101 protein-coding genes are annotated in these 111,761 nt (G+C 70.9%); 45 read left to right on the plus strand and 56 right to left on the minus strand.

Annotated features, from left to right (window positions below):
* Positions 1–267: 267 nt before the first annotated feature.
* Positions 268–786 (plus strand): hypothetical protein, encoded by a 519-nt coding sequence (locus ACFZBT_RS00505; protein ID WP_391097371.1) that lies wholly within the window; start codon positions 268–270, stop codon positions 784–786.
* A gap of 141 nt (positions 787–927) precedes the next feature.
* The gene (locus tag ACFZBT_RS00510; RefSeq protein WP_391097372.1) at positions 928–1,623 is read left to right on the plus strand and encodes a class F sortase; all 696 of its coding nucleotides are present in this window, start codon (positions 928–930) and stop codon (positions 1,621–1,623) included.
* Here ACFZBT_RS00510 and ACFZBT_RS00515 read toward each other — a convergent pair.
* The gene (locus ACFZBT_RS00515; protein WP_391097373.1) at positions 1,561–1,953 is read right to left on the minus strand and encodes a winged helix-turn-helix transcriptional regulator; all 393 of its coding nucleotides are present in this window, start codon (positions 1,951–1,953) and stop codon (positions 1,561–1,563) included. The genes ACFZBT_RS00510 and ACFZBT_RS00515 overlap by 63 nt on opposite strands.
* Before the next feature lie 107 nt (positions 1,954–2,060).
* Here ACFZBT_RS00515 and ACFZBT_RS00520 point away from each other — a divergent pair, with 107 nt between their 5' ends.
* Positions 2,061–2,963 (plus strand): NAD(P)-binding domain-containing protein, encoded by a 903-nt coding sequence (locus ACFZBT_RS00520; RefSeq protein WP_391097374.1) that lies wholly within the window; start codon positions 2,061–2,063, stop codon positions 2,961–2,963.
* On the opposite strand, the gene ACFZBT_RS00525 is transcribed toward ACFZBT_RS00520, so the two are convergent.
* Complete coding sequence (locus tag ACFZBT_RS00525) at positions 2,960–3,742, minus strand: TSUP family transporter (protein WP_391097375.1); 783 nt, start codon at positions 3,740–3,742, stop codon at positions 2,960–2,962. The genes ACFZBT_RS00520 and ACFZBT_RS00525 overlap by 4 nt on opposite strands.
* Positions 3,743–3,903: 161 nt before the next feature.
* Between ACFZBT_RS00525 and ACFZBT_RS00530 the strand changes: the two genes are divergently transcribed.
* The 4 genes from ACFZBT_RS00530 to ACFZBT_RS00545 all read left to right on the plus strand — a co-directional run bounded on the left by ACFZBT_RS00530 (position 3,904) and on the right by ACFZBT_RS00545 (position 9,152).
* The gene (locus tag ACFZBT_RS00530) at positions 3,904–5,121 is read left to right on the plus strand and encodes an FAD-dependent oxidoreductase (RefSeq protein ID WP_391097376.1); all 1,218 of its coding nucleotides are present in this window, start codon (positions 3,904–3,906) and stop codon (positions 5,119–5,121) included.
* Positions 5,121–7,733, plus strand: coding sequence for a nitrite reductase large subunit NirB (gene nirB, locus ACFZBT_RS00535; protein ID WP_391097377.1), 2,613 nt, complete (start codon positions 5,121–5,123; stop codon positions 7,731–7,733). Before ACFZBT_RS00530 ends, nirB begins: the two co-directional genes overlap by 1 nt.
* Positions 7,730–8,080: a nitrite reductase small subunit NirD gene (gene nirD, locus ACFZBT_RS00540; RefSeq protein WP_391097378.1), complete on the plus strand. Its 351-nt coding sequence runs from the start codon at positions 7,730–7,732 to the stop codon at positions 8,078–8,080. The genes nirB and nirD overlap by 4 nt, the downstream gene beginning before the upstream one ends.
* Positions 8,081–8,195: 115 nt before the next feature.
* Entirely contained in the window at positions 8,196–9,152 is a 957-nt protein-coding gene (locus tag ACFZBT_RS00545) for an SMP-30/gluconolactonase/LRE family protein (protein WP_391097379.1), read from the plus strand.
* Here ACFZBT_RS00545 and ACFZBT_RS00550 read toward each other — a convergent pair.
* On the minus strand, positions 9,127–10,299 hold the full coding sequence (locus tag ACFZBT_RS00550; RefSeq protein WP_391097380.1) for a helix-turn-helix domain-containing protein: 1,173 nt from the start codon (positions 10,297–10,299) through the stop codon (positions 9,127–9,129). The genes ACFZBT_RS00545 and ACFZBT_RS00550 overlap by 26 nt on opposite strands.
* A gap of 234 nt (positions 10,300–10,533) precedes the next feature.
* On the opposite strand from ACFZBT_RS00550, the gene ACFZBT_RS00555 reads away from it, so the two are divergent.
* Positions 10,534–10,962: a peptidase inhibitor family I36 protein gene (locus ACFZBT_RS00555; protein WP_391097381.1), complete on the plus strand. Its 429-nt coding sequence runs from the start codon at positions 10,534–10,536 to the stop codon at positions 10,960–10,962.
* A gap of 79 nt (positions 10,963–11,041) precedes the next feature.
* Here the strand turns inward: ACFZBT_RS00555 and ACFZBT_RS00560 are convergent, their stop codons facing one another.
* Positions 11,042–12,751 (minus strand): SulP family inorganic anion transporter, encoded by a 1,710-nt coding sequence (locus tag ACFZBT_RS00560; RefSeq protein WP_391097382.1) that lies wholly within the window; start codon positions 12,749–12,751, stop codon positions 11,042–11,044.
* 914 nt (positions 12,752–13,665) lie between these two features.
* A complete protein-coding gene (locus ACFZBT_RS00565; RefSeq protein WP_391097383.1) occupies positions 13,666–14,271 on the minus strand; it encodes a carbonic anhydrase in 606 nt (201 codons plus the stop codon).
* A 217-nt stretch (positions 14,272–14,488) separates the two neighbouring features.
* Between ACFZBT_RS00565 and ACFZBT_RS00570 the strand changes: the two genes are divergently transcribed.
* From ACFZBT_RS00570 to ACFZBT_RS00595, 6 genes are all read left to right on the plus strand, one after another.
* Entirely contained in the window at positions 14,489–15,322 is an 834-nt protein-coding gene (locus tag ACFZBT_RS00570) for a winged helix-turn-helix domain-containing protein (RefSeq protein ID WP_391097384.1), read from the plus strand.
* On the plus strand, positions 15,319–16,806 hold the full coding sequence (locus ACFZBT_RS00575; protein ID WP_391097385.1) for an ATP-binding protein: 1,488 nt from the start codon (positions 15,319–15,321) through the stop codon (positions 16,804–16,806). The genes ACFZBT_RS00570 and ACFZBT_RS00575 overlap by 4 nt, the downstream gene beginning before the upstream one ends.
* A 163-nt stretch (positions 16,807–16,969) precedes the next feature.
* The gene (locus ACFZBT_RS00580) at positions 16,970–18,127 is read left to right on the plus strand and encodes an alkaline phosphatase PhoX (RefSeq protein WP_391097386.1); all 1,158 of its coding nucleotides are present in this window, start codon (positions 16,970–16,972) and stop codon (positions 18,125–18,127) included.
* Positions 18,128–18,236: 109 nt separating this feature from the next.
* A complete protein-coding gene (locus tag ACFZBT_RS00585; RefSeq protein ID WP_391097387.1) occupies positions 18,237–18,728 on the plus strand; it encodes an excalibur calcium-binding domain-containing protein in 492 nt (163 codons plus the stop codon).
* 93 nt (positions 18,729–18,821) lie between these two features.
* Entirely contained in the window at positions 18,822–19,340 is a 519-nt protein-coding gene (locus ACFZBT_RS00590) for an NUDIX domain-containing protein (RefSeq protein WP_391097388.1), read from the plus strand.
* Positions 19,337–20,527 carry a serine hydrolase gene (locus ACFZBT_RS00595; protein WP_391097389.1) on the plus strand — a complete coding sequence of 397 codons (1,191 nt, stop codon included), beginning with the start codon at positions 19,337–19,339 and terminating at the stop codon, positions 20,525–20,527. Before ACFZBT_RS00590 ends, ACFZBT_RS00595 begins: the two co-directional genes overlap by 4 nt.
* Positions 20,528–20,534: 7 nt before the next feature.
* Here the strand turns inward: ACFZBT_RS00595 and ACFZBT_RS00600 are convergent, their stop codons facing one another.
* The 4 genes from ACFZBT_RS00600 to ACFZBT_RS00615 form a co-directional block, all read right to left on the minus strand.
* Positions 20,535–21,875, minus strand: a complete 1,341-nt coding sequence (locus ACFZBT_RS00600; protein ID WP_391097390.1) for an erythromycin esterase family protein — start codon at positions 21,873–21,875, stop codon at positions 20,535–20,537.
* A gap of 96 nt (positions 21,876–21,971) precedes the next feature.
* Positions 21,972–22,271: a hypothetical protein gene (locus tag ACFZBT_RS00605; protein ID WP_391097391.1), complete on the minus strand. Its 300-nt coding sequence runs from the start codon at positions 22,269–22,271 to the stop codon at positions 21,972–21,974.
* Positions 22,272–22,446: 175 nt separating this feature from the next.
* On the minus strand, positions 22,447–25,194 hold the full coding sequence (gene ppdK / locus ACFZBT_RS00610; protein ID WP_391097392.1) for a pyruvate, phosphate dikinase: 2,748 nt from the start codon (positions 25,192–25,194) through the stop codon (positions 22,447–22,449).
* A gap of 405 nt (positions 25,195–25,599) precedes the next feature.
* The gene (locus ACFZBT_RS00615; protein WP_391097393.1) at positions 25,600–26,862 is read right to left on the minus strand and encodes an ROK family protein; all 1,263 of its coding nucleotides are present in this window, start codon (positions 26,860–26,862) and stop codon (positions 25,600–25,602) included.
* A gap of 121 nt (positions 26,863–26,983) precedes the next feature.
* Between ACFZBT_RS00615 and ACFZBT_RS00620 the strand changes: the two genes are divergently transcribed.
* The 3 genes from ACFZBT_RS00620 (at position 26,984) to ACFZBT_RS00630 (ending at position 32,328) form a co-directional block, all read left to right on the plus strand.
* Complete coding sequence (locus ACFZBT_RS00620) at positions 26,984–28,450, plus strand: hypothetical protein (RefSeq protein ID WP_391097394.1); 1,467 nt, start codon at positions 26,984–26,986, stop codon at positions 28,448–28,450.
* On the plus strand, positions 28,447–30,384 hold the full coding sequence (locus ACFZBT_RS00625; protein ID WP_391097395.1) for a glycogen debranching N-terminal domain-containing protein: 1,938 nt from the start codon (positions 28,447–28,449) through the stop codon (positions 30,382–30,384). The genes ACFZBT_RS00620 and ACFZBT_RS00625 overlap by 4 nt, the downstream gene beginning before the upstream one ends.
* Before the next feature lie 189 nt (positions 30,385–30,573).
* The gene (locus ACFZBT_RS00630) at positions 30,574–32,328 is read left to right on the plus strand and encodes a sulfatase-like hydrolase/transferase (RefSeq protein ID WP_391097396.1); all 1,755 of its coding nucleotides are present in this window, start codon (positions 30,574–30,576) and stop codon (positions 32,326–32,328) included.
* Positions 32,329–32,362: 34 nt separating this feature from the next.
* Here the strand turns inward: ACFZBT_RS00630 and dusB are convergent, their stop codons facing one another.
* On the minus strand, positions 32,363–33,496 hold the full coding sequence (dusB, locus tag ACFZBT_RS00635) for a tRNA dihydrouridine synthase DusB (protein ID WP_391097397.1): 1,134 nt from the start codon (positions 33,494–33,496) through the stop codon (positions 32,363–32,365).
* 78 nt (positions 33,497–33,574) lie between these two features.
* Between dusB and ACFZBT_RS00640 the strand changes: the two genes are divergently transcribed.
* From ACFZBT_RS00640 to ACFZBT_RS00650, 3 genes are all read left to right on the plus strand, one after another.
* The gene (locus tag ACFZBT_RS00640; protein WP_391097398.1) at positions 33,575–35,029 is read left to right on the plus strand and encodes a DHA2 family efflux MFS transporter permease subunit; all 1,455 of its coding nucleotides are present in this window, start codon (positions 33,575–33,577) and stop codon (positions 35,027–35,029) included.
* 330 nt (positions 35,030–35,359) lie between these two features.
* Positions 35,360–35,932 carry a hypothetical protein gene (locus tag ACFZBT_RS00645; protein ID WP_391097399.1) on the plus strand — a complete coding sequence of 191 codons (573 nt, stop codon included), beginning with the start codon at positions 35,360–35,362 and terminating at the stop codon, positions 35,930–35,932.
* Positions 35,933–36,077: 145 nt separating this feature from the next.
* The gene (locus tag ACFZBT_RS00650) at positions 36,078–36,284 is read left to right on the plus strand and encodes a hypothetical protein (protein WP_391097400.1); all 207 of its coding nucleotides are present in this window, start codon (positions 36,078–36,080) and stop codon (positions 36,282–36,284) included.
* Between the two features lie 19 nt (positions 36,285–36,303).
* On the opposite strand, the gene ACFZBT_RS00655 is transcribed toward ACFZBT_RS00650, so the two are convergent.
* From ACFZBT_RS00655 to ACFZBT_RS00675, 5 genes are all read right to left on the minus strand, one after another.
* A complete protein-coding gene (locus ACFZBT_RS00655; RefSeq protein WP_391097401.1) occupies positions 36,304–37,170 on the minus strand; it encodes a GNAT family N-acetyltransferase in 867 nt (288 codons plus the stop codon).
* A 91-nt stretch (positions 37,171–37,261) separates the two neighbouring features.
* On the minus strand, positions 37,262–37,849 hold the full coding sequence (locus tag ACFZBT_RS00660; RefSeq protein ID WP_391097402.1) for a TetR family transcriptional regulator: 588 nt from the start codon (positions 37,847–37,849) through the stop codon (positions 37,262–37,264).
* A 25-nt stretch (positions 37,850–37,874) separates the two neighbouring features.
* A complete protein-coding gene (locus ACFZBT_RS00665) occupies positions 37,875–38,891 on the minus strand; it encodes an aldo/keto reductase (RefSeq protein WP_391097403.1) in 1,017 nt (338 codons plus the stop codon).
* A gap of 78 nt (positions 38,892–38,969) precedes the next feature.
* Complete coding sequence (locus ACFZBT_RS00670) at positions 38,970–39,587, minus strand: LysE family transporter (protein ID WP_391097404.1); 618 nt, start codon at positions 39,585–39,587, stop codon at positions 38,970–38,972.
* A gap of 137 nt (positions 39,588–39,724) precedes the next feature.
* Entirely contained in the window at positions 39,725–41,107 is a 1,383-nt protein-coding gene (locus ACFZBT_RS00675) for a glycine--tRNA ligase (protein ID WP_391097405.1), read from the minus strand.
* A 205-nt stretch (positions 41,108–41,312) separates the two neighbouring features.
* On the opposite strand from ACFZBT_RS00675, the gene ACFZBT_RS00680 reads away from it, so the two are divergent.
* From ACFZBT_RS00680 to ACFZBT_RS00695, 4 genes are read left to right on the plus strand one after another with little or no spacing between them, the layout of a single operon-like run.
* Positions 41,313–42,260, plus strand: a complete 948-nt coding sequence (locus ACFZBT_RS00680; protein ID WP_391097406.1) for a metal ABC transporter solute-binding protein, Zn/Mn family — start codon at positions 41,313–41,315, stop codon at positions 42,258–42,260.
* Between the two features lie 20 nt (positions 42,261–42,280).
* Positions 42,281–43,048 (plus strand): ATP-binding cassette domain-containing protein, encoded by a 768-nt coding sequence (locus tag ACFZBT_RS00685; protein WP_391097407.1) that lies wholly within the window; start codon positions 42,281–42,283, stop codon positions 43,046–43,048.
* On the plus strand, positions 43,048–43,950 hold the full coding sequence (locus ACFZBT_RS00690) for an iron chelate uptake ABC transporter family permease subunit (RefSeq protein ID WP_391097408.1): 903 nt from the start codon (positions 43,048–43,050) through the stop codon (positions 43,948–43,950). Before ACFZBT_RS00685 ends, ACFZBT_RS00690 begins: the two co-directional genes overlap by 1 nt.
* A 58-nt stretch (positions 43,951–44,008) precedes the next feature.
* Positions 44,009–44,428, plus strand: a complete 420-nt coding sequence (locus tag ACFZBT_RS00695; RefSeq protein ID WP_391097409.1) for a transcriptional repressor — start codon at positions 44,009–44,011, stop codon at positions 44,426–44,428.
* Between the two features lie 65 nt (positions 44,429–44,493).
* Here the strand turns inward: ACFZBT_RS00695 and ACFZBT_RS00700 are convergent, their stop codons facing one another.
* From ACFZBT_RS00700 to ACFZBT_RS00725, 6 genes are all read right to left on the minus strand, one after another.
* Positions 44,494–44,706, minus strand: coding sequence for a hypothetical protein (locus ACFZBT_RS00700; protein ID WP_391097410.1), 213 nt, complete (start codon positions 44,704–44,706; stop codon positions 44,494–44,496).
* 185 nt (positions 44,707–44,891) lie between these two features.
* Positions 44,892–46,292, minus strand: coding sequence for an MFS transporter (locus ACFZBT_RS00705; protein ID WP_391097411.1), 1,401 nt, complete (start codon positions 46,290–46,292; stop codon positions 44,892–44,894).
* A gap of 62 nt (positions 46,293–46,354) precedes the next feature.
* Complete coding sequence (locus ACFZBT_RS00710; protein ID WP_391097412.1) at positions 46,355–47,185, minus strand: isoprenyl transferase; 831 nt, start codon at positions 47,183–47,185, stop codon at positions 46,355–46,357.
* A gap of 49 nt (positions 47,186–47,234) precedes the next feature.
* The gene (gene recO / locus ACFZBT_RS00715) at positions 47,235–47,981 is read right to left on the minus strand and encodes a DNA repair protein RecO (RefSeq protein WP_391097413.1); all 747 of its coding nucleotides are present in this window, start codon (positions 47,979–47,981) and stop codon (positions 47,235–47,237) included.
* A gap of 69 nt (positions 47,982–48,050) precedes the next feature.
* Positions 48,051–48,266 carry a hypothetical protein gene (locus ACFZBT_RS00720; protein WP_189723394.1) on the minus strand — a complete coding sequence of 72 codons (216 nt, stop codon included), beginning with the start codon at positions 48,264–48,266 and terminating at the stop codon, positions 48,051–48,053.
* A complete protein-coding gene (locus ACFZBT_RS00725) occupies positions 48,263–48,469 on the minus strand; it encodes a hypothetical protein (protein ID WP_391097414.1) in 207 nt (68 codons plus the stop codon). Before ACFZBT_RS00725 ends, ACFZBT_RS00720 begins: the two co-directional genes overlap by 4 nt.
* A gap of 116 nt (positions 48,470–48,585) precedes the next feature.
* Here ACFZBT_RS00725 and ACFZBT_RS00730 point away from each other — a divergent pair, with 116 nt between their 5' ends.
* The 7 genes from ACFZBT_RS00730 (at position 48,586) to ACFZBT_RS00760 (ending at position 56,041) form a co-directional block, all read left to right on the plus strand.
* Positions 48,586–49,419: a Scr1 family TA system antitoxin-like transcriptional regulator gene (locus ACFZBT_RS00730; protein WP_391097415.1), complete on the plus strand. Its 834-nt coding sequence runs from the start codon at positions 48,586–48,588 to the stop codon at positions 49,417–49,419.
* Entirely contained in the window at positions 49,401–49,610 is a 210-nt protein-coding gene (locus ACFZBT_RS00735) for a DUF397 domain-containing protein (protein WP_391097416.1), read from the plus strand. The genes ACFZBT_RS00730 and ACFZBT_RS00735 overlap by 19 nt, the downstream gene beginning before the upstream one ends.
* Before the next feature lie 267 nt (positions 49,611–49,877).
* Positions 49,878–50,330: a GNAT family N-acetyltransferase gene (locus tag ACFZBT_RS00740; RefSeq protein ID WP_391097858.1), complete on the plus strand. Its 453-nt coding sequence runs from the start codon at positions 49,878–49,880 to the stop codon at positions 50,328–50,330.
* 475 nt (positions 50,331–50,805) lie between these two features.
* A complete protein-coding gene (locus ACFZBT_RS00745; RefSeq protein ID WP_391097417.1) occupies positions 50,806–52,284 on the plus strand; it encodes an alpha/beta fold hydrolase in 1,479 nt (492 codons plus the stop codon).
* A gap of 87 nt (positions 52,285–52,371) precedes the next feature.
* Positions 52,372–52,911 carry a YrhB domain-containing protein gene (locus tag ACFZBT_RS00750; protein ID WP_391097418.1) on the plus strand — a complete coding sequence of 180 codons (540 nt, stop codon included), beginning with the start codon at positions 52,372–52,374 and terminating at the stop codon, positions 52,909–52,911.
* 1,062 nt (positions 52,912–53,973) lie between these two features.
* A complete protein-coding gene (locus tag ACFZBT_RS00755; protein ID WP_391097419.1) occupies positions 53,974–54,774 on the plus strand; it encodes a hypothetical protein in 801 nt (266 codons plus the stop codon).
* Positions 54,775–54,865: 91 nt separating this feature from the next.
* Positions 54,866–56,041: a hypothetical protein gene (locus ACFZBT_RS00760; protein WP_391097420.1), complete on the plus strand. Its 1,176-nt coding sequence runs from the start codon at positions 54,866–54,868 to the stop codon at positions 56,039–56,041.
* 402 nt (positions 56,042–56,443) lie between these two features.
* Here ACFZBT_RS00760 and ACFZBT_RS00765 read toward each other — a convergent pair whose 3' ends face one another.
* From ACFZBT_RS00765 to ACFZBT_RS00800, 8 genes are all read right to left on the minus strand, one after another.
* A complete protein-coding gene (locus ACFZBT_RS00765; protein WP_391097421.1) occupies positions 56,444–56,881 on the minus strand; it encodes a VOC family protein in 438 nt (145 codons plus the stop codon).
* 12 nt (positions 56,882–56,893) lie between these two features.
* Positions 56,894–58,075, minus strand: coding sequence for an abortive phage infection protein (locus ACFZBT_RS00770; RefSeq protein ID WP_391097422.1), 1,182 nt, complete (start codon positions 58,073–58,075; stop codon positions 56,894–56,896).
* A 102-nt stretch (positions 58,076–58,177) separates the two neighbouring features.
* Positions 58,178–59,038 (minus strand): hypothetical protein, encoded by an 861-nt coding sequence (locus ACFZBT_RS00775; protein WP_391097423.1) that lies wholly within the window; start codon positions 59,036–59,038, stop codon positions 58,178–58,180.
* Positions 59,039–59,067: 29 nt separating this feature from the next.
* Positions 59,068–63,375 (minus strand): caspase family protein, encoded by a 4,308-nt coding sequence (locus tag ACFZBT_RS00780; protein WP_391097424.1) that lies wholly within the window; start codon positions 63,373–63,375, stop codon positions 59,068–59,070.
* On the minus strand, positions 63,362–64,348 hold the full coding sequence (locus tag ACFZBT_RS00785; protein WP_391097425.1) for an NAD(P)-dependent oxidoreductase: 987 nt from the start codon (positions 64,346–64,348) through the stop codon (positions 63,362–63,364). The genes ACFZBT_RS00780 and ACFZBT_RS00785 overlap by 14 nt, the downstream gene beginning before the upstream one ends.
* 64 nt (positions 64,349–64,412) lie before the next feature.
* Entirely contained in the window at positions 64,413–65,564 is a 1,152-nt protein-coding gene (locus tag ACFZBT_RS00790; RefSeq protein ID WP_391097426.1) for an aminotransferase class I/II-fold pyridoxal phosphate-dependent enzyme, read from the minus strand.
* A gap of 2 nt (positions 65,565–65,566) precedes the next feature.
* A complete protein-coding gene (locus tag ACFZBT_RS00795) occupies positions 65,567–66,220 on the minus strand; it encodes a hypothetical protein (protein WP_391097427.1) in 654 nt (217 codons plus the stop codon).
* Positions 66,221–66,599: 379 nt separating this feature from the next.
* Positions 66,600–67,337: an SCO2525 family SAM-dependent methyltransferase gene (locus ACFZBT_RS00800; RefSeq protein ID WP_391097428.1), complete on the minus strand. Its 738-nt coding sequence runs from the start codon at positions 67,335–67,337 to the stop codon at positions 66,600–66,602.
* Between ACFZBT_RS00800 and ACFZBT_RS00805 the strand changes: the two genes are divergently transcribed.
* Positions 67,336–67,809: a GNAT family N-acetyltransferase gene (locus tag ACFZBT_RS00805; protein WP_391097429.1), complete on the plus strand. Its 474-nt coding sequence runs from the start codon at positions 67,336–67,338 to the stop codon at positions 67,807–67,809. The two genes, ACFZBT_RS00800 and ACFZBT_RS00805, sit on opposite strands and share 2 nt — an antisense overlap.
* Here ACFZBT_RS00805 and ACFZBT_RS00810 read toward each other — a convergent pair.
* Positions 67,790–68,515 (minus strand): FCD domain-containing protein, encoded by a 726-nt coding sequence (locus ACFZBT_RS00810; protein WP_391097859.1) that lies wholly within the window; start codon positions 68,513–68,515, stop codon positions 67,790–67,792. The two genes, ACFZBT_RS00805 and ACFZBT_RS00810, sit on opposite strands and share 20 nt — an antisense overlap.
* Positions 68,516–68,758: 243 nt before the next feature.
* Between ACFZBT_RS00810 and ACFZBT_RS00815 the strand changes: the two genes are divergently transcribed.
* From ACFZBT_RS00815 to ACFZBT_RS00835, 5 genes are read left to right on the plus strand one after another with little or no spacing between them, the layout of a single operon-like run.
* A complete protein-coding gene (locus ACFZBT_RS00815) occupies positions 68,759–70,387 on the plus strand; it encodes an ABC transporter substrate-binding protein (protein WP_391097430.1) in 1,629 nt (542 codons plus the stop codon).
* 4 nt (positions 70,388–70,391) lie between these two features.
* Positions 70,392–71,354 carry an ABC transporter permease subunit gene (locus ACFZBT_RS00820; protein WP_391097431.1) on the plus strand — a complete coding sequence of 321 codons (963 nt, stop codon included), beginning with the start codon at positions 70,392–70,394 and terminating at the stop codon, positions 71,352–71,354.
* Entirely contained in the window at positions 71,351–73,324 is a 1,974-nt protein-coding gene (locus ACFZBT_RS00825; protein ID WP_391097432.1) for an oligopeptide/dipeptide ABC transporter ATP-binding protein, read from the plus strand. Before ACFZBT_RS00820 ends, ACFZBT_RS00825 begins: the two co-directional genes overlap by 4 nt.
* A complete protein-coding gene (locus tag ACFZBT_RS00830; protein ID WP_391097433.1) occupies positions 73,321–74,340 on the plus strand; it encodes an oligopeptide/dipeptide ABC transporter ATP-binding protein in 1,020 nt (339 codons plus the stop codon). The genes ACFZBT_RS00825 and ACFZBT_RS00830 overlap by 4 nt, the downstream gene beginning before the upstream one ends.
* The gene (locus tag ACFZBT_RS00835; protein WP_391097434.1) at positions 74,337–75,269 is read left to right on the plus strand and encodes a dihydrodipicolinate synthase family protein; all 933 of its coding nucleotides are present in this window, start codon (positions 74,337–74,339) and stop codon (positions 75,267–75,269) included. The genes ACFZBT_RS00830 and ACFZBT_RS00835 overlap by 4 nt, the downstream gene beginning before the upstream one ends.
* Here ACFZBT_RS00835 and ACFZBT_RS00840 read toward each other — a convergent pair.
* The 6 genes from ACFZBT_RS00840 to leuA all read right to left on the minus strand — a co-directional run bounded on the left by ACFZBT_RS00840 (position 75,266) and on the right by leuA (position 83,291).
* Complete coding sequence (locus ACFZBT_RS00840) at positions 75,266–76,450, minus strand: exo-alpha-sialidase (RefSeq protein WP_391097435.1); 1,185 nt, start codon at positions 76,448–76,450, stop codon at positions 75,266–75,268. The two genes, ACFZBT_RS00835 and ACFZBT_RS00840, sit on opposite strands and share 4 nt — an antisense overlap.
* A gap of 39 nt (positions 76,451–76,489) precedes the next feature.
* Positions 76,490–77,152: a response regulator gene (locus ACFZBT_RS00845; protein ID WP_391097436.1), complete on the minus strand. Its 663-nt coding sequence runs from the start codon at positions 77,150–77,152 to the stop codon at positions 76,490–76,492.
* Positions 77,149–78,390 (minus strand): histidine kinase, encoded by a 1,242-nt coding sequence (locus tag ACFZBT_RS00850; RefSeq protein WP_391097437.1) that lies wholly within the window; start codon positions 78,388–78,390, stop codon positions 77,149–77,151. Before ACFZBT_RS00850 ends, ACFZBT_RS00845 begins: the two co-directional genes overlap by 4 nt.
* 50 nt (positions 78,391–78,440) lie before the next feature.
* The gene (locus ACFZBT_RS00855) at positions 78,441–80,537 is read right to left on the minus strand and encodes an MMPL family transporter (protein WP_391097438.1); all 2,097 of its coding nucleotides are present in this window, start codon (positions 80,535–80,537) and stop codon (positions 78,441–78,443) included.
* Between the two features lie 147 nt (positions 80,538–80,684).
* A complete protein-coding gene (locus ACFZBT_RS00860) occupies positions 80,685–81,383 on the minus strand; it encodes a TerB family tellurite resistance protein (RefSeq protein WP_391097439.1) in 699 nt (232 codons plus the stop codon).
* Between the two features lie 186 nt (positions 81,384–81,569).
* A complete protein-coding gene (leuA, locus tag ACFZBT_RS00865; RefSeq protein ID WP_391097440.1) occupies positions 81,570–83,291 on the minus strand; it encodes a 2-isopropylmalate synthase in 1,722 nt (573 codons plus the stop codon).
* Between the two features lie 348 nt (positions 83,292–83,639).
* On the opposite strand from leuA, the gene ACFZBT_RS00870 reads away from it, so the two are divergent.
* The 3 genes from ACFZBT_RS00870 to ACFZBT_RS00880 are packed head-to-tail and all read left to right on the plus strand — an operon-like array spanning position 83,640 to position 86,369.
* Positions 83,640–84,701 (plus strand): M4 family metallopeptidase, encoded by a 1,062-nt coding sequence (locus ACFZBT_RS00870; protein ID WP_391097441.1) that lies wholly within the window; start codon positions 83,640–83,642, stop codon positions 84,699–84,701.
* A 20-nt stretch (positions 84,702–84,721) separates the two neighbouring features.
* Positions 84,722–84,988 carry a protealysin inhibitor emfourin gene (locus ACFZBT_RS00875; protein WP_391097442.1) on the plus strand — a complete coding sequence of 89 codons (267 nt, stop codon included), beginning with the start codon at positions 84,722–84,724 and terminating at the stop codon, positions 84,986–84,988.
* 46 nt (positions 84,989–85,034) lie between these two features.
* Positions 85,035–86,369 carry a GH1 family beta-glucosidase gene (locus ACFZBT_RS00880; RefSeq protein WP_391097443.1) on the plus strand — a complete coding sequence of 445 codons (1,335 nt, stop codon included), beginning with the start codon at positions 85,035–85,037 and terminating at the stop codon, positions 86,367–86,369.
* Here the strand turns inward: ACFZBT_RS00880 and ACFZBT_RS00885 are convergent.
* The 3 genes from ACFZBT_RS00885 to ACFZBT_RS00895 are packed head-to-tail and all read right to left on the minus strand — an operon-like array spanning position 86,359 to position 88,338.
* The gene (locus ACFZBT_RS00885) at positions 86,359–87,171 is read right to left on the minus strand and encodes an SAM-dependent methyltransferase (RefSeq protein ID WP_391097444.1); all 813 of its coding nucleotides are present in this window, start codon (positions 87,169–87,171) and stop codon (positions 86,359–86,361) included. The two genes, ACFZBT_RS00880 and ACFZBT_RS00885, sit on opposite strands and share 11 nt — an antisense overlap.
* A 46-nt stretch (positions 87,172–87,217) precedes the next feature.
* Positions 87,218–87,469, minus strand: a complete 252-nt coding sequence (locus ACFZBT_RS00890; RefSeq protein WP_189723446.1) for a DUF397 domain-containing protein — start codon at positions 87,467–87,469, stop codon at positions 87,218–87,220.
* Positions 87,466–88,338 (minus strand): Scr1 family TA system antitoxin-like transcriptional regulator, encoded by an 873-nt coding sequence (locus ACFZBT_RS00895; protein ID WP_391097445.1) that lies wholly within the window; start codon positions 88,336–88,338, stop codon positions 87,466–87,468. Before ACFZBT_RS00895 ends, ACFZBT_RS00890 begins: the two co-directional genes overlap by 4 nt.
* Positions 88,339–88,575: 237 nt before the next feature.
* Here ACFZBT_RS00895 and ACFZBT_RS00900 point away from each other — a divergent pair, with 237 nt between their 5' ends.
* Positions 88,576–89,022, plus strand: coding sequence for an ATP-binding protein (locus tag ACFZBT_RS00900; protein ID WP_391097446.1), 447 nt, complete (start codon positions 88,576–88,578; stop codon positions 89,020–89,022).
* 33 nt (positions 89,023–89,055) lie between these two features.
* Here ACFZBT_RS00900 and era read toward each other — a convergent pair whose 3' ends face one another.
* Positions 89,056–90,018 carry a GTPase Era gene (gene era / locus ACFZBT_RS00905; RefSeq protein ID WP_391097447.1) on the minus strand — a complete coding sequence of 321 codons (963 nt, stop codon included), beginning with the start codon at positions 90,016–90,018 and terminating at the stop codon, positions 89,056–89,058.
* Between the two features lie 160 nt (positions 90,019–90,178).
* Here era and ACFZBT_RS00910 point away from each other — a divergent pair, with 160 nt between their 5' ends.
* Both ACFZBT_RS00910 and ACFZBT_RS00915 read left to right on the plus strand, forming a co-directional pair.
* Positions 90,179–91,489: an ammonium transporter gene (locus tag ACFZBT_RS00910; RefSeq protein ID WP_391097448.1), complete on the plus strand. Its 1,311-nt coding sequence runs from the start codon at positions 90,179–90,181 to the stop codon at positions 91,487–91,489.
* Positions 91,486–91,824, plus strand: coding sequence for a P-II family nitrogen regulator (locus tag ACFZBT_RS00915; RefSeq protein ID WP_215121499.1), 339 nt, complete (start codon positions 91,486–91,488; stop codon positions 91,822–91,824). Before ACFZBT_RS00910 ends, ACFZBT_RS00915 begins: the two co-directional genes overlap by 4 nt.
* 22 nt (positions 91,825–91,846) lie before the next feature.
* On the opposite strand, the gene ACFZBT_RS00920 is transcribed toward ACFZBT_RS00915, so the two are convergent.
* The 9 genes from ACFZBT_RS00920 to ACFZBT_RS00960 all read right to left on the minus strand — a co-directional run bounded on the left by ACFZBT_RS00920 (position 91,847) and on the right by ACFZBT_RS00960 (position 100,831).
* A complete protein-coding gene (locus ACFZBT_RS00920) occupies positions 91,847–92,323 on the minus strand; it encodes a hypothetical protein (RefSeq protein ID WP_391097449.1) in 477 nt (158 codons plus the stop codon).
* A gap of 197 nt (positions 92,324–92,520) precedes the next feature.
* Complete coding sequence (locus ACFZBT_RS00925) at positions 92,521–92,874, minus strand: cytidine deaminase (protein ID WP_391097450.1); 354 nt, start codon at positions 92,872–92,874, stop codon at positions 92,521–92,523.
* A gap of 36 nt (positions 92,875–92,910) precedes the next feature.
* Complete coding sequence (locus tag ACFZBT_RS00930; protein WP_391097451.1) at positions 92,911–93,270, minus strand: MmcQ/YjbR family DNA-binding protein; 360 nt, start codon at positions 93,268–93,270, stop codon at positions 92,911–92,913.
* Positions 93,267–94,571: a CNNM domain-containing protein gene (locus ACFZBT_RS00935; RefSeq protein WP_391097452.1), complete on the minus strand. Its 1,305-nt coding sequence runs from the start codon at positions 94,569–94,571 to the stop codon at positions 93,267–93,269. The genes ACFZBT_RS00930 and ACFZBT_RS00935 overlap by 4 nt, the downstream gene beginning before the upstream one ends.
* Before the next feature lie 9 nt (positions 94,572–94,580).
* The gene (gene ybeY, locus ACFZBT_RS00940) at positions 94,581–95,078 is read right to left on the minus strand and encodes an rRNA maturation RNase YbeY (RefSeq protein WP_184592507.1); all 498 of its coding nucleotides are present in this window, start codon (positions 95,076–95,078) and stop codon (positions 94,581–94,583) included.
* Positions 95,079–95,092: 14 nt separating this feature from the next.
* On the minus strand, positions 95,093–97,240 hold the full coding sequence (locus ACFZBT_RS00945) for a PhoH family protein (protein ID WP_391097453.1): 2,148 nt from the start codon (positions 97,238–97,240) through the stop codon (positions 95,093–95,095).
* A gap of 136 nt (positions 97,241–97,376) precedes the next feature.
* Positions 97,377–98,510: a PfkB family carbohydrate kinase gene (locus ACFZBT_RS00950; protein ID WP_391097454.1), complete on the minus strand. Its 1,134-nt coding sequence runs from the start codon at positions 98,508–98,510 to the stop codon at positions 97,377–97,379.
* Positions 98,511–98,591: 81 nt separating this feature from the next.
* Positions 98,592–99,881 (minus strand): enolase C-terminal domain-like protein, encoded by a 1,290-nt coding sequence (locus ACFZBT_RS00955; protein ID WP_391097455.1) that lies wholly within the window; start codon positions 99,879–99,881, stop codon positions 98,592–98,594.
* Positions 99,878–100,831, minus strand: coding sequence for a 5-dehydro-4-deoxyglucarate dehydratase (locus ACFZBT_RS00960; RefSeq protein ID WP_391097456.1), 954 nt, complete (start codon positions 100,829–100,831; stop codon positions 99,878–99,880). The genes ACFZBT_RS00955 and ACFZBT_RS00960 overlap by 4 nt, the downstream gene beginning before the upstream one ends.
* Positions 100,832–100,919: 88 nt before the next feature.
* Here ACFZBT_RS00960 and ACFZBT_RS00965 point away from each other — a divergent pair, with 88 nt between their 5' ends.
* Together ACFZBT_RS00965 and ACFZBT_RS00970 are read left to right on the plus strand one after the other, a co-directional pair.
* The gene (locus tag ACFZBT_RS00965; protein WP_391097457.1) at positions 100,920–101,723 is read left to right on the plus strand and encodes an IclR family transcriptional regulator C-terminal domain-containing protein; all 804 of its coding nucleotides are present in this window, start codon (positions 100,920–100,922) and stop codon (positions 101,721–101,723) included.
* A 202-nt stretch (positions 101,724–101,925) separates the two neighbouring features.
* Positions 101,926–103,239 carry an MFS transporter gene (locus ACFZBT_RS00970; protein WP_391097458.1) on the plus strand — a complete coding sequence of 438 codons (1,314 nt, stop codon included), beginning with the start codon at positions 101,926–101,928 and terminating at the stop codon, positions 103,237–103,239.
* A 3-nt stretch (positions 103,240–103,242) separates the two neighbouring features.
* Here the strand turns inward: ACFZBT_RS00970 and ACFZBT_RS00975 are convergent, their stop codons facing one another.
* From ACFZBT_RS00975 to ACFZBT_RS01005, 7 genes are all read right to left on the minus strand, one after another.
* Positions 103,243–104,235, minus strand: coding sequence for an adenosine deaminase (locus ACFZBT_RS00975; protein WP_391097459.1), 993 nt, complete (start codon positions 104,233–104,235; stop codon positions 103,243–103,245).
* 20 nt (positions 104,236–104,255) lie between these two features.
* On the minus strand, positions 104,256–105,161 hold the full coding sequence (locus ACFZBT_RS00980) for a ribonuclease Z (RefSeq protein WP_391097460.1): 906 nt from the start codon (positions 105,159–105,161) through the stop codon (positions 104,256–104,258).
* Positions 105,162–105,167: 6 nt separating this feature from the next.
* Positions 105,168–105,521, minus strand: coding sequence for a histidine triad nucleotide-binding protein (locus ACFZBT_RS00985; RefSeq protein ID WP_215121481.1), 354 nt, complete (start codon positions 105,519–105,521; stop codon positions 105,168–105,170).
* A gap of 97 nt (positions 105,522–105,618) precedes the next feature.
* Entirely contained in the window at positions 105,619–108,819 is a 3,201-nt protein-coding gene (locus ACFZBT_RS00990; RefSeq protein WP_391097461.1) for a S41 family peptidase, read from the minus strand.
* 45 nt (positions 108,820–108,864) lie between these two features.
* The gene (locus tag ACFZBT_RS00995) at positions 108,865–109,392 is read right to left on the minus strand and encodes a hypothetical protein (RefSeq protein WP_391097462.1); all 528 of its coding nucleotides are present in this window, start codon (positions 109,390–109,392) and stop codon (positions 108,865–108,867) included.
* Between the two features lie 392 nt (positions 109,393–109,784).
* Positions 109,785–110,522 carry a 16S rRNA (uracil(1498)-N(3))-methyltransferase gene (locus ACFZBT_RS01000; RefSeq protein WP_391097463.1) on the minus strand — a complete coding sequence of 246 codons (738 nt, stop codon included), beginning with the start codon at positions 110,520–110,522 and terminating at the stop codon, positions 109,785–109,787.
* Positions 110,519–111,595 (minus strand): nitronate monooxygenase, encoded by a 1,077-nt coding sequence (locus ACFZBT_RS01005; protein ID WP_391097464.1) that lies wholly within the window; start codon positions 111,593–111,595, stop codon positions 110,519–110,521. The genes ACFZBT_RS01000 and ACFZBT_RS01005 overlap by 4 nt, the downstream gene beginning before the upstream one ends.
* Positions 111,596–111,761 lie beyond the last annotated feature (166 nt).

Below are 111,761 nucleotides of genomic sequence, written 5' to 3' on the forward strand. Positions count from 1 at the left end.
ACAGCCTCATACCTCAACCTTTGTCGAGGTCAAGCCCGGACGCACTCCCTGGCCGGGTCACCCGTTCACACGCGCTCGTCAGGCTTTTCCGGTACGGCCCTCGGTATCGCCCTTGACCTGCCGAAACACGCTCCGGCGGACTGCTGGGGCCGGCATGCCCGACACCCGTTCACCCCAATTCTGACGCCCCCTCAGAAAGCGCGGCCGCCGCGCTGCCCGTTACCTCGGAAGGGCAGGTGCACGAACGAACCGCTCGAAGGAGCACCGATGCGACGTACCGCCCGGCCGCTGGCCGGCACCGCGCTCGCCGTCGCCGCCGCGGCCCTCGCCGCCGCTCCCGCGTACGGCGCCGCCGGCGGCCTGGAGGTCTCCCCCTCCTCGGCGGCCCCGGGCGGGCAGGTCACCGTGCGCGCGGCGGCCTGCGGCGACGGCGGTACGGCGACGGGTGACGCCAGCGCGGTCGGGGCCGGTTCCCTCAGCCTGGCACCGGGCCCGGGCGGCCCGGACGCGACCGGGCGGTTCAGGGTGCCGCCGAGCGCGCAGCCGGGGACGTACGAGATCACCGTGACGTGCAGCGGGAGCGGCCGGCGGATCACCGGTGATCTGGTGGTCACGCTGACGTCCGTGCGCGGGCAGGTGCATCCCAGGGGGAGTGTGAAGACGGGGGTCGGCGGCGCCCTGGGCCCCGATCCCGTACAGACCGCGGCCGGTGTGGCGGCCCTCGCCGTCGCCGCCGCGGGCGGTACCTGGCTCCTGCATCGCCGGGCGAGAGGCGACGGGATCTGACGGACACCCTCCGCTGTCCGTCGCCGGTACCGCATGTCCCCTCCCCCTCCGGGTCCGACGCCCCTCGCGGCCCGGAGGGGGGTACGGGGCCCGCAGGGCTCCTGGAACACAGAGGGCAGATCAGGGAGAAAGGGGCCGGCCATGCGCAGATTCCGCATATACGGCAACTCGTTCGGCAACCCGGCCAACGCCGCCATGGCGGCCGTCACGGTGTTCGCCCTGTGCTCCGGGGCATGGCTGCTGCGCCACGGCGCCGAGACACACCCACCGCCCCAGCCGTCCGCGGCGCAGGCCCACGCAGGGCAGGACGGTCAGGACGGTCACGACAGGGAGGCCGAGCAGGCCGGCCGGGCCGGTGAGCGGCATGCCGCGCCCGCGCTGCCGCCCTCGCCGCCCGACCGCATCCGCATCCCGGCGATCCGCGTCGACGCGCCCCTGACCGGGCTCGGCCTGACGAAGACCGGCAGCCTGGACGCACCGCCCGCCGCGCGCGGGAACCTCGCCGGCTGGTACGAGGCCGGGACCACGCCGGGTGAGCGGGGCACCGCGATCGTCGCCGGCCATGTCGACAACGCCGACGGCCCCGCCGTCTTCTACGGCCTGGGCGCCCTGACCAAGGGCAGCACGATCGAGGTGGACCGGCGCGACGGCAGGGTCGCCGTGTTCACCGTGGACGCCGTCGAGGCGTACCCCGCGAAGGACTTCCCCGACCAGAGGGTCTACGGCCCCGCCCGCCGCCCCGAGCTGCGGGTCATCACCTGCGGCGGCGGCTACTCACGGGCCAGCGGCTATCAGGGCAACGTGGTCGTCTTCGCGCACCTGACCGGGAGCCGGTGAGCCGCTCAGGATGTTGGCTCTCCCCCAGTCGCCGAGAGGTTCCAGGGCCCCGTTCAGGGAGACGCCCCGCGGCGTCAGCGAGTACTCCACGCGGGGCGGCACCTCGTCGTACGCCTCGCGATGCACCAGACCGTCGGCCTCCATCTCCCGCAAGTGCGACGCGAGCACCTTCTCGGTGACGCCCGGCAGCCCCCGGCGCAGTTCGCCGAAGCGGCAGGGCCGCTCGTTCAGCGCCCAGAGGATGAGCACCTTCCACTTGCCGCCGATCAGGTCCATCGCCGCGTCGATCCCGCAGACGTACGCACCCGGCCGCCGCCCCGTCGTCCCCATGCCCGAGCCCCTTCCCCTGCTGCCGCCTGCATGCTTCCCCCGGGGTAACCACCCACTTCCAAGTACGTACTTGAGCAGCCCGTTCCCCTCCGACGACTCTAAACGCCATGACTGACAACGCCGTTGTTCCCCGTACGCCCCTCACCCTCCTCGGCACCGGCGCGATGGGCACCGCCCTCGCCCGCGCCTGGCTCGCCGCCGGTCACCCGGTGACCGTCTGGAACCGCACCCCCGCCCGCGCCGAGGCCCTGGCCGCCGAGGGCGCGGCGGTGGCCGCGAGTGCCGCCGAGGCGGTGGCCGCGAGCCGCCTGGTGATCGTCTGCCTGCTCGACGACGCCTCCGTGGGCGAAGCCCTGGAAGGGGCCGATCTGGCGGGCCGCGACCTGGTGAACCTCACGACCGGAACGCCCGCCGAGGGCCGCGCACGCGCCGCCTGGGCCGACGCCCGGGGCGCCCGTTTCCTGGACGGCGGGATCATGGCCGTACCGCCGATGGTGGGGCAGCCGGAAGCAGGCGGCTACGTCTTCTACAGCGGCGCCCCCGAGCTGTTCGAGGAGCACCGCGACACCCTCGCCGTCCCGGTCGGCACACGCTATGTCGGGGCCGACCCGGGCTTCGCCGCACTGCACGACGTGGCGCTGCTGAGCGCGATGAGCGGCATGTTCGCGGGCGTCACACACGCCTTCGCGCTGATCCGCCCGGAGGACATCGCGCCGAAGGACTTCGCGCCGCTGCTCATGGACTGGCTGACCGCGATGGCCCCGGCCGTGCACCAGACCGCCGCCGGGCTGGAGAGCGGCGACTACACCAGGAACGTCGTCTCCAACCTCGCGATGCAGGTCAAAGGCAACGCCACGCTGCTGCGCACGGCCGAGGAGCAGCGGGTCAGCCCGGAGCTGCTGACCCCGTACATGGCGCTGATGGAGCGGCGACTCGCCCAGGGGCACGGCGACGAGGACGGGACGGGGATCGTCGAGCTGCTGGACCTGCGGCGCGAGGCGTCCGCCTAGGCCGGCCACTGCTCGTACGCCAGGTTCGCCACCAGCGCGAACACCACCGTCAGCAGGACGACGCGGACGAAGCCGCTGCCCTTCTTCAGGGCGGTGTGGGCGCCCAGGGTGCCGCCCGCCAGGTTGAAGACGGCCATCAGGGCGGCCAGTTGCCACAGGACCGCGCCCTGCCAGGCGAAGGTGGCGAGGGCGCCCGCGTTGGTGCAGCAGTTGACGATCTTGGCGGTCGCGGAGACCGAGACCAGGTCGAGGTGGAGGACGGCGGTGAGGGCGAGGACCAGGAAGGTACCGGTGCCGGGGCCGATGAGGCCGTCGTAGAAGCCGATGCCGAGGCCCGCGAGGCCGATCGCCGCGAGGATCTGGCGCCGGGTGGCCGGGCCGGTCGCGGGGGCCGTGCCGAAGGCGGGGCGCAGGATCACGAAGGCCGCCACCGCGAGCAGCACCACCATGATCACCGGCTTGAGGACGTCGGTGCTCATCCCGGCCGCGAAGAAGGCCCCGGCGGAGGAGCCGGCGAGGGCGGCGAGACCGATGCGGACCGCTGTCCTCACGTCCACCGGGGCCTTGCGGGCGTATGTCACCGCCGCGCCCGTGGTGCCGACGATGGCGACCGCCTTGTTGGTGCCGAGCGCGTGCGCGGCCGGCGTGTGCGACGGCAGCCCAAGCAGCAGTACCGGCAGCAGCAGAAGCCCGCCGCCGCCGACCACGGCGTCGATCCATCCGGCGGCGAGGGCCGCCAGACACAGCAGGACGATCATGGTCAGCGATATGCCGGGCATGATCGAGACCCTATGCGAGGCCCGTGCGCGCCCCTCACAGTCCGCCGTCAGCGCACTTCAGGAACCCTCACACCCGCCCCCCGCCCCCGCTGAGGGCAGCGTTCCCCGTGGGAAACAGATGTGATGCTGCCGGGTAACACCGGCACCGCACGCTCAAGGACATGACCTCGAATGAGCGTGTGGTGGTGATCGGCACCGGCCTCGCGGGCGTACGGCTCGCCCGGCGGCTCGGTGAGCTCGGCACGCCCGCGCTGCTGATCGGCGAGGAGGAGCACCCGCCCTACAACCGGGTGCTGCTCGCCGAGGTGCTGGCCGGACGGTACAGCCCCGAGGTGATCGCCCTGCCGGCGCCCGCGGAGCTGACCCGCGGCCGGGTCACCGGCATCGACCGTGCCGCGCGCACCGTCGCGTGCGCGGACGGTTCGGTGATCGCATACGACCGGCTGGTGCTGGCCACCGGTTCCAACCCCGTACTGCCGCCGCTGCGCGGGCTGTTCACCGAGGACCACCGGCTGCCCGAGGGCGTGCACGCCTTCCGGACCATGGACGACTGCCTGGGCCTTTCCAAGGCGGTCCGGCCCGGAGCGAAGGCCGTCGTCATCGGCGGCGGGCTCCTCGGGGTCTCCGCGGCCCGGGCGCTCGCCCTGCGCGGCGCCCAGGTCGTGCTCGCCCAGCAGTCCGAGCGGCTGATGGAGCGCCAGCTCGACCCGGGCTCCTCGAAGCTCGTGAAGCGGCATCTGAGCGAGCTGGGCGTGGAGGTGCACACCGAGTGCCGCGTGCGGGACGTGCGCTGCGTCGCCGGTGCCGTCCGCTCGGTGGAGATGGCCGACGGGTACGCGCTCGACGCGGACCTCGTGGTCGTCGCCTGCGGTGTCCGCCCCCGGGTGGGCCTCGCGCAGGCCGCCGGACTCGACGTCCGCAAGGGCGTCGTCGTGGACGACGAGATGCGCACCTCCGACCCGTACGTCCACGCGATCGGCGACTGCGCCCAGCACGACGGCGTGCTCTACGGCCTCGCCACCCCGGCGCTCGAACAGGCCGACGCGCTCGCCGAGTTGCTGGCCGGTGACGCGACCGCCCGGTACACCGGGACGCGTTCGCTGACCCGGCTCACGCTCACGGGGCACGACAGCCCCTTCGACCTCGCCGCGTTCGGCGAGACGGAGGCCCTCCCGGGCGACGACGTCGTCCAGCTCGCCGACGCCACCCGCGGCACCTACCGCAAGGTCGTCGTCCGCGACGACCGCCTGGTCGGCGGGGTCCTCGTCGGCGAACTCGGCACCGTCGGCGCGCTCGCCCGCGCCTGGGAGGGAGCAGAGCCGCTCCCCTCCGACGGCGGCCCGCTGCTCCACCTGCTCACCAACGATGGAGGCTCCTGATGACCGCCACCCCGGAGGCCACGGAGGCCACCCCCACGATCGTGCTCGTCGGCCACGGCATGGTCGGCCAGCGCTTCCTGGAGGCGCTCGCCGAGCGCGGCCTGACCGCCACGCACCGCGTGGTCGTGCTCTGCGAGGAGCCGCGTCCGGCGTACGACCGCGTGCAGCTCACCTCGTACTTCGCGGGCAAGTCGCCCGAGGACCTGTCCATGACGGACATGGAGTTCATCAAGGACCACGGCATCGAGCTGCACGTCGGCGACCCGGCCGAGACCGTCGACCGGGAGGCCCGCAGGGTCACTGCCCGCTCCGGTCTCGTCGTCGACTACGACGTGCTGGTCCTGGCCACCGGCTCCTACCCGTTCGTGCCGCCGGTCCCGGGCAAGGACGCCGAGGGCTGTTTCGTGTACCGCACGATCGAGGACCTGCTCGCGATCGAGGAGTACGCGAAGAACGCCCAGGTGGGTGCCGTGGTCGGCGGCGGTCTGCTCGGACTGGAAGCGGCCGGTGCGCTCAAGGGGCTCGGACTCACCTCCCACATCGTGGAGTTCGCCCCGCGCCTGATGCCCGTCCAGGTCGACGAGGGCGGCGGCGCGGCCCTGCTGCGCACCATCGAGGAGATGGGCCTGAGCGTCCACACCGGCGTGGGCACGCAGGAGGTCGTGGTCGGCGAGGACGGCGCCGTGACCGGCATGAAGCTGTCCGACGGCTCCGAACTCGCCACCGACCTGGTGGTGTTCTCCGCCGGTGTCCGCCCCCGCGACCAGCTGGCCCGCGACTGCGGTCTGACGGTCGGCGAGCGCGGCGGCATCACGGTCGACGAGCAGTGCCGCACGGTGAACGACCCGCACGTGTTCGCGATCGGCGAGTGCGCGCTGGCCTCCGACGGGCGGGTGTACGGCCTGGTGGCCCCCGGCTACGAGCAGGCGGAGACCGCCGCGGCCACGATCGCGGCGGACGAGGCCGCCTTCACGGGTGCCGACCTGTCCACCAAGCTGAAGCTGCTCGGCGTGGACGTGGCGTCCTTCGGTGACGCGCACGGCACCGCCGAGGACTGCCTGGACGTCGTCTACTCCGACTCCCGCTCCGGCCTGTACAAGAAGCTGGTCATCGGCCGCGACGGCACGCTGCTCGGCGGCATCCTGGTCGGCGACGCGGAGGCGTACGGCACGCTGAAGGCGTTCACCGGCTCGGTCCCGCCGGTCTCCCCCGAGTCGCTCGTGCTGCCCGCGGGGTCCGGGGAGTCCGTCCAGCTCGGCCCGTCCGCGCTGCCGGACGACGCGATCGTCTGCTCCTGCCACAACGTCTCCAAGGGCACCATCCGCGGCGCGGTCACCGACCACCAGTGCACGACCGTGCCCGAGGTGAAGAAGTGCACCAAGGCCGGCACCGGCTGCGGCTCCTGCGTCAAGGTCCTCGGCCAGCTCGTCAACGCCGAGCTGGAAGCGAGCGGCATCGAGGTCGACAAGGGCCTGTGCGGCTGCTTCGGGCAGACCCGCGAGGAGCTCTACGAGATCGTCCACGCCCTGCGTATCAACACCTACCAGGACCTGCTGGACCGGCACGGCCGCGAGGAGGCCCGGGGCGGTGACGGCTGTGAGATCTGCAAGCCGGCGGTCGGCTCGATCATCGCCTCCCTCGCCCCGGCGATCGGCGCGAGCGGCTATGTCCTGGACGGCGAGCAGGCCTCCCTCCAGGACACCAACGACCACTTCCTGGCCAACCTGCAGAAGAACGGCTCCTACTCCGTCGTCCCGCGTATCCCCGGCGGTGAGATCGCCCCGGAGAAGCTGATCGTGATCGGCGAGATCGCCCGCGACTTCGGCCTCTACACGAAGATCACCGGCGGTCAGCGGATCGACATGTTCGGTGCCCGCGTCGAGCAGCTCCCGCTGATCTGGGCCCGCCTGGTCGACGCCGGCTTCGAGTCCGGCCACGCCTACGGCAAGTCGCTGCGCACGGTGAAGTCCTGCGTCGGCCAGACCTGGTGCCGCTACGGCGTCCAGGACTCGGTCCGCATGGCGATCGATCTGGAGCTGCGCTACCGGGGTCTCAGGTCGCCGCACAAGCTCAAGTCGGCGGTCTCCGGCTGCCAGCGCGAGTGCGCCGAGGCCCAGTCGAAGGACTTCGGCGTGATCGCCACGGCCAACGGCTGGAACCTGTACGTCGGCGGCAACGGCGGCGCTACCCCGCGCCACGCGGACCTCCTGGCCCAGGACCTGTCGGACGCCGAACTGATCCGCCTGATCGACCGGTTCCTGATGTTCTACATCCGTACGGCCGACCGCCTGGAGCGCACCTCGACCTGGCTGGAGCGGATCCCGGGCGGCCTGGACCACGTGAAGGACGTCGTCGTCCACGACTCGCTCGGCATCTGCGACGAGCTGGAGAAGCTGATGCTGGCGCATGTCGCGTACTACCGCGACGAGTGGGCCGAGACCATCAACGACCCCGAGAAGCTGGCCCGGTTCGTGTCCTTCGTGAACGCGCCGGACACCCCGGACCCGGTCGTCGCCTTCGTGCCCGAGCGCGACCAGATGAAGCCCGACCTGCCGCTGCTGTCCATCGGTATGCGACCCGCCGACGTTCTGGAAGGAAGCGCCCAGCGATGACCCTGGCACCCGAGACCACCGAGCTGAAGATCGAACTCGCCCTGGACGGGGACTGGTTCACGGTCTGCGACCTGAGCACCCTGCTCCCTGGCCGCGGGGTGGCGGCACTGCTGCCGGACGGCCACCAGGCCGCGATCTTCCGCGACCGCTCCGGCGAACTGTTCGCCATCGACAACCGCGACCCCTTCACCGGCGCGGCCGTCCTCTCCCGCGGCCTGACCGGCACCCACCAGGGCCGCCCGTTCGTCGCCTCGCCGCTGCTGAAGCAGCGCTTCGACCTGGCGTCCGGGGAGTGCCTGGACGACGAGACGGTACGGGTGACGGCGTACAAGGTGCGGGCGGCGTAGGAACGCCGGGCTTCTGTCGGGTTCCTGTCGAGTTCGCCGACCGGGGAGCGGTGCGGGGGGTACGTCGCGTTTCATCGAGGCGCACCCCCACCTTCCCTCCCACGGAGGCGCGATCATGACTCGGAACCACTTCCAGCCGTCCCGGCGGACCGTGCTCGGCGGGGCCGTCGCCGCGCTCGCGGCCGCCGGTACGGGCACGGTCACGGCACAGGCCTCGCCCGGGGCCTCGTCCCGGGCCTCGGCCTGGCCGGGCGAGTTCCCGCTGCCCGACGGGTGGCTCCCCGAGGGGATCACCACAGGCAGTAGGCCGTACGCGTACATGAGTTCACGCGCCGACGGCTCGATCTACCGCACCGACCTGCGCACCGGCGAGGGCCGCGTCCTGCACCGGGGCGCCACCGGCCTCGCCTCGATCGGCCTGAAGCTGGACCGCGACGGCCTGCTGTACGTGGCGGGCGGAGCCGGAGGCACCGCGAAGGTCGTCGACGCGCGCGACGGTGAGCCGCTGACCACGTACCAGCTCACCCGGAACGCCGCGCCCTTCATCAACGACGTCGTCCTGCACCGGGACCGCGCCTGGTTCACCGACTCCCGGGACGCCGTGCTCTACGGTGTCCCGCGCGGCCGCGCGGGCGAGGTGCGCGCCCTCCCGCTCACCGGCGAGTGGGTGCAGGCACCGGCCGGGACCAACAGCGCCAACGGCCTGGTCGCCACCCCCGACGGACGCGGCCTGATCGTCGTCAACGCGGGCCGGTTGTACACCGTCGACCTCCGGAACGGTCACGCCACCGAGGTCGCGCTGACCGGCGCGGCCGACGTGACCAACGGTGACGGCCTGGTCCGACTGGGCCGCACGCTGTACGTCGTCCAGAACCGGCTGAACAAGATCACCGTCTGGGACCTCGACCGTAACGCGACCGCGGCCACCCTGCGCAGGACGATCACCGACCCCCGCTTCGACGTCCCCACCACCGCCGCCCGCTTCGGCGACCGCCTCTACCTCGTCAACGCCCGCTTCACCAGCCCGCAGACGCCGGAGACGACGTTCAACGCGGTGTCGGTGTCGCTATGAGGGAGGTGGCCGGGGCGGCTCCGGCGGCGCGTGCGCAGTGCGGCCAGTCGCCGAAGTCGCGGTCCTCGCTCCACAGCCGTCTGGCCGCCTGGATGTTCCACTCCGGGTCCAGGGCCTGACGCGGGGTACCGCCCAGTTCGCGCAGCCGGGCGTCGGAGATCTGGAACAGGCCCCAGTTCCGGGTGCCGTTGGTGTTGGGCAGGATGTGCAGCGGGTCCAGGAAGGACTGGCAGTCGGCGATGGCCACCGCCTTGTCCGGAACCTCGGGGAACACCTCCCGGACCCGCTGCCGCACCTTCTCCTGCGACCACACGCTCATCCTGACCCGTGAGGCGTACAGCGCCTTCTTGGTGGGTTCCCCGACGACGCCGTTGGGCTGGATCCCGGCCAGCACCTGGAAGGCGGTGACACGGCGCAGGGTCTGCGGCCCGAAGCTCCCGTCGACGCCGATGTCCGCGCCCTTGGCGTGCAGCAGGCGCTGCACCTCCCGTACGCACTCGTCGTGCTCGCCCATGGCGATCACGGGCGGGCAGTTGGCCGAGAACAACGGCCGGTCGTCACCGGAGCCGCGTTGGCCGCCGCCGTTGCCGGACGGCGTCCGGGCGCCGTACAGCGCCCAGGCGGAGACGCTGAGGGCCGCGAGGATCGCGGCGGTGACGACGGTGGTGCGGAGGCGGCGCCGGCGTGTGCGGTCGGTGGGCCGGGGCGCGGGGGCCGGTACGGGGCCGGGCTCCCCGGCGGTGTCACGGGCCGGTTCCCCTTCCGTCTCCTCCTCGGCTTCCGGTGTCTCTTCCGCTTCCGTCTCCTCCCGCACTCCTTCTTCGGCTTCCTGTCCTGTGTCCTGCTCCGTTTCCGTTCTTGTTTCCGCTTTCTCTTCCTCGGCTCGGACCGCCGCGGTTCTCGCCGCGTCCGCCAGGGCCCACAGGCGGTGCAGGGTGCGGAGTTCCTCCGGGGTCGCGCCGCAGACCGTGGCCAGCCGGTGGACGCTGCCGTAGTCCTGGGGCACCGAAGTGCCGCGGCAGTAGCGGTGCAGGGTCGACCCGGCCAGGCCGGATTTCCTGGCGAGGGCCTCGTAGCTCAGGCCCGACCGGCTCTTCAGCGAACGCAGCAGCGCGGCGAACCGTTCCGTTTCCGGGCATACGGACATCGGGTTTCCCCCCTCGGACACCCCCACGGGCGCTGGTCGGGCGCCTCAGGCGCCACTGTGCCACCAAAGGCATCCCATGGCCGTCCCAACGGTTTCGGAACGCGCCAGTCAGGCGCCGTCCCACCCGTCCCGGCATCCCAGCCGGCCCCGCTGTCCTTGCCGGACCGATGCGGCCCTTGCCAGCGTCGGGCCGTCCGAACGACCGGCCCTCCGACTCTCGAGGAGACCAGGCTCATGCGCCTTTCCGTCCGCAGGTACTCCCGCACCACACCGCTGTTCGCGGTCCTCGCCGTCAGCGCCGCCGCCCTCACGACCCTGGCCGTGCCGTCCTCCGCTTCGGCCGCCCCGGCCGCTCCCGCGGCGGTGGACTGCGCGAGTGGGCACATCTGCTTCTGGACCGGCGCCAACTTCACCGGCAGCAAGTGCGCGTGGGACGTCGCCGACCCCGACTGGCAGAGCGGCGCCATCAGGTGTTCCTGGGCCGCCACGACCAACGTGAAGTCGGTGTGGAACGCCGGCACCAGCAGCTCCACCGGTGTCGCCTACTACCGGGGCGCCGACTACAGCGACCGGATCGGCTGCACCCGGCAGCAGCACGGCGGCAACCTGGCCGGTACGTACAAGGTCCGCTCGCACCGGTGGATCAGCGGCAGCTGCGGCTGACGGGGCCGGGGACACGCAAGCGGTGGCGTGCACGCCCGCTCCTGCGCGCACGCCACCGCTGCTCGTCCCGCGTGGGGGGTCATCCCAGGAGGGATGAGCGGGACTGTTCCTCCGGGAGGGGCCGGGTGTCGAGGTAGAACCACTCGGCATCGGCGGTGGGCCAGGGCGACGGCTCCCCCGCGCCGGCCGGCTCCTCGCCCATGCCGGCGACCGGGCGCCTGGGCAGCGGGGCGGCGGCCGGGGCCTCCGCCACGGACGCGGCGGTACGGGACCCGGCCGGTCCGGTCTGCCTGGCCTCCCCGGGCATCAGCAGTTCCACCCGGATCCCCAGTCCCCGCTGCTGGGCGGTGAACTCCTCGACCTGGCTGCGGCAGGCGTGGTCCAGGTGGGTCACGCCGGTCAGATCGAGCCGGATGCGCGGCTTCCCGGACGCGGCGGCCGCCTCCAGCGCCTCGATCACCTTCGGCAGGCGCAGGAACGTGGCGTTGCCGGCCATCACGACCTTGGCCGTGTCCTCCTCCATGTGCTGGCGGATCACGGTCTGCGACATGCGCAGCGCGGCCAGCACGATCCCCGCGGCGACGCCGAACAGCACGCCCTCCAGCAGCGCGGTCGCCACGATGACCAGCGTGGTCAGCGTCATCACCGCGAACTCGCCCCGGTCCTGCCGCCACATCTTCGGGAACTCGGCGGGCGCGAACAGCTTCCAGCCGCTGTGCACGAGGACACCGGCGAGCACGGAGATCGGGATCAGCGCGAGCACCTGCGGCAGCAGCAGCGCGAACGCGAGCAGCCACAGGCCGTGCAGCGTGCGGGAGAGCCGGGTCTTGGCCCCGGCCTGGACGTTCGCCGAACTGCGGGCCACGACCGCGGTGATCGGCAGTGCCCCGAGGACGCCCGCGACCGTGTTGCCGACGCCCTGGGCGACCAGCTCGGTGTTGTAGCGGGTGCGCGGGCCGCTGTGCATCCGGTCGACGGCGGCGGCCGTGAACAGGCTCTCGGCGGACGCGATGACCGTGAACGTGAGGATGGCGGTGATGATCGCCCCGTCGGTGAGCGCGCCGAACTGCTCCGCTCCCGGCAGGTTCACGGACGCGAGCAGATTGCCGACCTGGAGCGTCTTCACGTCCACGCCGGGCAGTGCGGCGACCACGATGCCGATGCCGACGGCGACCAGCGCGGCCGGGATCTTCCCGGCCGGGCCCGGCACCTTCTTCCACACGAAGCTGAGCACGATCGTGACGATGCCGAGCAGGGTGGCGATCATCGCCTGCGGGTTCGTCAGGATGCCTGCCAGCAACCCGGGGATGCCGGCCATGTTCTCGATCGCGGTGCCGGGGGCCTTGTCGTCGGCCATCGGATAGGCCTGGCTGAACATCAGCGGCACGCCGATGCCGGCCAGCATGCCCTGGACGACGGCGACCGAGGTGGCCTGGAACATCCGGCCCAGTTTCACCAGCCCCAGGACGATCTGCAGCAGCCCCGCGAACAGCACGATCACGCCGAGCATGGCCACGCCGACGTCGGCGACGGTGTCCGCCACGAGCGCGGCGAGTCCGGCGGCCGGGCCGCTGACCTGGAGCGTACTGCCCTTGACCGCGCCGACGACCAGGCCGCCGATCACCCCGGAGATGATCCCGAGTTCGGCCGGAACCCCCGAGGCCACGGCCACACCGATGCACAGCGGCAGCGCGACGAGGAAGACGACGAGCGAGGCGGTGATGTCGGTGACGAGGTCGGCCTTGGCCCCGGCCTTGCCTGCCGCCCCCTTCGCACCCCCCGTCACCATCCGGACGAGCCCGCCCAGCCCGCCTTCCCCGGCACGCCCTGCCGGACCTCCGGGAGAGCCGCCCCCCGCCGGGCCTGCGCCGGGACCGTCTCCTGCCGGGCCCGCGGCGGGACCGCGTAATGCCGGACCTCCGGCATGCCCACCCACCGACGTGCCCACGCCAGGACCCCCCGATGCCGGACCTCCGGCAGGCCCGCCCCCCGCCGGGCCTCCGCCGAAGCCGCCCCCCGGACGGACCCCGGGCGCCCCCGCCGCGCCTCCCGCCGGCCCGTCCATCGCACCGGCCCGCCAGTCCGAGGCACCCCCTCCGAAGCCACCCGACCGCCAGTCGCCCCCACCCTCGGAACCACCGCCGGCCCCCCAGTCAGCGACCACATCCGAAGCACCGGCCGGCCCCCAGCTCCCGGTGCCCTCCCCGGGACTGCCCGGCCCCCAGCCAGTGGGGCCGTCCGCCCCCCAGCCCGTGGGGCCCTCCGAACGACCACCCGCCCCCCAGCCGGCGGCGGCATCCGCTGACCCGGCCGGTCCCCAACTCCCCGTGTCCTGCCCGGGACCGCCCGGTCCCCAGCTCGCGGCAGCCCCAGACGCCCCCGACGCCGGACCGCCCACCCCTCGACCGGTCCCGCCCTCGGAACGACCGCCGGCTCCCCAATCCGCGAGGGCCTCCGAAGACCCTCCCGACCCCCAACTCCCCGTGCCCTCCCCGGGACCATTCGACCCCCAACTCCCCGTGCCCTCACCAGGACCACTCGCCCCCCAGCCCCCCGTGTCCTGCCCCGGACCACGACCGCCGCTCCCCCAGTCCGAAACGCCCCCCTCGGCCCCGGCCGCTCCCGGGTCCGCCATGCCTCCCCCCGGGCCGGCCCCCCGGCCACCCCGTGCGGCAGCACCCCGTCCCCGCGCATGCGCCCCGCTCACGCGGCATGCACCTGGAAGGTGCCGTCGTCGCCGCGTTCGTAGACGAACCCCGTGTCGACCTCGTAGTACCAGCCGTGCAACCGCAGCCGGCCCGAGTCGAGGCGCTGTCGGACGACCGGGTAACTCCGCAGTGCGGCCAGCTGGTTGACGACGTTGCCCTGGGAGACCTCCGGCAGTGACGGGTCGTCCGGCGCGGTCTCCAGTACGGACGTCAGCTCCGGGCGGGCGATGCGGAGCCAGGCGTCGACGCCGGGCAGCGCGGACAGGTCGTCGCCGGACTTCAGCGCGCCCATCGCACCGCAGTGTGAGTGACCGCACACCACGATGTCCTGAACCCCGAGCACCTCCAGTGCGTACTCGATGGTGGCCGCCTCGCCGGAGGCCCCGGGCCGTCCGTACGGCGGCACGATATTGCCCGCGTTGCGCAGCTCGAATATTTCGCCGGGCCGTGCGCCCATGATCAGTGATGGAATGACCCGCGAATCCGAGCAGGTGATGAACAACACCTCCGGATATTGCCCGTCAGCCAGTTTCCGGTATTCCCCGCTGTCGAAATCGATGCGTGTCCTGAACGTGCGGGCCCGATCGAGCAGTGCCTTCAACTCCGCCTCCTGAACTGGGGTTTCTTCCTCTGCACCCCACCGTAGACGGCCGACCTACAGAGGAAGGTTAAGCGAACTCCAGGCCCCGGACAGGAATTGAACATTCTTTGTCCCGCATATACAGACGAACGGTCGTCTTGTAGCGTGTGAACTCCCGGGCGGAGAATGCGAATTCACGCTGCCCGGATTCATGCCGGCTCACGGAGAGACAGGACGTATGGGCATACGAGTGCTGCTCATCGAGGACGACGAGACGATCGCCGAGCCGCTCACCGAGGGGCTCGGCCACTTCGGACTGACGGTCGATCATGTCGCCACGGGCACGGACGGGCTGAGAGGCCCGTACAACGACGTCGTCCTGCTCGACCTGGGACTGCCCGACATGGACGGCATCGACGTCTGCCGGGGCATCCGGCAGGTCTCGGACGTCCCCATCGTCATCCTCAGCGCACGCGGCGAGGAGGCCGACCGCGTACTGGGCCTGGAACTGGGCGCCGACGACTACCTGGCGAAACCTTTCAGCGTACGAGAGCTGGTGGCCCGGGTCCGAGCGGTGACCCGGCGCACGCAACGCACCCAGCAGACGTTCCCGGAGCCGCCGGCCACACCGGGCACACCGGCCGGCCCCGAGACACGGCAGCAGCCACAGCCACAGCCGTCGTACGAACCGACCCCCGCCCTCTCCTACGAGCCTCCCGCGGCGGCCTCGTACGACCCCGCCCCCGACCCCCCGCACGACCCGGGCCCGCTCGTGGTGGACCGCCGTACCCGCCAGGTCTGGGTCGGCGAGGCCCCCGTCCTGCTCACGCCCAAGGAGTTCGACCTGCTGGCGCTCCTCAGCGAGGACCCGGGCGCGGTCTACTCGCGTCAGCAGATCCTGGACCGCGTCTGGGACCCGCACTACGACGGCCCGACCAAGACACTGGACGTCCATGTCGCCGCGCTGCGCCGCAAGCTGGGGCATCCGGCGTGGATCCGGACGCTGCGGGGCGTCGGCTTCCGGCTGTCCGTGCACACCGGGCCGACCGCCGCGCAGGTGGCCTCTCCGTGACCCGCCGGCTGCTGCTCAGCTACCTCAGTCTCGCCGCGCTGGTGCTGCTCTGCCTGGAGATCCCGCTGGGCTTCGTCTACTCGCGCGGGGAGCGGGAGCGGGTGGTCAACGCGGCGAAGGACGAGGCCGAGTCGGTCTCCGCGTACGCCGCGCTGTCCCTCGCGGCGGGGCGGGCCGAGCGGGACCTGCCCAAGCGGGTGACGCACTGCGCGCAGCGCATCGGCGGGAAGGTGGTGATCGTCGACGCCTCGGGCGCGTCGCTCGCCACCTCCCACCCCAGGGACCCCGCGATGTCCGGCAATCTGGCCGCTCGGCCGGGCATCGCGGCGGCATTGCGGGGCACCTCGACGGTGGACGTCCGCACCTCCACCATCGGGGGCGTCGAGTACCTGTCGGTGGCGGCGCCGGTCGGCCAGGAGGCGCGGCCGGTGGGCGCGGTGTGGCTGACAGTGCCCACCCGCATGGTGCACGAGCGCGTCCACCACGTGTGGCTGCTGCTCGCCCTGGGCGGCTTCGCCGTGCTGACGGCGGTCACCGCGGTCGGCTTCGCCTTCGCCCGCTGGACGAGCCGCCCCATCCTCGAACTGGAGCAGGCCACACACGAGCTGGCCGAAGGCGGCGGCCCGTTCACCCCGGTGACGATCACGAAGGGTCCGCCGGAGGTCCGCAGCCTGGCCGCCGCGTTCAACCACACCGCGGCCCGGTTCACGCATCTGCTCGCCTCCCAGCGGGCGTTCGCGGGCGAGGCCTCGCACCAGTTGAAGACTCCGCTGGCGGCGCTGCGGCTGCGCCTGGAGAACCTGGAGCCGGACATCGCCGCCCGGGCCCGGGGCAGCCTCACCGCCGCCGTCACGGAGACGGACCGGCTCGCCCGGATGGTCGAGCACCTGCTGGCGATGGCCCGCCTCGAGGAGCACGCGGCGATCCCCGCCGCCGTCGACCTGGGCGCGGTCTGCACGGAACGGCACCGCACCTGGCAGCCCATGTTCGCGCGGGAGGACGTCTCCCTCGTGCTCTTCGCGGGGAGCGTGGGCCCGGTGCTCGCGGTGCCGGGAGCCGTCGAGCAGATCATGGACAACCTGCTCTCCAACGCGCTGCGGGCGTCCCCGGCAGGCAGCACCGTCACCATCGAGCTGCGTCTGCAGGCCCCCTCCCGCCGGGCCCTGCGGGACAGCCGCCCGCGCTGGGTCGACCTGCACGTCACCGACGAGGGCCCGGGCATGACGGAGGAGCAGCGTGCCCGCGCCTTCGACCGCTTCTGGCGCGCCCCGGGCGCTCCGAAGGGCGGCACGGGGCTCGGCCTCGCCCTGGTGCAGCGGCTCGCCCACGCCAGCGGCGGCGAGGCGGCCCTGCACGCGGCGGCGACGGGCGGCCTGGACGTGGTGATCCGGCTGCCGTCCGTACGCCCGCCGGTCGAGGGGCCAGGACCGGGCGGCGACCGGTCGAGAAGGCCGCGACGGGAGGCGCCGGCCCTGCCCGCGTGAGCGCGGGCGTGCGAACGTGGAGGCGGCACACAGCATGCCGCCCCGCGGCCACGAGGTGTCCATGCCCCGTCAACCCTGCCCCCATAGCGTCCCTTGCGCCTCCCCCACGCACGACCCTGCCGTCGACCGTCGGCAGGGCGGTACGGCACCTCCTGGAGTGAGAGTGGAACGTCGTAACCTCCTGCGTGCGGCCGTCATCGGCGGCACTTCGGCCGCCCTGGGCGGAACCCTGTGGCGCGGCGCCGCCCACGCGGCCCCGGCCCAGCCCGGCACCGGCCCCTACGGGGCGCTGGGCTCCCCGGACGCCAACGGCATCAGGCTCCCGAGCGGCTTCACGAGCCGCGTGATCGCCCGCTCCGGCCAGCAGGTCGGGAGCACGTCCTACACCTGGCACAACGCCCCGGACGGCGGCGCCTGTTACGCCGACGGCACGGGCTGGATCTATGTCTCGAACTCGGAGATCAACCCGTCGGGCGGCGCGAGCGCGGTGAAGTTCTCGTCGACGGGCGCGATCACCGGCGCGTACCGCATCCTCTCGAACACCCGCCAGAACTGCGCCGGCGGCAAGACGCCCTGGAACACCTGGCTGTCCTGCGAGGAGGTGTCCCTCGGCTATGTCTACGAGACCGACCCGTGGGGCACGAACGCGGCGGTGCAGCGCGCGGCGATGGGCCGCTTCAAGCACGAGGCGGCGGCGGCCGACCCGGTGCGCAAGGTGGTCTACCTGACCGAGGACGAGTCGAACGGCCGCTTCTACCGCTTCGTGCCGACGACCTGGGGCAACCTGTCGTCCGGCAAGCTCCAGGTGATGGTCGCGGGCGGCGCCACGAGCGGCTCCTTCACCTGGACGGACGTCCCCGACCCGGACGGCTCCCCCACGGCCACGCGCTCCCAGGTCTCCGGCTCCAAGTCCTTCAACGGCGGCGAGGGCTGCCACTACGCGAACGACACCGTCTGGTTCACGACCAAGGGCGACAACCGGGTCTGGCAGCTCAACCTGCTGAACAACACGTACGAACTGGCCTACGACGACTCCCTCGTCAACGGCACGGCCCCCCTCACCGGCGTCGACAACATCACCGGCACCTCCTCCGGCGACCTCTTCGTCGCGGAGGACGGCGGCAACATGGAGATCTGCGTCATCACCCCGGACGACGTCGTCGCCTCGTTCCTGCGCGTCGACGGCCAGTCGGGCTCGGAGATCACGGGCCCGGCCTTCTCCCCGGACGGCACCCGCCTCTACTTCTCCAGCCAACGAGGCACGACCGGCAGCTCCTCGGGAGGCATCACCTACGAGGTGAAGGGCCCGTTCCGCTCGTAGCCTCACGGTTCGACTTCACACAACCATCACAAGATGGTCACCTTGCCATCATCAAGGGCCCGCCGATCCTACGGTCATCCCCTCACGTAACACCTCTGGGGGGATGACCATGACCAATCCGTACGGCGGCCCGCACAACAACCCGTATCCCGCACCGCCCGCGCCGCAGTCCGCACGCCCGGCGCCCCGCTGGGCCAGGAAGCGCTACGTGCTGCCCGCCCTGGGCCTGGCCCTGTTCATAGGCGCGGGCATCGGCGCGGGCGGCGGGGAGACCACCACCGACGCGAAGCCCGCGGCCGCGAAGCCCCAGCCGACCGTCACGGTCACCGCGACGGCGACACCGCTCGCGAAGAAGCCGGAACCCGCTCCCACGGTCACCGCCACCAAGACCGTCAGGGCCACCACCACCGTCACCGCCCGCCCGGCGACCGGCGGCGGCTCCGACGACAGTGACTCGGGGAACGACTCGGGCGGCGAGGACGTGTACTACGCCAACTGCAGCGCCGTCCGTGCCGCCGGTGCCGCGCCCATCAGCCGTGGTGAACCCGGGTACGCCTCCCACCTGGACCGTGACAACGACGGGGTCGCCTGCGACACGTGACCCCCACCCGCCGGTGTGACCATCGGCGCGTCCGGCCGTTCCTCCGGTTGGGCAGCTCGTACGGGCTGCCCGGCCGACGGAAGGAACACCACCGTGGACACGACCGTGCCCGCCCCCGACGCAGAGCCCGTGCTGCCGCGCGCCGAGTGGGTCAAGACGCTGCCGCAGACCATCGTCGCGTCGTGCGTTCTGCTGCTCGACGCAGAGGACCGGATCCTGCTGCTGCGCTATGCCGGCTGCCAGCCCGCCGCCGGGCTCTGGGGGCTGCCGGGCGGCATGCTCGACCACGGTGAGGACCCCCTCGGTGCCGCGCTCCGGGAGTTGTACGAGGAGACCGGCATCGTCCTCGACCGGGCTCCCCGGCTCATCGGCTACGACCACCGTGCCGACGTGAACGGCACGGGCCCGGTCATCGACTTCTACTTTTACGGCGGCCGCCTTCCGGCAGAGCTGTCCGTCCGGCGCAGCGCCGAGCACGACGACGACGGCCTGTTCGCGCTCGGCGACCTGGAATCCACCCCGCTGACAGACCTGTTGCCTGCCCTGACCGCCCTGCACACGGCCGCGCTGACCGGAACCGTCGTCTGCCTGCGGGAAGGCCTGCCCCAGTGACCGCGCCACGCCGCCTGGCGGCAGCCGTCCTGGCTTCCCTCGTACTGTCCCTGACCCTGAACACGCCCTCGTCCCCGGCCACGACATCCCTCACACCGGACGGGCTGGAACAGGAGGCGGCGAGGGCCCTGGAAACCACCCGGGCGGTCAGCGTCCACATCCGCGTCCGGGACCGACGGCACACCGTCGAGGCAGGCGCCGGAGAAGCCGCCCTCGGCACCGGCCGTCCCGTGCCGGACGGCGCGCGCTTCCGGGCCGCCAGCGTCACGAAGTCCTTCGTGGCCGCGACCGTGCTGCACCTGGCCGCCGAGCGGCGGCTGTCCCTGGACGACACGGTGGAGCACTGGCTGCCCGGCCTCGTCCGGGGACACGGCAACGACGGCCGCCGCATCACCGTCAGGCACCTGCTCCAGCACACCAGCGGCCTGCACGACTACGACAGCACCGAGCTGACCGGCAGGACGGCCCCCGACTTCGAGCGCCGGCGCCTCGACCACATCGACCCCGGGCGCCTCGTCGCCGCCGCCCTGCGGCACGCCCCGGACTTCCCCCCTGCCGCCCCCGGCGACCCCGAGCCCCGCTGGAGCTACTCCAACACCGGCTACCACCTCCTGGGCGCCATCGTCGAGAAGGTCACGGGACGCCCCTGGGCGGAGGAGGTGCGGGACCGGATCGTCCGCCGGCTGGGGCTGCGCGACACCCGTGTCCCGGGAGACGACCCGTACCTGCCGAAGCCGTACGCCCGCACCTACCACCGGTTCGCCGGGTCCGGCGGCTACACCGACACCACCGTCCGGAACATGGCGTGGGCCGGTGCCGCCGGTGCGCTGGTCTCCACGTCCCGCGACCTGGACCGGTTCTTCACGGCCCTGCTCAGCGGTGAACTGCTGCCGCCCCGGGAGCTCGCCGCGATGCGCACCACCGTCCCGGCCAACGAGGAGCACCAGCGGTTCACACCCGGGCTGCGCTACGGCCTCGGCCTGATGCGACAGCCGCTGCCGTGCGGCGGCAGCCGCTGGGGCCACCACGGCGACCTCGAAGGCACCTTCGTCCGAACGGGCGTCACCGCCGACGGCAGCCGGTCCGTGGTCGTCACGGCCAACGGCAGGACCACCGACGACACCCACCTCCTCACCACCGAGAAGGCCCTCCAGGGGATCATCGACCGGCTGCTGTGCCGGCCATGACCGGCGCTCAAGCCGTCGGCAGCAGATCGACGGCCCGCACCCGCTTCAGATGGATCAGGAGGTCGAAGCAGCGGCCCAGCGCGATATTGAACTCGTTGCGCTCTTCCGGGTAGGCGGTGCCGACACTGCGCGTGGGCCGGGCCGTGCCCAGCCAGCGACGTGCCGGGCCCGGCACGGTCCGCAGGTCCAGGACGTACCGGTCGTGGCGCACCCGGTCCAGCGTGTGCTCGTTGCCGCCGGGCCGGGCGGGGCCGACCGTGTGGGTGAGCATGTGCGTCTCCGCCGGGTCGGTGGCCTTGAACGCGCCACGGCCGAAGGTGAGCCCGATGCTCACATAGCCCCTGCCGAGCCGGTCGCGCAGGAACGCCCCCTGCGTCCTGGGCAGGACCTTCGGGTCCTCGGGTTCGTAGCCGACGTGGTTGTTGTGGCCCGCCAGCAGGATCCGGTGCCCGGTGTGCCCACGCCACCAGACGACGTTGTCCGCCATGACCTCGTCCCGCCACCGCATCGCCTCGGCGACCTGCCGCGGATCCTCGAAGTCGAAGCCGTAGCCGGTCGCCGTCTGGTGGATGACCGTGGCGTGCCGCAGCACCTCGGCGAACCGGCCCGCCTCCCCGCCCGGCGCAAGCGACTCGAGCAGCTTCAGGGCGCGTCCCGTCCGGGAGGCCATCTCCCGCCGTTCGGCGAGCGGCCGGGCGAGATAGGCCTTCTGGTACACGCCGGAAGGAACCGTCGGCCGCAGCCCCCGGTACAACTCCGCGAAGCGCGGCGCGAGTTCAGGCCGGACGCGGGCCACGTACTCCGTCACCCGGTCGTACAGGTCGGGCCCGGTGTAGCCCCAGTCGTCGCCCATGAACCGGACCGGGTCCCCGGGGTGCTCACGGTTGTACGCCCGCATCCACTCCACCAGTGCCAGGTTCTCGGCAGTGTTGTTCAGCGCGTAGGTGTACTGGAAGTCCTCCCGCATGATGCGCCGAGGGTCGCCCCTGCCGTGCACGACGTAGTCGTCGAGGCGCACTCCGGTGCTCCAGGCCGTCTCCAGGGCGAAGGTGCGAAAGCCCCGCCTCTCGACCAGGTACCGGAAGACCCGGTCCTTGACCGTGAGGAACTCGTGCGAGCCGTGCGTCGCCTCGCCCATCCCCACCACGGCCGCGCCCCCGACCGCTCCGCCGACCGGCCGGAGGTCGCCGGCGTCCCCGCCGGGTTCGGCGGTAGCCAGGGGACTCGCGGCCCGCTCCAGGACCGGCACGACCGGTTCTGTCGCAGCGCCGGGAACGGCGGCGGCAGGGGCCGGAGCGAGGAAGGCCAACCCCAGAACGATGAAGGTCCACGGACGCGGGCGCGACATACCCGCATACCTGCCCCGCGCGGAACAGCCGTGCCGCAGCAGGCCCGGGAATCACCCGAAAGGGCCAGTCGGCGCACGTGCGCCGTGGAGGTCTCGTCAGTCGTCGGCCTGAACCTCGATGTCCAGGATCTCCGCAAGCCGGGACAGCCCCTCGAGGGCACGCTCCTTGTGCGCGGACACGACGCGCGTACGCTCGGCCGGCGGCAGATGCCTGTCAGCCTCGGCAAGGAGGTCCGCGTACTCACCGAGTACCTGCAGGGTGAGATTCGCGAGCTGTCCCGCTCTGCGGTGCACGGGGTCGCCCGGGTTCAGATCGCCTTCGAAAATCTCCAGTGCCTCGTCCAGGTGCGAACGTCGGCCTGTACTGAGAGTGCCCGGGGCTGGCTTCTTGTCCATGCCTGAGTGTCCCGCAATGGCTGGACGAGTGAAGCGCCGACAGAGCGGGGCCGGCACCCCGCACAAGGTGCCGCCCCCGCTCTCCTCCGTGGTCCGGAGCCGCCGCGATCGGTTTTGAGGGTCGGGGACCGACGACGGCTCCGGGTTCTGGGTGGCCCCGGGCGGGGGCCACGCTCTAGCGGTGGTCGCTGCCCTGGGACTGGACCGCCGCCCGGCCCGCTTCCAGACGGGCCACCGGGATGCGGAAGGGGGAGCAGGAGACGTAGTCGAGTCCGACCTCGTGGAAGAAGTGGACCGACTCCGGGTCGCCGCCGTGCTCGCCGCAGACGCCGAGCTTGAGGTCGGGGCGGGTCTCGCGGCCGGCCTTGGCGGCGAGCTTGACCAGGGAGCCGACGCCGTCCTTGTCGATCGTCTCGAACGGGGAGACGCCGAAGATGCCCTTCTCCAGGTACGCCGTGAAGAACGAGGCCTCCACGTCGTCCCGGCTGAAGCCCCACACCGTCTGGGTCAGGTCGTTCGTGCCGAAGGAGAAGAACTGGGCCGCCTCGGCGATCTGACCGGCGGTCAGGGCGGCGCGCGGCAGCTCGATCATGGTGCCGATGGACAGCTTGAGCTGGGCGCCCGAGGCCGCCTCCACCTCGGCGATGACCTTGTCGGCCTCCTCGCGCACGATCTCCAGCTCCTGCACCGTGCCGACGAGCGGGATCATGATCTCGGCGCGCGGGTCGCCCTTGGCGGCCTTGCGCTCGGCCGCGGCCTCGGCGATCGCCCGGACCTGCATGGTGAACAGGCCGGGGATGACCAGGCCGAGGCGTACGCCGCGCAGGCCGAGCATCGGGTTCTGCTCGTGCAGGCGGTGGACCGCCTGGAGGAGTCGCAGCTCGTTCTCGTGCGGCTCCTGGCGGGACTCGGCGAGGGCCACCCGGACGGACAGCTCGGTGATGTCCGGGAGGAACTCGTGCAGCGGCGGGTCCAGGAGGCGGATGGTGACCGGGAGGCCGTCCATCGACTCGAAGAGCTGCACGAAGTCCTGCTTCTGGAGCGGGAGCAGCTCCTTGAGGGACTCCTCGCGCTCGGCCTGGGTGTCGGCCAGGATCAGCCGCTCCACCAGCTCGCGCCGGTCGCCGAGGAACATGTGCTCGGTGCGGCACAGGCCGATGCCCTGGGCGCCGAAGCGGCGGGCCCGCAGCGCGTCCTCGGCGTTGTCGGCGTTGGCGCGCACGCGCAGCCGGCGCTTGCGGTCGGCGAAGGCCATCATGCGGTGGACGGCCTCGACGAGCTCGTCGGCGTCGTCGGCGCCGGGGTGCATCCGGCCCTCGAAGTACTCCACGACCGGCGAGGGCACGACCGGTACCTCACCGAGGTAGACCTTGCCGGAGGAGCCGTCGATGGAGACGACGTCGCCCTCCTCGACGACGTGCCCGCCCGGCACGGTCATCCGGCGGCGCTTGGTGTCGACCTCCAGCTCCTCGGCGCCGCAGACACAGGTCTTGCCCATGCCGCGCGCGACGACGGCCGCGTGGGAGGTCTTGCCGCCGCGCGAGGTCAGGATGCCCTCGGCGGCGATCATGCCGTCCAGGTCGTCGGGGTTGGTCTCACGGCGGATCAGAATGACCTTCTCGCCCGAGCGCGACCACTTCACGGCCGTGTACGAGTCGAAGACCGCCTTACCGACCGCCGCGCCCGGCGAGGCGGCGATGCCCCGGCCGACCTGCGAGACCTTCGCGTCCTCGTCGAAGCGCGGGAACATCAGCTGCGCGAGCTGCGCGCCGTTGACGCGGGTGAGGGCCTCGGCCTCGTCGATCAGGCCCTGGTCCACCAGCTGGGTCGCGATCCGGAAGGCAGCGCCGGCGGTGCGCTTGCCGACGCGGGTCTGGAGCATCCACAGCACACCGCGCTCGATGGTGAACTCGATGTCGCAGAGATCCTTGTAGTGGTTCTCCAGCGTCTCCATGATCTGCATCAGCTGGTCGTACGACTTCTTGTCGATCCGCTCCAGATCGGCGAGCGGCACGGTGTTGCGGATGCCCGCGACGACGTCCTCGCCCTGGGCGTTCTGCAGGTAGTCGCCGTAGACGCCCTGGTGGCCGGAGGCGGGGTCGCGGGTGAAGGCGACGCCGGTGCCGGAGTCGGGGCCGAGGTTGCCGAAGACCATGGAGCAGACGTTGACGGCCGTGCCCAGGTCGTGCGGGATGCGTTCCTGGCGGCGGTAGAGCTTGGCCCGGTCGGTGTTCCAGGAGTCGAAGACCGCGTGGATGGCGAGGTCCATCTGCTCACGCGGGCTCTGCGGGAAGTCCCGGCCGGCCTCGGTCTTGACGATCTTCTTGAACTTGGTGACGAGCTTCTTGAGGTCGGCCGCCTCCAGCTCGGTGTCGACCGTGACCTTCTTGGCCGCCTTCGCCGCCTCCAGCGCGTCCTCGAAGAGCTCCCCGTCGACGCCGAGGACCGTCTTGCCGAACATCTGGATGAGGCGGCGGTAGGAGTCCCAGGCGAAGCGGTCGTCGCCGGCCTGCTTGGCGAGGCCCTGCACCGACTTGTCGGAGAGGCCGATGTTGAGGACGGTGTCCATCATGCCGGGCATGGAGAACTTGGCGCCCGAGCGCACCGACACCAGCAGCGGGTCGTCGGCCTGGCCGAGCTTCTTGCCCATGCGGGCCTCCAGGGCGTCGAGGTGTGCACTCACCTCGTCACGCAGTGCCGCCGGCTCCTCGCCGCTGTCGAGGTAGACCTTGCAGGCCTCGGTGGTGATCGTGAAGCCGGGCGGGACCGGCAGGCCCAGGTTCGTCATCTCGGCAAGGTTCGCGCCCTTGCCGCCGAGGAGGTCCTTGAGGTCCTTGTTGCCCTCGGTGAAGTCGTAAACGAACTTCACGCCCTCAACGCTCGCGGCCTGCTCGGCTACCGGGAGATCTTTGTTATCCGACACGGGTCTCGACTCCTCGAGGACGCGGTGGCTGCCCTGACGGCGAGGAACATACCCAGATCGAAGGCGTCTGGGTACGTCCATGCGCGCGTCATGCGCCTGTAACCACTCGTCCGCCAGCGGATCGAAAGTCAAGGCTTGGCAAGCAATCACAGCCGCACGTGTTCACTTCTTGAACGCATGAACCTCCATCAGGCTCCCTGAGCGCTCACCTGAGCGGCGTTCCACACGCTTGAGTTCGATCGATGAACGATCAAAGGGTGGCACTCAGTGCCACCCCTTGGAGAAGTGCAGTCGCTCATGATCCGCTCATCTGAGCGCAACCCTTATCAGAGGTGGCGAGAATCACGCTGCCACAGCCAGCCGGATTTCACCATGCGGACGCATCACGGGGGCGAAATGTCCCTGTCACACTCCGAGCGCCCGCAGCCGCTCCTCGACCCGCTCGGGGGCGTACAGGTGCTCCACGACCATCGCACCCGCCCCCACCAGCCCCGCACGCTCGCCCAGCCGCGAGGTCACCACGTCCAGATGGGCCGTGGAACGGGGCAGCGCCCGCTGGTAGAGCAGTTCGCGCACTCCTGTCAGGAAGGGAGTTCCGGCCAGATCTCCGGCGATCATCAGCACGCCGGGGTTCAGCAGGGTCACGACGGTCGCCAGGACGTCCCCGACCCGGCGCCCGGCCTCCCGGGCGAGACCGACCGCCTCGGGGTGCCCCGACGCCAGCAGATCCCGCACATCCGAGCCGGAGGCCGCGGGCACCCCGGCCTCCGCCAGCCGCCGCGCCACCGCCCCACCGCTCGCGATGGCGGCCAGACAGCCGTAAGAACCGCACCGGCACAGCGCCTGGGCGCCCTCCGGCACCCGGATGTGCCCGATGTCCCCGGCGCCCCCGTCGGTGCCCCGGAACACCGAGCCGTCCACCACGACCCCGGCGCCGATGCCGGTGGAGACCTTGACCAGCACGAAGGCCGAGCAGTCGGGGTAGCCGGTGCGCTGTTCGCCGTACGCCATGAGGTTGGCGTCGTTGTCCACCAGCACGGGCACGGCGGCGGCGCCGGTGTGCTCGGTCAGGGCCCGGGACAGCCGGCCCCTTATGCCGTAGCCGTCCCAGCCGGGCATGATCGGCGGCTGGACGACACGGCCGGTCTCGGTGTCGACCGGGCCGGGCACCGCGAGCCCGACACCGCACACCGAATCGGCCCCCTGCCCGGCCTTCTCCAGCAGCTCGGCGAACCAGCGGCCGAGTTCGCCGAGCACGGCATCCGGCCCGTCCTCGACGGCCAGAGTGCCGGAGTGCTCGGCGAGGATCTCGCCGCTCAGCGACAGCACGGCCGCCCGCGCGTGCCGGGTGTCGAGGTCGGCGGCCAGGACGACGGCGTGCTCGTCGTCGAACTCCAGGGTGATGGAGGGGCGTCCGCCCAACGGGGAGTCCACCGGTCCCCCGGCGCCCTCGCGCAGCCAGCCCGCGCGGAACAGCCGGTCGAGGCGCTGCCCGACGGTGGCCCGGGACAGTCCGGTCGCCTGCTGGAGCGCGCCCCGGGTCACCGCGCGGCGACTGCGCACCAGTTCGAGCAGTTCGCCGGCGCTGGCCTGGCCGGCGCCTCGTCCCGTTCTCTGTACAGCCCTCTGCCCCGTCCGCTGTCCCGTTCTCCCGGGCTGTCCGGTCATGCACACCCCCTTGTGTTTCCCAACCTTGCCTTACATAGTGGGTTTTGCGTGTTAAATAGACGTAACCCCACGGTAGCCGCAGCCGAACCAGTCGGCCGGACGTCTTTTCGGAGAGCCCCGAGTGGACCGCACCGCCCAACGCGCCCTACGCCGTACCGGACGCACCGTTGCATACGATCCGTCCAGCACCGTCTCACCCCTGCAGGTCAGGGCCGCCGCCGTGCTGGACGCGGGCTGGACGGGGACGTCCACCGTGCCCTCGCGCAGCCTGTATCCGCACCAGTGGTCGTGGGACTCGGCGTTCATCGCGATCGGCCTGCGGCACGTCTCGCCGTTACGCGCCCAGACGGAACTGGACACGCTGCTGGCGGCCCAGTGGGCGGACGGGCGGATCCCGCACATCGTCTTCAACCCCTCCGTCCCCCTCGACGCGTACTTCCCGAGCCCCGACTTCTGGCGCTCCTCGACCGCGGGACGTACCGCGGGCGCCCCGCGCACCGTACAGACCTCCGGGATCGTGCAACCACCGGTCCACGCGCTGGCGGCGTGGCTGGTGCACCTGGCCGACCCGGGCCTGTCGCGGGCGCGCGGCTTCCTCACCCGGATGTATCCCCGCCTCGCCGCCTGGCACCGGTATCTGCTGCACCGGCGCGACCTGGGCGGGGCCGGACTCGTGTCCGTCGTGCACCCCTGGGAGCAGGGCATGGACAACAGCCCCTGCTGGGACCGTCCGCTGACCCGGGTCACCCCGGCCCCGGCCCGCTCCTTCCGCCGCGCCGACCTCGACCACGGCTCCCCCGAGGACCGGCCCACGGACCTGGACTACGGGCGGTACGTGCGGCTCGCGAGCGACTACCGGGACCGCGGATACGCCGACGGCGGAATCGAGGGGGCGGCCCGCAGGGCCTCGGTTGAGGGTGGCGGTGGGAGACGGGCGGGCGAGTTCGCCGTGGAGGACCCGGCGTTCAACGCGCTGCTCATCGCCTCCGAGTACGCCCTGGCCCGGATCGCCCACGAGCTGGGCGCGGCGGGCTCGGCCCGGCAGGCCCGCGCCGAGCGGCTCACCGCCGCCCTGGTGGAGCGGCTGTGGGAGCCCGCGGCGGGGATGTTCCTGTGCCGGGACGTGCGCGCCGGCGAGCTGATCCCCGAGCGCGGTGTCTCCGGGCTGATCCCGCTGCTGCTGCCGTCGCTCCCGCGCGATCTCGCCACCACCCTGGTCCGCACGATGTGCGGCCCGCACTTCGGCCTCGGCGGCAGCACCCGCCTGGTGCCCAGCTACGACCTGCTCGGCGAGGCCTTCGACCCGCACCGCTACTGGCGCGGCCCGGCCTGGATCAACACCAACTGGCTGCTGGAGGGCGGCCTGCGGCTGCACGGTGAGCGCGGGCGGGCCGACGCCCTGCGCAAGGGCATCCTGCACACCGCCGACGCCTCCGGCTTCGCGGAGTACGTCGACCCGTACACGGCACAGGCCTGCGGCGCCACCGGCTTCGGCTGGACCGCCGCGCTCACGCTCGACCTGCTGCACGACCGGCCCGCAGGGGACAGAAACGGCGTCACGGCGATCACAGGAGGGGACCGGGGATGACGGACCGGCATCATCTGCTCGTGCACGGCGGGACGTTCGCCGCCGTGGGGGACCGCGGCGACATCAGCGGCTACCGGGGCGGCAGCGCCCCGGACGGAATGTTCGTACGGGACGCACGGCATCTCAGCCGGTGGCAGCTCACGGTGGACGGGGCCGTGCCCGACACGCTGACGCCGGTGGCCGACGGGGACACCGCGCGCTGCGTCCTCGTCCCGCGCGGCGGCCGCGACGAGCCGCCCGCGTACACGCTCTTCCGTGAACAGGCCGTCGGCGACGCCTCGTTCGTGGAGTCGCTGCGCATCACCAGCAACCGCCCGGCGCCCACGACGGTCCGCCTCGCGGTCACCGCCGACGCCGACTTCACCGACCAGTTCGAGCTGCGCTCCGACCACCGCACCTACACCAAGGCCGGTGCCGTCCGCTCCCGCCAGGTCCTCGGCCACGGCGTGGAGTTCACCTACCGGCGCGGCGAGTGGCGCTCGTGCACGACGGTGACGGCCGAGCCCCACCCGGACGCCGTGGAGGAGACCGGCACCGGCGCCCGCCGCCTGGTGTGGACCCTGGACCTCGCACCGCACGGCACCGCCGAGCTGATCCTGCGGGTCATGGCCCGCCCGCACGGCGAGCAACGGGCCCTGCGCGTCCCCCGCTCCCCGGCCGCCGTGCGGGAGCGACTGCTCGCCCGGGAGGGCGAGTTCTCGGCGGGCCTGGCCTTCCCGGCCGGCTGGCCTGAGCTGGCCGCGGCCTGCTCCCGGGGGCTCGCCGACCTCGCCCTGCTCCAGGTCCCGGCGAAGGGCCCGGACGGCGAGGAACTGCGCGTCCCGGCCGCCGGCGCCCCCTGGTTCCTGACCCTGCTCGGCCGGGACGCCCTGCTCACGTCGCTGTTCGCGCTGCCCTACCGGCCCCGGCTGGCCGCCGCGACCCTGCCCGCGCTCGCCGCGACCCAGGCCATGGACGCCGCCGCGAGCGAGGTCGCCCAGCCCGGAAAAATCGTCCACGAGGTGCGGCACGGCGAACTGGCCCACTTCGGCCAGGTCCCCTACGGCCGCTACTACGGCTCGGTCGACGCCACGCCGCTGTTCCTCGTCCTCCTCGGCGCCTACACGGAGCAGACCGGCGACACCGCCCTGGCCCGCCGCCTCGAACCCCACGCCCGCGCGGCGGTCGGCTGGATGCTGGACCACGGCGGCCTGACCTCGCGCGGCTACCTCGTCTACCGCGCCGACCAGGGCGGCCTCGCCAACCAGAACTGGAAGGACTCCCCCGGCGCCATCTGCTCCGCCGAGGGCACCCGCCCCCACGGCCCGGTGACGGCCGCGGGCGCCCAGGGCTACGCCTACGACGCGCTGCGCCGCACGGCGGGGCTCGCGCGCACGGTGTGGCAGGACGGGACGTACGCGGACCTGCTGGAGCAGGCGGCCGGTGACCTGCGCGACCGCTTCCAGCGGGACTTCTGGATGGCGGAGCACTCCTTCCCGGCGCTCGCGCTCGACGGCCGGGGCGAGCAGGTCGACGCCCTCGCCTCCGACGCCGGGCATCTGCTGTGGTCGGGCCTGCTGGACAAGGAGTACGGCGAACAGGTCGGCCGGCGTCTCCTCGAACCGGACTTCTTCTCCGGCTGGGGCGTGCGCACCCTGGCCGCCGGCCAGCCGGCCTTCCACCCGCTCTCCTACCACCGCGGTTCGGTCTGGCCGCACGACAACGCGCTGATCGCGCTGGGCCTGGCCCGCTACGGACTGCACGACGAGGCCCGCGCGATCGCCCGCGGCCTGGTCGACGCGGCGACCGCGACCGGCAACCGGCTCCCGGAGGTCCTCGCGGGCTACGGCCGCGACACCCACCCGGAGCCGGTGCCGTACCCGCACGCGTGCGTACGCGAATCCCGCTCGGCCTCGGCCCCGTTGGCGCTGCTCACGGCGGTCGGGGGCGTCTGAGCGGCGGTGGGCGGGACGGCCGGCCGGACGGTTGGCCGGACGATTGGCCGGGCGTTTGCCGGGTGTTTGCCGAGCGCTGGCCCGGCGGGCTGAACGCACCTGGTGGGCGCACCGTACGGAACTGAGGCGGACCCGATCCCCCACGCGGGTCCGCCACCTCGCCGGGTTTCGTACGGGAAGGACCTCCGGGTGCCTGTCTTCACACGCTTGCGCCAGTCATCACGGTCAGAGCCTGCGTCGGCACCGGCACCGGCACCGGCACCGGCACCGGAGACTCACGTGCCGGAATCCGGTCTCCGCACCCGCCACCCCCGCGCCGTCCGCGCCCTCCGCCGGACGACCACCACCCTCGCCGCCGCCCTGGTCCTCGGTGCCCTGCTGCTGCCCAACACCCTGCCCGCCGTCGGGCCGCAGAGCTTCACGCGCATACCGGCGGAGGCGGTCATCGGGGCAGTCGTGGTGCTGTGGCTGCCGCGCCGGCCCCGGCTGGCCGCGGCGACGCTGTACGGGCTCGGCCTGACCGCGCTGACCGCCGTGAACCTGCTCGACATGGGGTTCAACGAGTATCTGGGCCGGGGCTTCAACGCCGCGCTCGACTGGGACCTGCTGCCCGACGCCCAGGCGTACGTCGGGGACACCCTGGGCGGGGGCGTCGCAACCGCCGCCGCCGTAGGGGCGATCGTGCTGGTCCTGCTCCTGGCTGCCCTCATGGTCGCGGCGACGATCCGGCTCAGCGACCTGCTCGTCCGCCACCGGCCCCGGGCGGCCCGGGGCGCGCTGATCGCCGGTGTCGTCTGGGTCACCTGCTCCGCCCTGGGCCTGACGCTCTTCGGCGGGCCGATCGCCTCCGAGCGCGGTGCCGGAGCCCTCCGGGTCCACGCCCAGCGGACGGTGGAATCCCTGCGCGACGAGGCGGCCTTCGCGAGGCACGCCCAGGCGGACACCTTCGGCAACACCCCGCCCGACCAGCTACTGCCCGACCTGCGCGGCAAGGACGTCGTCTTCACGTTCATCGAGAGCTACGGCCGCAGCGCCATCGAGGACCCGATCATGGCGCCCGGCGTCGACCGCACCCTCGACGCCAGCGGCAAGGCCCTTCAGAAGGCCGGTTTCGCCGCCCGCAGCGGCTGGCTGACGTCGGCGACCTACGGCGGCAGCAGCTGGCTCGGCCACTCCACGACCATGTCCGGCCTGTGGATCGACAACCAGCGCCGCTACCGCACGGTCACCGCGGGCGGCCATCTCACCCTCACCAAGGCGTTCCAGAAGACCGGCGCCTGGGACACGGTCGGCGTGATGCCCGGCGTGCAGAAGGGCTGGCCGGAGGAGAAGTGGTACGGCCTCGACAAGCTCTACGACGCCTACGACCTGGGGTACAAAGGCCCGAAGTTCAGCTGGTCGACCATGCCCGACCAGTACGCGCTGGAGGCGTTCCAGCGCCAGGTGCACGGCAGGAAGCGCGACAAGCCGCTGATGTCGTTCGTCATCCTGACCTCCAGCCACCAGCCCTGGGCGCCCCTCCCGAAGATGGTCGACTGGGACGGACTCGGCGACGGCTCACGCTTCGACGCCATCGAGAAGGCCGGCAACAAGGCGTCGGACGTCATCACCGACACCACCAAGTCCCGGCAGGAGTACGGCAAGTCCATCCAGTACTCGGTCACCAGCCTCACCCAGTGGCTGGAGCGCTACGGCACCGACGACACCGTCCTGGTCTTCCTCGGCGACCACCAGCCCATGGCCCGGGTCAGCGGCATCCGCGCCAGCCGGGACGTGCCGGTGTCGATCGTCGCGAAGGACCCGAAGGTCCTCGACAAGGTCGCCGACTGGAACTGGACGGAGGGTCTCAAGCCCGACCGCGACGCCCCGGTGTGGAAGATGAGCGCGTTCCGCGACCGCTTCCTCAAGGCGTACGGCTCCACGCCGCACCGCTCGGGAGGCTGATCAGCCGCCGCGCAGCCCTCCGGTCAGCCGCCGATCAGCCGCCGGAGGTGTCGAGTTCGGCTTCCTCGCCGACCCCGGCACAGTCGTAGGGGTCCTTCAGCCAGCCGTCCGGCAGCACCACCCGGTTGTTGCCGGACGTACGGCCCCGGGGCCCGTCGGCGCCGGCGGGCCAGGGCTGGTCGAGGTCCAGCTCGTCCAGCCCGGAGCGCAGCTCCTCCAGCGAGGAGGTGACCGCGAGGCGCTTGCGCATCTCGGAACCGACGGCGAAGCCCTTCAGATACCAGGCCACGTGCTTGCGGAAGTCGATGACGCCCCGCGCCTCGTCACCGATCCACTCCCCGAGCAGGGTGGCGTGCCGGACCATGACGTCGGCGACCTCGCGCAGCGCTGGGCGGGCGATGTCCTGGGGGCGCCCCTCGAAGGCGGCCACCAGGTCGGCGAACAGCCACGGCCGCCCCAGGCACCCGCGTCCCACGACCACGCCGTCGACACCGGTCTCGCGCACCATCCGCAGCGCGTCCTCGGCCGACCAGATGTCGCCGTTGCCGAGCACCGGGATCTCCGGGACGTGCTCCTTCAGCCGGGCGATGGCGTCCCAGTCGGCGGTGCCGCCGTAGTGCTGGGCGGCGGTGCGGCCGTGCAGCGCGATGGCGGTGACGCCCTCCTCGACGGCGATCCGGCCGGCGTCCAGGAAGGTGATGTGGTCGTCGTCGATGCCCTTGCGCATCTTCATCGTGACGGGCAGATCGCCGGCGCCGCTGACGGCCTCGCGCAGGATGGCCCGCAGCAGGTTCCGCTTGTACGGCAGCGCGGAGCCGCCGCCCTTCCTCGTGACCTTCGGCACGGGACAGCCGAAGTTGAGGTCGATGTGGTCGGCGAGGTCCTCTTCCGCGATCATGCGGACGGCCTTGCCGACGGTCGCCGGGTCCACACCGTAGAGCTGGATCGACCGGGGCCGCTCCGTCTCATCGAAATGGATGAGCTGCATGGTCTTCTCGTTGCGTTCGACCAGCGCCCGGGTGGTGATCATCTCGCTGACGAACAGGCCCTTTCCTCCGCTGAACTCCCTGCACAGGGTGCGGAAGGGCGCGTTGGTGATCCCGGCCATGGGGGCCAGGACGACGGGGGGCCGGACGGTGTGCGGGCCGATCTGGAGGGGCGTGGACATGCATCCATTGTGCCGTGCAATGAGAGGGTAAAATTCATTAGTTAGCCACACTATCGAAATCGGCGTACGATGGCACGCATGCCCGAGCTCAGCCCCCGCCGCCGCATGCTGGTGCTCGCGATCTGCTGTATGAGCCTGCTGATCGTGAGCCTCGACAACACGGTCCTGAACGTGGCTCTGCCCTCCATGCAGCAGGACCTGCACGCGAGCACGTCCGGCCTGCAGTGGACGATCGACGCCTACACCCTGGTCCTGGCCTCGCTGCTGATGCTCGCGGGCTCCACGGCCGACCGGATCGGCCGCAAACGGGTCTTCATGGCGGGCCTGATCGTCTTCACCATCGGCTCGGCCCTCTGTTCCCTCGCGCCGAACCTGGAGGCGCTGGTCGCCTTCCGGATGATCCAGGCGGTGGGCGGCTCGATGCTGAACCCGGTCGCCATGTCGATCATCACCAACACGTTCACGGACCCGCGCGAACGGGCCCGGGCGATCGGCGTGTGGGGCGCGGTCGTCGGCATATCGATGGCCGCCGGTCCGCTGGTCGGCGGCCTCCTCGTCGAGTCGGTCGGCTGGCGCTCCATCTTCTGGATCAACCTGCCGGTGGGCCTCGCCGCCCTCCTCCTCACCCTCCGCTTCGTCCCCGAGTCCCGCGCGCCTCGCGCTCGCCGCCCCGACCCCGTGGGGCAGGTGCTGGTGATCGCGCTCTTCGGCTCGCTCACGTACGCGATCATCGAGGCGCCGACGACGCCGTTCGCGTCGATCGCCCCACTGGCCGTCCTGGCCCTGGCCGCCCTCGCCGGCCTGCTCTGGTACGAGCCCCGCCGCACCGAACCCCTGATCGATCTGCGGTTCTTCCGCTCGGCGCCGTTCAGCGGGGCCACGGTCATCGCGGTCAGCGCGTTCGCCGCGCTCGGCGGGTTCCTCTTCCTCTCCACGCTCTACCTCCAGAACGTCCGCGGCCTGACCGCCCTGGAGGCGGGCCTGTGGATGCTCCCGATGGCGGCCCCGACGTTCCTCTGCGCCCCGCTCTCCGGCCGCCTGGTCGGCACCCGCGGCCCACGCCTCCCGCTCCTGATCGCCGGCTTCGCGATGACCTCGAGCGGCGTGCTGTTCGCCGCCTTCGAGGCCGAGACCTCCGACGTCACGCTCTTCGCCGGATACGTCCTCTTCGGCATCGGCTTCGGTTTCGTCAACGCGCCCATCACCAACACGGCGGTGTCCGGGATGCCGCGCGCGCAGGCGGGCGTCGCCGCGGCGGTGGCCTCGACGAGCCGACAGCTCGGGCAGACGCTGGGTGTCGCGGTGGTGGGGGCGGTGCTCGCCTCCGGCGTGGGCTCGTCGTCGTACCGGGAGATGTTCGTCTCGGCGGCGAGGCCCGGCTGGTGGATCATCGCGGTGTGCGGCTTCGCCGTGCTGACGCTGGGGGCGGTGACGAGTGGGCGGTGGGCTCGGGGGACTGCCGAACGGGCGGCAGAGAGGCTGGAGGCGGCGGAGGTGCGGGATGTGCTGGTGACCTCGGACCGTGCCACGTAGCCGTGGTTCGTCTCCCTTTGGACAACAACGGCGCGGGAGACATGCACGACGGCCGTGCGGGAGGACGAGGGCGATGACACCGCTCATCCGCAGTCCCGGACGAGGCCTTGCCGAGCAGACGGGATTCCGCGCCCCATAAGCTCGTCGGTCGACAGCCGATGTAGAGGGAGAGGGACGGGGCGCATGGCGGGGGACAGGCAGATCCACGGGCTCGCGGCGGGAGACGGTCGAGCGTCCCGGCCGGCCGGGAACGCTTCTTCCCGACGCCTTACGGGCCCCCATCGTTGGCTTCTGTGGTTTCTGTTCTACAGCGCGTGCACTGTGGCTTCGGTGGCGCTGATGTGGTTCTCGCCGGTGGTGCCGCTGCCGGCCCTGCTGCGCGGCCCGGCCTGGTTCACTTCCACGCTGCTGATACCTGCGGCGCTCCTCGTGGTGCCGGCTCTCTTGCTCCGCCACATCACTCACAAGAAGACGCCGCTGGTGGCCGTCTCCGCGCTCGTCGTTGCCGCCTCCGCCGCAGTCGGGCTGTCGGTCATCACCGCTTTGGCCGGCGATGAGCGGGCACTGGAGACTCGCGGCCGGTGGACCGAGGCCGTCGTGGTCGAAGTCGAGAACGGCAAGACCGACGAGTGCACGCTCCACACCCGCGACGGCCGGGGCATCTCACCTGAGATGACGGACGGCTGCGACGCGGCAACGGTCGAGGCAGGCGACGAACTGCACGTGCTGTACGACCCCGAGGGCGCAGCCGCTCCGTTGGAGGACGACACGGCAGTGGAGCTGGACCCCGGCTCGTACCGAGGGATGATCGGCGGCCTGGCAGCGCTGATCGTCGTTACGGGCACGTGGGGCTGCGTACGGCTGAGCCGAGTGGACGACCAGAACGACGGGGGCGCCCGCTAGGACAAGTCGGCACACGTGGTGCAGCTGAGGCATCTCACGGCCTGATAACTCGTATCCGGGGAAACCCTGTTGATGTTGGTCTTGCTGCACACTCCTTGCTGCGAGCAGACCGGACGGGCCGGATTCCTGGACGCGGGGAGGCGTCATGTCGCAGATCGACACCAGCAAGGTCAGCCGCTGGGACCAGCACGGCCGCGAACACGTGGTGCGGGTCCAGCGCACGGGCATGCAGCGCACCATCAGATGCGACACCTGCGGCTGGCGCAGAGGCGCGCAGTTCCTGCCCTGGCTGAAGGCGGAGGAGCATCTGACGGAGGCTCATCAGGCGACGGTGGACCCGACGGCTGCGTGAACGGCCGGGCGGGCCGGTCCTAGTAGAGGATCGAGGGCAGGTACGCCCCGTCGGGCCGGTTGTACAGGCCGATGGTCATCAGGCTCAACAGCTGCACGACCTTGAGGCCGTTGGACAGGCACCACCTGAGCAGCGCGCTGTCGCTCGCCGGTACCAGGATGCCCGGGCCTCCGAACTGCTGGGCCGACGCGATCAGCGCCTGGAGGTCCGGCGTGGTCTCGCCCACCGCATGCGCGAAGAAGGCCAGGTCGGTGGCGTACCCGGTGACGTGTCCCCCGCGCTCGACGACTCGGGCGGTGCCCTGTTTGAGCGCGTCGGCGACCTCACCGCCACGGTCGACGCCGTGGACCTGCCGACACACGTCGTTGCAGGCGCCGAGGTCCGCGTCCGTGGCCTCCCGCACCGCGTACCCCGGCATCGCACGCTCGATCGGCGGGCCCTGCACACACGCCATCGTGGCCCGGTGGGCGAAGCCCAGGCTCACGTACAGCGAGAACGATCTGTTGTGGTAGCCGCTCTGCAACAGCCGGATGCCCGGCGCCCCTCGCTCGTCGGCCCGCTCCATCACGTCCCGCATCAGGCGGCGGCCCACGCCCGCGTTCTGCACGGTGGGGTCGACGGTGACCGGCCCGACCCCGACGACGGTCGAGCGCTCGTCGAGGAAGTTGCTGCCCACGATCCGCCCGCCGAGTTCGGCGACGACACTGTAGAAGCCCGGGTGCGTCAGGGCTCCCTCGATCAGCGCGACACCCACGTCGGGGCTGGGAATGTCGGGCAGGAAGGCGTGCTCCTCGGCGATGCCGGCGAAGGCCTCGTAGCAGATCCTTCCGCACTCCGCGGCATCGCCCGAAGTGCCCGGACGCAGTATGAGATCCACGATCGCCATCCCCTTCTCAGCGCACTCCGCGCGGCGATCCACCCCTCGCTTCCATCCTCTGCCCTTCCCGGCCGGCACGCACCTGGTAAGGCGATCCCTCTCAGGGCCGCAGCCCCCGCACCACCAGCTCCACCACCGCCGCGAACTCCCCCTCCACACCGGGGTCCTCCCAGTCCCGCGCATAGCCGGGGTCATGGAAGCGCCCCGTCGCCTGGAACACCGCGCGGGCCGAGGCCTCCGGGTCGGTGGCCGCGAAGTCGCCGTTCTCCACGCCGGACTGGATGATGCGGGTCAGCTGGGACTCCAGGTCGGTGATGTGCTCGCCGACCGCTGTGCCGGCCTCGTCGGTGAGGACCATGTATGTGGCGAACAGCTCCGGGTCCTCGCCCGCCTTGCGGCGCTTCGCGGCGAACAGCGCGGCGAGCCAGTCCCGCAGCCGGTCCTCCGGGGCGGTGTCGCCGGTGACGATGCCGGACAACTCCCCGGACGTGCGGTCCAGCCAGCGCTTGGTGACCGCCTCACGCAGCGCCGCCTTGGTCCGGAAGTGGCGGTAGACACTGCCGTGGCTGACACCGAGCGCCCGGGCGACGTCCACGACGGTGGCCTTGGCCGGGCCGTGGCGCCGCAGCACCTCCTCGGTGGCCTCGAGGATGCGCTCGGCGGTCAAGGTCTCGCTGGTCGGTGCCATGCCCTGACCGTACCCGGAGCCCGGTTCAGCTCTCGAGGTGCGCCATCTGGGCCGCCGGGTAGCGGTCGCCGGCGGCGGCACCGGCCGGCACTGCCTCCTCGATCGCGGCCAGGTCGGCCGCGTCCAGCCTCACGTCCAGCGCGCCCAGCGCCTCCGTGAGCCGGTCGCGGCGGCGGGCGCCGACCAGCGGCACGATGTCCGTCCTGTGGATCGAACCGCGGGAGAGCACCCAGGCGATGGCGATCTGCGCGACGCTCGCGCCCTTCTGCTCGGCGATCTTCCGCAGCGCCTCGACGAGGTCCAGGTTGTGCCGGAGGTTCTCGCCCTGGAAGCGCGGCGACATCGCCCGGAAGTCGCCCGCGCCGAGCTGCCGGTCCGCGGTGAAGTGGCCCGATATCAGACCCCGGGAGAGCACCCCGTACGCCGTGATGCCGATGCCCAGCTCGCGCGTGGTCGGGAGGATCTCGTCCTCGATGCCGCGCGATATGAGGGAGTACTCGATCTGGAGGTCGGAGACGGGGGCCGTGGCAGCGGCCCGGCGGATGGTGTCGGCGCCGACCTCGCTGAGGCCTATGTGCCGCACGTGGCCCTTCTCTACGAGTTCCGCAATCGCTCCGACCGTCTCCTCGATCGGCACGTCCGGGTCGAGGCGGGCGATGCGGTAGACGTCGATGTGGTCGACGCCGAGCCGCTGGAGGGAGTACGCGGCGAAGTTCTTCACGGCGGCGGGCCGGCCGTCGTAGCCGGACCAGCCGCCGTCCGGGTCGCGCAGGGCGCCGAACTTCACACTGACCAGCGCCTGTTCACGCCGGGCGGCAGGGGCCGTGCGGAGGGCCTCGCCGATCAGCAGTTCGTTGTGGCCCATGCCGTAGAAGTCGCCGGTGTCGAGCAGGGTGACGCCCGCTTCGAGCGCCGCGTGGAGGGTCGCGATGGATTCGGCCCGGTCCGCCTCGCCGTACAGCGCGGACATACCCATGCAGCCGAGACCGAGGGCGGAGACCTGGGGGCCTGTGGTTCCGAGGGGTCGGGTTCGCATCGTCATGCCATCCACCCTGCCATAACAGCTGACAGAATTCAATATCTGTCAGTCCATAGTTGTCAGCACCTTCTCCATCGACAACTACCGCGCCGTGAACGCCAGCTTCGCCCCCAGTGCCACGAACGACCCCGCGAACCCCCGCCGCAGCCACGCCATCACCCTCGGCCGGGAGGTGACGTGACTGCGCACGGACGAGGCCAGCACCCCGTACACCGCGAACACCAGGAACGTCGCCAGCATGAACACCCCGCCCAGCCCCAGCATCCGCACCACCGCGTGCGGCTCCCCCTGGCTCACGAACTGCGGCAGGAACGCGAAGAAGAAGATCGTCAGCTTCGGGTTGAGGATGTTGATCAGCACACCCCGCACGATCACCCGCCGCGCCGACACCTGCCCCTGCCCCTGCGACTCCTCCACCACGAGCGCCTCTTTGTCCCGCACGGTCGCCCACGCCATGTACAGCAGATAGGCCACCCCGGCGTACTTCAGCACCTCGAAGGCGGTCGCGCTCGCGTGCAGCAGCGCGGCGACGCCGGTGACCGTGGCCAGCAGATGCGGCACGATCCCGAGCGTGCAGCCGACGGCCGCGACGACACTCGCCCTCCGCCCACGGGAGAGCGCTGCGGCGAGGGTGTAGACGACGCCGGTGCCGGGCGTGGCGACGACGACCAGGGTGGTCAGCAGGAACGCGATACTCATGCGCCCACCCTGGCGCGGCGCCGCCCCGGTACACAGGTCCAATCGGCCGCCCCGCTGGAGGACCACTCCCCCATGAACGCGACGGTGCCGGGCCCCTCCGAAGAGGAACCCGGCACCGTCGTGCGCGCGAAGGGCGATCAGCAGCCGACCAGGCGGGCCGCCAGGTACCCCTCGATCTGGTCGAGGGACACGCGCTCCTGCTTCATCGAGTCACGCTCGCGGACGGTGACCGCGTTGTCCTCGAGCGTGTCGAAGTCGACGGTCACACAGAACGGCGTACCGATCTCGTCCTGGCGGCGGTAGCGGCGGCCGATGGCGCCGGCGTCGTCGAAGTCGATGTTCCAGTTCTGGCGCAGCGCCTGGGCGAGGCCCTTGGCCTTCGGGGACAGCTCCGGGTTCCGGGACAGCGGGAGCACCGCGACCTTGACCGGGGCGAGGCGGTGGTCGAGGCGCAGCACGGTGCGCTTCTCCATCTTGCCCTTGGCGTTGGGCGCCTCGTCCTCGACGTAGGCGTCCAGGAGGAACGCCAGCATCGCGCGGCCGACACCGGCCGCGGGCTCGATGACGTACGGCGTCCAGCGCTCGCCGGCTTCCTGGTCGAAGTAGGTGAGGTCCTGGCCGGAGGCCTTGGAGTGGGCACCGAGGTCGTAGTCGGTGCGGTTGGCGACGCCCTCGAGCTCGCCCCACTCACTGCCGCCGAACTGGAAGCGGTACTCGATGTCGGCGGTGCGCTTGGAGTAGTGGGAGAGCTTCTCCTTCGGGTGCTCGTACCACCGCATGTTCTCCTCGCTCATGCCGAGGCCGGTGTACCAGTTCCAGCGCTGCTCCATCCAGTACTCCTGCCACTTCTCGTCCTCGCCCGGCTTGACGAAGAACTCCATCTCCATCTGCTCGAACTCGCGGGTGCGGAAGATGAAGTTGCCGGGCGTGATCTCGTTGCGGAAGGACTTGCCCATCTGGGCGATGCCGAACGGCGGCTTGCGGCGCGAAGTGGTCTGCACCTGGGAGAAGTTGGTGAAGATGCCCTGGGCGGTCTCGGGCCGCAGGTAGGCGACGGAGCCGGAGTCCTGCGTCGGGCCGAGGTGGGTCGACAGCAGGCCCGAGAACTGCTTGGGCTCGGTGAAGGTGCCCTTGTTTCCGCAGTTGGGGCAGTTGAGGTCGGCGAGCCCGTTCTCCGGGGCGCGGCCCTTCTTCTCTTCGTAGGCCTCCTCCAGGTGGTCCGCGCGGAACCGCTTGTGGCAGGAGGTGCACTCGGTGAGGGGATCGGTGAACGTGGCGACGTGGCCGGAGGCGACCCAGACCTCGGGGGCCAGGATGACGGACGAGTCGATACCGACCACGTCCTCGCGCGACGTCACCATGTAGCGCCACCACTGGCGCTTGAGGTTCTCCTTGAGCTCGACACCCAGCGGGCCGTAGTCCCAGGCGGCGCGCTGACCGCCGTAGATCTCACTACAGGGGAATACGAAGCCACGGCGCTTGCTCAGGCTGACGATGGTGTCGATCTTGTCGGCGGCCACGGTGCTCTCTTCATTACGACGACGGGCGACGAAGCGAGTTGCTTCCAGCGAATGATTCAGGTTACCGGCGGGGACGCCCCTCCAATCAAATCGCTCCCCCCTCAGCGACCGCCAGAGGACCGCGGACCCTGTTTCCGGCCCTGCTTCCGGTCCCGTTCAGGACGTTTGTTGACAACGGTTTCCATATTTGTTGAAAATGAGTGTCATGAACGTACGACGACGCCTCATACCCGCCGCCGCGGCCGCTTCTCTCGGCCTCGGCGCTCTGACCGCCTGCTCCAGCGACAGCGCGGCGACGGGCAACACGGAGAAGTTCGACGTCGTCGCGTCGTTCTACCCGATGGCCTTCCTCGCCGAGCAGATAGGCGGCGACCACGCGAACGTCACCAGTCTGACCGAGCCGGGCCAGGAGCCGCACGACCTGGAGATCAGCACCCAGCAGCGCGCCCAGATGGAGGAGGCCGACGCGGCGCTCTTCCTCAAGGGGCTCCAGCCCGCCGTCGACAAGGCCGTGACACAGACCGGCATCGAGACGAAGATCGACGCGGCCTCGCTGACCCACCTCGAGGACCACGGCGGCGCCGGGCACAGCCACGAGGGTGAGGAGGGCCACTCCGAGGAAGAGGAACACGGCCGCGACCCCCACGTCTGGCTGGACCCGGTGAAGTACGCCGAGATCGCCCAGGGCGTCGGCAAGGCCTTCGAGAAGGCCGACCCGGACCACGCGGCCGACTACAAGAAGAACACCGAGGCCCTGGTCAAGAAGCTGAACGGCCTGAACAGCGACTTCGAGAACGGCCTGAAGGACTCGAAGTCCAAGGTCTTCTTCACCAACCACGCCGCATTCGGCTACCTCGCCGAGCGCTACGGCCTCACCCAGGAGGCCATCTCCGGCGTCGACCCCGAGAGCGAGCCCAGCGCCGCCCGGGTCAAGGAGCTCCAGCAGGAGGCCAAGGCCGACGGCGTCACCACCGTCTTCTACGAGACACTGGTCTCCGACCGGACCGCGAAGACCCTGGCCCGGGACGCGAACCTGAAGACGGACGTCCTCGACCCGCTCGAGGGCATCACCGACAAGTCCAGGGGCGACGACTACTTCCAGGTCATGGAAGCCAACCTCAAGGCCCTGCAGACGGCTCTGGGAGCCAAGTGACTCACTCATCGGAGGACGGCATGACCGAGCCCGTCGTATCCCTGCGCGGCGTCCGCGCGGACCTGGGCTCGCGCCCCGTCCTGCGCGGCATCGACCTCACCGTGCGCAGCGGCGAGGTCGTCGCGCTGCTCGGCGCGAACGGCTCCGGCAAGTCCACGGCCGTACGCAGCGTCATCGGCCAGGTGCAGACCGGCGCCGGCGAGATCGAGCTGTTCGGCACACCGCGCGCCCGCTTCCGCGACTGGCACCGCGTGGGCTACGTCCCGCAGCGCACCACGGCCGCGGGCGGCGTGCCCGCCACGGTGACCGAGGTGGTCTCCTCGGGCCGCCTGTCCCGGGCCCGCTTCGGCGTGCTGCGCAAGGCCGACCGCGAGGCCGTACGACGGGCTCTGGACCTCGTCGGCATGGCGGACCGGGCCAAGGACTCCGTCGACGCCCTCTCCGGCGGCCAGCACCAGCGGGTCCTGATCGCCCGCGCCCTCGCCTCCGAGCCCGAGCTGCTGATCATGGACGAGCCGATGGCGGGCGTCGACCTGGCCAGCCAGGAAGTGCTCGCGCACACCCTGACCGAGCAGGTCGCCCAGGGCACCACCGTGCTGCTCGTGCTGCACGAACTGGGCCCGCTGGAGCCCCTCATCGACCGGGCGGTCGTCCTGCGCGACGGCTGCGTCGTGCACGACGGACCGCCCCCGAAGGCCGTCGGGCAGCACGCCCTCCCCGGCCACGACCACGTACACCCGCACGCGCCGACGGGCGCCGAACCGATCCGTACGGGACTGCTGAGCTGATGGACTTCCTCGACTACGCCTTCATGCAGCGGGCCCTGCTCGCCGCCGTCCTGGTCGGCATCACAGCCCCCGCGGTGGGGATCTACCTGGTCCAGCGCCGCCAGGCCCTGATGGGCGACGGCATCGGCCACGTGGCGATGACAGGGGTCGGCCTCGGCTTCCTGCTGACCTGGTCCCCGGTGTGGATGGCGACCCTCGTCTCCGTCCTCGGCGCGGTCCTCATGGAGCTGATCCGCTGGTACGGCAAGACCCGCGGCGACATCGCCCTCGCGATGCTCTTCTACGGCGGCATGGCCGGCGGTGTGATGTTCATCAACCTCGCGCCGACGGGCTCCAACGCCAACCTGACGTCGTACCTGTTCGGCTCGCTGTCGACGGTGTCCGAGTCGGACGTCACGGCGATCTGCGTACTGGCCGCGTTCGTCGTCCTGGTCACGCTCGGCCTGCGCCGGCAGCTGTTCGCCGTCAGCCAGGACGAGGAGTTCGCCCGGGTCACGGGCCTGCCGGTGCGTGCCCTGAACCTGCTGACGGCGATCACCGCGGCCGTCACCGTGACGGTGGCGATGCGCGTGGTCGGTCTGCTGCTGGTCAGCGCGCTGATGGTGGTGCCCGTCGCGGCGGCCCAGCAGATCAGCCGCAGCTTCGCGGCCACGTTCGTGATCGCCGTCGCCATCGGTGTGAGCGTGACGATCGGCGGCACGGTCACCTCGTACTACCAGGATGTGCCGCCCGGTGCGACGATCGTATTGCTGACCATCGGCGCGTTCATCGTGCTGACGGCACTCGCGGCTCCGCTGGCCCGCCGCCGCGCCCGCGCCCGGGCTTCCGCGCAATCCGCCCACGACCCCGGCGAGTGCGCGATTCCGGGTACCCGGGGGGCGGCCGACGAAGTCGGCGTCTGACCGCCCCCATCCCGGGCTGGCACAATGACCCGGGCAAGGCAGACGTGAGGAGGCAACGGTGACGACCGCTGGACCGTCCGTGAAGGGCCGCGCCACCCGGCAGCGGGCCGCCGTGTCGGCGGCCCTGGAAGAGGTCGACGAGTTCCGCAGTGCGCAGGACCTGCACGACATGCTCAAGCACAAGGGCGACTCGGTCGGGCTCACCACGGTCTACCGCACGCTGCAGTCCCTCGCCGATGCCGGTGAGGTCGATGTCCTGCGTACGGCCGACGGTGAGTCGGTGTACCGCCGTTGCTCCACGGATGACCATCACCACCACCTTGTGTGCCGGGGATGTGGCAAGGCCGTTGAGGTGGAAGGGCCGGCCGTGGAGCGGTGGGCGGAGGCCGTTGCTTCGGAGCACGGGTTTGTGAACGTGGCTCACACGGTGGAGATTTTCGGTACCTGTGCGGAGTGCGCTGCCGCTTCTGACCGGTGAGTTTTCGGGTGCCGGTGCGTGGGGGGCTTGTCGCGCAGTTCCCCGCGCCCCTGGGTTAGTCGCCCTCAGGTTCGATTGAAGCGCTTGGCCTCGACCTGCTTGGAGAAGTCGTCCAGGAGGACGTCGGCCATCTTGTAGGTGATCTCGCTGTCGGCGAAGCTGGGGCCCTTCTCGTAGAAGTCCTCGACGTCGCTGAGGTGTCCGAACCAGGCGGCGTCGCCGCGCGAGATGTACCGCTCCATGCCCCAGCCCTTGCCGCCGAGGCTCTCCTCACTCATGGCCGGGGCGATGGCGTACAGGTTGGAGACGGCCTGCGCGGCTTCGGCCTCGGTGCCGATCGAGGCGAACTCGCCGCCGGTGATCCGCTGGACGAACGCCGGCGTGAAGAGTCCGCGCAGGACGCTGCGGGCGGCCCGGTGGCGGCCGGGACGTGGCCGACCGTCCTGCCCTTGCCAAGAAGTCCTCAGGCGGACGGCATCAGGCCCCGGGCGGTGAGCCCGCGGCGGACGAGCAGCGACAGGGCGGAGGAGGCGAGGATGACGACGCCGCCGACGCGCAGGAGGAGGTCGTAGGCGCGCTCCGGGCCGGTCTCCGGGGTGAGGGTGGTGATCGCCGCCGCTACGGCCGCGAGGCCGATGGCGCCCAGGGTGACGAGGGCCGTGAGGACGACCCCGGAGGCCTCGCCGGCGCGGGCGGGCCGCACGACCTGCTGGGTGGCCACGCTGGCGAAGGTCCAGCCGAGGCCCAGGCCGAGCGCGCACCAGGTGAAGACGGGCAGGTAGAGCCACCAGGACCAGACCCAGCTCAGCCCGATCATGCCGGTGCCCGCGATGGTCCCGGCCAGGGCCATGACGCTGGTGGGGCGCATCCGGGTGGAGAGCCAGGCGCCGATGGGCCCGGCGCAGGCCACCATCACGGCCGGGGCGAGGAAGACCGTGCCGGACAGGATCGCGGACAGGCCCCGCACCTGCTGCAACTGCAGGGTGGCGAGGAAGACGGTCACGGCGTAGCCCATGTTGGCCACCGACCCCATCACGGTGACGAGGTCGAAGGAGATGTTGCGGAAGAGCCGGAAGTCGACCAGGGGGTGCCGGCAGGCCCGCTCCCGCAGGACGAACAGCGCACCGGCCACCACCGCGACGCCGAGCAGGGCGAGGGTCCGCGCGTGGTCCCAGCCCCAGGCGCTGCCCCGCTCGACGGCGAGGGTCAGCGCGGCCAGGCTGATCACGACGGCGAGGCAGCCCGGCAGGTCGATCTGGCGGGGAACGCTCTCGTCCCGGGAGTCGGGGACGTACCGCAGGGCGATCAGCAGGGAGAGGGCGCTGAGCGGAGCCAGCAGCCAGAAGATCCAGCGCCAGCCGGGGCCGTCGGTGAAGCCACCGCCCACGAACGGCCCGAGGGCGGTGCCGACGTTGGCGATCCCGAACATCGCGCCGAGCGCCCGGGCCCGGGTCTCCTCGGGAAAGGCGTTGCTGATGACGGAGACGGACACGGGAAAGATCAGCGCCGCGCCCGCGCCCTGCACCACCCGGCACACGACGAGGACGCCCAGGGTGGGCGCGAGGGCACAGCCGACGGAGGCGGCGGCGAACAGGCCGGTCCCGATCAGCAGGATCGGACGGCGGCCGAGCAGATCGCCCAGCCGCCCGCCGACGATGAAGAGACAGCCGATGGCGAGCATGTAGGCGGACAGCGTCCACTGGGCCGCGGAGACCGTCGTGTCCAGCTCGGCGGAGATGCCGGGGATGGCCAGGTTGAGCGCGAAGAAGTCCAGCTGGATGCAGAACAGGGCGAGCGAGGCCGCGACGAAGGCCCCGGCACGCTGCGAGTTCTGCGGGGGTGCGCTGACGGCCGTCGAACCCATGCCACCAGCACACCGCCCGTGGGGCCCTGCTGCCACCGGAGGGGCGACCGGGCCGACCGGCTCTATTCCTGCTTGCCCTCCATGGCGAGCAGCTCCTCGTTCGGGATGGCCCCGCCGAACCGGCGGTCGCGCGAGGCGAACTCCAGACACGCCCGCCACAGGTCACGCCGGTCGAAGTCCGGCCACAGCACGTCCTGGAAGACCATCTCGGCGTACGCGCTCTGCCAGATCAGGTAGTTGGAGGTGCGCTGCTCACCGCTCGGGCGCAGGAACAGGTCCACGTCCGGCATGTCCGGGTAGTACATGTACTTCGAGAAGGTCTTCTCGTTGACCTTGGACGGGTCGAGCTTCCCGCTCTTCACGTCCTCGGCGAGCGCCTGCGCGGCGTCGGCGATCTCGGCCCGGCCGCCGTAGTTCATGCAGAAGTACAGCGTGAGCTTGTCGTTGTCCTTGGTCTGCTCCTGGGCGATCTGCAGCTCCTTGGCCACGGAACGCCACAGCTTCGGCATCCGGCCCACCCAGCGCACCCGGATGCCCAGCTCGTCGAGCTGGTCGCGGGTCTTGCGGATGAAGTCCCGGTTGAAGTTCATCAGGAAGCGCACCTCGTCCGGCGACCGCTTCCAGTTCTCGGTGGAGAAGGCGTACAGGGAGATCGCGCCGACGCCCATCTCGATGGCGCCCTGGAGCACGTCCAGCACCCGCTCGGCGCCGACCTTGTGCCCCTCGGTACGCGGCAGGCCCCGGTCCTTCGCCCACCGCCCGTTGCCGTCCATGACGATCGCCACATGCTTCGGTACGAGCTCTCCGAGCTTCGGCGGCCGCGCGCCGGAGGGGTGGGGCTCCGGCGTCCTGTACTCCCGGCGCTGCCGCCCCAGGATCCCGCGTACGGCCATGTGTCTCTCGCTCCTCGTGCTCGCTTGCCATGCGTCTGTTTGGGCGGGGCTACTTCTCCACGTACCGCAGGGAACGCAGCCCGCGCTCCATGTGCCAGTGCAGATACGCGGACACCAGCCCGCTGCCCTCGCGGACGTACCGCGCCTCGCACGCGTCCGCGGTGTCCCAGTCTCCCGTAAGCAGCGCGGCGAGGAGTTCGAGGGCCTGGGGCGAGGGTACGACGCTGCCGGGCACCCGGCAGTCGACGCAGACGGAACCGCCCGAGGCGACCGAGAAGAACCGGTTGGGCCCGGGCATCCCGCACTTCGCGCAGTCCGTGAAGCTCGGGGCGTAGCCGTTGACGGCGAGGGAGCGCAGCAGGAAGGCGTCGAGCACGAGATGCGGGGCGTGCTCCCCCCGGGCGAGAGTCCGCAGCCCGCCGACGAGCAGCAGATACTGCTGCACGGTCGGCTCCCCCTCGTGGTCGGTGAACCGCTCGGCGGTCTCCAGCATGACGGTCCCGGCCGTGTACCGAGCGTAGTCACTGACGATCCCGCCGCCGTACGGCGCGATGATCTCACTCTGCGTGCACAGCGGCAGGCCGCGCCCGATCAGCTCGCTCCCCTTGGCGAAGAACTGCACATCGACATGCGAGAACGGTTCGAGGCGTGCACCGAACTTCGACTTCGTCCGGCGCACGCCCCGGGCCACGGCCCGTACTCGTCCGTGACCGCGCGTGAGCAGCGTGATGATCCGGTCCGCCTCACCCAGCTTCTGGGTGCGCAGCACGATGCCGTCGTCGCGGAACAGACTCATGGCGTCATTCTCGCAGGGTCACCGGGTCGTCCGGGTCGCCCGGGTCCTCCGGGTCCCGGGTCCTCCGGGTCAAGGGACCTCGCCCCTGCTGCGGGCGTTGGCGTACGCCGTCGCCGCGCTCAGCCGCTCGGCCGGGGTGGCGTGCCGGACGGCGCCGGGGTCCACGTCCCACTCCTTCCCGCCCCCGTACGGCCGCAACTGCACGTAGGGCCCCTCATGCCCCATGACGATGCCGATGCGTCCGCTGCGGGTGTCCACGACATACGCGCCGACCGGGGGCTTCATCGCAACACCGCCGCGAGCCGCCGGGCGGTCTCCACGGAGCACCGGCCCAATTCCACGAGCGGACAGGGTGCTTCCCGCGCAAGACTCACCGGGTCAAGGCCCAGTGATGGCAGGATAATTCCCGCCTTCGCGAGTTCTGCCCGCAATTCCTTCACCGCGTCCTCCGCTTCTTCGACGCAGCGCGCCGAGTGTCGTGCCTCCACCGTGCTCCCCTTCCATTTCCAGTTTCACTCTTCGCATCCCCACGGTGACGCTCCGCGCCTACACTCGGGAGGGGTCTGTGCCCTACAACTGCGGGGCAGCACAAAGGGGTTCGGCAATGGCCAACGGTTCTCGGCAGGCGGCGTGGGAGTTCTTCGGCACGGAGCTGAAGCGACGGAGGGAGGACGCGGGCATCACCCAGGCGGAGCTGGGGCTACGGGTTTTCGTCTCCGGCGGATACATCGGCCAGTTCGAACAGGCCATTCGCAAGCCACAGCTGGATGTGGCGCAGCGGATCGACGGGGTCCTGCAAACCGACGGTATTTTCGAGCGGTTGTGCAGGAAGCTGATTGACGATAAGCGGTATGCGGATTATTTCGCGAGGGCAGCGGAGCTGGAGGCGCAGGCCACGAAGATCTGCGAGTTCGCGCCCGCGCTGGTGCCGGGGCTGCTGCAAACACCGGCCTATGCGAGGGCGGTCACGCTGGCGATGAACCCGTTCGCGCCGGACGAGTTCATCGCCGAAAAGGTGTCGGGCCGCTTGGAGCGCGCGCAGATCCTCAAGGACGCTACCCGCCCCGTGTATTGGGTGATCCTCCACGAGAACGTACTGCGCATCCCGGTCGGCGGACCGGCCGTCATGGCGGAGCAGCTGGAGCGCGTGGTGGCACTGGCGCGGGAGCGGACGGTGATGGTGCAGGTGCTGCCGTACGCGGCTGGGGCGTACGCCGTGATGACCGGTGATCTGCGCCTCATGGAGTTCGATGACGCACCCCCGACGGCCTATACAGAAGCCGTGTATTCGGGGACGCTGCTGGACGATCCGGCCGTGGTGAAGCACGCACAGTCCGCCTACGATCTGCTCAGGGCTGCCGCGCTGCCGCCGGAGGCGTCCCTGGACCTGATCGAATCGGCGGCGGAGGACTTCAGACGATGCGCGAGTACGACCTGACCACCGCACACTGGCGCAAGAGCAGCTACAGCGACGGCAACGGGGGCAACTGCGTCGAGGTCGCCGACGGAATCCCCGGCACGGTCCCCGTCCGCGACAGCAAGCTGGCCAAGAACGACGGCCCTGTGCTCCTGGTCGGGCCGGATGCGTGGAGGGCGTTCATAGGTACGGTCGAGGCCGCCCGCTTCTAGCCAGTGTCGTGCTTCCGCGAGCCGAGTAAAGGGCGCTGCGCGTCGGCTTCGCCGATCGGCCTTCGGCCGCCCCTTGACTCGGCTCGCTCCAGCACGGGAGAGAAGCGAGCGAGCGGCCCGGAAGAACGGGCGGCAAGGGACGCGGGCCCCTGAGGCCGACTGCGTTGCCACTCGGCGATGCGGGATGATCCAGCCGTGGATGCGAGTACGGAGACGAAGAAGACTCGGCCGGACCAGCAGCTCACGGCACCGGAGCCGGTGTGGTCGATGCGCCCGGCGGAACCGGCGGACGTCGAGGCGATAGCGGAACTACGGGCCGTGGTGATGCGCCCGGACCTGGAGCGGTTGGGCCGCTACGATGAGCACCGGGTGAGGCAGCGCCTGCGGGACGGCTTCGCCCCGCAGCACACCTCGGTCGTCGAGGCCGACGGCGCCTTCGTCGGCAGCGTGACCCTGCGCCCAGCCCAGGACGGCCACTGGCTGGAGCACTTCTACCTCAGCCCGGACGTCCAGGGCCGAGGCCTGGGTTCAGCAGTCCTGCGAACCCTCCTGCACAGGACCGACACCGCCGACAACCTCGTCCGCCTGAACGTCCTCCGGGGCAGCCCGGCCCGCCGCCTCTACGAGCGCCACGGCTTCACGGTCGAGACCCAGGACCCGATCGACATCTTCATGCTGCGCCCGCCGAGGACGGAACGAGCCCCCCGAGGGGCCTTGTAACCCGCAACTGGAGCACTTGGGCCAACCCCACGCACCAATGCGGAGGTCACTCCCATGCCAAGCCGGCCCCCACCGCCCAAACGCTCCACTCGCCCCCTCTGCCACTCCCTCTCCGCCACCCACGACCCGTCGGCCGCCGGTCCCCACGCGGCGTGCAGGCGAGGCGCGAGCGCGCCCGCTCACGCCGGTCGGCGACGCAACGGACCGAAGCTCGCACACTAGGCCTGGCCACTCGCCTCTCCGGGCCGCTCGCTCGCTTCTCTCCCGTGCTGGAGCGAGCCGAGTCAAGGGGCGGCCGAAGGCCGATCGGCGAAGCCGACGCGCAGCGCCCTTTACTCGGCTCGCGGAAGCACGACACTGGCTAGAAGCGGGCGGCCCCGACAGCTCCGAGAATGCGGGGCGGGGGGTAAACCCCATGAAAAATAGGGCAGTTGCCCGGATGTAGTCAGGGGCGGTGTGCCGTCAGGCTCCTTCCATGCAGCAGATCAAGCGCAACGCCTCACTGGTCGCGGCCTCCGCCGTCCTGCTCGGACTCGCCGGCCCGCTGCCTGCCTCCGCCGCCGCATCCGGCCCCGCGTCCCTCAAGTGGACCAAGTGCGAGGGCTCCGGCCTCGACCCCCGTCAGCGGTGCGCCACCGTCACCGTGCCCATGGACTACTCCGACCCCGACGGGCGGCAGATCCAGATCGCCGTCTCCCGTCTCCCCAGTGAGAAGCCCTCCGCTCGCCGGGGTGCGCTGTTACTCATCCCGGGCGGCCCCGGCGGGGTCAGTCTCGAGGACCCGTCAGGCAAGGGGCAGAAGCTGCCGCAGGAGGTTCGGGACGCCTATGACCTGATCGGGTTCGCGCCGCGCGGGATGGCGCCCTCCAGTACCGCCGCATGCGGGCTCGAGGACAAGGACCTCGCCCTCGCCAAGCTGCCCTGGCCCGCCCCGGACGGTTCCGTCACGGAGACCATGGCCACCGCCCGGCGTATCGCCGGCGCCTGCGCACGCAACGGTGGTGAGCTGATACGGCACATCAGCAGCGCCAACGAGGCCCGCGACCTCGACCGCGTCCGGGCCGCCCTCGGCGAGAGCCGGATCTCCGCGTGGGGCGACTCGTACGGCACGTACGTCGGCTCCCTCTACAGCCAGTTGTTCCCGCACCGCACCGACCGCATCGTGCTGGACAGCAACGACAACCCCGACCCCACCCGGGTGGGACGCGCCTGGCTCGCCGCGTTCGAGACCGGCGTGGAGGACAACTTCCCGGAGTTCGCCAAGTGGGCGTCCCGGCCCGGGAATCCGTACCGGGTGGCCCGTAAGGCCGCAGACGTACGCCCCCTCTTCCTGCGGCTGGCCGAACGGCTCGACCGCGAGCCCCTCCCCTGGCCCGGCGCCAACCCGGCGGAGCTGAACGGCAACGTCCTGCGCCAGACCATGCTGACCAGCCTGTACGACCCCGACGGCTACCCCCTGCTGGCGGAGATGATCCTCGCCGTCCGCAAGGGCGCCGTGCCGCCCGTGCCCGAGGTCCCGGACGAGTCGATGATGCAGAGCGCCGCCGCCGTCGGCGTCGGCACGCTCTGCAACGACGTCGCCTGGCCCAGGTCCGTCGCCCACTACCAGAAGGGGACCGACGAGAGCCGGGCGAAGTTCCCCCTGACGGCGGGCATGCCGCGCGGTGCCATGCCGTGTGCCGCCTGGCCGTTCACGCCGAAGGAGCCGCCGGTGCGGATCACCGACGACGGTCCCTCCAACATCTTGCTCGTGCAGAACAAGCGTGACGTCGCCACCCCGCTGAGCGGGGCCCGTGAGCTCCGGCGTGCCTTCGGCGACCGGGCCGTCATGGTGACGGTGAACTCCACGGGCCACGGCGCCTACCTCGCCAACGGCAACGCCTGCGGCGACCGGGCCGTCTCCCGCTTCCTGGCGACGGGCGAGCGCCCGGACCGGGACACCTACTGCGCCTGAGACCGTGTTTGAGATCCAGATCTAGGGATGGGCGACCGGTCAGCTCGGGGAACCAAACCGGTTGCGCCGTGGTGAAGGATGAGCAGCGTGGTTACCAAAGAGCGCGCCGTGCAGCTGGTCAAGGCCCTGCTGTCGAGACAGCGGCAAGAGTCACCATGGATGGCACGACTACCCGAGCTAGCCGTCTGCGACGTAAAGGAGCACGTTCTCGGGTGGCTGGTCGTCGGGCAATCGGTGGAGTACATCCGCAGCCGCGACATCGGGAAGATGTTGGTGGGCCACGGGCCCTACCTTGTGGACCGGCAGGACGGGAGTATCCACCACATCCCTGCCACCACATACGTCGCCGGCGTCTGGGAAGATCTCTACCTCCAGGAGATCAGGGGGGTCCGGCCGCCCGACCCACTGGTCGCGGCCGTTGAAGCGCTCGTGCACTCCGAGGGGACCATGGCCGCGATGCGCCACCTGCGGAAGCAGGCCCCGCTGTTGGGGCTGCAGCAGGCGAAGGCATATGTCATGGCCCTCCGGGACGGAGACGAGCCGCCGGAGGAACTGGTCGACCTCACCCGGCCGCCGGAGACATGCCCACCGCTGCCCATCAGCACCCTGGCTGGCCCGGTTCAGTAGCGGTCCGGTAATGGGGACGAGGTCCTGGCCGTGCGGCCGGCCCTCGCCGGGTGAGTCGGCGGACCATGATGCCGATCATCGCCCAGCGGGTCATCGTTTCGGACCGGGCGGGGCTGGACTCGTAGTCCCGGGCCAGACGTCGGGCGGTAAGCCACGCGAAGGTCCGCGCGACCGCCCAACGTTTGGGCTGGACCTGGAAGCCTCGCTGGCCGGGTTGCTATCGGACGATCTCGAGCTTTCGCCCCAGGGTTCGAGCGGTCCAGTCCACGAGTCGGCCGGCGAAGCCCTGGTCCGCCCAGACCTTACAAATTCCGGAGTGATCGTGTCGGTGACGATGAACCGCTTGCGGGCCTTGACCTTTTCCCCGCGTCGAAGCCGCTGGTCGTGGCTGGCCCCGTGTCGGCCGTGCGAACGGACTGCGAGTCGATCAGCCCCGCGCTCGGCTCAGCACTCCTGCCGTCCGCCTCCCGGACCTGTTGAGTCTGATGCCCCGACAGGACTGTCTCTTCGGACACTTGGGCAGAAAAATGAGGATTCACTGCGGCCGGATGTTGATTCGTTAAGGACAGCGTCTCGCATTTGCTGCACACAGAACCGTACCGTAGCTTTGGAATTGAGCAGCGGATGCCAAACACGTTGCAGTAGATCATTCATTGGATTGCACACTTCACTTATCTGAAGCTGCAACAGAACTCCGGGATCAACAGGCGGTCAGGGGTCGCACCTTTCGCGTGTTGATCACCTCCACTCAACCGTGGCGTCCTGAAGACCCTCGGCGCGCCCGGCTGCGTCAGCTGCCGTGGGTCGCGAGCGAGTCTTCCGAGGGCCAGGTCGACTGGATGACGGTAGAGGAAGACGCCGCGAGAAAATTGGGAGGCAATCGTGCCTACCTATCAGAACGACCCTGTAGTCAGCCGGAACCGGAGCACAGATCCGGATTTCGATGGCGGAGTTTACGGCGAGAGCTCCCTGTTCAATGGCATACGAGGGGTCACCTACGCACCCGGCCACGGAGCCTGTGTCGGCATACAGGAGAACTCGAGCAACGGAGCCGGTCCCGGCGTGTACGGCCAGAGCCTGGCCACTGGGGTCTGGGGCTTCGGCAAGACCTGGATGGGCGTCTACGGCCGCAGCGAATCAACGACGGGCGGGCATGGCGTCATGGGCGAAGGCAACACCGGGGTCGCCGGCGTCGGCCACACGTGGATCGGCGTGTACGGAGAGACGCGAGGCACCCTCAACGGGCCCTCCGGGGTTCTCGGCGAGGGTGGCCAGGGAGGGGTCGGCGTCAAGGGTCACGCCCGTGGCGCGGGCGTCCCGGGCGTCGCCGGGTACAGCCTCACGGGCCGAGGGCCAGGGATCTTCGGGCAGGGCAACCCGGCTGGCCAGTTCAACGGCAACGTCGTCGTCACCGGCACTCTCGACGTCGGTGTCGACATCCGTTTGACCAACGCTGACTGTGCGGAAGAGTTCGAACTCGAGGCGGAGGAAATGGTCGTCAGGCCAGGCAGCGTGGTCGTACTGTCCGAGGAAGGGAGGCTCGCTCCTAGTTGCGTGGAGTACGACAAGCGGGTTGCCGGAGTCGTGTCCGGCGCGGGGGATTATCGCCCTGGTCTCACATTGGACTCGCGCGGAAGCAGTGACAGGCGCCTGCCGGTCGCCCTCATGGGAAAGGTCTACTGCCTCGCGGATGCCACGGAATCCGCGATAGAGGTGGGCGACATGCTGACGACATCGGCAACCGTCGGTCACGCGATGAAAGCGAGCGATGCGACGCGTTCGTTCGGCACCGTCATAGGCAAGGCACTGCGGCGGCTGGCGACGGGCCAGGGACTTGTCCCCGTTCTCGTCATGCTGAGGTAGCCCTTCAGGGTCGGCCCACTGCCCTCCCGGTGGCTCCCTGCGTGGCGTACACCGACGTGGGGCGATGCACCCATCAGAAAGAAGGAGACCCATGGCAACCCTGATGCAGGCAGTGGAACGCGTCCGCAATAACGGCCAGTTGCCCACCACGGGGTCCGTCACCCTGACCGACCTGCACCGCCGTTTCCCTCCCGCGACGCGCGGCTCGACCAGGTCGCTGATCGACAAGATGTACCAAGGCGCGACAAAGCTTCCGTGGGCCATCATCCTCTGTCGTTTCAAGAACGCCGCCTCGGATCCTGCACGCGAGGGCCCGATCGAGCGATTCTACAGAGACGCATTCACTCCGCGCAGGGGCGGTCTGGTGGAGTACTGGCGCGACGTGTCACTGGGAAAGATCGACGTATCCGGGTCCCGTGTGTTCGGTTGGCTGCCCATAGACATCGAGCGCAAGAATGCGAACACCGGCTCCGGCGTTACCCGATCGACCCTGGTCGACGCGGCGATCAAAGGTGCACGGGCCGCCGGCTTCGACCCCGTGACCGGGTTTCACAGCCAGATCGCCGTCTTCATCGAGAATTGGTCCAAGAACGGCGCACCTCCCGGCGCCGACTGGAGCCACCCGACGTGGGGACAGTTCTGGATCGACGGCAGCGCTGACGGCCGGGGAAAGGTCACCCTCACACCGCCCCACGACGCGAACATCACCGCACATGAAATGGGACACGGGTTCTCCATGGCTCACGACATGGGGCCAGACCTTGTAACCGAATACCAGGACCCCTGCTGCATCATGAGCCAGAACAACTCGTTCGTGCCACCAGGGTGGAACGTCGCCTTCGGCCCTGGGTTGTGTCTTGCACACCTGCAGGAAAAGGGCTGGATGTACCCGCGACGGTTCTACGTGGACAGCGGCGGCTGGCAGACACAGCCTGGCGGAATCACCGTGCCCCTGGCCGCGATTCGCGACCCCGGAGCACGCGCCAACCTCGGTGTGAAACTGGCGTTCAGCCGACCGGGGAGCAGTTGGCACTACTTCCTGGAGTACGTAACACCGGAGGATTGGAATAGGGGGCTCGGCCGCCCCTTCGTTTTCATTCGCCGCATGAACGGCCAGAAGCCGGTCATCCTGGGCTCCATTGCAGTACCGACCACTTTGGGGTCCGTGGCCCAATTCGTTGAACCGTCAGGGAGGGTGAGGTTCACCGTAGAGCGATTCGACGCCACTGGCCGCATTCTCAGGGTCGGGGCGCTGAAGCTCCCGTGATGAGAGGTGGTACCACCATGAACGAGGATTACGTGCAGGTCCCCAGGCACCTCTTGGAGGAACTCGTCCGTTGCCTGGACACCGCACCGCACGACACGCCCCCGTACGACGCGCCGCCGTACGGCAACGGCCAACTCGACAGCGACGGCGACGATGCGGCCGGGGCCCCACCCCTCGCGTCACGGCCTGGTTACCTCCCGCTGCTACAAAGCGAGATCGAGAGGCTGGAGTCGGGTCGCCCCCCGGCGGCTTCGGAAGCCGACTCGTCGGCGGAGGACCCTGCAGAAGGCGAACCCGACAGTCAAGCGTGCGCGCCACGCGCTCGATGACGGAGACGCGCCCGGCCCAGACTGTTCGTCGCCCCCGTGCCACGGCGGCTACCGCAACAGAGCTTGTTCTGGGTCAGCGTTGAGCGAGGGGCGCCGGGGCCTCCTGGACGGCCCAGCCGTTGCCGTCGGGGTCCTGGAAGAAGAGGAAGGAGTTCCAGCCCTCCTCGCCCCGGCCCTCCGCCCACCCGGACGCGCTCACGTGCAGGACCGGCGACACCTCCACCCCGCGTCCCACCAGCTCCGCCCTGGCCTTCTCGATGTCCGTGACACACAGCTGGAGGCCCTGCAGCGAGCCGGGAGCCGCCCGGGGCTGCCCCGGCGCCTGGGGCATGCCTGACTCCAGCACGATCGAGCAGCGCGAGCCGGGGGGCGTGAGCTGGACGAAGCGGCCCACGCCCTCGAAGAACGAGGCGTCGATCTCGGCGCGGAAGCCGCACCGGTCCACGTAGAAGGCCTTGGCCCGGTCCACGTCCGTGACCGGTACGGTGATCACCTCAAGGGTCCATTCCATGGGCGCACCTCCTCAGCCATGGTCCCTCTGTGCCGGGGGCCGCGCGCGTCGGGCGTATCGGCGGGCCACCGCGTGGAACGCCTCCTTCGGCTCCCAGTGCCAGCCGGAGGCGGGGTCGTCGGGACGGTGCTTGATCGCCTTGGTGATGGCGTACGTCGCGATGTCGAGGTCCAGCCGGGGCTGGTCCGGGCGGTGCGGTGCGTCCGCGCTGATGAACTCGAAGGTCATCGCCGCGTACAGGCCCATGGAGGCGAAGACGTCCAGCAGCTCGCCCACGTACTCGGCCTGGACGCGCTCGCTGCGGACCGGGTCCCCCTTGATCTCGGGCGGCTCCTTGTCGTAGTCGACGATGTCCCAGCCCATGCCGCCCGTCTCGGGGGCGCCGACATACGCGCACGTGCCGAACTCGGTGATGGCGAGCGGCTTGCCCCAGCGCAGGTACTGCTTCAGTTCCCGGACGTAGTCGGACCGCTTCTCGAAGTACGAGTAGTAGTCGATGCCGACGATGTCGAAGAGGCTCCAGTCCGGGTCGTCGATGCTCTGGGCGGCGGCGTAGCTGAGGTCGCCGTTGAAGACGGAGCGGCCGACCTTCGCGGCCTTCGCCGTGAACTCGGCGAGCCGGCGCCGCGTCCGCGGCCAGTCGACCGTGCCGTTCTGGAGGTGCATGATGCGTTCCAGGACCGTCTCGCCCGGCAGGATGCCGGGGACGAACAGCCAGAACTCGCAGCCGACGCTGAGGTCGACGCTCGCACCCTGCCGCCGCAGCCGCTCCGCGAACCTGCCGGTCTCGGCGAGGTGTTCCAGGATGTCCCGCTGCGGGACGTCCCCGAGGGTCGGCTGCAGCCAGATGTGCAGCCCGCGTTCGGCGGCCTCGGCGGCGGTCGCGGTGAGCCGTTCGACGCCGTCCCCTGTGACGTCGATGGTGTCGGCGTGCAGGTCGTCGCGGATGGCGCGCATGTCCGCCCGCATCCGGCGCGCGCTCCATACGGTGCCGGGTGTCTCCCCCGCACCGACCGTGTAGACGACGCCGTGCCGGCGCAGCCCCCGGCCGCCGCGCCGGGCCTCCGTCGCTTCCGTGGCCCGGGCCTGTCCGGCCGATGCCACCATTCCGGCGGCCCCCAGCGCCGCGGCCCCGGCCAGGAACCGCGCCCGGCTGATCCCCTTGTCCTGCTTGCTCCCCTTGGTCTCTTCCATGCCGTTCACTGTGCCGAGCCGAACCCCGGGGCCGCTGTCGGCCGTCGGTCTACGGCAGCGCGACCAAGGTATGAGGGGCCGCGCCGAAGGAGGGTTCAGTCGTCAGCCGAGTCCGGCGGCGAGCGCCGCTCCTGTGATCTGTTTGGTGAGGTAGTGGGTGACGTCGTGGGCGTGGGACCCATTGGGTACGAGGTGGCAGGCTATGTCAGGGCCGAAGCATGGCCTGAGGTCCTTCACGAGCGCGACGACGTCCCGTGCGTCAGCGACGTTCGTCCACCTGGTCGAGGGAGCCCCCGGCCACGACCCCATGCCGCTCACGGGTCCGGGATTTATGCGATCGAACACCAGATTGCGTATGCCGAGCGGTGAGCCCAGGGTGACGAATGACCGGACCAAGTGGCCCGGCTCCGCACAGAGTGCCTCGTAGGCCACGACACTGCCCAGCGAATGCGCCACGACCGCAAGGGTGTCGGGACCGATGAGTGCTCGTACGCGGTCCCTGGCGGCGGTGCGCAGTTCCGGATCGTCGAGGTAGCGGTGGGTCTGCTTCAGGTCGAAGATCAGGGCCTTCTCGGCGAGTCCCGCGAAGAACCTGGACTGCGACAGGGCGAGCAGCGCGTTCTGCACGGTGCGGCTCGTGCCGGACAGGAGGTTCTGGGTGTCCGGAGCCACTATGTGCGGCTCCACCACCGCGGCGTGTCCCCACCACTCCATCAGCAGGTCCGTCTCCCAGCCGGGGGCCACGTCCCACCAGCTCAGATAGGGGTCGTCCCCGGCCAGCCGTTGCCCGGGCGGCAGGAACAGGTCTCCGTAGAAGGCCATCGCGACATCTTCGTCCGCGATCTGTGCCTCCGCACCCGCCCGGGTCAGTCCGTCGCGCAGCGCCGGAACCCACTCGCCCAGCAGGGTCTGTTCGCCCGCCTGCTGTTTTCCCACACCATGCACGCAGACGATGCGCGCCATGTCGTCCTCCCCGACGAGACATGTGCCGACTAGCGGCGGGCAAACAGAGTGGACGTGCCCAACTCGAACGCGACGACCTCGTGGCCCGTGCCGACCACGAAGTCCCCGTCGGTGGTCAGTGAGACGGCTCGAGCCGGATAGGGCGTGGCCCAGCGCACCAGCTCCGCCCGCCCGTGCAGGTCCCAGACACGCACCGTGTAGTCGTCGCCCACGGTCACCGCGACCGGAATGCCGTCGACCCTCCGCGCCGCCACGGCGTTCACCACGCCGGTGTGTCCTGCTAAGACGGCCACCTCCTCACTGGTCCGCATGTCCCACACGCGCATCGCACCGTCGTCACCGACGGTCAGGGCCAGTTCCCTGCCGTCCACTCGGGTGCAGGCGGCGCCGTGGGCCACTCCGGAGTGGGCCTGGTGGGAGGAGAGTTGACGTCCGGTGAACAGGTCCCAGGTGCACATCAGCCCGTCGTCCCCGACGGTGACGACGACATGGCGGCCGTCGAGTCGGGTGCAGACGACCGCGTTGACGACTCCGGAGTGCGCGGTGGCGGAGACGAATTGCTCCCCGGAGCGCAGATCCCACGCGCGGATGACACCAGCGGCGTCGCCGGTCACGGCGATCGGGCGGCCCTCGGCCGTGGTGGTGTCCAGACCCCAGATCCAGTCCTCGTGTCCGTGCAGCGCTCTCTCGTGCCGGCAGGCACTGAGGTCCCAGACGTGCAGGGCGTAGTCTCCCCCGCCTCCCACGACGGCTACCGGGGTTCCGTCGACGATCGCGCAGGCTGCGGCGTTCACCGCGCCGGTGTATCCGGTCAGCACCGCTCTCTGGGCTCCCGACCGCGCGTCCCACATGCGTACGGCCCCGTCCCCGTCCCCGCCCACCGTGAGCGCCACGGACGAACCGTCCACCACCGCGTGGGCCACGGACCACAGCCAGCCGGTGTGTCCGCGGAACCCCCTGGAGAGCGCCGTCGATCCTGCTGCGGCGGCTTCGGCCGGTGCGGCTTCTCCCTCCGTTGCGCCGGCTGCGTCGGCCGGGGGTGCCGACTGTTCCATCACCCATCGCTGTGCGCCCGCCCGGACGTCCCAGACCTGGACGGAGCCGTCGGCTCCGCCGGTCACCGCCATCGGGACACCGTCGATCACGGCGGCCGCGACCGCGTTGACGGCGCTGGCGTGCCCTTCCAGTACGGCACGTGGTGTGCCCGATGCCAGGTCCCAGACCCGCACGGTGTAGTCCCCGCCGCCGACGACCGCGAGCGGCTGTCCGTCCGCGGTCACGCAGGCCACCCCGTTGACCCAGCCGGTGTCTCCGCTTAGCGTCGACAGTTCCGTACGCCGGTCGAGGTCCCAGACACACAGGTGTCCGTCGCCGCCCCCACCCGACACCGCCACGGGCACGCCGTCGACCCGAGTGGACGACACAGCCCAGACCCAGCTGGTGTGGCCGTGGAACACCGAGCGTTCGACGCGATCCTGCAGGTCCCACAGGCGAACGGAACCGTCGGCGCCCACACTGACCGCGTGGGGTACGTCGTCCACTGTCGTACAGGTGACCCCGTTCACGGCTCCCGGATGGCCGACGAGCGAGGCGAGCTGATCTCCCGTGGCGAGGTCCCACATGCGTACCGCCGCATCGCCACCTCCGACGACTGCGACCGGGACCCGGTTCACGGTGGTGCACGCCAGTCCGTTGACGGCACCACCCTGGCCGCTGAGTACCGCGAGGCTCTCCCCTGTCGACAGGTCCCAGACCCGCACGGTGTAGTCATCACCCCCCGTCAGCGCGACGGAGGTGCCGTCCACCTGGGTGCAGGCGACGGCGTTGATCGCTCCCTGGTGGCCCGCGAGCACGGAACGCAGCTCGCCACTGCGCAGATCCCATACGCGCACCAGGCCGTCGGTGCCCCCGCTGACGGCGACGGGAACACCGTCCGCTTCACCGCAGGCCACCCCGTTGACCGCTCCGGTCCGTTCCTGCGAGTCACGCGTGATCTGACTGTCGGTGGCCCACACCGGGCACCAGGCACTGTTCCGTGTGAGCCGACGGGCGAGGTCCCGGTCCTTGAAGCGCAGTGCGTCGATCGCCAGGAGTTCCCGGCGGATCTGTGGACTGGCACGACGATGGTCGCCGGCGGAGGTGCGGTAGAGGTCGGCCAGGCGGAGCGCGGAGTCCGTGGTGAGCCGTTCCAGCGCGGGCAGCAGGGGTGTCGGCTCGGCATGCACGAGGAATTCGGGGTCGGCCATGAGCGCGTCCAGCTCACCCGAGATGGCGGCGTGGGTGGCGAGATGGCTGAGCGTGTACGGGTGCGCGCGTGGCCAGTCGAGGGTCCGGTATGCGCTGCGTGGCACCAGGCGCATGAGCACCTCGACGTACGCCCGCTGTGCTTCTCGTGCGTCGGTGTCACGTCGCAGGTGCTCGGCCAGAGCCTGGTGGTAGAGGCGGTAGGCGGAGTGCCCGGACTCGGTTGCCTCCACCACGTACCGGCCGGTGGAGCGTTGAAGCCAGAGCAGGTCCTCGTCGTTGTAGCTGCGTCCCGCCAGGCGCGAGGCCAGCGCTCCCCAGACGTCCTCCCATGGCAGGCCCTGTCCCTCGGCGTAGGCGAGCGGGCGCAGGAGGTCCCTGGCGCGGTCCGCCTCGGGGCCGAGGCGCTCGTCCAGGTCCTGTGCCATGGCCGAGTCGGCGGTCCGCGGGAGCGCACGGAGCCATTCCGGATCCTCTGGATCGGCGAGGGCGCCCTGTACGGCGAGGGTTCCCGAGACGATGCGTGCCACCAGGAAGCTGGGGAACGCCGCCTCGGCCACGGCCCGGGCCACCTGGATCACCAGCGAGGGCTGTGCGGCGGCGTAGGGGCTGTCGGGCTGGGACTCGGTGAGTCCACGCCGGGCGTAGGCGCCGAGCGCCGCGCGGTCGGCGTAGGTGTCGTTGTCGAGATCGACGATGTCGACGTCTGTCTGCAGATGGCGAAGCAGATGTGGCCGCGTACCGAGGAGCAGCCGCAGGTTTCCGTTGCTGAACCGGATGAGCGGCTGGATCAGCTGGGTGGTCAGCGTGTCCGGCGAGGCCGCCTCGTCGAGGGCGTCGATGATCGCTGTGAAGGGCCGGTCCCGGGCAGCCAGTGCGTCCAGCAGGGTGCCCACGATGGGGGCCCTGACCCGTGCCGCTGCCGCGAGCCCGTTGAGGATGTCCTCGTCGGTCAGGGCTTGGGCGTAGATGACGACGTCGACGGACCCGGGGCGTGGCACGGCCCGTTCCGGCAGGTCGAGGAGGTGGACGGGCACGCTGTGGTGGCGTTCGGTGTTGGTGAGCGCCGCGATGAGGCCGAGAACCGCTGTCTTGCCCGAGCCGGGTCCGCCGGTCACGACCACGGCCGGCCGTAGTGGGTCGGGTTCCCGCAGCCAGTCCGTGACTTCCGTCAGGGTTCGTCGTCGGCCCGTGAACCACCAGCCGCCCTCGTCTCCGAAGGACGCTTTGGCACGGACCAGCATGCGCCGGGCCAGTTCTGTCTCCCGGCGCACCGCCTGGGCCTGCCATTCGATCGCCTGCTGCATCGCCAGATCCGCTTCGAACGTGCGGCTGTGCCGCCGTGGGTTCGGGAAGAACGCGGGCACGTCGCCCAGCATCTTGGCCGCGTGCCACTCGATGCTCTGGGTGGCGGGCCGCTTGATGTTCGCGTTCATGTGCGCGACGAGAGAGCCCACACTGAGGTGCTCGGGTTTCTCGCCCGCCGTGGCCAGGCTGTCCACCGCCGCGGTGAGCAGGTCGGGAAAGGCCTCCACCAAGGCGGACTGGGCCGGCTGCGCGGACGCGACGAACGCGATCCCCGCGCTGTCGTTGTCCGGGCTGCGGCGCAGGCTCTCCACGGCCGCGGCCACGGCGTCTCCTGTGCCCTGCCCCGCGTGACAGGTGTCGAGCAGGAAGAGCAGTTGCTTGATGTCCGTGTCGTCGAGCAGGACGGAGGCGATCTGCGAGGTCGGCAGGGCCTGCTTGGGTCTGGACAGGTCGCAGTCGGTGGGAAAGAACATGTGCCGGCGTGGTGTCGAGCCGAGTAACTGGCCGTGGCCCGCGAGATAGACGGCGACGATGTCGTCCGGACGCCGGTCGGGTGCGGTGGCGAACCGCTCCAACTGGTCCAGGAGGGCGTTCCGGTCGGGGTCCAGCCCGAGGTCGCTGACGTGGGTGTAGCCGAGTCGTGTGGTGAAGAGGTCGATGATCTTCTGCCGTGCGCTGACGAGACCGGGACGGTCGCCGGCGGGTGAGCGGGGCAGGTGGGCCACAGCCGTGGCGATGAGAAGTCTCCGGGGCTTCGCTGCGCGCGGCAGGTCACTTGAGCTCACCGGCGGGCTCTCCCTCCGCTGTCCTTCGCCCGTCCAGGTCCAGGATGTCGCACACCGACCGGGCCGCTGCCATGCTCGCCGTCTCGTTGGCGTCCGTGGTGTTGTAGGCCATGAGTGGCGCGGCCAGGAAGCGATCCGGCCCGAACTTCGTCAGTGCCTCCCACTCCGGCCCGCTGCCCCGGCCGTCGAAGGCACAGCGCAGCCCCCTGTCCGCGACGGCTGCCAGGAGCGCGGGAGGGTCCACCAGATCGGGGTGGACCGTGTTCACCAGCAGGGTGCCGGGGCGCATCAAGGCGAACTCGCGTGCTGTCAGTTCGGGTTCCTCTTGGGGGGCCGGTCCGGGCCGGTGGAGCGACACGACGTCGCTCCACCGCAGCAGGTCGGACTTCGCGCAGTGCCGAATTCCCAGTTCCGCATCGGCGTCGGTGGCCCGGCGCGGCGCGGCGTAACACACCTCCATGCCCAGCCCCAGGCGAGCGATCCTCGCCACTTCCTTCCCGATCCTGCCCAGTCCGATGATGCCGAGCCGCTTCCCGGCCACCGTCCGCCCGACCGGCGGCGGGGCGCTGTCCGGCTGTTCCGCCGAGGCGGCGACGGAAGCGAACGAGCGTGACTGGGTCAGCATGAGCAGGATGGTGAACTCGGCGACGGACTGCGTGTTGGCCCCTGGCGTGCTCACCACCGACATGCCCAGCGACCTGGCTCGACGCCATCCCGGTACGTAGAGCCGGTAGTCGGTGCCGACGAAGGCCACTGCCCGCAGCCGGGTGGACGACTCGAAGACCTTGTCGGTGGGCGTCTCGTTGCCGCCGATCAGGTATCCGAAGGCACCGTCCAGAGCCTCGATCAGCTCGTCCTCGGTGAGGTCGTCCCGCCTGATCCGCCGAGGCGTGTAGTCGCGTGATGTCACGTACTCGACCGTTGAATCGGGCACGAGGCCGGTGCCCGTGATGAGGATCTCTGGGTTCGGCATGGATTCCTCGGCTCTGGGAGGCGGACAGGAAGAGCGTCCTCTCGATCCTCTGCGCGTCGATGCTCTACGCGCGGGCTCGCAGGGCTGACGCGAAGATGTCGGCACCACGCCGGAATTCCTCGGGATCACGCAGCAGCGCGATGCGCACCCACTCCCCCGTGTGGGGCTGCTCGCCGCCGCCCGTCGCCCAGAAGAAGGGTTGCCCGGGCAGGATCTGGAGTCCCTGACCGCGGCACCGGCGAAGGACTCGGTCCCGCTCGGGCCCGATGTGCAGCCACTCGATGCTGAGCGCCGACTCCTGTCCGGGGGACGAGTCCGGGAGGCATCCGATCCGGTCGCACGACGTCAGCAGCTCGCGCAGGACAGCCCGATTGCGGCGAGCAAGGGTGCGGGCACGCCCTATCTCGTCGTGGTCGGGCGGCATGGTGAGGACCGTGGTCAGCAGCCGGAGGTCGAGGCAGGACACATTGAGCAGACAGTGGCTGACGACCTCCGAGACGGCGTCGCACATCCGGTGGGTGACGGACAGCACGCTGGCCTTGGTGTCCTGAAGGGACACGGTCTTTCCCGTGTCGTCGATGGTGACAGCGTCCGCATCCGCCTGCTCCGCCATGTCGATCAGGTCGACACAGGCCCGGGGATCCAGCAGCCGGAACGACGCATCGACGACGATCAGTACTCGCTGTGCCGCTCCCCAGGCGAAGAGGCGACGCACGGCGGCCTCGTCCATGACCGCGCCGGTCGGGTTGTTCGGCAGGACGAGAAACAGTGCGTCGAGGCCGAGTCGGCTCAGCGCGTCGAGATCGGGTTCCGGCATCACCCGCAGCTCGGGCACCGGGACCAGTTCGACGCCGGTCATGGTCATGAGCGCCGGCAGATTGTCGAAGGTCGGCGTGATCATTCCGGTTCGGTACCGTCGGACGGCAAGGTACTTGGCCATGATGTCGACGCCGACGGAAGCGGAATAGACAATGTGCGACGATCCGGCCGCATACGGTTGACCGGTGTGTCTCCCGAGGGCCGAAAGGAATTCACGCTCGACACGGTGAACCAGCCCGTGGCGCTCCTCCTTCAGTGCCGCTGCGAACGCGCTCTCGAGGGAACCGAGTGTTTCTGGACGCAGACTGTGGTTCGCGTGCCCGTCAGCGAGGTCGAGACGCGAAACCTGAGCCATCAGCTCGAATTCGGTGAGGTTGCGCGGCTGCTGTGAACTCATCGTCAGAACCGGCAGACCAGGAGGGAGAGCATGCCGGCTCCGGAGAAGTCACCGGTCGCCAGGACCTCGACCACCTCGGCCGACGTCTCTCGAGGGATGCGCTCGGACAGGACGGCCAGTCTGGTCCCGGTACTGTCGTCGCCGGGTTCGTGTTCGATGACGGCCGTCCCGTGTACGGCGACCGATTCCATGGCCTGAAGAGCACCGACGACGAGATCACAGTAGCCGCGGGACGCTCCGGCAGAACCACGGGCACCGGTCCCGCTGCGCGTCGTCGCGACGACGGCGGACGCCTCGGCACGCAGGTGCGGCGGGACATCGGGGCCCCGCCAGTCACCGTAGAAGGGCGGGGAGGTGAACATCACCGCCTCCGTCTCCGGCAACTTCATATCCGCCCAGCTCGCGGGGTCGGTGGAGTCTCCGCAGACCACGGTGCTGCCGGGAACCGGCGCCGGCGCACGGGTCAGATCAGCCGCCATCTCCCCCTCGCTCAGCCCTCCACCACCGCTCACTCCCTGCAACTCCCGCATCAGGCGGAGGCATCGGAGCTGAGGTTCGTCGTTCTTCCCGCCGGGCTGGGACAGCGCGGCGCCATCCGGTGGTCCGCACTGGGCTTTCGCGAGGCTGACACAGGCGAGCACGGGATCTATCTCCACACCCGCAAAGCGAATGCCGAGCAGGCGGGCCGCTGTGCAGGAGCTTCCGGCACCGCAAAAGGGATCCACCACGATCGATGGTGCCGCCGGGGCGAGATCACTGATCGTTCTGGCGATCACACGGGCATTCCCACTGTTGGAAGCGGTGAACCAGCGGTCCACGGGCTCACCGGGATCCGGCAGGTATTCCTCGAGGCGGCTCGGATTTCCGTACGCACGGATCACCTGTGCCATGAGCCCCCCTCGCCTCAGCGCCACGCAGCCCGACCACGCCAACCCACCTGCCTGGCAAGGGAACTATAGGGAATGGCGACCGTCAAGATGGGCGATGACCGGCCAAGTATGCTCCCGTTTCCCGAAGTTGATCAAATTCTGACGATCAAGAGCAACGACGACGGCCGCAGGCCAGCAGCACGCCCGTGCAGCCTTTGAGGCCTTCGGTCGCCTCCACGCGGTCAATCGTGATGTCTTCCACGTGATCCGCAAAGGCCGCCCGCACTTCCTGCTCGTCCACATCGTGCGCAGGGAAGTGGTTCTCCCCTATGCGGAATCCTCTGGAGTGTTCCATGAACGCCGCGGCGAAGGGGGAACCGGGACTCAGGGCGTTCATGAAACAAGCCACGCTCTGGCGAAACCCGTCGGGCGTCGCAGTGATCGACTCGGCGACAAAGAACATCGTTCCCATGGACCAGCGCGCAGGACTGCGCGAGACGTCGGAGAGGCTCCCCGACTGGACCGTGACGACCTGCCGGAAGCGGCTTCTGGGGTCCTCGAACTGGTACGCATGACCCGCACCCAGCAAGTCCCAGAACTGGTCCCAGTTCAGATCGTAGGAGGGCAACTGGTGGACGAGGTACCGCACGTTCGCAGGAGCCACATCAACCAGGGTGACAGCGTCACACCACGGAAGCATCGAGAGCGCAGGATAGAGGTTGGGACCGGCGCCTACGTCGATTCCTTCGAGCGGTCCAGGAAAAGGTCCTCCAAAAAGATCACTGAAAAAGTCGCGGACCCTGACGATGATCGATGCGTCAATGGGATGCATGACAAGGTAGTTGCTGGAGATGTACTCGCAAGGGTCGAACGATTCCCAGGCAATCTGACATCGTAACGTCATGCTTCACCGTATCGATATCTCAGACGACGGGGCCAGATTTCGTCTGCGCACGGCGACTGAGGAAGACCTGCCGAACATCGCACAACTGGACAGGGAGGTCTTCGCTGACGCGGCCTATCCCTTCTTCGTGCTGCGCCAGCTGTTCGACGTCGGCTTCGCCCCCATCGTGGTGGAGGACAGTGGGCAGATCTGTGCATACGCGCTGTACTCCGCTAGTGAAGCCAGGGGATGGGTTCTGACCTTGGCCGTTGTCCGGCCGGCACGAGGGCGGGGCCTGGGGCGCCTCCTGATGCGTGAGGTACTGCGCTGCCTGCGACACAGACAGGTCCGCCAGGTACTGCTCACCGTTGAGCCCACCAACACCACGGCGATCGACCTTTACAGTTCTCTGGGGTTCACCTGCGGGGAGGCTGCCCACACGGACTACTTCGGCCCCGGCGAGGACCGTCTCATCATGACCTTGCCGTTGTGACCCCCTCCTCCCCCGCCCGCGCCCCGATCCCCCGGAAATGAACCGCCATCGCCCGCTGCGCACCCTCCACATCGCGGGCGCGCAGGGCCGTGACGATGTCGCGGTGGCGGCGGACCGTGATCTCGGGGGTGGGGTCGTCGGTCCACCCGCGGGCGCCGGAGACGCGTCGGAAGACCGTCCAGAAGGCGGCGAGGAGCTGGGGGACGAGGGCGTTGCCGAGGGAGGCGTACAGCGCCTCGTGGAACTCGCGGTCGAGGTCGGGGAAGGTGCTGCCCGTACGGGCCGTGGCGCCCGCCGACTCCATACGGGTCACCACGCCCTCCAGGTTGTCCAGTTCCGCTTCGGTCAGCGTCGCGGCGACCCGGCGGATCAGGCCCTCCTCCAGCACTTCCCGGATCTGGAGGATGTCGGCGAGGGCGCCGGTGTCGTCATGCCGGGCCAGGGCGCGGAAGGTCAGGCCGTCGACGAGCGGGGTGAGGGAGGCCCTGCCGACATAGGTGCCGTAGCCGTGTCTGATCTCGACGATGTCGAGGGCCTGGAGGGCCTTGAGGGCCTCGCGGACGGAGTTGCGGCTGACGCCGAGGGCCTCCGTCAGTTCGGCCTCGGTGGGCAGGGGGGCACCGGCGGTGAGTCTGCGGTCGAGGATGAGCTGGACGACCTGGCGCTGTATCCGGCTGGTCCTGGGCTCCTCGGACATGCGCCGCATCGTACGCGCCCCGGACATCCCACGTCCCACCTCTGGCGGTACCCGGTACCGGACCTTTGCTGATATTCCGTCAACTCCCGGCACATCACAACGCCATTGGTGCGACCTCTGGCGACTGCGCCATTCGTGTGCGATCCCTTGACCGCCCTCACGGCCCCTCCTATGGTCGCGCTGACCGCAGGACGTAGGACGTCGTATCTCCCCCTCCCTTCGCACCCTTCCCACCTCTCCGCTGGAGGACCCGTGCGCGACGTGACCCACGACGTACCGGCGCCGCACCGCCGGACCTTCCTGAAGTACACCGGCGCGCTGGGCGCGGCCGCCGCCGTCTCCGCGTCCCTGTCGGCCTGTTCGTCCGGGCCGGAATCCACCAACGAGACCGGCGGAGGCGACGGCGCGGACCGGACACTCACCGCGGTGATCGGCTACGGCAACGACGGCAGCTGGGACCCGACGCAGACGGCGTCCGCGTTCTGCATGGCCGCCAACAACCACATCTACGAAGGTCTGCTGGACACCGACCCGATCTCCCGCGAGCCGTACGCGGCCCTGGCGACCGAGGTGCCGAAGGACCCGGACAGCACGTCCTGGAGGTTCGCGCTGCGGGCGGGTGCGAAGTTCCACGACGGGAAGCCCGTCACCGCCGACGATGTCGTGTTCGTCTTCGAGCGGATCCTCGACCCGGACACCCAGACCCTCGCCAAGGGCTTCTTCGCGAGCTGGCTGAAGGAGGTCCGGAAGATCGACGCGCGGAACGTGGAGCTGGTGCTCAAGTTCCCGTTCCCGGACGGGCTGTCCCGGCTGACGCTCGCGAAGATCATGCCGAAGCACGTGTTCTCCGAGCCGGGTGGCTGGGACGACGCCATCAAGGGCAAGGCGATCGGCTCGGGGCCGTACCGGCAGACCGCGCACCACCCCAAGTCGAACACGACCTTCGAGGCGTTCGCCGACTACAACGGACCGCGCAAGCCCGCCTTCCGGAAGATGAACTGGCTGACGATCGTGGACGCCGCGCCCCGCGTCGCGAAGATCTCGGGGTCGAGCGCGGGGGCGCAGATCGCGGACAACATCCCGTACGCCAACATCGGGCAGCTGGAGAGCGGCGGCCTGACCGTCGCCGGCGGGGCCGGGATGAACAACCTGTTCCTGATGTTCAACACCAAGCACAAGCCCTTCGACGACGTGCGCGTGCGCCAGGCCCTGCACTACGCCATCGACACGGAGAAGATGGTGGAGGTCGCGCTCAAGGGCCGCGGGAAGCCGTCGAGCTCCTTCCTCGACGAGAGCAACCCGTCCTACCGCCGGGCCAAGACCGTGTACGACTACGACCCGGACAAGGCGAAGGCGCTGCTCAAGGCCGCCGGGGTCAAGGGGCTGAGCATCGAGATCCTCGCGGTGAACGTGAGCTGGATCGTGGACTGCCTGCCGACCGTCAAGTCCTCCTGGGACGCGATCGGTGTCCGTACGACCCTGTCCCCGCAGGAGACCACCGCCGTCTTCACCAAGATGGACCAGAAGCAGGACTACCAGGTGGTCGCCGCCGCCTCGAACCCCAACCAGTTCGGCCTCGACGCCGATCTGATCATGCATTACAACTACGGGCCCGAGAACCTCTGGATGCAGTACACACGGTGGGCCGGCAACTCCGTCGCCAAGGCGCTCTTCAAGGACATGGACCGGGCCACCCGGGAGCCGGACGCCGCGAAGAAGACGGCGATGGTCCAGGACTACATCGACGTCGTCGCCGAACAGGCCGTGCTCTACCCGGTCGTCCACAACGAGCTGATGACCGCCTGGAACCCCGAGCGGCTCAGCGGGATAAGGCCACAGCCCTACCCCGGCATCAACCTCCTCCAGGCCAAGTGGGCCTAGCGGTATGACCGCTGTTCTGCGGATCCTGCTCCGCCGTGTCGCCCTGCTCGTGCCGCTGATGCTCGGCATCGTGCTGTTCGTGTTCCTGGTGATGCGGTTCTCGGACGTCGACCCGGCGTCCGCGTTCTTCCAGGGCGCCAACCCGACGCCCCAGCAGCTGCACGACTTCCGGGAGGAACACGGCCTGCTCGACCCGCTGCCCGTGCGCTACGTGGACTTCGTCGCCGACGTGCTGCACGGCGACATGGGCACCAGCGCGCTGACCCGGGCGCCGGTGATCGACCAGGTCACCACCGCGCTGCCCCTCACCCTCCAGCTCACCTTCCTGGGCCTGGGCATCGCCGTGGTGCTGTCCCTCCTCGGCGGGGTGACGGCGGCGATCTACCGGGACCGGCTGCCCGACCAGATCATCCGGGTCGTGTCGCTGACCGGCGTCGCCGCGCCGGGCTTCTGGCTGGCGCTGCTGATGATCCAGTACCTGGCGGTCGACCTGGGCTGGTTCCCGACCGGCGGCTACATCAACCCGGCCGACTCCTTCACCGGCTGGCTGAAGACCATGACACTCCCCGCCTTCGCCCTCTCCCTGCCGGTGGCCGCGCAGCTGACCCGGATCGTGCGGACGGCGGTGGTGGAGGAGCTGGACAAGGACTACGTACGGACGGCGATCGGGAGCGGGCTGCCGCCCCGGGTCGTGGTCGGGCGGAACGTGCTGCGGAACGCGCTCATCAATCCCCTCACCGTGCTCGGGCTGCGCGTCGGCTATCTCCTCGGCGGCGCGGTCGTCATCGAGACGATCTTCTCGCTGCCCGGCATGGGCAAGCTGATGATCGACGCCGTGAAGAACGGCGATCCGGCCGTGGTCCAGGGCGTCGTCCTGACCACGGCGGCCGGGTTCGTCGTCGTGAACCTCGTCATCGACGTCCTCTACCTGCTGGTCAACCCGCGACTGAGGGATGCGACCACATGATGACCCGCAAGAGTCTTACGACGGCGCTGTCCCGGCCCGGTGTGCGGCTGCGCGGCTGGCGCAGGCTGCCGTTGCTGTCGAAGGTCGCCGTCTGCTTCCTGGCGGTCGTCGTCCTGATGGCGCTGCTCGCGCCGGTCCTCGCCCCGCACGACCCCCTCGACCAGCACCCGCCGGTCGACGGAACCGGGCATCCGTCCGCCGCGCACTGGATGGGCCAGGACAGCCTCGGCCGGGACATCCTCAGCCGGCTGATGTACGGGGCGCGCTGGTCGCTGGCGATCGGGCTCGGCGCGACCGGGCTGGCGCTGGTGGTCGGCGCGCTGCTCGGGGCGATCGCGGCCACCTCGCGCAAGGCGGTCGACGAGACGCTGATGCGCTGTCTGGACGTGGTGATGGCGTTCCCGGGCATCGCGCTGGCCGCCGTGCTGGTGGCCGTGTTCGGCGGTGGCATCACGGTGCTGATCTGCGCGATCGCGTTCCTGTTCACCCCGCCGGTGGCACGGGTCGTCCGGGCGAACGTCCTCGACCAGTACGGCGAGGACTATGTGACGGCGGAACGGGTGATCGGCGCCCGGACCCCGCACATCGTGCTGAAGCACGTGGCGATCAACTGCGCCGCCCCGGTGCTGGTGTTCTGCACGGTCCAGGTCGCCGAGGCGGTGGTCTTCGAGGCGTCGCTGTCCTTCATCGGGGCGGGTGTCCGGCCGCCCGACCCGTCCTGGGGCAGTGTCATCGCGGACGGCAAGAACATGGTGCTGACCGGCGGCTGGTGGGCGACCGTGTTCCCCGGGCTGCTGATGCTGGTCACGGTGCTGTCGCTGAACATCCTGTCCGAGGGCGTGTCCGACGCGTGGGCGGCCCCGTCGGCGCGGGACGTGGAGTCGCCCGAGGACGACCGGCTGGAGGCGCCGGAGCCCGGCAGCGGGGAGGTCGTACAACTGCCCGGCCTGGCGGAGGCGGCCCGGCGGCTGCGGGCCCGGGCCCGTCGGGTGCCCCGGGACGGTCAGCCGGTGCTCGCGGTGGAGAACCTGGCGATCGGCTTCGACCAGCGGCACGGCGGCGTGGACATCGTGGACGGCATCAGCTTCGAGGTGCATCCCGGTGAGGTGCTGGGCCTGGTCGGCGAGTCGGGCTGCGGCAAGTCGCTGACCGCGCTGGCGGTCATGGGCCTCCAGCCGAAGGGGGCGCGCGTCAGCGGACAGGTGCGGTTCCGGCAGCGGGACCTGATCGCCGAGCCGATGCGCGTACGCCGCAAACTCCTGGGCCACGAGATGGCGATGATCTACCAGGACGCGCTGTCGTCGCTGAACCCGGCGATGACGATCCGCGCCCAGCTGGGGCAGGTGGTCCGGCGTGGCGGGCGGCGCAGTCCGGCCGACTTGCTGACGATGGTCGGCCTGGACCCCGAGCGCACCCTGCGCAGCTACCCGCACGAACTGTCCGGCGGGCAGCGCCAGCGCGTCCTGATCGCCATGGCGCTGTCCCGCGACCCGCAGCTGATCGTCGCCGACGAGCCCACGACCGCCCTCGATGTGACCGTGCAGGCCCAGGTCATGGAGCTGCTGCTGCGGCTGCGCGAGGAGCTGGGCTTCGCGCTGGTCCTCGTCTCGCACGACCTGGCGCTGATCGCGGACGTCACCGACCGGGTGGTGGTGATGTACGGCGGGCAGATCGTGGAGACGGGCGTGACCGCCGACCTGGTGGAGGCACCGGCGCATCACTACACGCGCGGTCTGCTCGGCAGTGTGCTGTCGCTGGAGTCGGCGCAGGAACGGATGACGCAGATCAAGGGCGTCGTGCCGTCCCCGGCGGACTTCCCGGCGGGCTGCCGGTTCGCGGACCGCTGCCCGCGCGCGAGCGAGGTCTGCCGTACGACGGCTCCGGTCCTGGCCGGTCCCCCGGCGCACACGGCGGCCTGCCATCACCCCGCCATAGAGCTGTCGGCCACCGAGACCAAGGCGGTGTCATGAGCGCGCTCGTGGAGTTGGCGGATGCCCACGTCGTCCACAGGGCCCGCAGCGGCGGCCTGTTCACCCGGGACCGGGTGTACGCCCTGACCGGCGCGGACCTCGCCATCGCGCCCGGCGAGACCATCGGTGTCGTCGGCGAGTCGGGCTGCGGGAAGTCGACGCTGGCGAAGGTGCTGGTGGGGGTGGAACGGCCGACGCGGGGGACGGTGTCGTTCCGGGGCCGGGATCTGTGGGCGATGCCGGCCGCCGAGCGCCGCCGGGCCGTCGGCGGCAGTACCGGCATGATCTTCCAGGACCCGTCGACGGCCCTCAACCGCCGCCTGCCCGTCCGGCAGATCCTGCGGGACCCGCTGGACGTGCACGACCGGGGCACCAGAAGCAGTCGCGAGGATCGCGTGCGGGAGCTGATGTCCCTGGTCGGTCTCCCCCGGGCCCTCGCCGACGCCCTGCCGGGCCAGCTGTCGGGCGGGCAGCGGCAGCGCGTCGCGATCGCCCGGGCCCTGGCGCTGGACCCGGTCCTGGTCGTGGCCGACGAGCCGACGAGCGCCCTGGACGTGTCGGTCCGGGCGCAGATCCTCAACCTCCTGCTGGACCTGAAGGAACGCCTGGGCCTGGCCCTGGTGTTCGTCTCGCACGACATCCAGACGGTACGGCGGATGAGCGACCGTGTGATCACCATGTACCTGGGCCGGATCGTGGAGGAGTCCCCGGCCGCCCTGGTCACCGACCGGGCCCGGCACCCGTACACCCGCGCGCTGTTCTCCGCCACGCCCGGCCTGCTCGACCCGATCGACCCGATCCCGCTGGTCGGACCCGTGCCGTCGGCGACCCGCCCGCCGAGCGGTTGCCCGTTCCGGACGCGCTGCTGGAAGGCGGACGGGACGTGCGAGGCGGCGATGCCGGACTTCTCGGCCGCGTCGGCCTCCGCGCACCGCTTCCGCTGCCACCATCCTGTCCAGGAGGACGAAGCGACCCGCGACCTCGTCCGCCGACGCGCCCCGATGGAGGCTCCATGACCCTCACCCCGCTGACCGGTGTCATCCCGCCCGTGTGCACGCCCCTGACACCGGACCGCGAGGTGGACGTCCCCTCGCTGCTCAGGCTCGTCGACCATCTGCTGGCCGGCGGGGTGAGCGGACTGTTCGTGCTCGGCTCGACGTCCGAGGCGGCGTATCTGCCGGACCGGCAGCGCAGGCTGGTCGTCGAGTCGGTCGTGGCCCACGTGGGCGGGCGGCTCCCGGTGCTGGCCGGGGCGATCGACATGACGACGGCCCGGGTCCTGGACCATGTCGCGTCGGTGGCGGCGGCCGGAGCGGACGCGGTCGTCGTCACCGCCCCGTTCTACGCCCGCACCCACCCGGCGGAGATCGCCCGCCACTACCGCGCGGTCGCGGCCGGCAGCCCCGTCCCGGTCATCGCCTACGACCTGCCCGTCGCCGTCCACACGAAGCTGCCCGCGGACGTGGTCCTGGAACTGGCCGCCGACGGTGTCCTGGCCGGTCTGAAGGACTCCAGCGGCGACCTGGCCGCCTTCCGCCAGGTCCTGACCGGCGCCCGGGACCGCCAGGGCATCAGCGGCTTCAGCGTGCTGACCGGATCCGAGCTGATCGTCGACGCGGCGCTCGCGCTCGGCGCGGACGGGACGGTGCCCGGCCTCGGCAACGTCGACCCGCACGGCTACGTCCGCCTGGAGCGTCTGTGCCGTTCCGGGGACTGGGAGGAGGCCCGTGCCGAACAGGAGCGGCTGTGCGCCCTGTTCGGCATGGTGACGGTCGGCGACCCGGCCCGGATGGGCCCCGGTTCCTCGGCGATCGGCGCCTTCAAGGCCGCGCTGCACCTGCGGGGTGTGATCGACTGCCCGGCGACGGCGGAGCCGCAGGTGCCGCTGTCGCCGGACGAGGTGGAGCGGGTCGGGAAGTACCTGGCGGCGGCCGGGTTGCTCTAGAGGTCACCGACGGGGAGGCGGCGGAACTCGATGGTCTCGTAAGTCCCCTGGACTCCCGTCTCGTAGAGGATCCCCACCGTCTTCCGGCCGAGCGGCACCAGGTCGGAGTAGGCCGCGGGCTGCTGGGAGAGCGTCAGCGCCTTGGTGAACGTGGCGCCGCCGTCGGTGCTGCGCCATACGGCCATCGACCGGCGGGCGGTGGGGACGGATGGGCCGGAGAACAGCAACGACCCACGCTTCCCCGCGAGTTGCAGGACGCTGCCCTGGACGACCGGGACCTCGTTCAGGGTGGGCTGCACGGCGTACGGCCGCTCCAGTGACCCGCCGCCGTCCCACGAATGGCTGTCGAGGCGGTTGCCGGGGCTCGTGCCGTGCTGGTCACGGGCGTTGAAGTAGATCCTGCCGTCGGGGAGCTGGGCGGCGATCGACTCGTTGGCGTTGTTCACCCCGTCGTAGGAGTCGTCGACGAGGCCCAGGCGCCAGGTCCTGCCGCCGTCGTCGCTGAGGAGCGCGTGGGCACCGTAGTAGCGGGGCTCCTGGCCGGTGTCCGGGGAGCCGGCGGGCGGGGCCGCCGAGTGGTTGGCGGGGACGACCAGCCGGCCCGTGTGCGGGCCCCGGGTGAGGGCGATCGCGTGGCCGGGGCCGGTCGCGTACCAGCGCCAGGTCGGGCGCTTGGCCTGGGCGGTGATCTCGCGCGGTGCCGTGAAGTGGCGGCCGTCGTCCCGGCTGTGCTGCACGAACACCCGGCGGCTCTGCTCGGGCGTGACCTCGCCCCGCATGATCTGGGCCTCCGTCACCTTGCCGCTGTTGTAGGAGGTGAGGAGCACGACCGCACCGGTGCGCGGGTCGACGACGGGGGCCGGGTTGCCCCGGGTGTCGCCGTTCCCGGCGGCGACGACGGTGAGCGGGCCCCAGGTGCAGCCGCCGTCCGCCGAGCGTCTGAGGACCACGTCGATGGCGCCGGTGTCCCCGGCACCGCCGCGTCTGCCCTCGGCGAAGGCGAGGACGGTGTTCTCGCGCGTGGTGACGGCGGCGGGGATGCGGTACGTGTCGTAGCCGCCCTCGCCCGAGACGTACGGGACGGAGGAGGTGCAGCCGGGGGTGGCCGAGGCGGAGGTCGTCTCGGTGAGGGGAGTGAGGAGGACCGCGGTGACGAGGAGGGTGCGACTGACGAGTCTCATCCTGCTCCTGAAACGGGGGAGTCGGATCGTGCCTGTCCGTCAGATGTTCCCCGGTGTCACGATCCCCGACTCGTACGCCACGACGACCAGCTGCGCCCGGTCCCGCGCCGCCAGCTTGCCCATGATGCGGCTGACGTGGGTCTTCGCGGTCAGCGGGCTCAGGCCCAACACCTCGGCGATCTCCGTGTTGTTGAGGCCGCGCGCGACCAGGGCGAGCACCTCCCGCTCGCGCTCGGACAGACACTCAGGCCCGCCGGTCGCCGGTGCCGAGGGGCTGCGCAGGAACCGCTCGATCAGCCGTGCCGTGGGCCCGGGCGACAGCAGGGACTCCCCGGCCGCGACCGTGCGGATGGCGTCGAGGAGTTCGGCCGGCCTGGTGTCCTTGACCAGGAACCCGGAGGCGCCGGCGCGCAGGGCGTCCACGATGTGCTCGTCGGTGTCGTAGGTGGTGAGGACCAGGACGCGGACGCCCGCGAGGTCGTCGTCGGCCGCGATGAGCCGGGTCGCCTCGATACCGTCCAGGTCGGGCATGCGGATGTCCATCAGCACGAGGTCGGCGCGCCCGTCACGGGCCTGTTCCACGGCCTGACGGCCGGTGGCGGCCTGGCCGACGACCTCCATGTCCCGGGCCGACTCCACGAGCATCGCGAACGCCTCCCGCACCAGGGTCTGATCGTCCGCGAGCAGCACCCGTATGGTCATCCGTCCCTCTCCCCCGTCGTGGTCAGCGGCAGGACCGCGGTGACCTCGAACCCGCCCCCGGTACGGGGTCCGGCGTCGAGTGTGCCACCGACGCTGCGGGCCCGCTCCCGCATTCCGACGAGCCCGAAGCCCGGTGTGCCGCCCTGGGCCGGACCGGTGCCGTCGTCGCTGACCGACAGGTGCAGGACGCCCTGCCGCTCCGCCAGTTCGACGCGGACGGCCGGTCCGGGCCCCGCGTGCCGGACCGCGTTCGTCAGGGCCTCCTGCACGATGCGGTAGGCGGCGGCGCCCACGGCGGGCGGCGCCCGCCGTATCCGTACGGTCTGCTCGACCCGGGCACCGGCGAGCCGCGCGGCCTGAGCCAGGTCGGGCAGTCCGTCGAGGCCGGGCAGCGGGCCGCGGGCGTCCGGGGAGCCGTGCTCGCGCAGCACCTCCAGCGTGGTGCGCAGTTCAACGCGGGCGCTGCGGCAGGTCTCGGCGATGTCGTCGAGGGCCTTGGCGACCGTCTCCCGGTCGAGCCGCTCGGGGTCGGCCGACAGGACGTGGGCGGCGACGGAGGTCTGCACGCCGATGAGGGTGATGCTGTGGGCCAGCAGGTCGTGCAGGTCCCGGGCGATCCGCAGCCGCTCCTCGGCGACGCGCCGCCGGGCCTCCTCCTCGCGGGTGCGTTCGGCGCGTTCGGCGCGTTCCACGATGGAGGCCACGTACTGGCGGTAGAAGCGCACGTCGACCCCGCAGAACAGCACGGCGACGACCCAGCCGGACGCCTTCAGCAGTCCCAGCGCCTCCTGCGCGCTGATGGTGAGCAGCACGCCCACCGCCATGGTGATGACGCCGATGCCGACCAGGACGGTGCGCAGCGGCCGGCCGGTGACGGCGACGGTGTACAGGGCGACGTAGGCGGCCTGGGTGGCCGCGGTGTGCGGGTAGTCGAGGAAGTGGTAGGGGAACACGCAGGTGATCACGGCGACCAGGACGAACACCGGACGGCGGCGGCGCCACACCAGCGGCACGTGGGAGACGAGCAGCAGGGCCCAGCCGAGCGCGTCGGGCCTGCGGCCGTCGTCGACCATGAGCGCGAGGACGGCGGAGAAGCCGGCGACGAGGAAGGCGAGGACCGTGTCGTTGCGGAGGGCGTGCGGGGCGGTCAGCGGATCGCGGTTGATCGCGGCCATGATCCGCTCCGCGGGACGCGACCACGCCGCCGTCGTGGTGGTGGGTGCCTGCACAGGGGTCATCCTCGGCGAGGAAGGCGTCCCTCCGGGAGGGGAGGGACCCCTTCGGTCGGTCAGGGGGCGTTCGCGGCCACGGGATCGCGCTCCGGCGGCGGGGCCGTCCGCTCCGGCGCGCGGGAGAGCCTGCCCGGCCACCACATCCGCCGCTTGAGCAGCACACTCGCCGTGGTCACCAGGTACGTACGCACCAGGAAGGTGTCCAGCAGGACCCCCACCGCGATGACGAACCCGAGTTCCACCAGCCCGACCATCGGCAGCGTCGTCAGCACCGCGAACGTCGCCGCGAGCACCACTCCCGCCGAGGCGATGACCCCGCCGGTCGTCCGCAGGGCGGTGAGCGCCGCGGCCTCCGGCTCGGCCCCTCGTACGGACTCCTCCCGCATGCGGTGCATCAGGAAGATCCCGTAGTCCACCCCGAGGGCGACCAGGAACACGAAGGACAGCAGCCCGAGCCCGGGATCCGTCCCGCCGAACCCGAAGACCGGCTCGAACACCAGCCCTCCGATGCCGAGGGCCGCTCCCCAGACCGCGACCACCGCCGCCAGCAGCAACAACGGCGCGACAAGACTGCGCAACAGGCCGACCAGGATGACGAACACGGCAGCCAGGACCAGCGGCACGATCACCTTCCGGTCCCGCGCCTCGCTGTCGGCCAGGTCGATCTGCTGTGCGCTGGGTCCGCCGACGTACGCGCCCTCGGGGTCGATCCCGGCCCGCAGCGCCTCGATGGTGCGGGTCTCGGCCGGGGTCTCCGGCGCCGCCGTGGTGAAGACGGCGAGCTCGGTCCACCCCGCCCCGCTCCGCCCGGTGACCACCTCGGCGACCCCGTCGGTCGCCCGGGCCCGTTCGCCCACCGCCTCGGCCCGTTCCCGGGGCGCGATGACCGTCACGGGCCGGCTGCTGCGCTCGGGGTACTCGCGTGCCAGCGTCTGCATGGCGGTGATGGACTCGGGCCGTTCGGTGAAGGAGTCCTCCTGCTTGATGCTCCCGGACAGGTTCAGCGTGCCGAGGGCGAGCGCTCCGAGCAGGACACCCCCGGTGACGAGGACGGTGACGGGCCGCCGGGTCGCCGAGGTGCCCATCGCGGCGAACAGCGACCGCCGGGTCTTCGGCTCGCTCCCGAACGCCGGGATCAGCGGCCAGAACACCCGCCGCCCCAACAGGACGAGGACCGCCGGCAGCAGGGTCGTCATGGCGACCAGCGCGGCGAGCACCCCGACCACGCCGACCGGTCCCATGCCGCTGCTGCTGTTGAGGTCCGCGGCGAGCAGGCACAGCAGCCCGGCCGCGACGGTCCCCGAGGAGGCGAGGATTGCCGGCCCGCAGCCGCGCAGGGCGGTGCGCATGGCGTCGTACGGCCGCTCGTGGCGCCGCAGTTCCTCGCGGTAGCGGGAGATGAGGAGCAGCGCGTAGTCGGTGCCGGCGCCGAGGACGAGCACGGTCATCACGCCGCCGCTCTGGCCGGTGACGGTGACGTCGAACAGTTCGTGCAGCCCGTACCCGGCGGCCATCGCCACGGCGGCGGCGACCCCGGCCACGGCGAGCGGCACCAGCCACAGGAACGGGCTGCGGTAGATGAGGACGAGCAGCACGGTGACGACGGCGAGGGTGGCGAGCAGCAGTGTGGCGTCGAGCGTCTCGAACACCTTGTTCATGTCGGTGTTCAGCGCGCCGGGCCCGCCGACCTCGACGCTCAGCCCGCCGCCGCCCGAGGCGATGTCCCGCACCCCGTCGACGAAGGCGTCCCGCGCTTCCTCGTCCTGGCCGGGCTGGGTGCTGGAGACCGGGTACATGAGGGTGGAGCCGTCCTGGGACGGAACGCCCCGCGCCTCGCCGCCCGTCAGGTCGTAGGCACCGCCCACCTCGGAGACCTGCTCGGCGGCCGTGCGCCGGTCGGCGCCGGTCAGGCCGCCGTCCCGGTGGTAGACGAGCACCAGGTCGGTCGCCTCACCGCCCGGCAACTCGTCCTGGATCCGCGCCACCTGGGTGGAGTCGGCGCTGTCGGGCAGATAGTCGACCGCGCGGTTCTGCTGGATGCCGGAGAACTTCCCGGCGAGCGGCCCGAGCAGGACGAGCGCGGCCAGCCACAGCCCGACCACCACCCAGGGCACGGCCCGCCGCCGCCCCGTACGTGTTTTCACAGCCCCCATCTGTCCGGCTCCCTCCGGTCGGGTGTCTGGAACGGTCTCCAGACTCCCGGCGCGCGGGGGCCGATTCGTCGGGCGTGAGGCCGAGCCGGGGGTTACTGCGAGGGGTGGTACGGGCGGCGGATTACTCCCCGGGGAGTAACGCGCGTCCTAGGAGGGCGTGCGCGCCGCTGCCGCCATCAGCCGGGTCACGTCATCGGAACAGATCGTGAGCGCCGCTCCCACGGTCGCCAGGACGTCCCGCTCGGCCGGGGTGTACGGCCCGTCCGCCAGGGCGATGCGGGCGCCCTGGAGCAGGATCGACTCACGGCCGGCGGTGGCGAGGTGCGGGGCGAGCGGGTCCAGCGCCTCGTGGAGCTCTATGGCCAGCCCGGCGCCGCAGGGCTCGCCGGAGATCCGGCCGGTGTCCGCCTCCAGCGCCTCGACGAGGGCGGCGAGCTGCTCCTCCGTGCAGTCGTCGAAGCCGGCCGCGCGCACGGCCAGCACGGCCGCCTCCAGTGCCGTACGGGAACCGGCGCCGCCCGCCGCCAGTACCGCGAGGGCGACGGTGTGCACGGCGTCGCGGAGCATCGCGGAGAAGCGGGTGGTCGTCGGATGGTCGAGGACGTCCGTGCCGAAGTGACGGCGGCAGGCGGCACACTCCACGACGGGGCCGGTCTCGCCGCGCGGCAGCACGGGCAGGCCGAGCAGGGTGAAGCGGCGCTGTCCGGTCAGCCGCTGGTAGTTCCGGTCGCCGCCGCAGCCGGGGCAGAAGAACTCCCCGTCACCGGCGGCGGTCCATGCGATACGGGTGCCCAGGATGCTGGAAAACCTGGCGGCATGGCCGTTTCGTCCCCGTCCTGGCAGCACGTCGCACCTCCGTCACGCCGCACGGCAGCGTCGCCGCGCTTGCGTGATGTTAGCCACATCCATGAGGAGGAGTCAGCACCCCGGAGGAGACCTTTCCGTGACCCTCACAGGGATTGGCCGGTATGTGACGGGGCTCCACCCGCCGGACAACGGCGGGCAGAGCCCCATAATCCCCGTTACGACTGGTCAGCGCGTCGCGCGGTTGACGGCCGAGACGACCGCCTTCAGGGAGGCGCGCGTGGTGTTCGCGTCGATTCCGATCCCCCACAGAACCTTGTCGCCGATCGCGCACTCGATGTAGGAGGCGGCCTGCGCGGAGGCGCCCTCGCTCATCGTGTGCTCCTGGTAGTCCAGCAGGCGTACGTCGATGCCGACGGACTGCAGGGCGTCGAAGAAGGCCGAGATCGGGCCGTTGCCGGAGCCGGTCAGTACGGTGTCCTGGCCGTCGACCGTGGCCTCCACCTTCAGCGTGTCCACGCCGTCGGTGTCGGTGGTCGACTGGTTGTTCTTGACCTGGATCCGGCCCCACGGGTTCTCGGGGTTGGGCAGGTACTCGTCCTGGAAGGCCGCCCAGATGTCCTTCGGCGTGACCTCGCCGCCCTCGGCGTCCGTCTTGGCCTGGATGACCTTGGAGAACTCGACCTGCATACGGCGCGGCAGGTCCAGGCTGTGGTCGTTCTTCAGGACGTACGCGATACCGCCCTTGCCGGACTGCGAGTTGACCCGGATGACCGCCTCGTAGGAGCGGCCGACGTCCTTCGGGTCGATCGGCAGGTAGGGCACCGCCCACTCGATGTCGTCGACCGTGACCCCACGGGCCGCCGCGTCGGCCTCCATGGCGTCGAAGCCCTTCTTGATGGCGTCCTGGTGGGAGCCGGAGAAGGACGTGTAGACCAGGTCACCCACGTACGGGTGGCGCGGGTGGACCTCCATCTGGTTGCAGTACTCCCACGTACGACGGATCTCGTCGATGTCGGAGAAGTCGATCTGCGGGTCGACGCCCTGGGAGAAGAGGTTCATGCCCAGGGTGACCAGGTCGACGTTGCCGGTGCGCTCGCCCTGGCCGAACAGGCAGCCCTCGACGCGGTCGGCGCCGGCCATCAGGGCCAGCTCGGCGGCGGCGACGGCCGTCCCGCGGTCGTTGTGCGGGTGGATGGACAGCACGACGTGTTCACGGCGGGTGAGGTTGCGGCCCATCCACTCGAAGCGGTCGGCGTGGGTGGAGGGCGTGGAGCGCTCGACGGTCGCCGGCAGGTTGAGGATGATCTCGCGGCCCGGACCGGGCTGCCAGACGTCCATGACGGCCTCGCAGACCTCCAGCGCGAAGTCCAGCTCGGTGTCCGTGAAGATCTCCGGCGAGTACTGGTAGCCGAACTCCGTCTCCGGGCCCAGCAGCTTCTCCGCGTACTCCATGACCAGCCGCGTGCCGTCGACGGCGATCTGCTTGATGTCGTCCTTGGAGCCGCGGAAGACGACACGGCGGAACACGGGGGCCGTGGCGTTGTACAGGTGGACCGTCGCCCGCTTGGCGCCCTTCAGGGACTCCACCGTGCGCTCGATCAGGTCCTCGCGGGCCTGGGTCAGTACGGAGATGGTGACGTCGTCGGGGATGGCCCCGGGCTCCTCGATGATGGAGCGCACGAAGTCGAAGTCGGTCTGGCCGGAGGCCGGGAAGCCGACCTCGATCTCCTTGTAGCCCATCTTGACCAGCAGGTCGAACATGGCGCGCTTGCGGGCCGGCGACATGGGGTCGATCAGGGCCTGGTTGCCGTCGCGCAGGTCGGTGGAGAGCCAGCGGGGGGCGGTGGTGATCCGGTTGGCCGGCCAGGTGCGGTCCGGGATGTCGACCTGCTCGTAGCGGCCGTACTTGTGGATCGGCATGGTGCTGGGCTGCTGGCGGTTCGCCATGATGCGGGGGCTCCTCGGGAGGTGTCCGGAAGGACGGCCGACTGACGCAGCACCAAGCTCCGCGGGGAGGGAGTCGGCCTCGACTACAGGCCCTCGCCGCGGCAGCTAAGGAGAAGCAGCCCGAAACGCATGATGCGCAGCATGCTAGCCGAGGCCCTCCAGGTGTGCGGATCCGTATCAGTATGCGGGACCGGGTGCATATATGGGACAAAAAGTGCGCCACGCCACTTCGTGAGAGCGGCTAGCCATACCACCTCGCCACGGAGCGTGAAGTCGCTTGTCCGCGTATTTCACCAATCATGGTGGCGACTAGTGACAGCCTCGTCACGCAGTGCAAGGGTGCCGGTCATGACGACTCACGGGGGCTTCGAGCCCGTCTTCTGCACCATCGTTCCGCCCCATGTCCTCGACAAGCTCTCCCAGGCCGAGGACCCCGCACTGGCCGGCCCGGCCCGCCGCACCCTCCAGCGGGACGCCTTCGAGCGCACCCAGCGCCGCCTCACCACGGTCCTCGGCGCGAGCGCCGTCGCCTCGGTCGCCGACGGCGAGCCGCAGCGCACGGTCCACGACGCCCGGCACGGCACCGACCTGCCCGGGCACAAGGTCCGCGGCGAGGGCGACAAGCCCGGCAAGGACGCCACGGTCAACCGCGCCTACGCCGGCCTCGGCGCCACCTTCGAGCTGCTCCTCACGGCGTACCAGCGCGACTCGATCGACGGGAACGGCCTGCCGCTGGACGCGACGGTGCACTACGACCGCGACTACAACAACGCCTTCTGGAACGGCGAGCAGATGGTCTTCGGCGACGGCGACGGCGAGATCTTCCTCGACTTCACCATCCCGATCGACGTCATCGGCCACGAGCTCGTCCACGGCGTCACGCAGTACACCGCGAACCTCACCTACTTCGGCCAGCCCGGCGCGCTGAACGAGTCCGTGTCGGACGTCTTCGGCGCGCTGATCAAGCAGTACACGCTCGGCCAGACCGCCGCCGAGGCCGACTGGCTGATCGGCGCGGGCCTCCTCGCCCCGCGCGTGACGGGCGTGGCGCTGCGCTCCATGAAGGAGCCGGGCACGGCGTACGACGACGACGTCCTCGGCAAGGACCCGCAGCCCGCGACCATGGACGACTTCGTCCGCACCGGCCGCGACAACGGCGGTGTCCACATCAACTCGGGCATCCCCAACCACGCCTTCTACCTCGCGGCCACGGCCCTCGGCGGCCACGCCTGGGAGCGCGCGGGACAGGTCTGGTACGACGTGCTGACCGGCGGGGAGCTGAAGGAGCAGGCGATGTTCACCGACTTCGCCACGCTCACCGTCAAGGCCGCCCGGGAGCGCTTCGGCGACGGGGAGGAGCTGGACGCCGTCTCGAAGGCCTGGGAGCAGGTCGGGGTGCGGACCCTGTAGTTCCGTACTAGACAGGTGCCATGCGGATTCAGGTGAGGCGCACAGGCGGGTTCGCGGGCATCGAGCGGTTTGCCGAGGTGGACACCTCGGGCCGCCCGGATGCCGCCGAGTGGCACGCCCTGGCCGAGCAGGCGGTGGCCGCCGGCCGGGGGACTCCGCCGGTCGGGGTGCCGGACGGTTTCAGCTACCAGATCACGGTGGACGGCAAGACGGTCTACTGCTCCGACCCCCGGCTGACGGACGAGCAGCGCAAGCTGATCTCGCGGGTGCTGAAAGAAGGGGCGTAACAGGTCCTGGGCGGCGGCCTGTTGACTTCCGTTACCGCCGGTACGGATGATCCAGCGCATGGCGACTGACGCAGGCAACCCGATCCCCCGCTTCCCGGCCGGTTTCCTCTGGGGCGTGTCGACCTCGGCGCACCAGATCGAGGGCGCGGCGGACGCGCGCGAGCCGTCCGTGTGGGACGCCTTCACGGCCGAGCCGGGGCGGATCAAGGACGGCTCGACGGCGGCGGTGGCCTGCGACCACTTCCACCGCCATCGCGAGGACGTGGCGCTGCTGGCGGACCTCGGTGTGAACGCGTACCGCTTCTCCGTCTCCTGGCCACGTGTGCGCTCGGAGAAGGGCCTGGACTTCTACGACCGCCTGGTCGACGACCTGTGCGCGGCGGGCGTCCGCCCGGTGCCGACCCTGTTCCACTGGGACCTGCCGGCGGACCTGGACTGGCTGGAGCGGGACACGGCGGCCCGCTTCGCCGAGTACGTGTCAGTGGTCGCCGAGCGCCTCGGTGACCGGGTGACCAAGTGGATCACCCTGAACGAGCCCGCCGAGCACACCCTGCTGGGCCATGCCCTGGGCGTGCACGCGCCGGGCAGGAAGCTGCTGTTCGACGCGCTGCCGGTCGCGCACCACCAGCTGCTGGCCCACGGCCTGGCCGTACGGGCCCTGCGCGCCTCGGGCGCCACGGACATCGGTGTCGCCAACTCGCACGGCCCGACCTGGGCGGCCTCGACCGAGGCGGCGGACGTGGAGGCGGCCGAGTTCTACGACCTGCTGCTGAACCGCCTCTTCGCGGACCCGCTGCTGCTGGGCCGGTACCCGGACGGCATCGGCGAGCTGATGCCCGGGGACGTCGAGGCCGATCTGAAGGTGATCGCCGAGCCGGTCGACTGGTACGGCGTCAACTACTACGCGCCGACCCGGGTGGGCGCCCCGCAGGGCACGGAGATCGAGTTCGGCGGCGTCTCCATGCCCGCGGAACTGCCCTTCTCCGTCCGCGAGATCGAAGGTCATCCGGTCACGGACTTCGGCTGGCCGGTCGTACCCGAGGGCCTCACCGAACTGCTCACCGGCTTCCGCGAGCGCTACGGCGACCGGCTCCCGCCCGTCGTCATCACCGAGAACGGCTGCTCGTACCCGGGCCTCGACGACCAGGACCGCGTCACCTACCTGGACGGCCATGTCCGGGCCCTGCACCGGGCGCTGGAGGCGGGCGTCGACGTGCGCGGCTACTTCGTGTGGTCCCTGCTCGACAACTTCGAGTGGGCGGAGGGCTACGCACGCCGCTTCGGCCTGGTCCATGTCGACTTCGAGACTCAGGAGCGGACCCCGAAGTCGTCGTACCGCTGGTACCGGGAGCTGCTGAAGGCCCAGGGCGCTACGGCTTGATGCCCACGCCGGTCCACAGGCTGACCTCGGCGTCCGTCGGGGTGTCGCCGTCGGTGGGGTCCGGGCGCCAGCGGTGACCCACGGCGACGCCCGGGTCGAGCAGGTCCAGGCCGTCGAAGAAGCGGGCGACATCGGCCTGGGAGCGGAACCGCACCGGGGTCCCGGCCGTGGTGTAGATGTCCGTGACCTTCTGCCAGGTGGCGGGGTCGAAGTCGGGCGTGCAGTGGCTCAGCGCCAGGGCGCTGCCCGAGGGCAGGACGTCCAGCAGACGGCGCACGATGCCGTAGGGGTCCTGGGCGTCGGTGACGAAGTGCATGAGGGCGTTGAGGGAAAGCGCGACCGGGCGGCTCAGGTCCAGGATCTCGGCCAGCTCGGGCGCGTTCAGCAGTGTCTGGGGGTCGTTGACGTCCGCCTCGATGTAGGTCGTGCGGCCCTCGGAGGAGCTGCGCATCAGGCGCTCGGCGTACTTGAGGACCAGGGGGTCGTTGTCGGCGTAGACCACCCGGGCGTCGGGGACCACGGACTGGGCCACCTGGTGCAGGTTGGGCTCGGTGGGGATGCCGGTGCCTATGTCCAGCCACTGGCGGATGCCGTGCTCGCGCGCGAGGACCCGGGTGGCCCGGTGCATGAAGGCCCGGTTCTCCCGGGCGCACACGAAGATGGCGGGGTAGGCCTCGGCGACCCGCTCGGCGGCCTGCTTGTCGACCTCGAAGTGGTCCTTGCCGCCGAGGTAGTAGTCGTACATGCGGGCGGAGTGGGGCCTGCTGGTGTCTATGTCCCGCGCGGCCTGCGAGTGGGTCATGCTGTGCCTCTCGGTGGGGGGTGGTGGTGCGAGATGCGACCGGGTGTCAGTGGGCCGTCAGATGGTCGGCGAGGCCCTGTTTGACCCCCGCGACGAACGCGGTGATCTCCTCGGGCGTGTAGATCAGCGCGGGACCGGCCGGATCCGTGGACTGCCGGACCGCCACACGGCCGTCGGCGAGCTGCTTGGCCTCCACGCACTGCCCCCCGTTCGGACCGCTCCAGGGCCGTTCCCAGCCCTGCTCCCCCAGGTCCGACGCGGGCATCCCGTTGTAGACGGTGCCCTCGGCGATGGTCATGAGTACTCCTTCCGCATGCGGTTCAACAGCGCCTTGCTGTCCGCGGACGAGGTCTTCAGAGACAGCCGGTTGTGCGCCTCCAGATGGGCCACGACGTCGGCGCGCTGGTCGAGGTAGACGGAGGCGGAGAGGATCTCGCTGTAGACGATGTCGGGCAGCTCGCGCTCCTCGAACCGGAAGTAGGTGAACGGCGCGCACGCCCCGACGTGGGCGCCCGCGGCGAACGGCACGATGTCGACGCTGACATGCTCCAGCTCGGAGGCCTCCAGGAGCCGGTCGATCTGCTCCCGCATCACCTCGGGGCCGCCGACCACACGGTGCAGTACGGCCTCCTCCATCACCACCCAGAGCGTGGGCGCGTCCTGCCTGGTGAGCAGGCTCTGGCGGCGCAACCGCAGCTCCACGCGCCGGTCGAGATCCTCGTCGCTGTCGTTCGGGAAGCCGCCGCGCAGCACGGCACGGGCGTATCCGGGCGTCTGGAGCAGTCCGGTGACGTACTGCGGCTCATAGGTGCGCAGCGTTCTCGCGCCGGTCTCCAGGCTGACGTAGGCGGTGAACCAGGACGGCATGACGTCGCGGTACGGGTTCCACCAGCCGGGCTCGTTGGCCCGCTCGGCCAGGGTGACGAACTCGTCGATCTCCTGCCGGCCTGCGCCGTAGGTCTCCAGCAGCTTCTCGACGTAGAGGATCTTCAGGCCGACCTCGGCCTTCTCCAGGCGGCGGATGGTCAGCGGGGTCACGCGCAGGGCCCTGGCCGCGTCGTCGAGGGTGAGGCCCGCGTGCTGCCGGGCCTCCTGGAGGCGGCGGCCGAGGATCATGCGGAGAACGGTGGGTGCGCCGGCGCCGGTGCCTGATCGCGCGTCGTTCACGCCGTACCTCCTGAGGGGTCGTCATCGGCGCAAGGTGGGCGCGGACTTGACGTTCTGCCGGACAACCGAGCGGTGCGATGCGTTCCGTTTGAAATTATCAGGGAGATGGTTGCAGCGTGAACTGCTCTGCGAGCATAGTTACTTGTGTGACCAGGGCGCCGGAACCCCCCACTCCCCTTTTCCGGTCGGCCCGTTGTACGCCTCGCCCCTTCCCACCCCCCACGGAAGGCGACCGCCGTGTCCCCCCACACGACATCCACCCCCCGGTTCCTGGACGCGGTGCGCCCGGGCCGCACTCACTGGCTGGAACTGCCGCCGCACCGGACCAGCGTGAGAAGCGCCCGGCATGCCCTGCGCGCGCGGCTGGACTCGTGGCAGGTGCCCGACGAGGTGTGCGCGAACGCCGTCCTGCTCGTGTCCGAGCTGGTGACCAACGCCGTGCTGCACACGCTCAGTGAGCGGATCCTGTGCGGCGTCGGGCTGATGCCGGACGAGCGCTTCCGTCTCGAGGTGCACGACGGCGACCTCTCGGAACGCGACATCCCCGACCGCCGCCCCGGCCTCGACGACGAGAACGGCCGCGGGCTGCTGCTCGTCCGGGAGATAGCGGAGAGCTGGGGCATCACCCGCTCGACCCTCACGGGCGGCAACGCGGTATGGGCGAGCCTGGCGACGCCCTTATAGCGCGGTGCGGCCGATATCAGAGAGCGAGGCCTCTCAGAACCCCAGCTTGCGCAGCTGCCTCGGGTCCCGCTGCCAGTCCTTCGCGACCTTCACATGGAGGTCCAGGAAGACCGGGGTGCCCAGCAGCGCCTCGATCTGCTTGCGGGACTTGATGCCGACGTCCTTCAGGCGCTTGCCCTTGGGGCCGATGATGATGCCCTTCTGGCTGGGGCGCTCGATGTAGACGAAGGCGTGGATGTCGAGGAGGGGCTTGTCGGCGGGGCGGTCCTCGCGGGGCAGCATCTCCTCGACGACCACGGCGATGGAGTGCGGCAGCTCGTCGCGGACGCCCTCCAGCGCGGCCTCCCGGATCAGCTCCGCGATCATGACCTGCTCGGGCTCGTCGGTCAGGTCGCCCTCGGGGTAGAGCGCCGGGCCCTCCGGCAGGAGGGGGACGATCAGGTCGGCCAGCAGGCTCACCTGCTTGTCGCCGACCGCCGACACCGGGACGATCTCCGCCCACTCGAAGCCGAGCTCCTTGCCGAGCTGGTCGATCGCGATGAGCTGCTCGGCGAGCGTCTTGCCGTCCACCAGGTCGGTCTTCGTGACGATCGCGATCTTCGGCGTCTTCTTGATGGACGCCAGCTCCTTCGCGATGAAGCGGTCACCCGGGCCGAGCTTCTCGTTCGCCGGCAGGCAGAAGCCGATCACGTCCACCTCGGCCCACGTCGTGCGCACCACGTCGTTCAGCCGCTCGCCCAGCAGCGTGCGCGGCTTGTGCAGACCCGGGGTGTCGACCAGGATCAGCTGCGCGTCCGGGCGGTGCACGATGCCCCGCACGGTGTGCCGCGTCGTCTGCGGCTGGTTCGCCGTGATCGCCACCTTCTGGCCGACCAGAGCGTTCGTGAGGGTGGACTTGCCCGCGTTGGGACGGCCCACGAAGCAGGCGAAACCGGCCCTGTGGACAGCTTCGGCCGGCTCTTCGGATGACTGGGTACGAACGCTCATGCCGCCCATTCTCCCTGATCCCCGGAGCCGCCCTGTACCGGACGTGCGTCGAGAGCTTCCAGAAACCCTCACGCAACGAAACGTCACGGAAACACACCCGTACGCAACCGGAAACGGACGCCGGTGAATCTCTGACGAGCCCCCGGAGCCCCACACCGTTGGAGACACCGTGTCCCTGGCCGCCGCAAGCGCCGACACCGGCGACACCGCCTGGCTGCTCGCCGCCACCGCCCTCGTCCTGCTGATGACTCCCGGCCTGGCCCTCTTCTACGGCGGCATGGTCCGCACGAAGAGCGTGCTCAACATGCTGATGATGAGCTTCGTGTCGATCGCCCTGGTGACGGTGGTCTGGCTGGCGGCCGGGTTCTCCCTCACCTTCGGCGAGGACGCCGCGGGGGGTCTCATCGGCGGGCTGGAGCACATCGGCATGAGCGGCCTCGGCCCGGACAGCGTCCAGGGGACCGTCCCCACGCTCCTCTTCGCGACCTTCCAGCTCACCTTCGCGATCATCACGGCCGCCCTGGTCAGCGGCGCGGTCGCCGACCGGGCGAAGTTCGGCGCCTGGCTGGTCTTCGTGCCGGTGTGGGCGCTGCTCGTATACGTTCCGGTCGCGCACTGGGTGTGGGGCCCGGGTGGCTGGATCCTGGAGAAGCTGGGCGCCCTCGACTTCGCCGGCGGCCTGCCCGTCGAGATCGTCTCCGGCGCCTCGGGGCTGGCGCTGTGCCTGGTCCTGGGCCCGCGCCTGGGGTTCAAGAAGGACTCCATGCGCCCGCACAATCTGCCCATGGTGATGCTGGGCGCCGGTCTGCTCTGGTTCGGCTGGTTCGGCTTCAACGCCGGGTCCGCCCTGGGAGCCAACGGACTGGCCGCCGCGGCCTTCCTCAACACCCTCGCCGCGGGCTGCACCGGCCTGCTCGGCTGGCTCTTCGTCGAGCAGAAGCGCGACGGCCACCCGACGACCCTGGGCGCGGCGTCCGGCGCGGTCGCCGGCCTGGTCGCGATCACCCCGTCCTGCGGCTCGGTCTCCCTGCTCGGCGCCCTGGTCGTCGGCCTCACCGCCGGTGTCGTCTGCTCGTACGCCGTGAGCTGGAAGTTCAAGCTGAACTACGACGACTCCCTGGACGTCGTCGGCGTCCACCTGGTCGGCGGTGTCATCGGCACGCTCCTCATCGGCGTCTTCGCCGTCGACTCGATGACCGGCGGCGCCGAGGGCCTCCTCTACGGCGGCGGCCTCGCCCAGCTCGGCAAGCAGCTCGTGGCCGTGGTCGTCGTGGCGGTGTACGCGTTCGCCGTGACGTACGGCATCGGCAAGCTGATCGACGTCACCCTGGGCTTCCGCGCCGACGAGGAGCAGGAGCAGACCGGCCTGGACCTTACGGTGCACGCCGAGACGGCCTACGATCACGGGGTCCTGGGCCACGGCGCCCCGGTCTCCTCCTCCGTCGTCCCCCACGCCCAGAAGGTCACCCCCCAGGCATGAAGCTCATCACCGCGATCGTCAAGCCGTACCGCCTCGACGAGGTCAAGAACGCCCTGCAGGAACTCGGCGTGCACGGCCTGACCGTGACCGAGGCCAGCGGCTACGGCCGGCAGCGCGGCCACACCGAGGTGTACCGCGGCGCCGAGTACCAGGTCGACCTGGTGCCGAAGGTCCGTATCGAGGTCGTCGTCGAGGACGCGGACGCCGAGGCCGTCATCGACGCGGTCGTCAGGGCCGCGCACACCGGCAAGATCGGCGACGGGAAGGTGTGGGCGCTGCCCGTCGACACCGTCGTGCGGGTGCGGACGGGCGAGCGCGGGCCGGACGCGCTGTAGGTCGCGCGCCCGGCCCTCGGGCTCAGTCGAACACGAACGGACCCGGTGACTGCGGCCCGGTCGCCGTGCAGGTGATGGTGATGCCGAAGACGGTCATCTTCAGCGAGCCGCCGAAGGCCTCCAGGCTGTCGCCGGAGGCCACGGTGCCGCTGAGGGGGCCGACCTCGACGGGGGCGCCGGCGGCCATCGCCGGGTTCTCCGTTCCGGTGAAGGCGACGGTGCCGCCGCCGGACTTCACCAGGGTGAGCGAGGACGTGATCGAGTCCGCGCCCAGGGCGATCGGCGCGGTGATCGCCGAGGACTTGACGGTGACGGTGGCGGCGGTGCCGTTCTGCGTGGCCGTGAGCGTGGCCTCGCCACTGCCGAAGGTGCCGCAGTCCGCGTTGATCGTCGCCGTCTGGGGGGTGACGGCGAGGGCCGCGGGGGCGAAGGCGAGTCCGCTGACCGCGAGGGCCCCGGCCGCCAGTGCCGCACCTGCTCCGATTCGCTTGCATCTCATGGGATTCCGGCTCCGTTTCCGTGGGGGGGGGTGGACCGCTCGGCACATGGATGCGGACACACTGCCGAGAGTCGAACCTGACGGTCCGTCGGAATTGACGGTTCCATTGATGCGTGTGGGGCAGGCGGCGGCAAGGTTGAAAACTGGCCTAATTACCGCCGGTTACAGCGAAATTCGGCCAACACGTCAACCACACGTCAGCCAGCGGTCACGGTGGTCCTGACCGTCCCGTCAGGCCCGGCCACCAACACCGGCGTCCCCGCTCCGCCGAGATCCCGTACCGCCGCCCGGTCCTCGGCGGAGGGCGACTCCGCTTCCGTCACGACCGCCGCCGCCTCCAGGGACCGCGCCCCCGAGGCCACCGCCATCGCCACCGCCGTCCGCAGGGCACTGAGCTTCAGGGAGTCGAGGGCCACGGTCCCCGCGACATAGGTACGTCCGGTCTCGTCGCGTACGGCCGCCCCCTCGGGCACGCCGTTGCGGGCCCGCGCGGAACGGGCCAGGGTGACGATCTTGCGGTCCTCGGGGTCGAGCGCGCTGCTGTCGGTCATGATCCGAGCATACGTAGCGCCCGCCCCGGCCCGGTCTCAGGGACGGTCGAGACGGAGGCGGTCGGCCCGCGGCAGGCCCGCGACCACGAGGTCGTAGGAGTCCTCGACGAGCTCCCGGACCAGCTGGTCCGGGAGGTCTGCGTCGGCCGTGACCGTGTTCCAGTGCCGCTTGTTCATGTGCCAGCCGGGGACGACGAGGCCCTCGTGCTCGCGGCGCAGCCGGATCGCGTCGTCCGGGTCGCACTTGAGGTTGACCTTGAGGGGCCGCGCGTCGAGATGCGACAGGGCGAACAGCTTGCCCTGGACCTTGAAGACCGAGATCTCCGGGCTGAAGGGGAAGTCCTCCACCGCCGCGTTGAAGGACAGGCAGAACGCGCGCAGCTCCTGCGGGGTCATTCCGGCTTCTCCTCCCGTGCGGCGTCCGCCGGCTCCACGGGCTCCGCGAGCACCGTCACGATCTTGTTGCGGCGGCCGGCCGCGGCCTCCGCCGTCAGCCGCAGTTCCCGGCCGTCGGGCAGGCCGACGACGGACGACGCGCCCGCGATGGGGACCCGGCCCAGCGCCTTCGCCAGCAGGCCGCCGACCGTCTCGACGTCCTCGTCGTCGAACTCCTCCAGGCCGTACAGGTCGCCCAGGTCGCTGATGTCGAGCCGGGCGGTGACCCGGAAGCGGTCCTTGCCGAGGTCCTCCACCGGCGGCAGTTCGCGGTCGTACTCGTCGGTGATCTCGCCGACGATCTCCTCGAGGATGTCCTCGATGGTGACGATGCCGGCGGTGCCGCCGTACTCGTCGACGGCGACGGCGACGTGGTTGCGCTCCTTCTGCATCTCGCGCAGCAGGTCGCCCGCGTTCTTGGTGTCGGGCACGAAGAACGCCGGGCGCATCGCCGTGGACACCTGCTCGGACTCGGCCTCGCGGCTGATGTGCGTCTTGCGGACCAGGTCCTTCAGATACACGATCCCGACGATGTCGTCCTCGCTCTCGCCGGTCACCGGGATGCGGGAGAAGCCGGAGCGCAGGGCGAGGGTGAGGGCCTGGCGGATGGTCTTGAACCGCTCGATGACCACCAGGTCCGTGCGCGGGACCATGACCTCGCGGACGAGGGTGTCGCCCAGTTCGAAGACCGAGTGCACCATGCGGCGCTCCTCGTCCTCGATGAGGGACTCCTTCTCGGCGAGGTCGACCAGCGCGCGCAGCTCCGCCTCGGAGGCGAAGGGGCCCCGGCGGAAGCCCTTGCCGGGGGTGAGCGCGTTGCCGATGAGGATGAGCAGCGAGGGGATCGGGCCCATGATCCTGGCCAGGGGCACGAGCACGTACGCCGAGAGCGTCGCCGTGTTCAGCGGATGCTGGCGGCCGATGGTGCGCGGGGAGACGCCGACGGCGACGTACGACACGAGGACCATGACCGCGATGGCGACCAGGAGCGCCTCGGTGGTGTTGTCGAACTCCTGCAGGCAGCCGTAGGTGATCAGCGCGGCGGCGGCCATCTCGCAGGCGACGCGCACCAGCAGCGCCACGTTCAGATAGCGGGTCGGGTCGGCGGCGACCTGGGAGAGCTTGGCGCTGCCGCGCCTGCCGCCGCGTACGGCCTCCTCGGCGCGGAAGCTGGAGACGCGTGCGAGGCCCGCCTCCGCGCAGGCGGCGAGCCAGGCCACGACGACCAGGGCGACCGCGCCCAGGGCGAGTTGCGGATTCATCGGCCGGCTCTACGAGACCGTCGGCGCCGGGGACGGGCCGGTCAGGCCCCGCTCCGAGCGCCAGCCGTCCACGATGGCCGCCTGGAGGCCGAACATCTCGGCCTTCTCGTCCGGTTCCTCGTGGTCGTAGCCCAGCAGGTGCAGCACCCCGTGGACGGTGAGCAGTTGGAGCTCCTCGTCCATGGAGTGCTGCGTGTCGGCCTCGGCGCCCTGCTTGGTGGCGACCTCGGGGCAGAGCACGATGTCGCCGAGCAGCCCCTGCGGCGGCTCGTCCTCGTCCTTGGACGGCGGGCGCAGCTCGTCCATCGGGAAGGACATGACATCCGTGGGGCCGGGGAGGTCCATCCACTGGATGTGGAGCTGCTCCATGGCGTCGGCGTCCACGACGATCACCGAGAGCTCGGAGAGCGGGTGGATGCGCATCCGTGCGAGCGCGTAGCGGGCGATGTCGAGGATCGCCTGCTCGTCGACCTCGGTGCCGGACTCGTTGTTGACGTCGATCGACATGGTGTTGTGCTTGTCTACTTCCCCTTGTGCACGGACTTGCCGCGGCTCTTGTGCCCGCCGTTCTGGGTGCCGTGCTTGGTGTCGTACTGCTCGTACGCGTCGACGATACGGCCCACCAGCTTGTGCCGGACCACGTCCCGCGACGACAGCCGGGAGAAATGGACGTCGTCCAGGCCCTCCAGGATGTCCTGCACCTGCCGCAGACCGCTCTTCGTCCCGTCCGGCAGGTCGACCTGCGTCACGTCACCCGTGATCACGATCTTCGAGTCGAAGCCGAGGCGGGTGAGGAACATCTTCATCTGCTCGGGGGAGGTGTTCTGGGCCTCGTCGAGAATGATGAAGGCGTCGTTGAGCGTGTTGTGCGTCAGCAGGTGGTCCTGCGTGACGTACAACGAGTCCTCGGCCGCCACCTGGATACAGACGGTCTCCTCCCGGCCGGCGGGCTCGATGCTGTCGATGAACCGCATCGGGCGTCCGCCGCCTCCGGCAGCGAGGTACTTGTCGCGCTTGCGGGGGAGGCGGAAGGGGTCGATGCCTTCGGGGAGGCGGATGTCGATGACATGAGCGTCGTACCGGTATCCGACCTCCCGCCCCTTCGCGAGGCCGGGCCTGCGCCCCTCGGCGGCCCTGCGGCGGGTGTACGCCACACCGCCCAGCGACTGCACCAGGGCGACGACGTCGTCACGGAGCAGGGCCGACGTCGTCGTGTACTGGATCCGGCAGGTGCGGTCCTTCTGCGTCACAGGGCCGCCGTCGGAGTCCAGCAGGCCCTGGAGGACCGCCAGCCGTACTTCAGCCGTGTTGTACAGGTAGTCGTCCGGGACGAACTTGGAGTGCGAGCGGGTACGCAGCAGGTCCAATTCACGCAGGACACCCGTGACGGGGTTCTCCAGGGTGATCACGTCGCCCGGGGACTTGATCCGGTTGAGCACGTAGTCCGGTCCGCTCTTGTGCCGCACGGCGACACCGGGCAGCGAGGCCTCCAGAGCCTCGGCCAGTTCCGGATCCTCGGTCGCGAAGGAGGGGGTCGTGGAACCAGTGAGGCAACCGTCACCGAGCAGCAGTCCCAGCGCGTACGGGTCCATGGGGACGTCTCGCTCCGGCAACTGGACCGGCGCGGTGAGCATCGGCAGTTCGTACCGGCGAGCGTGGGCCGCCCGCAGGTTGCCGATCATCTCCTGGGTCTCCAGGACCCGCCACGGCTTGTTGCGGCGCTTGTCCGAGGCTGTCCGAACCGTCCACAGGTGCTCGCCGCAGCACAGCGTCCAGGAGCCGTCCTGGGCGGTGACACGGTAGATGTCCCGCTCGCCCTGTGGGTAGACGCCCAGAACCGGGGTCGGCTCACCATTGGAGCCGATGACCAGGTCACCGACCTGGAGGTCGCCGATGGGGCGCCATCCGTCCGGTGTGAGGACGTTGGTGAATACAGGTTGGCTACGTCCCCGCATATATGCCAACGGCGCCACTTCAATAGTCCCCGCCGCCATCAGCCGCGGGATCGAGTCCGGGTCGAGCATGTCGTGCAGCGCGTCGTAGAGCGGGCGCAGATACGGGTCGATCTTCTCGTAGAGCGTGCCCGGGAGGAAGCCGAGGCGCTCTCCGGCCTCGACCGCCGGGCGGGTCAGGATGATGCGGTTGACCTGCTTGGACTGCAGGGCCTGGACGGCCTTGGCCATGGCCAGGTAGGTCTTGCCGGTGCCGGCGGGGCCGATGCCGAAGACGACGGTGTGCTTGTCGATCGCGTCCACATAGCGCTTCTGGTTGAGCGTCTTGGGGCGGATCGTGCGGCCCCGCGAGGACAGGATGTTCTGCGTGAGCACTTCGGCCGGGGTCTCCTGGCCGTCGCTCTCCCCGTTCTCGCTCGCCTTGAGCATGGCGATCGAGCGTTCCACTGCGTCCTCCGTCATCGGCTGCCCGGTGCGGAGCACGAGCATCATCTCGTCGAAAACGCGCGAAATGAGGGCGACGTCCGCTGGGTCGCCGACCGCGCTGATCTCGTTGCCCCGGACGTGGATGTCGGCCGCCGGGAAGGCCTTCTCGATCACGCGCAGGAGGCTGTCGCCGGACCCCAGAACGGTCACCATGGGGTGCTGGGCGGGGACGGTGAACTGCGCTCTCGCCTGCTCCTGCGCGGGGGTGTGAGCTGTGGGTGTCTGAGTCATGGGCCGGCGCTTAAGGCCTGCGGTTCCTCCTCGTCACGGCCGCGTAGCTGAGGGCGGCCTCGCGATTCCAAGGGTACGACGGGGGACTGACAACGCCGTAGGGCTTTTAGGGGTGGGGTTGGAAACCACGCCTGGATCACGCCGAGCGCCGGAACCCGATCGTCGGTACGGCACGCCGCAACGGCCAGGGCCTGGCCAACTTCTCCGGCACAAGCCCCGCCAGGAACCCGTACCGCCGCAACGCCGTCGCCGACTGCCCCTGGACCGACTGCACCTTCCGCCACCACCCCGCGATCTCCGACCACCCCGGCGCCGACAGCGACCCGCCGAACTCCTGCACCGACAGCGCCGCGGTCAGCCCGGCGAAGGCCAGCCGGTCCGCAAGCGGCCAGTCCGCCAGTGTCGCGGTCACGAACCCGGCGACGAACACGTCACCGGCCCCGGTCGGGTCGAGGGCCTCGACCTCGATGGCCGGTACCTCGGCGGTCTCCCCCGTACGCCGGTCCACCGCGTACGCCCCGTCCGCCCCGAGCGTGACCACCGCGAGCGGCACGTACTCGGTCAGGGCGTGCGCGGCGGCCCGGGGGCAGTCGGCGCCCGTGTAGCGCATGGCCTCCTCCGCGTTCGGCAGGAAGGCCTCGCAGTGCCGCAGGTCGGGCAGTGCCGCCAGCTCCCACGCGCCGGTGTCGTCCCAGCCGACGTCGCCGAAGACCCTGGTGCCCTTGCTCGCGGCCTGGGCGATCCAGGGCGCGCTGACGCCCGGTGCGAGGGAGGCGACGGCGGCACGGGCGCGGGGCGGGCACTCGGGGGCCGGTTCCTCCGGGGGCGGCTCGTGGCCGTGCGAGACCATCGTGCGCTCCCCCTCGTAGGCCATGGAGACGGTCACCGGGGAGTGCCAGCCGGGGACCGTGCGCGACGGGGAGAGGTCGATGCCCTCGCCGTGCTCCAGGGCGTCCCAGCAGTAGTCGCCGTAGTGGTCGTCGCCGAAGGCCGCCGCGAGGGACGTCCTGAGGCCGAGGCGGGCCAGCGCCGTCGCCATGTTGGCGACGCCGCCGGGGCTCGACCCCATCCCGCGCGCCCAGGACTCGGTCCCGCGCACCGGGGCGGAGTCGAGCCCGGTGAAGATGATGTCGAGGAAGACGGTGCCGGTGAGGTAGACATCCCAGGGCGGGTCGTCCGGCACGCGCAGCGGGGCGAGGGGATCGACCTGGTTCTGGCGGTGCGATCCCTTTCTGGGGCCCTTTCCGGCCGGGGCGGTGGACGCGGTCACGGTGCGCTCCCTGACGTGGTGCGGATCAGGCCAGTCTGCACCACACCACCGACAACGTGACGCCGATCACCCGGTCATGTCCTACCAGCGGGGCATCGAGGGCGTCCTCCACTCCGGGTCGGCGATCCGCATGGCCGCCGCGTCGTCGCGGTCCCGCAGCGCGCCGTCGTCGTCCAGCCACCGCCGGTGCAGTACGACGAGCCGCTCGCGGTCGAGCTGCACGCCGAGGCCGGGCGCGTCCGGCACCGCGACCTTGCCGCCCTCGAAGGTGAGCCGCTCGGTGAGGACGTCCTCCGACTGCCAGGGGTAGTGGGAGTCGCAGGCGTGGTGGAGGTTCGGGACGGTGGCCGCCACGTGGGTCATCGCGGCGAGCGAGATGCCCAGGTGGGTGTTGGAGTGCATCGACACGCCGACGCCGAAGGTGCGGCAGACGGCGGCGAGCTGCTGGGTGTTGCGCAGGCCGCCCCAGTAGTGGTGGTCGGAGAGGACCACCTGCACGGCTCCCCGCGTGAACGCCTCCTTGATCTCCGCGAAGGTCGTCACGCACATGTTGGTGGCGAGCGGCACGCCGGTCCGCTCGGCGACCTCGGCCATGGCGGGGGTGCCGAGCGCGGGGTCCTCCAGGTACTCCAGGACCTCCCCGAGCTCCTGGGCGACCTTGACGGACGTCTCCACCGACCAGGCGCCGTTGGGGTCGAGCCGCAGCGGATGCCCGGGGAACGCCTCGGCGAGTGCCCGTACGGCCGCGATCTCCTCGTCGGGCGGGAAGACGCCGCCCTTGAGCTTGAAGGAGGTGAAGCCGTAGCGCTCCTTGAAGCGGCGGGCCTGTTCCACCACGCCCGCCGGGTCGACGGCGGCGCCCCAGTCGTCCTTCTCGGCCGGGATGCCCTCCGGGTGGTCGGCCCACTTGTAGAACAGGTAGGCGCTGTACTCGACGGCGTCGCGCACCTTGCCGCCGAGCAGCGCGTGCACGGGCAGTCCGAGCGCCTTGCCGAGGGCGTCGAGACAGGCGACCTCGAAGCCGGAGACGACGGACAGCCGCAGCTTGTCGGCGGTCTGGACGCCGCGCAGCCCGCCGACGTCGACGGCGTTCTCGACCCGGGAGCGGTCCACGGCGACCTGGTCCGCGAGCGTGAACAGGCCGTTCAGATCGCTGACCTGGTGCCCCTTCAGCCGCTCGGCGAAGGGCCGGGCCAGCTCCAGGTACTTGGCGTCGCCGTAGGTCTCCCCCACGCCCGTGATCCCGTCGGCCGTGACGACCTCGACGATCAGCCGGGGCGTGTACGGCTGGTGCACGCCCTGCGTGTTCAGCAGCGGCGGGTCGGCGACCAGGATCGGCGTCAGCCGTACGTCCGTGATGGCGAGGTTCACAGGGTGGCTCCTACGAGGTCGAGGCCGGCGCTCAGCAGGGCGGAGAGCTCGGCGAGGTCGCGGTCGGAGGGGTCGGTGAGCGGGGCGCGGACCGGCCCGACCCGGTGGCCGCGCAGCCGGGCCGCCGCCTTCACCAGCGACACGGCGTACCCGGGGACGCGGTCGCGCAGTTCGACGAGCGGGACGTAGAAGTCGCGGAGCAGTTTGTCGACCGTGCCGTGGTCGCCGTCGCGCAGGGCGGCGAAGAAGGCGTCGGCGATCTCGGGGGCGAAGGCGTGGACGGCGGAGGAGTAGGCGGGGACGCCGACGGTGGCGTAGGCGCGGGCCTGGATCTCGGCGGTGGCGGCGCCGTTGAAGAACAGGAAGTCCTCGGGGGCGGCGAGCGTGAGGCGCTGCAGCCGGTCGAGGTCGCTGTGGCCGTCCTTGAGGCCGATGACGTTCGGCAGGGCCGCGATGCGCTTCAGCGACTCGGCGGTGAAGGCGACCTGGCCGCGCTGGTAGGCGATCAGCGGCAGCCGGGTGCGGGCGGCGATCTGTTCGAGTTGGGCGACCAGGCCGTCCTGCGGGGCGGCGACGAGGTAGTGCGGCAGCACGAGGAGGGCGTCGGCGCCGGCGTCCTCGGCGATCCGCGCGAACCGCACGGCCTGCGCCCAGCCGTATCCGATGCCGGCCACGACGGGGACGCGGCCCGCCGCCTCCTCGACGGTGAGGGTGACGACCTGCCGGTACTCGTCCTCGTCCAGCGAGAAGAACTCGCCGGTGCCGCAGGCGGGGAACACGGCGCCGGGCGAGGCGGCGAGCCGCTCCGCGACGTAGGCGCGGAAGCCGTCCGGGTCGAGGGTGCCGTCGTCGCGGAAGCTGGTCAGCGGGAACGACAGCACGCCACCGGCCATGCCGTCCCGCAGCCGCCGCGCGACCGCTTCCGGTCCAGCGCCAGCACTCACGGCCATCTCCTTATGTAGACGTCATTTATATATGAGAATGGCGGTTGGATACGCGAACGTCAACCGCCCGAGGCCACCCGATTACCATCGGCTCATGTCAGACACAGGGGGCGTCCGCTCGGACACTGGAGGCGTCCGCGAAGTGAAGTCCGCGGCGCGCACGGTCGAGCTGCTGGAACTCCTCGCGGCACGCGGCGACCGCCCGGCCCGGCTGCAGGAGCTGGCCGACGAACTCGGCGTGCCGCGCAGCTCGATGTACGCGCTGCTCCAGACCCTGATCTCGCGCGGCTGGGTCCGCACCGACGTCACCGGCTCCCTGTACGGCATCGGCATCCACGCCCTGCTCACCGGCACGAGCTACCTCGACTCCGACCCCCGGGTCCGGGCCGTGCGGCCGTACCTCGACGAGGCGTCCGAGGCGCTCGGCGAGACCATCCACATGGGGCGCCTGGACGGCCGGAGCGTGGCCTATCTGGCGACGCGGGAGTCGCACGAGTACCTGCGCACGATCAGCCGGGTGGGGCGCCGGCTGCCCGCGCACGCCGGGGCCCTGGGCAAGGCGCTGCTGGCGGAACGCCCGGACGGGGACCTGCCCGAGGGGCCGTACGAGGCGCTGACCCCGAACTCGCACACGAGCCGGGAGTCCCTGGCGGCCGACCTCGCGCGGGTCCGGGCCCGCGGTCACTCAGTGGACCGGGAGGAGGGGGTGAGCGGGATCGTCGGCTTCGGGTTCGCGCTGCGCTACGACTCCCCCGCGCTGGACGCGATCAGCTGCTCGGCACCGGTCGCCCGGCTCACTCCGGAGCACGAGGAGCGGATCGTCGCCGTGATGCGGGAGATCCGGGCGAAGGCCGAGACGACGGTTCCGGCGGGGCCCGGATCGGTGCACTGGCGTTAGCGGGATCACCCGCGCCACCTGGCAAAAGGCACTCGTTTACCCGGGCTTCACCGCACCAAACACAACGTGATCCAGATCACGCCCTCTCGGTTCACGTGTGCGACTACGTGCTTGATACAAATTGCTCGCGCGTTCCTGTCCGTCGACGGTCGTCGCCAATCCCCCCATTTCCCCGCTCCTTTCGCATGCCCTGGGAACGCCCGTGTTCGCCCCCCGCACCACTCCCTGGTCCCTCGTCGCCCTTTTCACGGCCGGGTACCTCGCTCCGTATCTGCTGCCGACCACCGTCGGCAGGCTCGATTCGGGCCTTCCGCTCTCCGCCACCCAGGCCGGTGCCGTCGGCAGCGCCCTGCTGCTGAGTTCGGCCGCCGCCGGATTCGTCCTGGCCTCACGGGTCGAACGGATCGGCGCCCGCACTCTCGCCCGCGTCGGTCTCGCCCTGGCCTTCTTCGGCTACGGCGGTGCCGCGCTCACCACCGCTGTCCCGGCGGTCGTCGCCGGGGCCGTCCTCGGCGGGTTCGGCTCCGGCACGGCCACCACCGTCGCCGCGACCCTCATCGCCGGACAGCGTGATCCGCACCGGGCCTCCACCGCCGGACTGCTCACCGTCTCCGCCCTCGCGGGTGCCGTGTATCTGACGGTCCCTCGCCTCGGCCCGGGGCACGGCCTGCCGCTGGCCGCGATCGCCCTCACGGCCCTGGTCGTGTGGCCGCTGACCGGCCGCCTCCCCGCCGGTGTGCCCGCCGCACCCGCCCGGCACGACAAGGCCCGGTTGCCGCACGCCCGTTCGGGACTGGTGCTGGCCGCCGCCATGCTCTGCTGGTCGCTCGCCCAGAACTCCCTGTGGGGAGTGAGCGGACGGATCGGTCTTGACCAGGCCCACCTGAGTGAGGCCACCGTCGGTGCCGTCTTCGCCCTGGGACTGGGCGCCGGACTGACCGGGGTCCTGGCGGCGGGCGCGCTCGGCGCCCGGCTGGGACGTGCCGTTCCCATCGGGGCGGGCACGGTCCTCATAGCCGGGTGTATCGCGCTCAGCGCGTCCTCGAACGACCTGACGAGCTTCGCGACCGGCGAGATCGCCTGGAACACGATGTACCCGGTGGTGCTGTCGTATCTGATCGGGCTCGCCGCCTCGCTCGACCCGCGCGGCCGCTGGGCGGTGCTGGTCGGCTCGGCGTCCTCGCTGGGCACGGCCGCCGGACCGCTCACCGGCAGTGTGCTGTCGGCGCAGGCCGGGTTCCCGGTCATGGGCGCGATCCTGGCCGCCGGACTGCTGGTCATCGCCGTGCCGATGACCGCCGTCGCCCTGCACACCGGCGGGCGCGCGCTGCTGCCCGGCGCGATCCGCCGCCGCGGCGGCCACCCGGCCGCCCTGGTCGCCGCCGCCACGGGCACGCCCACCGGCGCGGTCCCCGAGATCGGCGCCCCGGAACAGCCGGTCGTGGAGATCGCCGTGGAGGCCGCGGCCATTCCGGCCCAGCGGGCCTACGACAAGGCCGGGTCGGAGGTCTACTGAGACCTACGGGAAGGTGTACGCCTCCACCTCGGCGATATACCGCGCCCGCAGCTCCTCGTCGTCCTCCAGGAAGGAGGCGAGGAAGGAGTTGCGGGCCAGCTCCCGCAGCCGCTCCTCGCTGAGGCCCAGGATGGCGCGCACGGCGTCGAAGTTCTCACCGGCGTACCCGCCGAAGTAGGCCGGGTCGTCCGAGTTCACCGTGCACATGAGCCCGGCGTCCAGCATGGCGGGCAGCGGGTGGTCGGCGAGGGTGTCGACGGTCCGCAGCCGGACGTTCGACAGCGGGCACAACGTCAGCGGGACCCGGTCCCGCACCAGCCGCTCCACCAGCGCCGGGTCCTCCACACAGCGCAGCCCGTGGTCGACCCGCTCCACCCCGAGCACGTCCAGCGCCTCGGTGATGTACTCCGGCGGCCCCTCCTCACCGGCGTGCGCGACCCGACGCAGCCCGAGCGCGGCGGCGGCCTCGTAGACCTCGCGGAACTTCACCGGCGGATGCCCGACCTCGGCCGAGTCGAGGCCGACGCCGGTGATCCGGTCCAGGTACGGCTTCGCCGCGTCCAGGGTCGCCAGGGCCGACTCGGCGGACTCGTCGCGCAGGAAGCACAGGATCAGCCGGGTGGAGACACCGTGGTTCGCCTCGCTGTTGCCCAGCGCCCGCCACAGCCCCTCGACGACCGTGCCGATCTCCAGCCCCCGGCTGGTGTGGGCCTGCGGGTCGAAGAAGATCTCGGCGTGCCGCACCCCTTGGGCGGCGGCGCGGGCGAGGTACTCATTGGCCAGGTCCTCGAAGTCACGCTCGGTGCGCAGGACGGCCATGAGCTCGTAGTACAGGTTCAGGAAGGACTGCAGATCCTCGAACCGGTACGCCTCGCGCAGCTCGTCCGTGTCGGCGTACGGCAGCGTGACGCCGTTGCGCGCGGCGAGCTCGAAGGCGAGTTCCGGTTCCAGGGTGCCTTCGATGTGAAGGTGCAGTTCGGCTTTGGGGAGGGACATCAATTCATCGTACGGCCGATTCACCGACGCTTCGGAACCGGCACTCTCAGTAGATCGTGCGCCACGGTCAGCTCACCCTCGTACCCGGCGGCCCGCGCCTGCCGCTCGAATTCGTCCGGGTCGGTATAACGCTGACTGAAGTGGGTCAGCACCAGATGCCGCACCCCACCCTCCCGGGCCACCCGAGCGGCCTGCCCCGCCGTCAGATGGCCGTGCTCCACGGCGAGTTGCTCGTCCTCGTCGAGGAAGGTCGACTCGATGACGAGCATGTCGCAGTCCTCGGCGAGCGCGTACACCCCCTCGCACAGCCTGGTGTCCATGACGAACGCGAACCGCTGCCCGCGCCGCACCTCGCTCACGTCGTCGAGCGCGACCCCGCCGAGCGAGCCCTCGCGCTGGATCCGTCCGACGTCCGGGCCCTTGATGCCGTGCACGGCGAGCCGCTCGGGCAGCATGCGGCGGCCGTCGGGCTCGACGAGCCGGTAGCCGAACGACTCGACGGGGTGCGACAGCTTCCGGGCGTCCAGCGTGTAGTCGCCGGTACGAGCGAGGGGCCCGTCGCCGGAGACGGGTGCCTCGGTGATCTCGACGGTCTCGCGGTAGGCGGTCGCGTACCGGAGACGGTCGAAGAAGCGCTGCCCGGAGCGGGGGTAGTGCGCGGTGATCTCGTGCGGCACCTTGTCGAGGTTGATGCGCTGGATGACACCGGCGAGACCGAGGCTGTGGTCGCCGTGGAAGTGCGTGACGCAGATCCGGTTCAGGTCGTGCGCGGCGACCCCGGCCCGCAGCATCTGGCGCTGCGTGCCCTCGCCGGGGTCGAACAGGATGCCCTCGCCGTCCCAGCGCAGCAGGTAGCCGTTGTGGTTGCGGTGCCGGGTCGGCACCTGGCTGGCGGTGCCGAGGACGACGAGTTCACGTACGGACAAGGCGGACTACCCGGGGGGCCATTCGAGGCCGCGGCCGCCGAGCACGTGGCCGTGCACGTGCCAGACGGTCTGGCCGGCGCCGCTGCCGGTGTTGAAGACGAGGCGGTGGCTGTCGAGCTTCTCCTCGTCGGCGACGGCCTGGGCCTCGCGGATCACGTCCGCGGTGAGGCCGGGGTCGGCGGCGGCGAGGGCGGCGGCGTTCTCGTAGTGCGCCTTGGGGATGATCAGGACGTGGGTGGGGGCCTGGGGGTTGATGTCGCGGAACGCGACGGTGGTGTCTGTCTGGCGGACGATGGTCGCCGGGATGGTGCCGGCGACGATCTTGCAGAACAGGCAGTCTTCCTGGGGCTCCCCTGCCATGTCTCCTCCGAGGGTTGGGCCGTGTGGTCCGACTTGGGCATCGTATCGTCGTCGGGTGCGGGTGCGTTTGGGCTGGTCGCGCAGTTCCCCGCGCCCCTTAAGTTGGCAGGCCTGGGGGCGTTTTTGCCGGTACTGCCTCCAGCGCTTCCAGAGCCAGTCGGATTGCCTCGTCCAGTTGGGTGTCTCTGCCCGCCACGTAATCCTGGGGGCGCTGCACGACTTCCACGTCCGGGTCCACACCATGATTCTCGACGCCCCACTCATAGCCCTCCAGCCAGAAGGCGTACTTGGGCTGGGTGACGAGGGTGCCGTCGACGAGGCGGTAGCGGCTGTCGATACCGATGACGCCACCCCAGGTGCGGGTGCCGACGACGGGGCCGAGGCCCAGGGCCTTGATGGCCGCGTTGACGATGTCGCCGTCGGAGCCGGAGAACTCGTTGGCGACGGCGACGACGGGGCCGCGCGGGGCGTCCTCCGGGTAGCTGTAGGGGCGCATGCCACGAGGCACGGCCCAGCCGACGATGCGCCGGGCGAGCTTCTCGATGACCAGCTGGGAGGTGTGGCCGCCGCGGTTCTCGCGGACGTCGACGACCAGTCCCTCGCGGGCGACCTCGACACGCAGGTCACGGTGGATCTGGGCCCAGCCGGGCGCCTGCATGTCCGGGACATGCAGATATCCGAGGCGGCCGCCGGACTTCTCGTGGACGTAGGCACGCCGGTCGGCGACCCAGGCGTGGTAGCGCAGCGGCTCCTCGTCCGCGACCGGGACGACGACGGCGTGCCGGGGGTCGCCGCCGCCGGACGGGGAGATGGTCAGCTCCACCGGCTTGCCCGCCGTGCCGATCAGCAGCGGTCCGGGCCCGGCGACGGGGTCGACCGGCTGCCCCGCGATCGCGAGGATGGCGTCCCCTGGCCGCACGGCGACACCGGGTGCGGCGAGCGGGCTGCGGGCGTCCGGGTCGGAGGTCTCCGAGGGCAGGATGCGGTCGACGCGCCAACTGCCGTCCTCGTAGCGGGAGATGTCCGCGCCGAGCAGACCCTGGCGGGCGCCGCGGCCGTAGCCGCCGCGCGGGGTGACGTAGGCGTGCGAGGTGCCGAGTTCGCCCTGGACCTCCCACAGCAGGTCGACCAGGTCGTCGTGGGTGGCGAGGCGCTCCACGACCGGGCGGTAGCGGTCGAGGACACCGGACCAGTCGACGCCGCTCATGTCCGGGCGCCAGAAGTGGTCCCGCATGATGCGGCCGTTCTCGTCGAACATCTGCCGCCACTCGGCGGCCGGGTCGACGAACTGGCGTACGCGGCCGAGGTCGACGGTGATGTTGGAGTCGCTGTCGTCGTCGTTCGAGGCCCGCCGGTCACTGGGGACGACCTTGAGCCGCCCGTCGGTCCACAGCAGCACCCGCTTGCCGTCGCCGCTGACCTCGAAGTGGTCGGCGTCGACGGCGAGATGCTCGACCCGCTGCTGGGCGAGGTCGTAGCGCTCCAGCTCGGACTTGGGCTCGGGATCGTCAGGCCTGGCCCGGGACGCGCCGAGCACTCCGGAGACCGGGTGGCGCAGCCACAGGACGCCGTCCTTCGCGGACCGCAGGTTGGAGTAGCGGGCGGCCTCGACCGGGAAGGGCACGATGCGGTCGGCGAGGCCCTCGATGTCGATGCGGGTGGTGGGGGTGCCCTCGCTGTCGGGGGTCTCCTCCCGGTCGGGCGTCTCGAAGGACCGGCCGTGCCGCTGCGGCCCGAAGGGGGAGGGTGTGGTGGCCGCGAGGGTGATGAGATGCGGCCTCGCCCCCTCCACGAACGCCAGGTCGAAGACGTGCTCGTCGTAGACCGGGTCGAAGGAGCGCGTCGACAGGAACGCGAGGTGCTTGCCGTCCACCGTGAACGCCGGCGCGTAGTCCTGGAAGCGCAGCGGGGTCGCCTCGGTGACCGACAGGTCGGTGGTGTTGGCGAGCTTCAGCTGGCTCAGGGGCCGCGGCCCGGGATGGGACCAGGCGAGCCATCCCGAATCGGGCGAGAAGACGAGCCCCGACACATCACCGTCCTCACTCCGGTCCACCTCCCGCACCTCACCCGTCTCCCGCTCGACGAGCAGCAGCCGCCCGTCGTGGGAGGCCACGGCGGCGCGGCTGCCGTCGGGCGCCATGGCGAGGTCCAGCACCCGGCCGAGCTGCCCGGCGGCGAGCCGGCGCGGCGTCGCTCCCGGGGCGAGCCCGGTGGCGGGCGCGAACTCCAGGGCGTCGTCGCCCTCCGCGTCCGTCACCCACACCACCCACTCCTCGCCGTCGGCGCGGAAGGCACGCGGCTGCCGGGCCCGCACGCCGGGCGTCGCGGCGAGAGCGCGGGCGGGACCGGCGCGGTGGGTGACCCAGTGGACGGAGCCGCGTACGGAGACGGCGCTGCCGCGCGCGGTGTGGTCCGGGGACGCCGACCCGAACGACCGGGAGGCGTGCAGCGGAAACGGCTGAAGATCCACGCGCTGCCCGCCCAGCCGCACGTCCAGCCGACGCGGCTCGGCCCCGTCCAGATCATCGAGGACCCACAGCTCACCGGCGCTGGAGTAGACGACCCGAGTGCCGTCACCGGCGGCATGCCGGGCGTAGAAGCCGTCGATGGGCGTGTGCCGCCGCAGATCGGCCCCGTCGGCGAGGGAGGAGTACAGCGCGCCGGTGCCCTCGTGATCGGACAGGAAGGCGATGCGCTCACCGACCCACAGCGGATACTCGACGTTCCCGTCCAGCTCCTCATGCAGCCGTACGAACTCCCCGTCCCCGTCCCGGTCGATCCACAACTTGCCCGCGGTGCCACCCCGGTACCGCTTCCACCAGGCGGCCTCGCGCCCCATCGGCGCGGACAGCAGGACCACACTCGGCCCGTAGGCGACGTCACCGACGGGCCCGTACGGCAGGGTGGTGGCCGGACCGCCGTCGAGCGGAACGGCACGCGCCCAGCTGCGGCGCAGGCTCGCCTGCCCCTGGGTGCTGATGGCCAGGACCTCGCCGTCCGGGGTCCAGCCGCGCACCTGGGTCCTCGAACTGCCCCAATAGGTCAGCCGCTTGGCGGGTCCGCCGCCGGCGGGGGCGATGTGCACCTCGGGAGCGCCGTCGCGGGTGGAGGTCCACGCGACGGTGGTCCCGTCGGGCGAGATGCGGGGCTGGGTCACCGGCACGTTGTCGGCGCTGACCCGCCAGGCCCGGCCGCCGTCGAGAGGGGCGAGCCACACGTCGTCCTCGGCGGTGAAGGCGACCAGGTCGCCGTGCACGTGGGGGAACCGGAGGTAAGCAGGCGATGCGGACTGAGTCACCCGATCACCCTATGCAGGGACGACGCCGCGCGGACAGACTTCGGATCACTTGCCCTCGACGGGGCGGCAGTCCGGATAGCGCTCGCACCAGATGGTCTGTGTGACGGTCACGGTGACGGTGGGCCCCGGCTGCCCGCCCACCGACCCGCCTCCCACGGGCGACGGAGTGGCATCACAGTTGCCGAGCCCGTCCACCTCGAACCACACCTTGCCGTCGACCTTGGCGGTGATCTTCCCGCGCACGCATTCGCCGTCCACGGCATGGGTGACCCTGCCGGTGACGGTGATGTCCTTCCCGTCCTTGGTCTCCCCCTCACAGTCGACGGTCGCGACGGTCTTCTCACGCGCCGAGGGCGATGCGTTCCCACCCTTGCCGGAGTCCCCGTACGACGCGGTGCACGTCAGCCAACGCACGTCCGCCTTCTGCCGGTTGAGTTCGTTGGTGACGGTTTCGTCGGTCGTGTACGCGACAGCCGCGGAACTGATCCCCGCCCCGGGTTCACAGGCGACGACACCACCCACACCGACCACAGCACAGAACGCCACGGCCGCGACCCTCTTCCATGCCCCCATAAAGGCAGCCTCCCACCGAAGAGGACGGGACGGTAGAGCGCAACTGGCCACCACGGCATGGGTGCTGGGGTCGGGTGGGTGCGCAACTCGGCGCGACGAGGTGCCTCCCCCACTCTCGGCTTCGCTCGAGCGGGGGGACCCCCACCGCCCACCCGTGCCGCCCATGGGGGCACCTCCCAGGCCCTTAAGGCACTGGGGGAGGCACGCATGCCCGCAGCTAGGGCGGACGCGCCTGCACCCGCCGGACTACGCAAGGGGACGTGTCGGGGGGTGTCCGCCCGCAGCGGTTGTCGCGTCAACGGACAGTCAGTCGGCGTCCAACCCCATCGCGACGTTCCGAGGACGGACACCCCCCGACACGGCCCCGACCCCCCACCGGCCGGCGCCAGGCGCTACCACCGTCCGGTACGCGCCAACAGCACGGCAACAGCGGCCGTCCCGGCGGTAGACGTACGCAGCACACTGCGCCCCAGCCGGTACGCCTTCGCCCCGGCCTCCTCGAACAACGCCAGCTCCTCGGGCGAAACGCCCCCTTCGGGCCCCACGACCAGCACGATCTCACCGGACGACGGCAGTTCGGCGGTCGCCAGCGCCTCGTCCCCGCTCTCATGGAGCACAGCGGCGAAGTCCGCCCCGGCCAACAGCGAAGCGACCTGCTTGGTCGTAGCCGCCTCCGCGACCTCAGGAAACCGCACCCGGCGCGACTGCTTACCGGCCTCCCGAGCCGTCGCCCGCCACTTGCCCAGCGCCTTCAGCCCCCGCTCGCCCTTCCACTGCGTGATGCACCGCGCCGCCGCCCACGGCACGACCGCGTCGACACCGACCTCGGTCATGGTCTCGACGGCCAGCTCCCCCCGGTCCCCCTTGGGCAGCGCCTGGACGACGGTGACCCGGGGCTGCTCCTCCGGCTCCTCGGTCACCGAGTCCAGTCGAACGATCAGCCGGTCCTTGCCCTCCGTGTCGAGCACGACGCAGTCCGCCCAGCGCCCGGCCCCGTCCGTGAGGACGACGTCCTCACCGGGCCGCAGCCGCTTCACGGAGACGGCGTGCCGCCCTTCCGGGCCGTCGAGGACGTACCGGCCGCCGCCGCCCGCGTCGAGGTGCTCGACGACGAACACCGGCGCGGTCACCGGACGCCGCCCCCACCCGACAGCACCGCACGCGCCGTGGCGAGTTCACCGGCCAGCACCTCCACCAGCTGCCCGGCGGGCAGCTCCCGCGCCATCCGGTGCCCCTGCCCGGCCCAGAGGGCCATGCCCTGCGCGTCACCGGCCTTGGCGGCGGCCTTGCGCAGCGGCGAGGTCAGGTGGTGGATCTCGGGGTAGGCGGGCGGAGCGTACGGTCCGTGCTCGCGCAGGAACCGGTTGACGAGGCCGCGCGCCGGACGCCCGGAGAAGGCCCGGGTCAACTCCGTACGCACGAACAGGGGGTTGGTCAGCGCCTGCTTGTGCAGGGCGTTCGCACCCGACTCGTGCGTGGCGAGGAACGCGGTGCCGAGCTGCGCCGCGCTCGCGCCGGCCGCGAGGACCCCGGCGATCTGGCCGCCGCGCATGATGCCGCCGGCGGCGACGATCGGGATGCTCACGGTTTCCCGGATCTGCGCGACCAGCGACAGCAGTCCGATGCCGGAACCGTCCAGCTCCGGTATGTCCCGGTGCGTGCCCTGGTGGCCGCCGGCCTCGACGCCCTGCGCGATGACGCCGTCCGCGCCGGCCCGCTCGACGGCCCGGGCCTCGTCGGGGGTGGTCGCGGCGGCCAGGACGAAGGTGCCGACGCGATGCAAGCCGTCGATGACCTCACGGCTCGGCACGCCGAAGTGGAACGACACGACCGGCACGGGGTTGTCGCGCAGCACCGCGAGCTTGGTCTCGTAGCCGTCGTCGCGACCGCTGTCGGGATCGCCGAGCTCGGCCTCGTACCAGGTGGCCTCGCCGGCCAGCTGATGGGCGTAGACGTCGACGGCGGCGGGGTCGGCGTACTCGGGCTGCGGCATGAACACGTTCACGCCGAAGGGCCTGCTCGTGAGGCTCCGGAGCTGCTTGATCTCCTGGTACACCCCGTCAGCGGTCTTGTACCCGGCGGCGAGGAATCCGAGCCCGCCCGCCTCGCACACGGCGGCGGCGAGCTGCGGTACGGAAACGCCACCCGCCATGGGGGCCTGCACGATCGGGTGCGGGAAGAGATCGGTCAGCGCGGAGGACATGACCGCATGTTGTCACGTCCTCCGAGCAACCCTGAAACCGGCCCGCTGTGTGGCATAGACCAGAGGAAAGGGCCCTCCGAAAGCCGCTCAGCGCCCGTTGAACGCGTCCTTCAACCGCGAGAACAACCCCTGCTGCCCCGGCTGACTCTGCCTGCCCGGGGGGCGA

The organism is Streptomyces sp. NPDC008137 (assembly GCF_042957035.1).
Classification (GTDB): domain Bacteria; phylum Actinomycetota; class Actinomycetes; order Streptomycetales; family Streptomycetaceae; genus Streptomyces.

What these genes read in the sequence shown, in the direction of transcription:
- ACFZBT_RS00805 (WP_391097429.1), top strand. Translation starts at nt 67,336, where the DNA reads ATGCTTCACCGTATCGATATCTCAGACGACGGGGCCAGATTTCGTCTG.
- ACFZBT_RS00870 (WP_391097441.1), top strand. Translation starts at nt 83,640, where the DNA reads ATGACGACTCACGGGGGCTTCGAGCCCGTCTTCTGCACCATCGTTCCG.
- ACFZBT_RS00700 (WP_391097410.1), bottom strand. Translation starts at nt 44,706, where the DNA reads ATGAGTGAGGAGAGCCTCGGCGGCAAGGGCTGGGGCATGGAGCGGTAC.
- ACFZBT_RS00600 (WP_391097390.1), bottom strand. Translation starts at nt 21,875, where the DNA reads ATGTCGCGCCCGCGTCCGTGGACCTTCATCGTTCTGGGGTTGGCCTTC.
- ACFZBT_RS00845 (WP_391097436.1), bottom strand. Translation starts at nt 77,152, where the DNA reads ATGACCATACGGGTGCTGCTCGCGGACGATCAGACCCTGGTGCGGGAG.
- ACFZBT_RS00835 (WP_391097434.1), top strand. Translation starts at nt 74,337, where the DNA reads ATGACCCTCACCCCGCTGACCGGTGTCATCCCGCCCGTGTGCACGCCC.
- ACFZBT_RS00550 (WP_391097380.1), bottom strand. Translation starts at nt 10,299, where the DNA reads ATGTCCGTATGCCCGGAAACGGAACGGTTCGCCGCGCTGCTGCGTTCG.
- ACFZBT_RS00685 (WP_391097407.1), top strand. Translation starts at nt 42,281, where the DNA reads ATGACCGAGCCCGTCGTATCCCTGCGCGGCGTCCGCGCGGACCTGGGC.
- era (WP_391097447.1), bottom strand. Translation starts at nt 90,018, where the DNA reads ATGGGCGGCATGAGCGTTCGTACCCAGTCATCCGAAGAGCCGGCCGAA.
- ACFZBT_RS00935 (WP_391097452.1), bottom strand. Translation starts at nt 94,571, where the DNA reads ATGAATCCGCAACTCGCCCTGGGCGCGGTCGCCCTGGTCGTCGTGGCC.
- ACFZBT_RS00770 (WP_391097422.1), bottom strand. Translation starts at nt 58,075, where the DNA reads ATGGAAGAGACCAAGGGGAGCAAGCAGGACAAGGGGATCAGCCGGGCG.
- ACFZBT_RS00855 (WP_391097438.1), bottom strand. Translation starts at nt 80,537, where the DNA reads ATGGGGGCTGTGAAAACACGTACGGGGCGGCGGCGGGCCGTGCCCTGG.
- ACFZBT_RS00640 (WP_391097398.1), top strand. Translation starts at nt 33,575, where the DNA reads ATGCCCGAGCTCAGCCCCCGCCGCCGCATGCTGGTGCTCGCGATCTGC.
- ACFZBT_RS00825 (WP_391097432.1), top strand. Translation starts at nt 71,351, where the DNA reads ATGATGACCCGCAAGAGTCTTACGACGGCGCTGTCCCGGCCCGGTGTG.
- ACFZBT_RS00710 (WP_391097412.1), bottom strand. Translation starts at nt 47,185, where the DNA reads ATGGCCGTACGCGGGATCCTGGGGCGGCAGCGCCGGGAGTACAGGACG.
- ACFZBT_RS00720 (WP_189723394.1), bottom strand. Translation starts at nt 48,266, where the DNA reads ATGAAGCCCCCGGTCGGCGCGTATGTCGTGGACACCCGCAGCGGACGC.
- ACFZBT_RS00745 (WP_391097417.1), top strand. Translation starts at nt 50,806, where the DNA reads ATGCAGCAGATCAAGCGCAACGCCTCACTGGTCGCGGCCTCCGCCGTC.
- ACFZBT_RS00920 (WP_391097449.1), bottom strand. Translation starts at nt 92,323, where the DNA reads ATGAGATGCAAGCGAATCGGAGCAGGTGCGGCACTGGCGGCCGGGGCC.
- ACFZBT_RS00975 (WP_391097459.1), bottom strand. Translation starts at nt 104,235, where the DNA reads ATGTCCCTCCCCAAAGCCGAACTGCACCTTCACATCGAAGGCACCCTG.
- ACFZBT_RS00785 (WP_391097425.1), bottom strand. Translation starts at nt 64,348, where the DNA reads ATGCCGAACCCAGAGATCCTCATCACGGGCACCGGCCTCGTGCCCGAT.
- ACFZBT_RS00570 (WP_391097384.1), top strand. Translation starts at nt 14,489, where the DNA reads ATGGGCATACGAGTGCTGCTCATCGAGGACGACGAGACGATCGCCGAG.
- ACFZBT_RS00730 (WP_391097415.1), top strand. Translation starts at nt 48,586, where the DNA reads ATGGCCAACGGTTCTCGGCAGGCGGCGTGGGAGTTCTTCGGCACGGAG.
- ACFZBT_RS00890 (WP_189723446.1), bottom strand. Translation starts at nt 87,469, where the DNA reads ATGACCATCGCCGAGGGCACCGTCTACAACGGGATGCCCGCGTCGGAC.
- ACFZBT_RS00800 (WP_391097428.1), bottom strand. Translation starts at nt 67,337, where the DNA reads ATGACGTTACGATGTCAGATTGCCTGGGAATCGTTCGACCCTTGCGAG.
- ACFZBT_RS00790 (WP_391097426.1), bottom strand. Translation starts at nt 65,564, where the DNA reads ATGAGTTCACAGCAGCCGCGCAACCTCACCGAATTCGAGCTGATGGCT.
- recO (WP_391097413.1), bottom strand. Translation starts at nt 47,981, where the DNA reads ATGAGTCTGTTCCGCGACGACGGCATCGTGCTGCGCACCCAGAAGCTG.
- leuA (WP_391097440.1), bottom strand. Translation starts at nt 83,291, where the DNA reads ATGGCGAACCGCCAGCAGCCCAGCACCATGCCGATCCACAAGTACGGC.
- dusB (WP_391097397.1), bottom strand. Translation starts at nt 33,496, where the DNA reads ATGTCCACGCCCCTCCAGATCGGCCCGCACACCGTCCGGCCCCCCGTC.
- ACFZBT_RS00915 (WP_215121499.1), top strand. Translation starts at nt 91,486, where the DNA reads ATGAAGCTCATCACCGCGATCGTCAAGCCGTACCGCCTCGACGAGGTC.
- ACFZBT_RS00520 (WP_391097374.1), top strand. Translation starts at nt 2,061, where the DNA reads ATGACTGACAACGCCGTTGTTCCCCGTACGCCCCTCACCCTCCTCGGC.
- ACFZBT_RS00560 (WP_391097382.1), bottom strand. Translation starts at nt 12,751, where the DNA reads ATGGTGACGGGGGGTGCGAAGGGGGCGGCAGGCAAGGCCGGGGCCAAG.
- ACFZBT_RS01005 (WP_391097464.1), bottom strand. Translation starts at nt 111,595, where the DNA reads ATGTCCTCCGCGCTGACCGATCTCTTCCCGCACCCGATCGTGCAGGCC.
- ACFZBT_RS00960 (WP_391097456.1), bottom strand. Translation starts at nt 100,831, where the DNA reads ATGGCCGTGAGTGCTGGCGCTGGACCGGAAGCGGTCGCGCGGCGGCTG.
- ACFZBT_RS00660 (WP_391097402.1), bottom strand. Translation starts at nt 37,849, where the DNA reads ATGGCACCGACCAGCGAGACCTTGACCGCCGAGCGCATCCTCGAGGCC.
- ACFZBT_RS00840 (WP_391097435.1), bottom strand. Translation starts at nt 76,450, where the DNA reads ATGAGACTCGTCAGTCGCACCCTCCTCGTCACCGCGGTCCTCCTCACT.
- ACFZBT_RS00650 (WP_391097400.1), top strand. Translation starts at nt 36,078, where the DNA reads ATGTCGCAGATCGACACCAGCAAGGTCAGCCGCTGGGACCAGCACGGC.
- ACFZBT_RS00965 (WP_391097457.1), top strand. Translation starts at nt 100,920, where the DNA reads ATGTCAGACACAGGGGGCGTCCGCTCGGACACTGGAGGCGTCCGCGAA.
- ACFZBT_RS00625 (WP_391097395.1), top strand. Translation starts at nt 28,447, where the DNA reads ATGACGGACCGGCATCATCTGCTCGTGCACGGCGGGACGTTCGCCGCC.
- ACFZBT_RS00925 (WP_391097450.1), bottom strand. Translation starts at nt 92,874, where the DNA reads ATGACCGACAGCAGCGCGCTCGACCCCGAGGACCGCAAGATCGTCACC.
- ACFZBT_RS00605 (WP_391097391.1), bottom strand. Translation starts at nt 22,271, where the DNA reads ATGGACAAGAAGCCAGCCCCGGGCACTCTCAGTACAGGCCGACGTTCG.
- ACFZBT_RS00690 (WP_391097408.1), top strand. Translation starts at nt 43,048, where the DNA reads ATGGACTTCCTCGACTACGCCTTCATGCAGCGGGCCCTGCTCGCCGCC.
- ACFZBT_RS00880 (WP_391097443.1), top strand. Translation starts at nt 85,035, where the DNA reads ATGATCCAGCGCATGGCGACTGACGCAGGCAACCCGATCCCCCGCTTC.
- ACFZBT_RS00545 (WP_391097379.1), top strand. Translation starts at nt 8,196, where the DNA reads ATGACTCGGAACCACTTCCAGCCGTCCCGGCGGACCGTGCTCGGCGGG.
- ACFZBT_RS00850 (WP_391097437.1), bottom strand. Translation starts at nt 78,390, where the DNA reads ATGACCCCTGTGCAGGCACCCACCACCACGACGGCGGCGTGGTCGCGT.
- ACFZBT_RS00505 (WP_391097371.1), top strand. Translation starts at nt 268, where the DNA reads ATGCGACGTACCGCCCGGCCGCTGGCCGGCACCGCGCTCGCCGTCGCC.
- ACFZBT_RS00515 (WP_391097373.1), bottom strand. Translation starts at nt 1,953, where the DNA reads ATGGGGACGACGGGGCGGCGGCCGGGTGCGTACGTCTGCGGGATCGAC.
- ACFZBT_RS00810 (WP_391097859.1), bottom strand. Translation starts at nt 68,515, where the DNA reads ATGCGGCGCATGTCCGAGGAGCCCAGGACCAGCCGGATACAGCGCCAG.
- ACFZBT_RS00585 (WP_391097387.1), top strand. Translation starts at nt 18,237, where the DNA reads ATGACCAATCCGTACGGCGGCCCGCACAACAACCCGTATCCCGCACCG.
- ybeY (WP_184592507.1), bottom strand. Translation starts at nt 95,078, where the DNA reads ATGTCGATCGACGTCAACAACGAGTCCGGCACCGAGGTCGACGAGCAG.
- ACFZBT_RS00985 (WP_215121481.1), bottom strand. Translation starts at nt 105,521, where the DNA reads ATGGCAGGGGAGCCCCAGGAAGACTGCCTGTTCTGCAAGATCGTCGCC.
- ACFZBT_RS00525 (WP_391097375.1), bottom strand. Translation starts at nt 3,742, where the DNA reads ATGCCCGGCATATCGCTGACCATGATCGTCCTGCTGTGTCTGGCGGCC.
- ACFZBT_RS00680 (WP_391097406.1), top strand. Translation starts at nt 41,313, where the DNA reads ATGAACGTACGACGACGCCTCATACCCGCCGCCGCGGCCGCTTCTCTC.
- ACFZBT_RS00655 (WP_391097401.1), bottom strand. Translation starts at nt 37,170, where the DNA reads ATGGCGATCGTGGATCTCATACTGCGTCCGGGCACTTCGGGCGATGCC.
- ACFZBT_RS00740 (WP_391097858.1), top strand. Translation starts at nt 49,878, where the DNA reads ATGCGCCCGGCGGAACCGGCGGACGTCGAGGCGATAGCGGAACTACGG.
- ACFZBT_RS00510 (WP_391097372.1), top strand. Translation starts at nt 928, where the DNA reads ATGCGCAGATTCCGCATATACGGCAACTCGTTCGGCAACCCGGCCAAC.
- ACFZBT_RS00995 (WP_391097462.1), bottom strand. Translation starts at nt 109,392, where the DNA reads ATGGGGGCATGGAAGAGGGTCGCGGCCGTGGCGTTCTGTGCTGTGGTC.
- ACFZBT_RS00670 (WP_391097404.1), bottom strand. Translation starts at nt 39,587, where the DNA reads ATGAGTATCGCGTTCCTGCTGACCACCCTGGTCGTCGTCGCCACGCCC.
- ACFZBT_RS00765 (WP_391097421.1), bottom strand. Translation starts at nt 56,881, where the DNA reads ATGGAATGGACCCTTGAGGTGATCACCGTACCGGTCACGGACGTGGAC.
- ACFZBT_RS00735 (WP_391097416.1), top strand. Translation starts at nt 49,401, where the DNA reads ATGCGCGAGTACGACCTGACCACCGCACACTGGCGCAAGAGCAGCTAC.
- ACFZBT_RS00775 (WP_391097423.1), bottom strand. Translation starts at nt 59,038, where the DNA reads ATGGCGCGCATCGTCTGCGTGCATGGTGTGGGAAAACAGCAGGCGGGC.
- ACFZBT_RS00875 (WP_391097442.1), top strand. Translation starts at nt 84,722, where the DNA reads ATGCGGATTCAGGTGAGGCGCACAGGCGGGTTCGCGGGCATCGAGCGG.
- ACFZBT_RS00615 (WP_391097393.1), bottom strand. Translation starts at nt 26,862, where the DNA reads ATGACCGGACAGCCCGGGAGAACGGGACAGCGGACGGGGCAGAGGGCT.
- ACFZBT_RS00885 (WP_391097444.1), bottom strand. Translation starts at nt 87,171, where the DNA reads ATGACCCACTCGCAGGCCGCGCGGGACATAGACACCAGCAGGCCCCAC.
- ACFZBT_RS00665 (WP_391097403.1), bottom strand. Translation starts at nt 38,891, where the DNA reads ATGACGATGCGAACCCGACCCCTCGGAACCACAGGCCCCCAGGTCTCC.
- nirB (WP_391097377.1), top strand. Translation starts at nt 5,121, where the DNA reads ATGACCGCCACCCCGGAGGCCACGGAGGCCACCCCCACGATCGTGCTC.
- ACFZBT_RS00555 (WP_391097381.1), top strand. Translation starts at nt 10,534, where the DNA reads ATGCGCCTTTCCGTCCGCAGGTACTCCCGCACCACACCGCTGTTCGCG.
- nirD (WP_391097378.1), top strand. Translation starts at nt 7,730, where the DNA reads ATGACCCTGGCACCCGAGACCACCGAGCTGAAGATCGAACTCGCCCTG.
- ACFZBT_RS00930 (WP_391097451.1), bottom strand. Translation starts at nt 93,270, where the DNA reads ATGACCCCGCAGGAGCTGCGCGCGTTCTGCCTGTCCTTCAACGCGGCG.
- ACFZBT_RS00830 (WP_391097433.1), top strand. Translation starts at nt 73,321, where the DNA reads ATGAGCGCGCTCGTGGAGTTGGCGGATGCCCACGTCGTCCACAGGGCC.
- ACFZBT_RS00760 (WP_391097420.1), top strand. Translation starts at nt 54,866, where the DNA reads ATGGCAACCCTGATGCAGGCAGTGGAACGCGTCCGCAATAACGGCCAG.
- ACFZBT_RS00530 (WP_391097376.1), top strand. Translation starts at nt 3,904, where the DNA reads ATGACCTCGAATGAGCGTGTGGTGGTGATCGGCACCGGCCTCGCGGGC.
- ACFZBT_RS00705 (WP_391097411.1), bottom strand. Translation starts at nt 46,292, where the DNA reads ATGGGTTCGACGGCCGTCAGCGCACCCCCGCAGAACTCGCAGCGTGCC.
- ACFZBT_RS00945 (WP_391097453.1), bottom strand. Translation starts at nt 97,240, where the DNA reads ATGACTCAGACACCCACAGCTCACACCCCCGCGCAGGAGCAGGCGAGA.
- ACFZBT_RS00820 (WP_391097431.1), top strand. Translation starts at nt 70,392, where the DNA reads ATGACCGCTGTTCTGCGGATCCTGCTCCGCCGTGTCGCCCTGCTCGTG.